General features: G+C 71.4%; 97 protein-coding genes and 1 pseudogene (1 of these 98 only partly in view). 51 read left to right on the top strand and 47 right to left on the bottom strand.

Going from position 1 to position 113778, the window contains the following annotated elements:
* Positions 1-1451: the 3' portion of a CocE/NonD family hydrolase gene (locus ACGFIS_RS29430; protein WP_392973249.1), read on the top strand. Its footprint begins 568 nt before the window's first position; only the last 1451 of its 2019 coding nucleotides appear in the window; its start codon lies beyond the left edge, outside the window; the stop codon is at positions 1449-1451.
* A gap of 31 nt (positions 1452-1482) precedes the next feature.
* Here ACGFIS_RS29430 and ACGFIS_RS29425 read toward each other — a convergent pair whose 3' ends face one another.
* The 8 genes from ACGFIS_RS29425 to ACGFIS_RS29390 form a co-directional block, all read right to left on the bottom strand.
* A complete protein-coding gene (locus ACGFIS_RS29425) occupies positions 1483-1866 on the bottom strand; it encodes a VOC family protein (protein WP_392906426.1) in 384 nt (127 codons plus the stop codon).
* Positions 1850-2635 carry an ArsR family transcriptional regulator gene (locus ACGFIS_RS29420; protein ID WP_392906425.1) on the bottom strand — a complete coding sequence of 262 codons (786 nt, stop codon included), beginning with the start codon at positions 2633-2635 and terminating at the stop codon, positions 1850-1852. The genes ACGFIS_RS29425 and ACGFIS_RS29420 overlap by 17 nt, the downstream gene beginning before the upstream one ends.
* A 54-nt stretch (positions 2636-2689) precedes the next feature.
* On the bottom strand, positions 2690-3676 hold the full coding sequence (locus ACGFIS_RS29415; protein ID WP_392906423.1) for a hypothetical protein: 987 nt from the start codon (positions 3674-3676) through the stop codon (positions 2690-2692).
* A gap of 59 nt (positions 3677-3735) precedes the next feature.
* Positions 3736-7914: an FxSxx-COOH system tetratricopeptide repeat protein gene (fxsT, locus tag ACGFIS_RS29410; RefSeq protein ID WP_392973247.1), complete on the bottom strand. Its 4179-nt coding sequence runs from the start codon at positions 7912-7914 to the stop codon at positions 3736-3738.
* The gene (locus tag ACGFIS_RS29405; protein WP_392906419.1) at positions 7911-9023 is read right to left on the bottom strand and encodes an AAA family ATPase; all 1113 of its coding nucleotides are present in this window, start codon (positions 9021-9023) and stop codon (positions 7911-7913) included. The genes fxsT (ACGFIS_RS29410) and ACGFIS_RS29405 overlap by 4 nt, the downstream gene beginning before the upstream one ends.
* Positions 9024-9045: 22 nt before the next feature.
* Positions 9046-10548: a hypothetical protein gene (locus ACGFIS_RS29400; protein ID WP_392973245.1), complete on the bottom strand. Its 1503-nt coding sequence runs from the start codon at positions 10546-10548 to the stop codon at positions 9046-9048.
* A gap of 102 nt (positions 10549-10650) precedes the next feature.
* Positions 10651-12132: an MFS transporter gene (locus tag ACGFIS_RS29395; protein ID WP_392906416.1), complete on the bottom strand. Its 1482-nt coding sequence runs from the start codon at positions 12130-12132 to the stop codon at positions 10651-10653.
* Positions 12133-12338: 206 nt separating this feature from the next.
* Complete coding sequence (locus tag ACGFIS_RS29390) at positions 12339-14582, bottom strand: hypothetical protein (protein ID WP_392973244.1); 2244 nt, start codon at positions 14580-14582, stop codon at positions 12339-12341.
* 829 nt (positions 14583-15411) lie between these two features.
* Between ACGFIS_RS29390 and fxsT (ACGFIS_RS29385) the strand changes: the two genes are divergently transcribed.
* A complete protein-coding gene (gene fxsT, locus ACGFIS_RS29385; protein ID WP_392973242.1) occupies positions 15412-17928 on the top strand; it encodes an FxSxx-COOH system tetratricopeptide repeat protein in 2517 nt (838 codons plus the stop codon).
* Between the two features lie 142 nt (positions 17929-18070).
* Here the strand turns inward: fxsT (ACGFIS_RS29385) and ACGFIS_RS29380 are convergent, their stop codons facing one another.
* Positions 18071-19294: an FxsB family cyclophane-forming radical SAM/SPASM peptide maturase gene (locus ACGFIS_RS29380; RefSeq protein WP_392906410.1), complete on the bottom strand. Its 1224-nt coding sequence runs from the start codon at positions 19292-19294 to the stop codon at positions 18071-18073.
* Positions 19295-19397: 103 nt separating this feature from the next.
* The gene (locus ACGFIS_RS29375; RefSeq protein WP_392906408.1) at positions 19398-19952 is read right to left on the bottom strand and encodes a GNAT family N-acetyltransferase; all 555 of its coding nucleotides are present in this window, start codon (positions 19950-19952) and stop codon (positions 19398-19400) included.
* 209 nt (positions 19953-20161) lie between these two features.
* On the opposite strand from ACGFIS_RS29375, the gene ACGFIS_RS29370 reads away from it, so the two are divergent.
* Genes ACGFIS_RS29370 through ACGFIS_RS29345 form a run of 6 tightly spaced genes read left to right on the top strand, consistent with a single transcriptional unit; the run spans position 20162 to position 26520 of the window.
* Complete coding sequence (locus ACGFIS_RS29370) at positions 20162-20680, top strand: cupin domain-containing protein (protein WP_392906407.1); 519 nt, start codon at positions 20162-20164, stop codon at positions 20678-20680.
* A 55-nt stretch (positions 20681-20735) separates the two neighbouring features.
* Positions 20736-22349 (top strand): pyranose oxidase, encoded by a 1614-nt coding sequence (locus ACGFIS_RS29365; protein WP_392906406.1) that lies wholly within the window; start codon positions 20736-20738, stop codon positions 22347-22349.
* A 10-nt stretch (positions 22350-22359) separates the two neighbouring features.
* Entirely contained in the window at positions 22360-23259 is a 900-nt protein-coding gene (gene iolE, locus ACGFIS_RS29360) for a myo-inosose-2 dehydratase (protein WP_392906404.1), read from the top strand.
* Positions 23260-23281: 22 nt separating this feature from the next.
* The gene (locus tag ACGFIS_RS29355; RefSeq protein WP_392906402.1) at positions 23282-24205 is read left to right on the top strand and encodes a sugar phosphate isomerase/epimerase family protein; all 924 of its coding nucleotides are present in this window, start codon (positions 23282-23284) and stop codon (positions 24203-24205) included.
* Between the two features lie 19 nt (positions 24206-24224).
* On the top strand, positions 24225-24641 hold the full coding sequence (locus tag ACGFIS_RS29350) for a PPC domain-containing DNA-binding protein (protein WP_392906401.1): 417 nt from the start codon (positions 24225-24227) through the stop codon (positions 24639-24641).
* Between the two features lie 43 nt (positions 24642-24684).
* A complete protein-coding gene (locus ACGFIS_RS29345) occupies positions 24685-26520 on the top strand; it encodes a glycoside hydrolase family 15 protein (RefSeq protein ID WP_392906400.1) in 1836 nt (611 codons plus the stop codon).
* Here the strand turns inward: ACGFIS_RS29345 and ACGFIS_RS29340 are convergent.
* The gene (locus ACGFIS_RS29340; RefSeq protein WP_392906399.1) at positions 26498-27322 is read right to left on the bottom strand and encodes a hypothetical protein; all 825 of its coding nucleotides are present in this window, start codon (positions 27320-27322) and stop codon (positions 26498-26500) included. The genes ACGFIS_RS29345 and ACGFIS_RS29340 overlap by 23 nt on opposite strands.
* Before the next feature lie 121 nt (positions 27323-27443).
* Here ACGFIS_RS29340 and ACGFIS_RS29335 point away from each other — a divergent pair, with 121 nt between their 5' ends.
* Entirely contained in the window at positions 27444-27803 is a 360-nt protein-coding gene (locus tag ACGFIS_RS29335; RefSeq protein ID WP_392906397.1) for a PadR family transcriptional regulator, read from the top strand.
* Positions 27804-27820: 17 nt separating this feature from the next.
* Here ACGFIS_RS29335 and ACGFIS_RS29330 read toward each other — a convergent pair whose 3' ends face one another.
* Complete coding sequence (locus ACGFIS_RS29330) at positions 27821-28504, bottom strand: TetR/AcrR family transcriptional regulator (protein ID WP_392906395.1); 684 nt, start codon at positions 28502-28504, stop codon at positions 27821-27823.
* Between the two features lie 90 nt (positions 28505-28594).
* On the opposite strand from ACGFIS_RS29330, the gene ACGFIS_RS29325 reads away from it, so the two are divergent.
* The 7 genes from ACGFIS_RS29325 to ACGFIS_RS29295 all read left to right on the top strand — a co-directional run bounded on the left by ACGFIS_RS29325 (position 28595) and on the right by ACGFIS_RS29295 (position 36798).
* Positions 28595-29317: an alpha/beta fold hydrolase gene (locus ACGFIS_RS29325; protein WP_392906393.1), complete on the top strand. Its 723-nt coding sequence runs from the start codon at positions 28595-28597 to the stop codon at positions 29315-29317.
* Positions 29314-30264 carry an alpha/beta hydrolase gene (locus tag ACGFIS_RS29320; protein ID WP_392973240.1) on the top strand — a complete coding sequence of 317 codons (951 nt, stop codon included), beginning with the start codon at positions 29314-29316 and terminating at the stop codon, positions 30262-30264. Before ACGFIS_RS29325 ends, ACGFIS_RS29320 begins: the two co-directional genes overlap by 4 nt.
* Before the next feature lie 88 nt (positions 30265-30352).
* Entirely contained in the window at positions 30353-31678 is a 1326-nt protein-coding gene (locus ACGFIS_RS29315; RefSeq protein WP_392973238.1) for an ABC transporter substrate-binding protein, read from the top strand.
* Positions 31679-31683: 5 nt separating this feature from the next.
* On the top strand, positions 31684-33726 hold the full coding sequence (locus ACGFIS_RS29310) for an ABC transporter permease (protein ID WP_392906388.1): 2043 nt from the start codon (positions 31684-31686) through the stop codon (positions 33724-33726).
* Positions 33723-34472, top strand: a complete 750-nt coding sequence (locus ACGFIS_RS29305) for an ABC transporter ATP-binding protein (RefSeq protein ID WP_392906386.1) — start codon at positions 33723-33725, stop codon at positions 34470-34472. The genes ACGFIS_RS29310 and ACGFIS_RS29305 overlap by 4 nt, the downstream gene beginning before the upstream one ends.
* Complete coding sequence (locus tag ACGFIS_RS29300) at positions 34469-35206, top strand: ABC transporter ATP-binding protein (RefSeq protein WP_392973236.1); 738 nt, start codon at positions 34469-34471, stop codon at positions 35204-35206. The genes ACGFIS_RS29305 and ACGFIS_RS29300 overlap by 4 nt, the downstream gene beginning before the upstream one ends.
* Positions 35207-35274: 68 nt before the next feature.
* Entirely contained in the window at positions 35275-36798 is a 1524-nt protein-coding gene (locus tag ACGFIS_RS29295; protein ID WP_392973234.1) for an AMP-binding protein, read from the top strand.
* 104 nt (positions 36799-36902) lie between these two features.
* On the opposite strand, the gene ACGFIS_RS29290 is transcribed toward ACGFIS_RS29295, so the two are convergent.
* Entirely contained in the window at positions 36903-38282 is a 1380-nt protein-coding gene (locus ACGFIS_RS29290) for a tannase/feruloyl esterase family alpha/beta hydrolase (RefSeq protein WP_392906382.1), read from the bottom strand.
* A gap of 482 nt (positions 38283-38764) precedes the next feature.
* On the opposite strand from ACGFIS_RS29290, the gene ACGFIS_RS29285 reads away from it, so the two are divergent.
* Genes ACGFIS_RS29285 through ACGFIS_RS29265 form a run of 5 tightly spaced genes read left to right on the top strand, consistent with a single transcriptional unit; the run spans position 38765 to position 43367 of the window.
* A complete protein-coding gene (locus ACGFIS_RS29285; RefSeq protein ID WP_392973232.1) occupies positions 38765-39514 on the top strand; it encodes an ABC transporter ATP-binding protein in 750 nt (249 codons plus the stop codon).
* Positions 39501-40202 carry an ABC transporter ATP-binding protein gene (locus ACGFIS_RS29280; protein ID WP_392973230.1) on the top strand — a complete coding sequence of 234 codons (702 nt, stop codon included), beginning with the start codon at positions 39501-39503 and terminating at the stop codon, positions 40200-40202. The genes ACGFIS_RS29285 and ACGFIS_RS29280 overlap by 14 nt, the downstream gene beginning before the upstream one ends.
* 34 nt (positions 40203-40236) lie before the next feature.
* The gene (locus ACGFIS_RS29275; RefSeq protein WP_392906378.1) at positions 40237-41481 is read left to right on the top strand and encodes an ABC transporter substrate-binding protein; all 1245 of its coding nucleotides are present in this window, start codon (positions 40237-40239) and stop codon (positions 41479-41481) included.
* Positions 41482-41490: 9 nt separating this feature from the next.
* The gene (locus ACGFIS_RS29270; protein WP_392906376.1) at positions 41491-42354 is read left to right on the top strand and encodes a branched-chain amino acid ABC transporter permease; all 864 of its coding nucleotides are present in this window, start codon (positions 41491-41493) and stop codon (positions 42352-42354) included.
* The gene (locus ACGFIS_RS29265; protein ID WP_392906374.1) at positions 42351-43367 is read left to right on the top strand and encodes a branched-chain amino acid ABC transporter permease; all 1017 of its coding nucleotides are present in this window, start codon (positions 42351-42353) and stop codon (positions 43365-43367) included. The genes ACGFIS_RS29270 and ACGFIS_RS29265 overlap by 4 nt, the downstream gene beginning before the upstream one ends.
* A gap of 14 nt (positions 43368-43381) precedes the next feature.
* Here ACGFIS_RS29265 and ACGFIS_RS29260 read toward each other — a convergent pair whose 3' ends face one another.
* The 3 genes from ACGFIS_RS29260 to ACGFIS_RS29250 form a co-directional block, all read right to left on the bottom strand.
* A complete protein-coding gene (locus ACGFIS_RS29260) occupies positions 43382-45394 on the bottom strand; it encodes a helix-turn-helix domain-containing protein (RefSeq protein WP_392906373.1) in 2013 nt (670 codons plus the stop codon).
* Positions 45395-45453: 59 nt separating this feature from the next.
* On the bottom strand, positions 45454-46191 hold the full coding sequence (locus ACGFIS_RS29255; protein WP_392906371.1) for an SDR family NAD(P)-dependent oxidoreductase: 738 nt from the start codon (positions 46189-46191) through the stop codon (positions 45454-45456).
* Between the two features lie 268 nt (positions 46192-46459).
* Positions 46460-47155: a TetR/AcrR family transcriptional regulator gene (locus ACGFIS_RS29250; RefSeq protein ID WP_392973228.1), complete on the bottom strand. Its 696-nt coding sequence runs from the start codon at positions 47153-47155 to the stop codon at positions 46460-46462.
* A gap of 234 nt (positions 47156-47389) precedes the next feature.
* On the opposite strand from ACGFIS_RS29250, the gene ACGFIS_RS29245 reads away from it, so the two are divergent.
* The 3 genes from ACGFIS_RS29245 to ACGFIS_RS29235 are packed head-to-tail and all read left to right on the top strand — an operon-like array spanning position 47390 to position 50684.
* The gene (locus ACGFIS_RS29245) at positions 47390-48913 is read left to right on the top strand and encodes an NAD(P)/FAD-dependent oxidoreductase (protein ID WP_392973226.1); all 1524 of its coding nucleotides are present in this window, start codon (positions 47390-47392) and stop codon (positions 48911-48913) included.
* 15 nt (positions 48914-48928) lie between these two features.
* Positions 48929-50062, top strand: a complete 1134-nt coding sequence (locus ACGFIS_RS29240) for a hypothetical protein (RefSeq protein WP_392973224.1) — start codon at positions 48929-48931, stop codon at positions 50060-50062.
* Between the two features lie 4 nt (positions 50063-50066).
* Positions 50067-50684, top strand: coding sequence for a TetR/AcrR family transcriptional regulator (locus ACGFIS_RS29235; protein WP_392906363.1), 618 nt, complete (start codon positions 50067-50069; stop codon positions 50682-50684).
* An 18-nt stretch (positions 50685-50702) separates the two neighbouring features.
* Here ACGFIS_RS29235 and ACGFIS_RS29230 read toward each other — a convergent pair whose 3' ends face one another.
* The 8 genes from ACGFIS_RS29230 to ACGFIS_RS29195 all read right to left on the bottom strand — a co-directional run bounded on the left by ACGFIS_RS29230 (position 50703) and on the right by ACGFIS_RS29195 (position 59128).
* Positions 50703-51284: a TIGR03086 family metal-binding protein gene (locus ACGFIS_RS29230; RefSeq protein ID WP_392906361.1), complete on the bottom strand. Its 582-nt coding sequence runs from the start codon at positions 51282-51284 to the stop codon at positions 50703-50705.
* Complete coding sequence (locus ACGFIS_RS29225) at positions 51271-51753, bottom strand: SRPBCC family protein (protein WP_392906359.1); 483 nt, start codon at positions 51751-51753, stop codon at positions 51271-51273. Before ACGFIS_RS29225 ends, ACGFIS_RS29230 begins: the two co-directional genes overlap by 14 nt.
* Entirely contained in the window at positions 51686-52081 is a 396-nt protein-coding gene (locus ACGFIS_RS29220) for an ArsR/SmtB family transcription factor (protein ID WP_392906358.1), read from the bottom strand. The genes ACGFIS_RS29225 and ACGFIS_RS29220 overlap by 68 nt, the downstream gene beginning before the upstream one ends.
* 129 nt (positions 52082-52210) lie before the next feature.
* Positions 52211-52801 (bottom strand): TetR/AcrR family transcriptional regulator, encoded by a 591-nt coding sequence (locus tag ACGFIS_RS29215; RefSeq protein ID WP_392906357.1) that lies wholly within the window; start codon positions 52799-52801, stop codon positions 52211-52213.
* A gap of 61 nt (positions 52802-52862) precedes the next feature.
* Positions 52863-53594 (bottom strand): ABC transporter ATP-binding protein, encoded by a 732-nt coding sequence (locus ACGFIS_RS29210; protein ID WP_392973222.1) that lies wholly within the window; start codon positions 53592-53594, stop codon positions 52863-52865.
* Positions 53591-54721 carry an FtsX-like permease family protein gene (locus ACGFIS_RS29205; protein ID WP_392906355.1) on the bottom strand — a complete coding sequence of 377 codons (1131 nt, stop codon included), beginning with the start codon at positions 54719-54721 and terminating at the stop codon, positions 53591-53593. The genes ACGFIS_RS29210 and ACGFIS_RS29205 overlap by 4 nt, the downstream gene beginning before the upstream one ends.
* A 107-nt stretch (positions 54722-54828) precedes the next feature.
* Positions 54829-56481, bottom strand: coding sequence for a flavin-containing monooxygenase (locus tag ACGFIS_RS29200; protein WP_392906354.1), 1653 nt, complete (start codon positions 56479-56481; stop codon positions 54829-54831).
* Positions 56482-56587: 106 nt separating this feature from the next.
* Complete coding sequence (locus ACGFIS_RS29195; RefSeq protein ID WP_392973221.1) at positions 56588-59128, bottom strand: AMP-binding protein; 2541 nt, start codon at positions 59126-59128, stop codon at positions 56588-56590.
* A gap of 69 nt (positions 59129-59197) precedes the next feature.
* Here ACGFIS_RS29195 and ACGFIS_RS29190 point away from each other — a divergent pair, with 69 nt between their 5' ends.
* From ACGFIS_RS29190 to ACGFIS_RS29180, 3 genes are read left to right on the top strand one after another with little or no spacing between them, the layout of a single operon-like run.
* The gene (locus ACGFIS_RS29190) at positions 59198-60214 is read left to right on the top strand and encodes an iron ABC transporter substrate-binding protein (protein ID WP_392906351.1); all 1017 of its coding nucleotides are present in this window, start codon (positions 59198-59200) and stop codon (positions 60212-60214) included.
* Positions 60215-60218: 4 nt separating this feature from the next.
* Positions 60219-61781, top strand: a complete 1563-nt coding sequence (locus ACGFIS_RS29185; RefSeq protein ID WP_392973219.1) for an ABC transporter permease — start codon at positions 60219-60221, stop codon at positions 61779-61781.
* Positions 61778-62836, top strand: a complete 1059-nt coding sequence (locus ACGFIS_RS29180; protein ID WP_392973217.1) for an ABC transporter ATP-binding protein — start codon at positions 61778-61780, stop codon at positions 62834-62836. The genes ACGFIS_RS29185 and ACGFIS_RS29180 overlap by 4 nt, the downstream gene beginning before the upstream one ends.
* A gap of 51 nt (positions 62837-62887) precedes the next feature.
* Here ACGFIS_RS29180 and ACGFIS_RS29175 read toward each other — a convergent pair whose 3' ends face one another.
* A complete protein-coding gene (locus ACGFIS_RS29175; RefSeq protein ID WP_392906346.1) occupies positions 62888-63688 on the bottom strand; it encodes an SAM-dependent methyltransferase in 801 nt (266 codons plus the stop codon).
* Between the two features lie 132 nt (positions 63689-63820).
* Between ACGFIS_RS29175 and ACGFIS_RS29170 the strand changes: the two genes are divergently transcribed.
* The 4 genes from ACGFIS_RS29170 (at position 63821) to ACGFIS_RS29155 (ending at position 70172) form a co-directional block, all read left to right on the top strand.
* Complete coding sequence (locus ACGFIS_RS29170) at positions 63821-66376, top strand: molybdopterin-dependent oxidoreductase (protein WP_392973215.1); 2556 nt, start codon at positions 63821-63823, stop codon at positions 66374-66376.
* Complete coding sequence (locus tag ACGFIS_RS29165; protein ID WP_392973213.1) at positions 66373-67308, top strand: FAD binding domain-containing protein; 936 nt, start codon at positions 66373-66375, stop codon at positions 67306-67308. Before ACGFIS_RS29170 ends, ACGFIS_RS29165 begins: the two co-directional genes overlap by 4 nt.
* A gap of 48 nt (positions 67309-67356) precedes the next feature.
* Complete coding sequence (gene ilvD, locus ACGFIS_RS29160; RefSeq protein WP_392973212.1) at positions 67357-69087, top strand: dihydroxy-acid dehydratase; 1731 nt, start codon at positions 67357-67359, stop codon at positions 69085-69087.
* 68 nt (positions 69088-69155) lie between these two features.
* Positions 69156-70172 carry a TIGR03617 family F420-dependent LLM class oxidoreductase gene (locus ACGFIS_RS29155; protein WP_392973210.1) on the top strand — a complete coding sequence of 339 codons (1017 nt, stop codon included), beginning with the start codon at positions 69156-69158 and terminating at the stop codon, positions 70170-70172.
* 36 nt (positions 70173-70208) lie between these two features.
* On the opposite strand, the gene ACGFIS_RS29150 is transcribed toward ACGFIS_RS29155, so the two are convergent.
* The 3 genes from ACGFIS_RS29150 to ACGFIS_RS29140 form a co-directional block, all read right to left on the bottom strand.
* Positions 70209-71486, bottom strand: a complete 1278-nt coding sequence (locus ACGFIS_RS29150; RefSeq protein ID WP_392906339.1) for an alpha/beta hydrolase family esterase — start codon at positions 71484-71486, stop codon at positions 70209-70211.
* A gap of 273 nt (positions 71487-71759) precedes the next feature.
* A complete protein-coding gene (locus tag ACGFIS_RS29145) occupies positions 71760-72959 on the bottom strand; it encodes a glycoside hydrolase family 6 protein (RefSeq protein ID WP_392973208.1) in 1200 nt (399 codons plus the stop codon).
* Positions 72960-73103: 144 nt separating this feature from the next.
* Positions 73104-74015: a LysR family transcriptional regulator gene (locus ACGFIS_RS29140; protein ID WP_392906336.1), complete on the bottom strand. Its 912-nt coding sequence runs from the start codon at positions 74013-74015 to the stop codon at positions 73104-73106.
* Between the two features lie 72 nt (positions 74016-74087).
* Here ACGFIS_RS29140 and ACGFIS_RS29135 point away from each other — a divergent pair, with 72 nt between their 5' ends.
* The 8 genes from ACGFIS_RS29135 to ACGFIS_RS29100 all read left to right on the top strand — a co-directional run bounded on the left by ACGFIS_RS29135 (position 74088) and on the right by ACGFIS_RS29100 (position 82964).
* The gene (locus ACGFIS_RS29135; RefSeq protein WP_392906334.1) at positions 74088-74687 is read left to right on the top strand and encodes a short chain dehydrogenase; all 600 of its coding nucleotides are present in this window, start codon (positions 74088-74090) and stop codon (positions 74685-74687) included.
* A 193-nt stretch (positions 74688-74880) separates the two neighbouring features.
* Positions 74881-76146: a hypothetical protein gene (locus tag ACGFIS_RS29130; protein ID WP_392973207.1), complete on the top strand. Its 1266-nt coding sequence runs from the start codon at positions 74881-74883 to the stop codon at positions 76144-76146.
* A 129-nt stretch (positions 76147-76275) separates the two neighbouring features.
* A complete protein-coding gene (locus ACGFIS_RS29125; RefSeq protein WP_392973205.1) occupies positions 76276-77673 on the top strand; it encodes a serine/threonine-protein kinase in 1398 nt (465 codons plus the stop codon).
* 382 nt (positions 77674-78055) lie between these two features.
* Entirely contained in the window at positions 78056-78838 is a 783-nt protein-coding gene (locus tag ACGFIS_RS29120; protein WP_392906327.1) for an ABC transporter ATP-binding protein, read from the top strand.
* The gene (locus tag ACGFIS_RS29115) at positions 78835-79677 is read left to right on the top strand and encodes an ABC transporter ATP-binding protein (protein ID WP_392906326.1); all 843 of its coding nucleotides are present in this window, start codon (positions 78835-78837) and stop codon (positions 79675-79677) included. The genes ACGFIS_RS29120 and ACGFIS_RS29115 overlap by 4 nt, the downstream gene beginning before the upstream one ends.
* Positions 79674-80564 (top strand): branched-chain amino acid ABC transporter permease, encoded by an 891-nt coding sequence (locus ACGFIS_RS29110; RefSeq protein WP_392973203.1) that lies wholly within the window; start codon positions 79674-79676, stop codon positions 80562-80564. Before ACGFIS_RS29115 ends, ACGFIS_RS29110 begins: the two co-directional genes overlap by 4 nt.
* Entirely contained in the window at positions 80557-81633 is a 1077-nt protein-coding gene (locus tag ACGFIS_RS29105) for a branched-chain amino acid ABC transporter permease (RefSeq protein ID WP_392973201.1), read from the top strand. The genes ACGFIS_RS29110 and ACGFIS_RS29105 overlap by 8 nt, the downstream gene beginning before the upstream one ends.
* A gap of 86 nt (positions 81634-81719) precedes the next feature.
* On the top strand, positions 81720-82964 hold the full coding sequence (locus ACGFIS_RS29100; RefSeq protein ID WP_392906322.1) for an ABC transporter substrate-binding protein: 1245 nt from the start codon (positions 81720-81722) through the stop codon (positions 82962-82964).
* Positions 82965-83028: 64 nt separating this feature from the next.
* Here ACGFIS_RS29100 and ACGFIS_RS29095 read toward each other — a convergent pair whose 3' ends face one another.
* From ACGFIS_RS29095 to ACGFIS_RS29060, 8 genes are read right to left on the bottom strand one after another with little or no spacing between them, the layout of a single operon-like run.
* Positions 83029-83415 (bottom strand): hypothetical protein, encoded by a 387-nt coding sequence (locus ACGFIS_RS29095; RefSeq protein ID WP_392973199.1) that lies wholly within the window; start codon positions 83413-83415, stop codon positions 83029-83031.
* A complete protein-coding gene (locus ACGFIS_RS29090) occupies positions 83412-83909 on the bottom strand; it encodes a MaoC family dehydratase N-terminal domain-containing protein (protein ID WP_392906320.1) in 498 nt (165 codons plus the stop codon). The genes ACGFIS_RS29095 and ACGFIS_RS29090 overlap by 4 nt, the downstream gene beginning before the upstream one ends.
* On the bottom strand, positions 83906-84313 hold the full coding sequence (locus tag ACGFIS_RS29085; protein ID WP_392906319.1) for a Zn-ribbon domain-containing OB-fold protein: 408 nt from the start codon (positions 84311-84313) through the stop codon (positions 83906-83908). Before ACGFIS_RS29085 ends, ACGFIS_RS29090 begins: the two co-directional genes overlap by 4 nt.
* Positions 84314-84339: 26 nt before the next feature.
* Positions 84340-85500 carry a hypothetical protein gene (locus ACGFIS_RS29080; RefSeq protein WP_392906318.1) on the bottom strand — a complete coding sequence of 387 codons (1161 nt, stop codon included), beginning with the start codon at positions 85498-85500 and terminating at the stop codon, positions 84340-84342.
* Complete coding sequence (locus tag ACGFIS_RS29075; protein WP_392906316.1) at positions 85497-86639, bottom strand: acyl-CoA dehydrogenase family protein; 1143 nt, start codon at positions 86637-86639, stop codon at positions 85497-85499. Before ACGFIS_RS29075 ends, ACGFIS_RS29080 begins: the two co-directional genes overlap by 4 nt.
* 23 nt (positions 86640-86662) lie before the next feature.
* On the bottom strand, positions 86663-88774 hold the full coding sequence (locus ACGFIS_RS29070) for an acetate--CoA ligase family protein (RefSeq protein ID WP_392906314.1): 2112 nt from the start codon (positions 88772-88774) through the stop codon (positions 86663-86665).
* Positions 88775-88781: 7 nt separating this feature from the next.
* Positions 88782-89930 (bottom strand): acyl-CoA dehydrogenase family protein, encoded by a 1149-nt coding sequence (locus ACGFIS_RS29065; RefSeq protein WP_392906312.1) that lies wholly within the window; start codon positions 89928-89930, stop codon positions 88782-88784.
* Positions 89931-89935: 5 nt separating this feature from the next.
* Positions 89936-90991, bottom strand: coding sequence for an alcohol dehydrogenase catalytic domain-containing protein (locus ACGFIS_RS29060; RefSeq protein ID WP_392973197.1), 1056 nt, complete (start codon positions 90989-90991; stop codon positions 89936-89938).
* A 232-nt stretch (positions 90992-91223) separates the two neighbouring features.
* On the opposite strand from ACGFIS_RS29060, the gene ACGFIS_RS29055 reads away from it, so the two are divergent.
* Together ACGFIS_RS29055 and ACGFIS_RS29050 are read left to right on the top strand one after the other, a co-directional pair.
* Positions 91224-92753 (top strand): long-chain fatty acid--CoA ligase, encoded by a 1530-nt coding sequence (locus ACGFIS_RS29055; RefSeq protein ID WP_392973195.1) that lies wholly within the window; start codon positions 91224-91226, stop codon positions 92751-92753.
* 26 nt (positions 92754-92779) lie between these two features.
* Positions 92780-94741 (top strand): pyruvate dehydrogenase complex E1 component subunit beta, encoded by a 1962-nt coding sequence (locus ACGFIS_RS29050; RefSeq protein ID WP_392973193.1) that lies wholly within the window; start codon positions 92780-92782, stop codon positions 94739-94741.
* A gap of 34 nt (positions 94742-94775) precedes the next feature.
* Here ACGFIS_RS29050 and ACGFIS_RS29045 read toward each other — a convergent pair whose 3' ends face one another.
* The 6 genes and pseudogenes from ACGFIS_RS29045 to ACGFIS_RS29020 form a co-directional block, all read right to left on the bottom strand.
* Complete coding sequence (locus ACGFIS_RS29045) at positions 94776-95474, bottom strand: TetR family transcriptional regulator (RefSeq protein WP_392906307.1); 699 nt, start codon at positions 95472-95474, stop codon at positions 94776-94778.
* 160 nt (positions 95475-95634) lie between these two features.
* Positions 95635-96489 (bottom strand): YwqG family protein, encoded by an 855-nt coding sequence (locus tag ACGFIS_RS29040; protein WP_392906305.1) that lies wholly within the window; start codon positions 96487-96489, stop codon positions 95635-95637.
* 44 nt (positions 96490-96533) lie between these two features.
* Positions 96534-96860: a hypothetical protein gene (locus tag ACGFIS_RS29035; RefSeq protein WP_392906523.1), complete on the bottom strand. Its 327-nt coding sequence runs from the start codon at positions 96858-96860 to the stop codon at positions 96534-96536.
* A gap of 61 nt (positions 96861-96921) precedes the next feature.
* A pseudogene (locus tag ACGFIS_RS29030) lies at positions 96922-97164 on the bottom strand (winged helix-turn-helix transcriptional regulator); the annotation flags it as partial.
* A gap of 157 nt (positions 97165-97321) precedes the next feature.
* Positions 97322-98164: an ABC transporter permease subunit gene (locus ACGFIS_RS29025; RefSeq protein WP_392906303.1), complete on the bottom strand. Its 843-nt coding sequence runs from the start codon at positions 98162-98164 to the stop codon at positions 97322-97324.
* Between the two features lie 39 nt (positions 98165-98203).
* Complete coding sequence (locus tag ACGFIS_RS29020) at positions 98204-99124, bottom strand: ABC transporter ATP-binding protein (protein ID WP_392906302.1); 921 nt, start codon at positions 99122-99124, stop codon at positions 98204-98206.
* 86 nt (positions 99125-99210) lie between these two features.
* On the opposite strand from ACGFIS_RS29020, the gene ACGFIS_RS29015 reads away from it, so the two are divergent.
* Positions 99211-99675: a GbsR/MarR family transcriptional regulator gene (locus tag ACGFIS_RS29015; RefSeq protein ID WP_392906300.1), complete on the top strand. Its 465-nt coding sequence runs from the start codon at positions 99211-99213 to the stop codon at positions 99673-99675.
* A 227-nt stretch (positions 99676-99902) separates the two neighbouring features.
* The gene (locus ACGFIS_RS29010) at positions 99903-101261 is read left to right on the top strand and encodes a TrkH family potassium uptake protein (RefSeq protein ID WP_392906298.1); all 1359 of its coding nucleotides are present in this window, start codon (positions 99903-99905) and stop codon (positions 101259-101261) included.
* Positions 101262-101358: 97 nt separating this feature from the next.
* On the opposite strand, the gene ACGFIS_RS29005 is transcribed toward ACGFIS_RS29010, so the two are convergent.
* Positions 101359-101700 carry a hypothetical protein gene (locus tag ACGFIS_RS29005; RefSeq protein ID WP_392906296.1) on the bottom strand — a complete coding sequence of 114 codons (342 nt, stop codon included), beginning with the start codon at positions 101698-101700 and terminating at the stop codon, positions 101359-101361.
* Positions 101655-102926 (bottom strand): hypothetical protein, encoded by a 1272-nt coding sequence (locus ACGFIS_RS29000; protein ID WP_392906295.1) that lies wholly within the window; start codon positions 102924-102926, stop codon positions 101655-101657. The genes ACGFIS_RS29005 and ACGFIS_RS29000 overlap by 46 nt, the downstream gene beginning before the upstream one ends.
* A gap of 518 nt (positions 102927-103444) precedes the next feature.
* On the opposite strand from ACGFIS_RS29000, the gene ACGFIS_RS28995 reads away from it, so the two are divergent.
* A complete protein-coding gene (locus tag ACGFIS_RS28995; RefSeq protein WP_392906293.1) occupies positions 103445-103906 on the top strand; it encodes a hypothetical protein in 462 nt (153 codons plus the stop codon).
* A 225-nt stretch (positions 103907-104131) separates the two neighbouring features.
* Here ACGFIS_RS28995 and ACGFIS_RS28990 read toward each other — a convergent pair whose 3' ends face one another.
* From ACGFIS_RS28990 to ACGFIS_RS28980, 3 genes are all read right to left on the bottom strand, one after another.
* The gene (locus tag ACGFIS_RS28990; RefSeq protein WP_392906292.1) at positions 104132-105385 is read right to left on the bottom strand and encodes a hypothetical protein; all 1254 of its coding nucleotides are present in this window, start codon (positions 105383-105385) and stop codon (positions 104132-104134) included.
* Positions 105382-106470 carry a TOMM precursor leader peptide-binding protein gene (locus tag ACGFIS_RS28985; RefSeq protein ID WP_392906291.1) on the bottom strand — a complete coding sequence of 363 codons (1089 nt, stop codon included), beginning with the start codon at positions 106468-106470 and terminating at the stop codon, positions 105382-105384. The genes ACGFIS_RS28990 and ACGFIS_RS28985 overlap by 4 nt, the downstream gene beginning before the upstream one ends.
* Before the next feature lie 529 nt (positions 106471-106999).
* Positions 107000-107605 (bottom strand): TetR/AcrR family transcriptional regulator, encoded by a 606-nt coding sequence (locus ACGFIS_RS28980; RefSeq protein ID WP_392973191.1) that lies wholly within the window; start codon positions 107603-107605, stop codon positions 107000-107002.
* Between the two features lie 75 nt (positions 107606-107680).
* On the opposite strand from ACGFIS_RS28980, the gene ACGFIS_RS28975 reads away from it, so the two are divergent.
* The 7 genes from ACGFIS_RS28975 (at position 107681) to ACGFIS_RS28945 (ending at position 113622) form a co-directional block, all read left to right on the top strand.
* Positions 107681-107971 carry a DUF6069 family protein gene (locus tag ACGFIS_RS28975; RefSeq protein WP_392906288.1) on the top strand — a complete coding sequence of 97 codons (291 nt, stop codon included), beginning with the start codon at positions 107681-107683 and terminating at the stop codon, positions 107969-107971.
* Between the two features lie 41 nt (positions 107972-108012).
* The gene (locus tag ACGFIS_RS28970; RefSeq protein WP_392906286.1) at positions 108013-109182 is read left to right on the top strand and encodes an alpha/beta hydrolase; all 1170 of its coding nucleotides are present in this window, start codon (positions 108013-108015) and stop codon (positions 109180-109182) included.
* 181 nt (positions 109183-109363) lie between these two features.
* Positions 109364-109567 (top strand): hypothetical protein, encoded by a 204-nt coding sequence (locus tag ACGFIS_RS28965; protein ID WP_392906284.1) that lies wholly within the window; start codon positions 109364-109366, stop codon positions 109565-109567.
* Between the two features lie 214 nt (positions 109568-109781).
* Positions 109782-112136: an NACHT domain-containing protein gene (locus tag ACGFIS_RS28960; RefSeq protein ID WP_392973189.1), complete on the top strand. Its 2355-nt coding sequence runs from the start codon at positions 109782-109784 to the stop codon at positions 112134-112136.
* 381 nt (positions 112137-112517) lie between these two features.
* Complete coding sequence (locus ACGFIS_RS28955) at positions 112518-112817, top strand: DUF6247 family protein (RefSeq protein WP_392906279.1); 300 nt, start codon at positions 112518-112520, stop codon at positions 112815-112817.
* Positions 112814-113071, top strand: coding sequence for a hypothetical protein (locus ACGFIS_RS28950; RefSeq protein ID WP_392906277.1), 258 nt, complete (start codon positions 112814-112816; stop codon positions 113069-113071). The genes ACGFIS_RS28955 and ACGFIS_RS28950 overlap by 4 nt, the downstream gene beginning before the upstream one ends.
* Positions 113072-113340: 269 nt before the next feature.
* Positions 113341-113622, top strand: a complete 282-nt coding sequence (locus ACGFIS_RS28945; protein ID WP_392906276.1) for a hypothetical protein — start codon at positions 113341-113343, stop codon at positions 113620-113622.
* The last annotated feature ends 156 nt before the right edge of the window (positions 113623-113778 follow it).

Genomic DNA, 113778 nt, shown 5'->3' with positions numbered 1-113778 from the left:
TCGGCGAACGATGGCGCGACATGTGGCGGGAACGCCTGGAGCACAGCGGGCTGTGGCTGGAGGAGTGGCTCCGCCACCAGCACCGCGACGACTACTGGCGGCACGGCTCGGTCTGCGAGGACTACTCCGGCATCCGGTGCCCGGTCCTCGCGGTGAGCGGCTGGGCCGACGGATACTCCAACGCCGTGTTCCGCGTCCTGGCCAACCTGGACGTCCCCACGCAGGGGCTCATCGGCCCCTGGTCGCACAAGTACCCCCATCTCGGCGTGCCCGGCCCGGCGATCGGTTTCCTGCAGGAGCTGGTGCGGTGGTGGGACCACTGGCTCAAGGACACCGACAACGGCGTGATGGACGAGCCGAAACTGCGCATCTGGATGCAGGAGAGCGTGCCGCCCTCCACCGCGTACGAGGAACGTCCGGGCCGCTGGGTCGGCGAGACCTCCTGGCCGTCGCCCCGCATCGACGTCCGCAGCCGTCCGCTGGAAAGCCACCGCATCGCCAAGGAGGGCGAGAAGGTCGAACCCGGGGAACTGACCGTGGAGTCCCCGCTCTCCGTCGGGCAGTTCGCCGGCAAATGGTGCTCCTACAACGCGCCCCCGGACCTGCCCTACGACCAGCGCGAGGAGGACGGCGGGTCGCTCGTCTTCGAGAGCGAACGCCTCGACGAGCGGTGTGAGGTCCTCGGCGCGCCCGTCGTCCGGCTGGAGCTGGCGGCGAACCGGCCGCAGGCGATGGTGGCCGTCCGGCTGTCGGACGTGGCGCCGGACGGCCGGGCCACCCGCGTCACCTATGGCCTGCTCAACCTCACGCACCGCGACGGGCACGCCGCCCCGCGCGCCCTGGAACCGGGGAAGCGGTACCGGATCGGCGTGACCATGAACGCGATGGCGCACGCCTTCCCGGCCGGGCATCGCATCCGCGTGTCGATCTCCACGTCGTACTGGCCGCTGGCCTGGCCGCCGCCGCGCTCCGTCCGGCTGTCGATCTTCGCCGGCGCCGTGGACCTGCCGGTCCGGCCCGTCGGCGCGCCGGGCGAACCGGACGTCGGCGCCTTCGGGGAGCCGGAGGGGGCGCCCCCCATCTCCGCCACGCAGCTCAGGGCCGGTGAGGAGGGGTGGACGGTGTCCCGCGACCTCGTCGGCTACGCGTCCACGCTCAAGGTGGTCAAGGATCTCGGCGTCGTCCGCATCGACGACATCGGCCTGGACATGGCCCGCCTGGCCAAGGAGACCTACGGCTGGACGGGCGACGACTTCACCTCGGTGTTCGGCGACGTCGAATGGCGCATGGGATTCGTCCGGGGCGACTGGGACGTCAGCACCGTGACCCGCACCAAACTGACGTCCACCGAGACGGACTTCCATCTCCACGCGGAACTGGACGCCTACGAGGCCGACCGCCGGGTCGCCTCCCGCAACTGGACGATCACCATCCCCCGCGACCAGCTCTGACCGGCCGGGTCGGTGGGCAGGACCCGGCGGTTCAGTGGGCGGCCGGCTCGAACAGTTCGATGAGGTTGCCGGCCGGGTCCGTGAGCAGGATCTGGCGGCCGCCGGGGCCGGAGACGACCTCGCCGGGGAAGGACAGCCCGGAGGCGCGCAGCCGGTCGATCTCGGCGTCGAGGTCGCCGACGACGAGGTGGACGCGGTTGCGGCCCGGCGCGGCGTGGTCATCGGGTGTGGCGCGGGCGCCGGAGCTCGGCGGGCCCGACAGCAGCAGCCGCAGCGGGCCGCGGACCACGTCGGCGAAGGCGGGTGCGGGGTTGGAGCGCACGGTGAAGCCGAGGTGCGTCGTGTAGAAGTCGACGGCGGCGGCGACGTCGTCGACGATGTAGCGGACGCCGGCGAACTCATCCGGTGTCGTCATGGTTGACCTCCGGGTCGGTGGCGAGAACGGGTAGCAGGTACCCGATACGGGTGTCGATCTGCGCCGCCGTGTGCCTGAAGGCGGCGTGGCCCGGCTGACCGGAGCCGGCGGCGGCAGGGTCGGGAATGCTCCAGTGGATCCGTCGCGGCCGGCCGCCGAACTCGGGGCAGACCTCGCGGACCTTGTCGCACAGGCTGATCACGTAGTCGAACGGGCGGCGGGCGACGGTGTCCAGATGCCGCGGCCGCTGGTCGCCGACGTCGATGCCGTAGTCCTCGCCGAGGATCCGCACGGCGTCGGGATGGAGACGCGGTCTGGGGTGGCTGCCGGCGCTGGTCACCTCAGCGTCGTCGCCGGTGCGGTGGCGGAGCAGGGCCTCGGCGATGGGTGAGCGGGCGCTGTTGCCCGTGCACGTGAACAGCACGCGAGGCCGAGCCGCCGGGCGTCCGGCGGATCGAGGTGGGGTGGGGCCGAGGCGCAGCGCGGGGTGCAGACCGGAACCGACGGCGGCCAGGGCGTGTGCGCAGCGGTCCAGATCCAGCTGGTAGTAGCTGTCGCGGGAGTCGAAGCTGCTGCGGTGGGCGGTGACCAGCCCGCCCTCGCGCAGCAGCCGCAGATGGTAGGAGACCAGGTTCTGCGGCTGGCCGACCAGTTCGACGAGTTCACGGACCCGGTGGTCGCCGCCGGCCAGCTCGGTCAGCAGCCGCCACCGCAGCGGATGGGCGGCCAGCCGCACGAACGGCGGTACTTCCGGACCCTTCGACTCCATGCCTCCCAGGATACATCAAACGAGTTTGATGGGTCGGATGGCCGGTGGGGGGGCTCAGGAGCCCAGGAGGAAGCGGTTGAGGGTCTGCTCCACGCGGGTCATGGCCATCGACGGGCCGGTGAACGCCCTGACCGCCTGGTACAGCCGGTTCAGGCCGCCGGGATAGTCCAGGCAGGTGCGGACGATGGCGTAGGTGTCGGAGCGGGCGTCGGGCCTGCGCGGGATGACCACGCCGATCTCGAACGGCAGGGCGTCGACGAGCTGGTCGCGTCCCCGCTCGTGGGCCAGCAGCGGAATGTCGAGCAGGTGGTCGACGAGCTCGAACAGCGGCGGCGGATCCCCGGCGGGGCGGACCGTCCCGGCCGGCGCGGAGGGCGCCGGCGGTGACTGCGCGGGCGGTGCCGGCGGTGCCTGCGCGGGCGGTGACTGCGCGGGGGCGGACGACGGCAGACCCGGAACGTTCATCCAGGACCTCGTCGTCAGCTCTTTGACCTGCACCTCGACCGGCCGGTAGTCGCCCGGGTCGAGCAGGTCCCAGCCGTGCCGGACGACGTCGTCGTAGACGCGATCGGACACGATCACGCCCACGGCCGTTCCGGAGACGCGCAGCGCGTCCTTCAACGCGGGCGCGTCGAGGATGCGGAACGCGTCGTTCACGGCGGTCCCCACCAGGCCGCGGCCGTCCGAACGCGCCATCCCCATGTGCACGGCCACCCGCAGCTGCATCTTCGCGGAATCGCCCGAGACGGCGTTGTGGTGGCGGATCTCGGCGCGGAGCCGGTCGGTCACGGTGGTGAGAAGCGCGGTGAGGTCGTACTCCGGAGGCACGGCGATCATCACGCCGTCGCCCCGGTCCTCCCAGTAGCAGGCGTCGAACGCGATGCCGTTCTCCCGGAATGCCGTCCCGAGGCTCTCGTAGAGCACGTCCCGCACGTGGACGCGCACGCGGTCGGTGCGGGACGGGTCGCCGAACGAGGCGATGTCGCAGAGGTACAGGGAGCACAGGCCCGCCGGTCGCCAGTCGCCGCGTGCCGTGTCCACGGGTCGATTATGAGTGCCGGTCAGCGAGTGCGCCATGGGATCCGCCCCTGCCATGGGGGTCACTCCAGCAGGAGGGGTTCGATGTGGAGCTCCAGGAGTTCCCCCGCCGCCGCTGCGGCGACGTCGGGGTGCCGGTCGCCAAGCACCGTCCGCAGGGCGTCGGCCGACTGCGTGTCCGAGCTCTGAGTGATCACCTGGTGGTCGTGGACGGCGGCCAGCGTGTGCGGGTGGGCCGGACCCAGCCGGTTCTGGAGGCCCGCAGCGATATCGGCGGAAAGCTCCGCGGCGGACTCCATCTCGCCGAGCAGGTAGAGGTCGGCGGCCACGCCCGCCGCGCAGCAGAGGGCATGGTGCTGATCCGGATTCTCGTCGAGGCCGGCGCGGGCCGCCTCGTCGATCTCCAGAGCGGTCTGGGCGTCGCCGGCGGCCCTCAGCGCCGCCCCGTACCCGGCCGCGCAGACGTGGGTGAACGGGTGGCCCGCGCCCATCACCCGCTGGTACGCGGCGTGGGCCTCGCGGAGCCTGTCGCGTGCCCGGCCCAGGACGCCCACGGAGATCTCCGTGAGGGCGAGGCACACCTCGGCGGCGAGGGTGTGCGGGTGGTCGGCGCCGAACTGCCGCCGGACGCCGTCCAGCGTCTCCCGCGCGACGCCGTGCGCCTCGGCCGGTTCGCCGGACGCGCGGAGCGTCCCGGCGTGGGTGACGAGGAGCGGCAGCACGTGGGGCGGGGGCGGCGCGGAACGGGCGGCGTCCCCGAGGGATTCCCGCTGCACCGCGAGGGCCTCGCCGTACCGTCCGAGCTTGTGCAGGTCGCGGCTGAGGCAGTCGGCGACGCGGACCACGTCGCGGTGCCGCGGGCCGAGGCGGCGGCGCAGCCTCGCGTGGGCGTCGGAGTCCAGCGCGTGCGCGTGGTGGACGTCGCCGAGCAGCCGCAGATCCGTCCCGACGTCGGCCGCGGCGAGCAGCGAACGTGCGTCGTCGGCGCCGAAGCGCCGGAGCGTCCGCCGCCAGGTGTCGTCGTCGAGTTCGTACGCCTCCCGGAACCTGCCCTCGAACCGCAGGTCGACGCCGGCGCCGCGCGCGGTGGACAGGGTGCCGGGATGGTCGGGGCCGAACCGGCTCCGCATCCGCGGGAGCAGGCCCGCGCCGACGCCGGCGGCGGCGCGGTGGTCGCCGAGCAGCCGCAGCGCCTCCGCCAGCCGCCGGCCGATCTCCAGGAGAAGCTCGTCGTCGGGGCCGTGCAGGTCCGGCCACGCACCGGCCGCGGCCTCGGCGAGCCGCCTGCCGCCGTCGACGTCGCCGCGTGCGAGCAGGAACCGCACCTGGTCGAGGACCACGTGCCGCGCGGTGCCGAGCACGGCCTCGGCGGGCGCCAGATGCGGGGTGATCTCGGCGCGCGCCTCCCAGCTGTCGCTGTTCTCGGGTTCCTCGGCCGGGGTCGCGGCACTGAGGATCGCGTCGACGCATCCGCGGACGGGGGAGTGGTCCGCCGGCGGGGCCGCTGTCAGCCGCAGCACGGCCCGCACCTGGGGATGGACGCGGAGGACTCCCGTGTCCGGATCGAAACGCCCGAGCGCGTAGCGGTCGATGTCGCGCATCGCGTCCCGCAGCGTGGCCTCGTGCGCGAGCGCCGGCGCGAGGTCCGCCAACGGCCCGGACGACAGCATGCGGGCGGAGACCGGGTGGGAGCCGAGATGGGTCCACAGCTCCAGGAGCCGCCCGGCGGCGGGCCGTTCCGCGCCGAGCCGCGTGATGGCGAGTCCGGCCGCGGCGGCGACCCTGGGCGGTATCCGCGGTCGCTCGTCGCCGAGCGTCCGCGTCCGCCGGTCGAGGAGACGCAGGTAGTCCCGGACGTCTTCGCCGGACGACCGCCGTGCCGCCTCCAGCCATGCCGCCGCGAGCGTCAATGCCGCCGGATGGTCGTCCAGGTCTCGGGCGAGCAGGCCGGCCTCCTCGGAGGTGAGCCCCGGCGCGCGTGTGCGCAGCATTGCGACGCTGTCCGCGCGGTCGAGGCGGCCCACCCGGATGACGGTGTGCCCGGCGGCGGCCCAGGCGCCGGCCTCGCCGCCGGTGACCAGCACATGACCGGTGGACGCACCCGTCGCGGCGGGCGGCATCAGCGTTTCGAGGCCGGGCGGATCCGCCGCGTCGTCATAGATGAGGAGCCAGCGCCCCGCCGCCGTGCCGGCCCCGAGCGCCCGGAGCGCCTGCGCGGCGGTGCCGTAACCCGCGCCGCCCCCGGCGAGCCGCCCCGCCAGCGCCGCCAGGGAGGTCCACGCGTCCGTGGCCTGGGCGGCGGGAACCCACCAGACCAGGTCGTACTCGCCCGCGTACCGGTGCGCGTACTCGGCGGCGAGCCCGGACGTGCCCTCGCCGCCGAGCCGGTGACCGGACTCGGGGACGAGCGCCACCGGGCCGCCGTCCAGCGCCTCCCGGGTAGCGGCCAGCAGGGCGTCCCGTCCGGTGAAGCCGGGGTCGCGCGGCGGCACCCCGCCCCAGACCGGCGGGGCCCCCGCGGCGCGTCCGGCGCCCGGCCCCGGCCCCGCCGCCGGACGGGTTCCGCCGTCCTCGCCGGTTTCGGTGGACGTGCCGCCGAGCCGTTCGGCGACCTCCTTGTAGCGGCCGCCGAGCCGGGCCAGCACCCGGACGGCCACCTGGGCGAACGGCTGGTCGCGCGGGAGGATCTCCTCGCCGCGCCGGACCGCGCCGAGCAGGGCGGGGAAGTCGTGGGCGGAGCCGAGCTGATGCCTGACCACATGCCAGACCTCCGTGAGCACGCGCAGCGCGTCGCCGCGCAGCACCCCGCTCAGCAGGACGTCGCGCACCCCCTCCCGGAAGTCGTAGGAGACCGTGCCGCCAGAACCATCGGATTCGCCGGCACCGGCGGCGACGTCCCCGCGGAGGTGATCGGTGGCGGTCCCGCCCTGCGACCCGGCCGTCCGCATCAGGTCGCCCAGGTAGACCTCGGCGAGGTGCGCCGGAGTGGACCGGGGCAGCATCGCCCGCTGCACCAGCCGCATGACGTCCAGGTTCAGCGGCGCCGCCGCCAGATGCCGCGCCAGCTGGAACGCCTCGGGGGAGGACGCCGCGCGGAAGCGCATGACCCGCTCCACCGGGGACGGGTCGGCGCCGCCGGCGTCCCCGGCGAGCAGCGCCACCGCGCGCCCGGTGAACAGCGCGACGCCCGGCATGTCCCGCCCGCCGGCGGCGACGAACCCCGCCCAGGTGCGCACCCAGCGCGGCTCCAGCTCCATGACCGGCACGGCGACGCCCGGATCGGCGGCCGCCCCGGACGGGCCGCCGTTCTCGTCGAGGAGGGGCGCCGTGGTCGGCACCGCCGTGAGCCGGTCGTTGGGGGCGGCGCGGACCGCGGTGCTGAACCGCACCGGCTCCAGCGCCGCCGCGCACCGCGACCAGAGCCGCTGCGGCAGCGGCTGGACGATCGCGACCGGTCCCGCGCGGCCCCACCTCTCCAGCAGGGCGGCGGCGCGGCCGTCCCGCCAGGCCCCGCCGAGGCAGTCGCTCACGACCAGGACGACCCTGCGGCGCGTCGGGTCGATCAGCTCGCCGGGACTGCGGCCCTGGCCCGCGCTCCCGCCCCCGGGGGTGGTGTCGGTGCGCAGCCGCAACCGCTCGGCGTCGGTGTCCAGCCGCCACACCCGGACGTCGCGGAAGGCCCCGAGCTGCTGGAGCAGCAACCGCAGCTCCTCGATCGTGCGCTGCCAGATGACCATGGAGCGGCCGGCGTCCACCACGAGCGACATCTCCAGCCAGCGTTCCGGTGACGGCCGCATGACCGGAACCCAGACACCGGTCTCGGCCACACTCTGCGCCGTGTGCGCCTCGTCCAGATACGTCCGGGAGGGGGACGGCGCGGTGACCCGCAGCGGACGCATCGCGCGGACCAGCGGAAGGCTGTGCGAGATCGCGGCCACCCCCGGGCTGCGGACCGGGAACGCCCGGCCCGGCTCACGGCCCGTGACGTACAGGCCCGCCTGCGGGGCCGGATCCCTGCCCGCGGCCGCCGTGCGGTGGCCCTGCGAAGGCCCGGCGCCGCCCGCCGGCCGCGGTCCAGGGGTGTCGGCGGGCACGCGCGGCCGGGGCGCCTCAGGGGCCTGCGGGGCCGCGTCCCCTTCGGCCTCCCGCATCCGTGCGGCGAGCCACAGCGCGTCCGCCAGCTCCTGCGCGGTGGGCGGCGGATCGAGTGCCCACAGCGCCTCGACCAACCGGCTGATCATTTCGAGCCCGGGATGCCCAGCGGACGCAGGATCGTGTCGACCAGGTCGGCGAGCCCGCTCTCGGGCGGCCGGGCTCCCGAGGTCGCCAGGAAGATCGCGTTGAGCAGCTGGTCGGTGGCGAGGTCGCCGTGGGCGCGGCGTGCCAGGAAGTCGCGGATGAGCTCCTCGGCCTCCCGCCTGGCCGGCTCGCCCAGATGCGCCTCGACGATCTCGGCGAGGTGCTCGCCGCCCGGCGGCTCGATCGCCACCCGGACGCACCGGCGCAGGAACGCGGGCGGGAACTCGCGCTCCCCGTTGCTGGTGATGACGACGATGGGGAAGTCCGCGCAGGCGACCCTGCCGCGCTTGATCGACGCGGGGTCGCCGCCCGCCGTCATCACCTCCACGACCGGCTGGTCGTCGGGGAGGCGCTCCAGCTCCGGGATCAGGAACCAGCCCTCCTCGAAGATGTTGAGCAGGTCGTTCGGCAGATCGATGTCGCTCTTGTCCAGCTCGTCGATGAGCAGGACGCGCGGCAGGTCCCCCGGCAGCAGCGCGGTACCGAGCGGACCCAGCCGGATGTACCGGCCGATGCCCGGTGCGTCGGGCCGGGCGTCGGGGTCGGCGCCGCCATCGGTCTCCGCCGCTGCCGGGCCGGTCCACGCCGGTCCGGAACCGCGCAGGCTCGCCTCGTGGACCCGGCCGATCGCGTCGTAGTGGTAGAGGCCCTGCTGCAACGTGGACCGGCTCGTGATGGGCCAGTTCAGGACCTGACCGAGGCCCAGCTCGTACGCGATGCTGTAGGCCAGCGTCGACTTCCCGGAACCGGGCTTGCCGGTGACCAGCAGCGGCCGGCGCAGCTGCAGCGCCGCATTGACCTTGTCGACCACGCTCTCGTCCGTCCGGTACGACCTGGCGCGCCGGACGTCGCCGGGCCGCCGGTCCCCCGTGGAACCGGCCGCGCTGAAGTCCCGCCAAGGCGGAGGCGGCGGCAGGCTCCTGATGCGGTCGTGCGGCCGGTTGCCGCCCGTGAAGATGTGCCAGTCGCTCTGCGGGGCGGGCGCCGTGTCCGGCCCGGGGCCTGCGTCCGCCCCTGGCACTGCGTCCGGCCCGGGCACTGCATCAGACATGGGGTACCTCTTTCGTGGCCGGTCAGGTGGGCGGTCTGAGCCGCTGGTACGGCTCGGGGATGCGGTCTGCGTCGTCGAAGAGCAGGGCCAGGTCCAGTCCCGGGTGCTCACCGGGGCCGTTCAGCGCTGCCTGGCGCCGCAGGTCGAGAAGCCGGTGCGGCAGCGTCATCGGGTCGGTGGCCAGCAGCGCCGTCACCTGCTTGACGAGGTGGTCGGACGGTTCCTCCCGGCGGCACCAGGCGATGACGGGCGTTCCCGCCTGCAGGCCCACCCACAGCTCGTCCACCGGCTCGGGCGTGTCCCCCCACGGCGGGAAGGCCATTGCCAGGACCGACGCGGACGGCTGCAGCAGCCTGGCGTAGAGCCACTGGTTGTCGAACTCCCCGGGCGTGCCGACCCAGCAGACCTCGCCGTCCTGCGACGCGTCCCGCAGCCGGGTCCACTTGCGGCGCCAGTGGTGGTGCAGGGCACCGCGCCGGAGCCGGTCGAGGCTGCGCAGGACCACCGGGTAGTCGACGCCGAGCCGCCGCTCCAGGCCGTCAACCGTGATGGCGAGCTGGTCGAAGGCGAACCCGAACAGCCCCCGGGGCAGCACGAACTCGATGACCAGGTCGGGGTCGTCGCGGTTCACCACCTCGGGGTCGTCGGCCAGTAGTTCCCCGAGCAGGACGGGGAGCAGCGCGCGCGGCAGCGGCTCGTCGTCGCTGCGCAGCGTGATCCCGGGGTCGGTGCCCTTCTGGAGCCAGGCCGTGACCATCAGGCTGTCGGTCCCCGCGCCGTCGTGGCGGCACTCGACGGTGAGGTACGTACCGGCCTGTGCGCTTTCGTCCGGTGCGAGGCCCCAAGGCAGTGCGGGCCGCTCCGGACCGGCCAGCCGTGCGGGGTCGACGCCCGAGCGCTCCGCGAAACGGCGGGCCCAGTCCCGGACGGCGGCGGCCGTGTCCCCCTCGGCGTGCTCGGCGAGCCCGTGGACGAGCACCAGCAGCGGCGGCACCCCGTCCGCGCCCTGGAGGACCTGCTCCAGATGGGCGACGGCCTCCCGGATGCTCCGGACGTCGTGGTCGGGGACCGGGCCCACCGGGCCGACGGCCCGCCGGTACAGCGAGGGCAGCACCGACGCGTACGGGGAGGCGGCGCCGCCGCCCCGCTCCAGCGCGCTGACGAGGCGGTGCAGGTCACGGCTTTCGGCCGGGGTGAGCAGCGGCTCGGGGACCAGCTCGGCGACTACCGCGTTCAGGCCGGTCATCGGGGTGCTGCCGCGGTGGATCCGCTCCAGCACCCCGGCCAGCGCATGGATCGCGCCGGTGGTGGTGAGGCAGGCCCGGACCAGCGACCAGACGTCGTGCAGTTCCTCCTCGTGCCGGTCGAACGGGAGATGCCGTCCGAGCTCGTCCTCCAGGAGGGTGACGTAGAGGTCGCGGGTACGCCGCCGGCGCATGCCGTCTATCTGCATGAAGGCCGTGACGAGCCGCTCCTGATCAGCCAGATCGAGCGACCCGTTCACAGTGCGGTGCCTCCGCGTCATCGCGCGCGTACGTACGGTCGGACAAATATACGATCATCGGGCTGGGGGCATTTGGGGCGCCTGCCACATTTTCCGCGTTTTCCTTCGAGTGACCGATGCCGGTCAGCCTGCCGCGGCCTTGGGGTCCTCCGCCAGCGCGGTGGCGGCCGGGGTGCTCCGGGGCGGACGGATCCGCAGGAGATGCTCGGAGGCCAGCAGGAGCGGGATGGCGAGCGCGACGACCGTGAACCCTCCGGCGGCCAGGATCGCCGCCCCGTCGACGTCCAGCGCCGCGACGATGTACCCGGCGCACAGCGCGCCCACGGAGATCGCGCCGGTCGTCAGGAACCGGTTGAACCCCGCCACGACGCCCTGCATGTGCGGCGGGACCTCGGTCAGCTCGTAGATGCTCAGGGTCACGTTGATCTGCGCGCCCATGAAGCCGCACGCGCCCCAGGCCATCAGGCCGAAGATGGCGGACTGGCTGACGGCGACGACCAGGATGAGCACGAGCCAGAGCGCCCCGCAGATGATGACGACCCTCCTCGGGCTCGCGCGGCGCGACCCCCGCCCGGCGAGCATGGACCCGAGGACCCCGCCGAGGCCGCTCGTCGCCAGCAGCAGCCCGATCTTCGAGCCCGGCAGGCCCTCCTGCTGCGCACGCACGACGAGCAGGAGCATGACCGTCTGGAAGAGGAAGTTCGCCAGGGCGCAGGCACCGAGAGTGCCGCGCAGAAATCGGTTTTTAGCCAGGAACTTGAGCCCTGCGAGTATTCCAGGCGATTGTTGTTGAATGTCCTGAGAGGTCCGTGGATGCTTCGGTGTCACCTTGTCATGCTTCTCATGCGTGTCATCCGCGATGGCACTAGATGCCCGTTTGTTAATGGCCCGGAAGTCGCGGGCGCGCATCCAGTGCAGAGACAGGCACGAGACCAAGGCGGTCAGTACACCGAAGACGAAAGGGAACATGTGGCCGAGGGCGTAGAGGGTGCCGCCGAGCGGCCTGCCGAGCAGCACCGCCATGTGCTGCCTCGCCTCGTTCTTCCCGACCGCCGGGTGCAGCGTGTCCCTCGGCACCACGTGCCGGACGGCGACGGTCTCGGCGATGTTGTAGAACGCCACGGCGCAGCCGTCGGCGGCGATCGCCGTGATGAGCAGGACCTCCTTCCCGTCGTCGAAGAACGTCAGCCCGGCCGCGAGCACGGCCGCCGCCACGATGCGGACCACCTGGCAGTAGGACATGATCTTGCGGCGGTCGACGCGGTCGGCGACCAGCCCGGCCGGGACGTGCAGCAACAGGCCCGGGATCGTGCCGACGGCCAGCACCCAGCCCGCGAAGACGGGGGACGGGGTGAGGGCCAGCGCCAGCAGCGGGGCCGCGGTGGCCATGTTCAGCGCACCGACCTGGGAGACCGCCGAGCCCGCCCACAGCAGGGTGAAGTCGTGTGGCCGCCGCGGGCGCAGCCTCCGCCGCCACGGCTCGCGGCCGTGCTTGCGCCGCCGCCCGAGCCGCCCCGGCCCGGGGCCTCCGGTGCCGTCCTCAACGGGTGTCGAGCGCGTCCTCCGGTCCGCCTGCGCCTTCGGCTTCGTTGCCGGCGCGGTCATGGTCACTGGTCCGAACTCTCCCCTTGAGCAGTAACACATGCCCGCAGGTCTCGAGGCGAACCAGGAATGTCAGGTGCGTCCTGATTAGTAGTGCGGCATGACGTCAGACTGTCGATCGTGGAATACCCGCGAAACAGCGGCATGCTACCGGTTTGCCGACCGGCCGGGCGGGCTTTTATCGTTGCTTGGGAGGAATATGAAGTGCCTCACGCGCGCTGTTGGCGCGGTTCGGCCACATGTGCTGCAAGAGGCGGATGATCCCGCCCATCCATGAGACGCTCCGCCTGGTCCCGGAGTTGGGGCGGCAGCGGTGGATGTTCCGCCGCCATCGCCCGCGCGGCCAGTGCGGCGGCGGCGTGCTCGTCGCCGTCCAGCCGCTCGACGCGGGCCAGCCGCAGCAGCACCGGGCCGTTGTCGGCGTCCGCCGGATCCGGCGGACGCGCCGGCGGCCCGGCCGCCCCGGCCGCCTCGCCGTGCGGATGTGCGGCGTCGGCCGGGTTCGGAGACTGCGCCCCGGTGGCCTCGCCGTCCGGATGTGCTTCGGGCCCGTCCCAGTGCCCGCCGGACGCGTCCACGCACATCGCCTGGGCCAGCGCCCACGCGGCCCGCGTGGACAAGCGGGCGTTGTGGTCGATGCGGCGCAGATCGCGCAGCGACGGCTCGGCATGGCCCAGGTCGGCGAGGATCTCGCCGCGGGTGCGCAGCGCCTCGGTGGTGTCGCCGTGCCGGCTCAGCACCGCGTCCAGGACGGCGAGCGAGGCGCGGATCTGCCCGTCCGCCCACAGGGCCAGGCCGAGGCCGGTCTGGACGGCGGCGTCGTTGGGCAGCCTGCCGGCGGCGGCGCGCAGGTCCCGCACGGCCTCGGTGGCGTCGGCTTCGAGCTTCAGCCGGCCCAGCGTGACCAGCAGCCGGCCGACGGCGGGCGTGTCCCCGAGGGCCTCGTAGAGGCGGGCCGACTCGCGGTAGTGCTCCGGCCCCTCGGGCGCGCCCCGCACGCAGGCGATGTCGCCGCGCAGGCACTCGGCCTCCGCCAGGAGCCTCAGGTCCTCGTTCCCGCATCCCCGCACGGCGGCGGACACGTGATAGGAGGCCAGGTCGAAATCACCCTCGGCGAGGGCGAGTTCGGCGAACCGCAGCCGGGCCGGCGGTGCGGGGCGCTGGGGCGGAGCCGGCCTGTCCCCGACCCGGTGGACGGCCTGGATCAGCCGGGGATGCAGGTGGTAGCGGCGCTCACCCGAGTCGAGCCGGGCTCGCAGCACATGTCGGTCTTCCAGTGCCCACAGGACGGCGGCGGGCACCGACTGCGCGGCCCCCGAGTCCTCGGGGACGCCGGCGCCGCCCTGCTCGGGCGTGAACGCGGCACGGAACCAGACGAGGAGCTCCCGGACCGGCCGCCGGTGATCGGCCGCCACGGTGGCCAGCGCCTGGGAGCAGAACTCGGCCAGCCCCCGGTCGACGTCGTCGCTGAGCCGTTCGGCGTCGGCGGTCTCGCCCGCGGAGGCGCCCTGCGGGGTGCCGGTGCCCTGCCGGGTGCCGGGGCCGGCGCCGGCGGTGGGGGCGGCGTCGGCGGGCGGCTCGCTCCACAGGCGGGCGCAGGCCGCCTGGAGCAGCGCCGGCTCGACGGCCGAGGTCGTCCGGGGCCGCTGTGCCCAGGGTTCCCGGACGGTCCGGAGCTCGTCCACCAGCCGGGCCGCCGACCCGGCCGGGACGGCGTGCCCGGATCGTTTCAGCGGCTCGTCCACCGCCTCGATGGCGGCCGCCCGGTCGAAGGGGGCCAGCGCGTAGCCGTCCGGGTCGGCGGTGCCGTCGCGCAGGCGCGCGGCGAGCCGGTCGACTAATGGCCGGATCTCCTGGAGCCGGTCGTCCCGCACCACGATCAGGAGGTGGGCGGGAAAGCGTTCCAGCATGGTCCCCAGCTCGTCGAACAGCAGCTCGCGGTGCCGGAGCCACGGCCCGGCCGCGCGCAGCAGCAGCTCGGCCTGGTCGATCGCGAACAGCTGCCGGGGCAGCAGGCCGAAGCGGTCGGTACGTGCGCGCCCGCGCAGGTAGTCGAGCAGCGAGAGCCCCCAGACGCGGCTCGGCGACTCGTCCGGATACCAGGAGGACAGCAGGGCGAAGACGTACGGGTTCTGGTCGGGCAGTGCGCCGATGGGGCACGCGGGGCGGTGGACGGGATGGCCGACGGGCGCCGTGTGCAGCCCGCTCGCCCGCAGTTGCGGGACCACCCCGGCGTGCAGCAGGGACGTCTTGCCCACGCCGGCGGGCCCGTGCAGGAGCGTGACCCTGTGCCGCTGCCATCGGTCGGCCACGTCGCGGATTTCGGTCGCGCGTCCGTGGAAGTACCCCTGTTCGCCGACCCGGAAGGGTCGCGCTCCCACATACGGGGGGATGTCGGCGGCGGACGGGCCGGCGGCGGACGGGCCGGCGGCGGACGGATCGTGGGCGGTCATCGTGACCTCCCCAGGCCGTGAGCTCGTGCGCAGCCTGGGACGGTCACCGCGATCGTGGACCTTTTGCTTTGACACTGCGGCCATCCAGTTCGACACGCTGGATTCGCGGTTCCGCCAAGCCGCGACCCGCCTGCTGGTCATGACCTGCCAGCCGACGGGCCTCCAGCGAAGAGGTCGGTCTGACAACCGTAGTACAGCGTCGGCCCGCCTTGGCCGTAACGGTTCCGCTCGAACCGGGAAATGGCCAAGTGTGGCTAACGGGTCAGGTCATGGACGGGCGGGCGATGATTCCGGTGACGACGGGTAGAGCTGGCCGAATCCGGCCGGACGGTGGCCTCCGGGCCGTGCCGGATCGAGCATTTCGGCCAGTGCGGTCCGCAGTGCGGAGCTGGGCAGGCGGTGCAGTTGCGATGCCGAGACCCGGCTGAGATCGATGGGGCTGATCTTGCTGTCAGTGTTTCTCATCTCGCACTCTCTTCTCCGCTCGGGGCGGGCGGGCGGCGTGACGCACGACAATTCCAAGTCTGACAGAAAATCACCGGCCGGGCCAGATGGCGTGAACCGGAACCGTTACCTAGAATGTCTTCTCGATTTCAGCCGGACTTCGCGCTGATTGGGTCGTTCATATATTGCTGTGGACGCTGACCGAATCTCGGGCATCCGGGGATGTTGTGTCACCTGTCGCAGAGCCGGAACGGGGAACGATGTTCACTCGGGAGAGTTACGGCCCGAGTCCGGCCCGTGCCCGGCCCGGACGGCCGGCACACCCCGCGGTGCGGCGGGCGCCGCGGAGACCGAGTGGGAGGCGGAAGGCGTGACGAGTCCACGCATGGGAGCCGATGCCGCACCGGGGCGGGTTCCCGACGTCTGGGGAAAGATCCCTCCTCGGAACAAGAACTTCACCGGCCGCGACGAGCTGCTCAACCGGCTGCGCGCCGGCATCACCGGCAACGTCACCGCCGTCGTGCCGCACGCGCTGCACGGTCTCGGCGGCGTCGGCAAGACGCAGATGGCCGTCGAGTACGCCTACCGCTACCGGCCCGAGTACGACCTGGTGTGGTGGATCCCGGCCGACCAGCCGGTCCTGGTGCGCTCCTCGCTCGCCGGCCTGGCCGCGCACCTCGGGCTTCCGTCCGCGGCGGCGAGCGGCATCGAGGACGCCGCGAACGCCGTCCTGGACGCGCTGCGCCGCGGCGACCCGTACAGCAACTGGCTGCTGATCTTCGACAACGCCGACCAGCCCGAAGAGCTGATCGACAGCCTGCCGCACGGCCCGGGACACGTGCTGATCACCTCGCGGAACCACCGCTGGGACGGTGTCGTCGACACGGTCGCCGTGGACGTGTTCACGCGCGCCGAGAGCGCGGAGTTCCTCCGCAAGCGGGTTCCGCGCGGGGTGGACAAGGCCGAGGCGGAGCGGCTCGCCGACGCGCTCGGCGACCTGCCGCTCGCCCTTGAGCAGGCGGGGGCACTGCAGGCCGAGACCGGCATGTCGGTGGAGGAGTACCTGCGGCTGCTCAGGGAGCGGACCAGCCAGCTGCTCGCCGAGGGCAAGCCGACCGAGTACCCCGCGTCGATGACGGCGGCCTGGGGCCTGTCGGTGTCGGCCCTCGACCGGACGCTGCCCGAGGCGATCGACCTGCTGCGCTGCTGCGCCTTCTTCGGCCCCGAGCCGATCCCCCGGGACCTGTTCAGCCAGCCGAAGGCCAGCCTCGGCCCCCGGCTCACCAGCCTGGTCGCCGACCCGATCCAGCTGAGCCGCGTCATCGCCGAACTCGGGCGCTACGCGCTCGCCCGGCTCGACAACCAGAGCCGCACCCTCCAGGTGCACCGGCTGATCCAGGCGCTGCTGCGCGACGAGCTCCCCGAGGACGTGAAGGCACGGATCCGCCACGAGGTGCACTTGCTCATGGCCGGGTACGCGCCGGCCAACTCCGAGAACCGGCTCGGCTGGCCCCGGTACTTCAACCTGCTCGGGCACATCGGGCCGACGGAGCTGGCCGGCTGCCAGGCGCCCGAGGTGCGGACGCTCGCCCTCAACATGGTGCGCTACCTGGTCGTGTCCGGTGACTACGTCTCGGCCCGCGCGCTCGCCGAGGACTTCGTCGAACGCTGGGCCAAGGACTCGGGCGAGGACCACTACGACGTCCTCAACGTCCACCTGGAGCTCGCCATCGTCCTGCGCGAACTGGGCGAGTTCGGCGCGTCCGCGGAGCTGAGCCGCAGGACCAAGACGATCGCCCGGCGCACGCTGGGGCCCGACGACGAGCTGACGCTCCGGTTCCTGCGCGGCGACGGCGCCGACATGCGGGCCGGCGGCGACTTCCAGGCCGCCAAGGCCAGCGACGAGGAGGCCCTGCGCCTGCACCGCGGCAAGTTCGGCGACTCCGACTCCCGGACGCTGCTGGCCCTCAACAACCTCGCGCTGGACTACGCGCTCAGCGGTGACTACGTGGGCTCCCGGCGGCTCCACGAAGAGGCGTACCAGGCGCAGCTCGTCCTGGACCCGGAGTCGAGCAACCCCAACCGGCTGCTGATCGCCTGGAGCGGACTGGCCCGCGCGGTGCGGCTCTGCGGCGACTACCTGGAGGCGTGCGACTTCGGTGAGGACGCCTACGCCTTCGGCGTCGAGCAGCTCGGCGCCGAGCACATCTGGACCCTCCGCACCCAGCGCGACCTGTCGATCGCGTCGCGGCGGTCCGCGGAGTACGACCGCGCGCTGGAACTGGCGTCGGACGTCCACGCCCGGTGCCTGCGGATCTTCGGGCTCGACAACCCCGACACGCTGGCCTCCGCGATGGCGCTGTCGAACATCCACCGCAGCATGGGGAACCTCGAGGAGGCGCACGAACTCGCCGCGGACACGGTGCGGAGGTACCCGTCCGTCTACGGCAAGGACCACCCGTACCATCACGGCTGCGTCGGCAACCTGGCGGTCCTGCGCCGGCTCATGGGCGATCCGGTGAGCGCGCGGCAGCTCAACGAGACGGCCATCAACGGCCTGGAGTCCAAGCTCGGCCGCGACCACCACTACACCCTGACGGTGGCCCTCAACCTGGTCAGCGACCTGGCCGCCCTCGGCAAGGCGGAGGACGCCGCCCGCCTCGGCGAGGAGACGCTCCGGCGGCTGCGCACGTCGCTGGGCGACGAGCATCCGCTGGCCTCGGCCTGCGCCGCCAACCTCTCCCTCGACTACGAGACGCTCGGACGGTCCGAGGACGCCGCCGCGCTCCAGGAGCGGACCGAGGAGGTCTACCGCACCACGCTGGGACCGGATCACCCCGACGCCAGGATCTTCCTCGAACGCAGGCGCATCGACACCGACTTCGACCCGGCGCCCGTGTGAGAGCGGGGCCCGTCCAGAGAGTCGCGAGGGCGGGGCCGTTCAGAGGGTCGCGAGGGCGGGGCCGTTCAGAGGGTCGCGAGGGCGGGGCCGTTCAGAGGGTCGCGAGGGCGGGGCGTTCAGAGGGTCGCGAGGGCGGGGCCGTTCAGAGAGTCGCGAGGTCGTTCAGTACGGCCGAGCGGATGTGGGTGATCAGCCTGAGCAGGTCCATGCAGTAGACCGACGGGTTGAGGAACCCCGTTCCCGAGCGGTACCGGTGCGGGTACAGCCCGCCGCCGCAGACCTGCCGCATATGGCAGGCCTGGCACTGGGGCGCGAGGGCGCGGTGGCGGATCTGCCGGGCGGCGATCTCCGGGAGCATCAGCGCGACGTTGAACGGGTCGCGTGACACGTGCAGGGCCGTGCCGGGCGCGCCGTCGTAGGACGACTTGAGCGTGTCCACCTGCTCGATCCGCCCGTTGGTCTCGACCACGACCACGGCGACGGGGGAGAGCCCGATGGCCTCGCTGTGCGAGCGCTGGCCGCACAGCAGCCGGATGATCTCGTGGAACAGCCGGACGCGGGTCCGCTGCTCCGGGGCGCGGAACCAGAGCTCGAAGACCTCGATCAGCCAGTCCCCGTACGGCGTCGACTCGTCGGGGGACCGTCCGGGCGGCGGCGTGTCCCAGTTCCCGACCGGCAGCAGGAAGTCGATGCCCGGCGGATCGAACTCCAGGAGGGCCCCGTAGGTGGTCGCCGGATCGTTGCGGAGGTCGATGGTGCTGAGCAGGCCGCCGAACAGATGCCGGTACTCGGGTGCGGTGATGGCGTCGAGGCCGGCGAGCACCTCATGGTGGCTGCCGCGTCCGTCGCCGTGCCGGCGGTGCCGGTCGTGGGCCTGCTCGTCGCCGTCCAGGCTGACCCCGACGACCACGCCGAACTCGTCGAACAGATCCAGGAAGCGCGAGTCGAGCAGCACGGCGTTGGTCTGCATGTGGAACCGGACCGAGACGTCGGGTTCGGCCGCCGTCCGGATCGCGTCCAGCGTGTAGCGGAGGTGGTCGAGCCCGGCGAGGAGCGGTTCGCCGCCGTGGAGGATGACATCGACGTCCGGGAGCATGTTCTGGCGGGCGTGCTCGGCGATCCGGCGGGCCACCTGGTCCACGACCGGCCGGGCCATCCGCCGGGGCTGCGACCGCCAGCCCTGGTCCGCCATCTCGTACATGTAGCAGTAGTCGCAGGACAGGTTGCAGCGGCTGTGCACCTTGATCACGAACTCGTGGAACGGGGTCGGACGCCAGCCCTGTTCGAGCAGTGCGCGGACGTCCAGGGTCTCCGGCCACTCCGGGGCGGTGCCGGCGGCCCCCGCTGCCTCGGCCTCGACGGCCACGCTTGACCTACCCTCTGACGGTGGGATTCGGGCACTGACGCGGGGATCTGGGCGCGGCTCCGCACACCTCCCCTTCGTCACATATGTCGGATTTGCAAGATCATTAAACCTCTGCCGCGGCGTGCGTCTCCGCCGTGATGGCCCACCGCTCGTGGTCCCGCCAGACGTCCTCGATGCGGATCAGGCCGAGCGCCAGTCCCTCCTTGCGGAACCCCAGCCGCCTGACCAGGTTGATCGACGGCTCGTTCGCCGGCTGGATCTCGGCCTCCAGCCGGTGCAGGCCGAGCCGGCCGAACGCGTCGGCCATCACGAGACCCAGTCCTTCGGACATGTGGCCCCGGCCCTGATGCGGGACGAACGCGCCGTACCCGAGCACGCCGCGCTGATACCCGGCGCGCAGGATGTGGTTGATGGTGACGTGCCCGACCATCGCCCCGCCGCCCTCCCCGCCGTCGCGGCGGCACACCGCGTACGCGACGGCCGACACCTCGTCGAAGCGCGCCAGGTAGAGCCCGAACTGCTCGGCGGTGACGGGCAGCCACAAGTAGGGACGGTGCAGCGCGGCACTGGCGGCCGCCCGCTCGACGAACTCCGCCCGGTCCGCATGTGTGAGCGGCCGCACCATCACCTGCGAGCCGGCCGCGAGTACGCCACCCATCGACAAGGAATCTACCGAAATCCCCCTCCCCCCGGCGCGCGGAGTCCTGCCTGGTGACGTCTACAGCGCATCCACCGATTTCGACCAGGCGCGCGGAGTCCTGCCTGGTGACGTCTACCACTTACCTCCGGGCAGGTGAGCGTGTGTCCTGGTTCCGGGTGGACCGCCGGACGCCGGAACCGGCGGCCGGAGCGTATCGGAGATGACCGATGAGCAAGCTGGAGCAGAAACCGCTGCGCACGCTGCGGGTGCCCGCCGGAGAGGGCACGAGCGTGTGGGTGTACGACGACCTGGACACGGTCAAGGCGACGGGCGCCGACACCGCGGACCGGCTGTCGCTGACCGAGACCATCGTTCCGCCCCGCGGCGGCCCTCCACCGCACGTCCACGAGCGGGAGAGCGAGTCCCTCTACATCCTCGACGGGGACCTGGAGATCCTCGGCGACGACGGCCGGATGACCGGCATCGGCCCCGGGGGTTTCGTCCACTTCCCGCAGGGGGTCCTGCACCGCTTCCACAACCCCACCGACCGGCCGAGCCGGATCCTGATCATCTTCACGCCCGCGGGCTTCGAGGAGTTCTTCCTCGAGATCGGGGAGCCCTACGCCGAGGGACGCCCGGGTCCGCAGGTCACGGCCGACTACATCGCCCACGCCGACGAGGTCGGCAGAAGGTACGGGCAGATCATTCAGCAGACGTCCGCCCGCGGTGACGGGAGGTCCTCGTGAGCAGGTACGGGCCGATCATTCAGCAGACATCCGCCCGCGGTGACGGGAGGTCCTCATGAACCAGGACACCATCCGCGTGGACGCACTCGTCGTCGGCTCCGGTCCCGTGGGCAGCGCGTTCGCCCGCGAACTGGTCGAGGCCGGCCGCCGCGTCCTGATGGTGGACGCCGGGGCCGCGCTGTCCCGGCGCCCGGGTGAGCACCTGAAGAACGCCTACCTCTACCAGCGCAACCTCGACCTGTTCTCCTCGGTCATCCGGGGCCACCTGAACCTGCTCTCCGTACCGTCGAACGACCGGCCGGTGGTGACCCTCGACCCGGTGTCGTTCCAGGTCGACCTCGAGCGCCACCGCGGGTTCGTCCTGAACAACCAGAACCCCGACCAGGACCCCAACGTCAACCTCGGCGCGGAGGCGGCGGCCTACGGGGTCGGGGGCATGGCCACGCACTGGACCTGCGCCACGCCCCGGCACCACCCCGCCGTCGAGCGGAGCGGCCTGCTCCCGGACGAGGAGTGGGAGGCCCTCTACGGCGACGCCGAACGGCTGCTCAACACGCACACCGACGCCTTCGAGCACGCGATCCGGCACATCATCGTCCGCGAGGCGCTGCAGGGGGAGTACACCGACCTGCCGGAGCCGTACGGGGTGCGCAACCTTCCGCTGGCCGTGGAGCGGCGCACCGACAACCCCGACTACGTGCACTGGAGCGGCGCCGACAGCGTCCTCGGCCCGCTGGCCGACGGCGCCCACGAGGACCTCTTCGACCTGCGGCCCGAGCACCTGTGCCGGCGTCTGGTCCGCAGCGCCGACGGCAGCCGGGTGGAGTACGCCGAGATCCAGAACCTCGCCGACTGGCATCCCCTGCGGGTGGAGGCGGAGCACTTCGTCGTCGCGTGCGGCGCCGTCCTCACGCCCCAGTTGCTGTACGCCTCGCACATCCGCCCCGAGCCGCTCGGCCGGTACCTGTCGGAGCAGCCGGTGTCGTTCTGCCAGATCGTGCTGCGCCAGGACATCGTCGACGGTGTGCGGGACGATCCCCGCTTCACCGACCGGGTCGGCGAGCACCACAAGAGGAGCCCGGACGACCCGATCCCCATTCCGGAGAACGACCCGGAGCCCAACGTGTGGATCCCCGTCTCCGACGACCGGCCCTGGCACTGCCAGATCCACCGGGACGCCTTCCACTACGGGGACGTCGCGCCCAACGTCGACACGCGGCTGATCGTCGACCTGCGCTGGTTCGGCATCGTGGAGCCCCGCGAGGACAACCGCGTGACGTTCTCCGATGGGCACCGCGACGCGTACGACATGCCGCAGCCGACGTTCACGTTCCGCATGTCGAAGCAGGACCGCCGCAACCAGCACGCCATGATGCGCGACATGCTCCGCGCGGCGAACACGCTCGGCGGATTCCTGCCCGGGTCGGAGCCGCAGTTCGTGGAGCCGGGACTCCCGCTGCACGTGACCGGCACCACCCGGATGGGCGACAACGCGGAGAGCAGCGTCGTCGACTCCACGTCGCGGGTGTGGGGGGTCGACAACCTCTACCTCGGCGGCAACAACGTCATCCCGCGTGGCACGGCGAGCAACCCCACGCTCACCAGCGTCGCACTCGCGGTCAAGGCCGCGCGGCACATGCTCGGGCGTCAGCAGCCCGGGCCGACCTGAGGGGGGCCGGATGTTCGACGGTGACCGGGTGTCGTTCGGGATCACGCCGACCGGCTGGACGAACGACGACTTCCCCGAGATCGGGGACGACATCGGCTTCGAGCAGTGCGTGAGCGAGATAGCGCTGGCCGGCTTCGAGGGAAGCAGCGTCGGCCACAAGTTCCCCACCGATCCGGAGATCCTGAGCCGGGCGCTGCGGCTGCGCGGCCTGCGCGTCTCCGAACCGTGGGCGAGCACCTACTTCACGGCCATGGGCATGCGGGACCGCACCCTGCGGACGTTCCGGGAACAGCTCGGCTTCATGCGGGCGGTCGGCGGCAACGAGATCGTCGTCGCCGAACTGGCCCGGGCGGTGCACCAGCAGCCCGTCGCGCTGCGGGCGAACAAGCCGGTGTTCGACGACACCGAATGGGCGCTGCTGCTGTCCGGCCTGGGCGAGCTCGGCGAGATGGCGGCGGCGGAGGGCATGCGGCTCTGCTACCACCACCACATGGGCACCGGGGTGCAGACCCGGGAGGAGGTCGAGCGCCTCCTCGCCGGGACCGACCCCGCGCTGGTCCACCTGCTGCTCGACACCGGCCATCTGGCGTGGTCCGGCGACGATCCGCTCGCGCTGGTCCGGGACCACGTCCACCGCATCGGGCACGTCCACCTCAAGGACCTCCGCCCGGACGTCCTGGAACGGGCCCGCCGCGAGGATCCCAGCTTCCACGACGCCATCCTGCAGGGGATCTTCACCGTCCCCGGGGACGACGGGGTGCTCGACTTCGCCTCGATCCTCCAGGCGCTCGACGACGGCGGCTACACCGGCTGGCTGGTGGTCGAGGCCGAGCAGGACCCTGCCAGGGCGGAACCGCTCGCCTACGCCAAGAAGGCCCGCGAGTACCTGCACGCCGTGACGGGACGCTAGACCGCTCGACGGAAGGATGATCATGGACTCTCGGTCACTCGGCATCCATGCCCTGGTCTGGACGGGCGACTGGAACGAGGAGCGGGCGCGGTACGCCGCCGGGCGTACCCGGGCCTGCGGCTACGACCGGCTGGAGATCCCGCTGCTGGACTCCTGGAACATCGACGCCGCCTCCACCCGGCGCATCATGGCGGAGAACGGCCTGGCCGTGACGGGCAACCTGTTCCACACCCCGGACACCGACATCACCAGCGACGACCCGGCGGCCGTCGCCGCCGGTGAGCGGCGCCTCCGGCGCGGGGTGGAGCTCGTCCGCGACATGGGCGGCGACCACCTGTGCGGAACCATCTACAGCATGCTGGGCAAGTACACCCATCCGCCCACGCGGCGGGGCCGCGCCCAGTCCGTCGAGGTGCTGCGGCGGACCGCCGACCTGGCGGCCGACTCGGGCATCCGGCTGGGCCTGGAGACGTGCAACCGGTACGAGACCAACCTCGTGAACACGGCGGCGCAGTCCCTGGCCCTCGCAGAGGACATCGACCGGCCCAACGTGGACGTCCACCTGGACACCTACCACCTGAACATCGAGGAGCCCGACACGGCGCACCCGGTGCTCGTGGCCGGCGGCCGCCTCGGCTACGTGCACGTCGGCGAGAGCAACCGCGGCTACCTCGGCTCCGGCGACATCGACTTCGCCGGGTTCTTCCGCGCCCTGCACCGGACGGGCTACACCGGCCCGATCGTCTTCGAGTCGTTCTCCTCGGCGGTGATCGCCCCCGAGCTGTCCAACGCCCTGTGCATCTGGCGCGACCCCTGGGACGACTCGGAGGACCTCGCCCGGCACGCGCACCGCTTCATCACCGAGCAGCTGTACGCCGCCGACCTGGAGCCGCCGCTGACCGAACGGGCGCCGGCCTCCCCGCAGCTGACCCGATCCGGCACGTGACTCCTGGAAGGAGGCCGACATGCGCACCAGCCTGCTGACCCGCGCTCCGGCGGTTCCGGACGAGACCCGGATCTTCTCCATCCGGCTCGAACCCGGCGACGAGATCATGGAGCGGCTCGGCGCGTTCGCCGCCGACGAGTCCGTCGAACGGGGGGTCTTCGAGGCCCTCGGCGGGTTCGAGGAGTTCACCCTCGCCCGCTACGACGTGCCGACCGGGCGGTTCGTCGAGATCCCGATCCCGGACGACCAGGTCGAGGTGCTCAACCTGACCGGCCAGGTGACGCTCGCGAACGATCCTCCGGTGCACGTCCACGCCGTGCTCGGGGGCCGCGACGGCAACGCCTTCGGCGGGCATCTGCTGCGCGCGGTCGTCCAGCCCGTGCTTCTGGTGACGCTGACCGAACCGGTGCACGACATCGAACCGCACCACGCGTGAGCGCGGCATGTGTGCGCGCGTCACGTCCGAGGAGGGCCGCGGCATGAGCTACAAGCACATCGAGGACTACGGACTGATCGGCGACCTGCACACCGTGGCCATGGTCGCCCGCGACGGATCGATCGACTACCTGTGCCTGCCCGACTTCGACTGCCCCACCGTCTTCGCGGCCCTGCTCGACGAGGAGAACGGAGGGAGCTTCCAGATCCGTCCCACGGCGGACGGGGCCAGGCTCAAGCAGATCTACCTGCCCGACACCAACGTGCTCCTGACCAGGTTTCTGTCCGCAGAAGGCGTCGCGGAGATCACCGACTTCATGCCGGTCGGCGAGATGCGCCACGCGCACGCCATCGTGCGGCGGGTCGCGGGCGTGCGCGGCCGGGTCCGGTTCCGCCTGCGCTGCGCGCCGCGATTCGACTACGCCCGGGCCGCGCACAAGGCCATCGGGGGCGACGGCGAGGTGTGCTTCGTCCCCGAAGGGGAGGGCGAGAAGGTGCTGCGCCTGCAGACCCCCATCGCGCTGGACGTCGAGAACGGCGACGCGACGGCGGAGTTCGAGCTCGGCCCGGGCGACCGTCTCGACTTCGTCCTCGAACTGATCGGCCGGGACGTGTCCTCTCCCGCCGCCCAGCCGCGCTGGGTCAACCGCGCCTACCAGCACACGGTCGGGTTCTGGCGGGACTGGGCGGACCGCTGCGCGTACCAGGGGCGCTGGCAGGAGATGGTCACCCGCTCGGCGCTGGCGCTGAAGCTGCTGACGTCCGAACGCCACGGCTCGATCGCCGCGGCCGCCACCCTGGGGCTTCCCGAGCTCGTCGGCGGGCAGCGCAACTGGGACTACCGCTACTGCTGGATCCGCGACGCGTCCCTCACCGCCCTGACGCTCCTGCAGCTGGGCTTCACCGAGGAACCCCGGTGCTTCATCGAATGGGTCGCGCAGCGCTACCGCGAGTCCTCCGGGGACGGCCGGCTCCAGATCATGTACGGCATCGACGGCCGGCACGACCTCACCGAGGAGGCGCTGCCGAACCTGACCGGCTACCGCGGCTCGGTCCCCGTGCGGGCGGGCAACGCCGCCTACGACCAGCTGCAGCTCGACATCTACGGCGAGCTGCTCTACCTGGTCGACAGGTACGACCGGCAGGTCCAGCCCGTCAGCCACGAGCTGTGGGGGTACCTGCGGGAGTCGGCCAACTGGGTCGCCGACAACTGGGCGGTCCCCGACGAGGGGATCTGGGAGGTCCGGGGAGGCCGCCAGCAGTTCCTGTACGGCCGGTTGATGTGCTGGGTCGCCATCGACCGGGCGATCGCGGTGGCCGAGCGCAGATCCCGCCCGGCCCCGATCGACCGCTGGCGCGAGGTGCGCGACCGCATCTACGACAACCTGCACGAGGAGTTCTGGGACGAGCGGCGCGGCGCCTTCATCCAGCACCGGGGCAGCAGCACGGTGGACGCCTCCGTGCTGCTGATGCCGATCGTGGGATTCATCTCCCACCAGGATCCCCGCTGGATGTCGACGCTGCGGGCCGTCGACGAGGACCTCGTCGACGGTGTGCTGGTGTACCGCTACCGGACCGGCGACGCCGCGTCCGACGGACTCACCGGCACCGAGGGAAGTTTCTGCATGTGCTCGTTCTGGTTCATCGGGGCCCTCACCCGGTCCGGCGATCTGGAACGGGCCCGGCTCGCCTTCGAGACGGTGCACTCCTACGCCAACCACCTCGGTCTGTTCGCCGAGGAGATGGACGGCGCCGGCTGGTATCTCGGCAACTTCCCGCAGGCGTTCAGCCATCTGGGGCTGGTCAACGCGGCGATGACCCTGGACGAGGCACTGTCGTCGTCGCCCAGGAGGCCGCTCATCGTTCCAGTTCCCGAATGACGTGGCGGTGGGGGTCCGGCTGCACGGACAGATCGCCCCTGAACGGGTTGCTGAGCTGGACCATGAGGAACAGGTTGACGGCGACCACGATCGCCACCCCCGCCACCATGAGGTAGTGCAGGCGCGCGTTCTCCAGCCCGAAGAGCAGGCAGAACGCGAGGGTGGCCGCACTGGAGATGAGGATCGCCGCCCACAGCATCGAGTCGAGGTAGCCCTCGCGGGCCTCCAGATGGAGCGACTGGTGGGCGGTGCCGACCTCCATGAGCTCGCGGGTGGACTCCCAGACGAACGCCTCCTGCGCCTGGCCGACCGGCCGGAGCGCCGCGATCTCGGCGACCAGCCGTTCCAGCGCGCGTGCGGGCACGTCGGTGCTCCCTTCACCGGGAGGCCATGACGCGACCACCGCCCGCTCGTAGGCCAGCGCCCGCTCGGTGATCCGCCGCTGGGCCTGCTCACCCATGACCTGGCCGGCCTGGGCGACGGCCATGACGCTGACGGCCTCGGAGCGTGCCGTGTCCTTCGCCTCACTGCGGTTCTCGTGCTGGTCGATCAGGATGAACCCGGCCGACACCGCGTAGATGACACCGATCACCGCCAGCAGGAACCCGGCGACGTCGTTGTGCTGCCGCTTGCGCAGCACCGGGAAGTGCCGCCTGACCATCGCCTGGAACCCGGCGACCAGCAGGGGCAGCCCGGCGATGACCAGCAGTGCGGACAGCCAGACCGGCAGCGTCGCGAGGGCCGATGCGAAGCGGGTCACGACCGTGAACACCGTCCCCCCGGGGTGCCTGGCATCGGTCATGGACACGGGTTCCGGGTTCCGGGTTAGGCGGCCCGGCTGCCGGGAACGCTGGCCATGATTTTCAGTGACTGTAGTGTCACCGTATGTAACATTCGGGGTGAGGGCAAGGATGAAGTCAGCCGTGAGTCTGCTGCAGCCGGTCCTGTTGCTGCTGCTCAGCGAGCGTCCGGGACACGGCTACGCGCTGATCGAGCACCTCCGCTCCTTCGGTCTGCTGCTCCAGGACGACCCCGGCGCCATCTACCGGGCGCTGCGCGGGCTGGAACGCCGGGGTCTCGTCCAGGCCCGCTGGGAGCCGAATCCGGCGGGCCCCGCCCGCAAGGTGTACAGCGTCACCGATCCCGGCGCCACCGCCCTCAAGGTCTGGACCCGCGACCTGGAGACCTTGCAGAACCTCCTCGATTCCTACATGAGCCGCTACCAGAACCTCACCGACGCACCCCGCGACGGGGGAGAGCGTCGAGACCGGGTATCCCCGTAACGAATCCGTTCCGCGGATCAGTTGTCCCGGTCGGTGTGCTGATCCGAGTGGGCGGCGCGTGCCCTCATGCTGGTGATGAGTTCCTTGAGGCCGAACTGGAAGCGCGTGTCCATGAGCTCGGGTTCGGTGCCGGGAGCGAAGCGCACCAGGTTGGGGTACCGTTCGGCGGCGTCGTCGGGCCGTTCGGCGTAGCGCCGTGTGGTCGAGGCCGACGTCTCGGCCATGACGAAGCCCAGGACGAAGACGAGCGCGGTCCAGTACGCATGGGACACCTCGTCTTCCGGCAGGCCGCTCTCGGCGATGAGTTCGAGGAACAGATCCGCGACCCGCAGTGTCTCGCCGCCGAGATCCCAGCCCGCCTTCCACAGGACGGGGATGAGTTCGGGCCGCGCACGCAGCGCCAGGCGTGCCGCCACGAGCAGATGCGTGAGCCGCTCGTCCCACGGGCCCTCGGCCGGCACGTCGATATCGCGGAGGGTGTCGTCGAGGATGAGGCGCAGTAGCTCGTCCTTGTCGCGCACCTGCCAGTAGAGGCTTCCGTGCCCGACGCCGAGCCGCCGCGCCACGGCGCGCATCGAGAGGCCGCCGACTCCTTCCTCGTCCAGCAGCCGGCTGCCGGCCGCGACGACGTCCGCGAGTGTCAGCGGCGCACGCTTGCGCTTGGCGTGCCCGGCGGCTTCCCGTCCCTCATCTCTTGACACTGGAACAGTGTACCAGTACGTTCGGCCCCACTCGTCTTGAACACCGTTCCAGAGAAGGTCGAGTCCGGGCCCGAGGTCGAAGGAGAACAGATGGCGGAGCGTCCCTGCGTGCTGGTTCACGGCAGCTGGCATGGCGGATGGCACTGGGAGGAAGTGGCGGCCCGGCTGCGCGCGGCGGGTTCCCGCGTCTTCGTTCCGACGCTGACCGGGCTCGCCGAGCGCGGCCACGAAGCCGCGGCCGACACCGACCTCTCGGCCCACGTCCGCGACGTCGTCTCGGTCATCGACGACAACGACCTGGAGGACGTGCTGCTCGTCGGGCACTCCTACGGCGGCATGGTCATCACCGGCGCGGCGCATGCCCGGCCGTCCCGGATCGCAAGGCTCGTCTACCTGGACGCCTTCGTTCCCCGGCACGGCGAATCGGCCGCGACGATCCTCGGCGAGGACTTCGTGCGCATGGCGGAGGCCGCCGCCGCGCAGGCCGGCACACCGCATCTGATCCCGCCGCTGTTCACGGTCGAGGACTCGCTCGGCTGGACGGGGGAGCTCGGGGAGGCCTTCGCCGCGCGGATGTGCCCGCACCCGGCGGCGACGCTCCATGAACCGGTCCGCGCCGACGGTGAGGTCGCGGCCGAGAAGATCTTCATCCGGTGCAACGAACACCCGCTCGGGCTTTTCGACGGCTACGCGGCGATGGCCCGCGATTCCGGTGACTGGCGCTATTTCGAGCTGGCCTCCCGGCATGACGCCGTGCATCTGATGCCCGCCGCCGTCGCCGGAATCCTCGAATCCCTGGGAGAGCAGGAATGAGCACCCTCGACGACCAGACCCGGCTTCTTCTCGACAAACTGGCCGAGACCCCGTTTCCGGACCTCACGGCGATGGAGCCGGAGGAGATGCGCTCGGCGCACGCGGCGTTCTACGCGTCCGTCGGCCTCCCCTCCGATCCGTCCCTCGCGGAATCCCGCGATCTCGACGTGCCCGGGCCGGACGGTCCCGTCCCCGTCCGCATCTACAGGCCCCGAGGGACGAGCTGGGATCCCCTCCCGCTGCTCGTCTACTTCCACGGTGGCGGCATGGTCGCGGGGAGCATCGACTCCTATGACGCGATCTGCCGGATGCTCTCCCATCGGGCGGGTGCGGTGGTGGTGTCGGTGGGCTACCGGCTCGCGCCCGAGCACCGCTTCCCGGCGGCCGTGGACGATTCTTACGCGGCGCTGAAATGGGCGGTGGAGAACGCCGCGGTCATCGGCGCCGATCCCGCACGCACCGCGGTCGGCGGAGATTCCTCCGGTGGCAATCTCGCGGCGGTCGTCGCTCAGACGGCACGTGCGAACGAAGGACCGCACCTGGTCTTCCAACTCCTCGTGTACCCGGCGGTGGGCACACTGGGACACAGCCGCTCGATGGCCCGGTTCGCGACCGGCTACATGTTCGGACGCGACGAGTACGACTGGCTGTACGAGCAGTACCTGCCCGATCCGGCTGACGCGCGGGATCCGCGGGTCTCACCGATCGTGGCCGATCTGGCGGGATTGCCGCCCGCGCTCGTCATCACGGCGGGCTTCGACATCATGCGCGACGACGGCGAAGCCTACGCGCAGCGCCTCCGGGAGGCCGGAGTTCCCGTCGTCCTGCGCCGCTACGAATCCACGATCCACGCATTCCTGAGCATGGCCGCCGTGCTGGACGCGGGCCGAGAGGCGATCGAAGAATGCGCCGCCGCGCTGAGGAACGCCTTCACCGGTGGTCGGTGAATGTGACGCGGTGCGCGCCGATCCCGGCCGCCATCGCGTCGAGTTCGGGACCGCAACGGCTCCGACCGAAAAGGAATGGAGAAGGGCAATGGCATTCCGATCTATGACGATCGCCTCGGCGGCGGCGTTGGTGCTGCTCGCCGGATGCGGCGGAGGCACGGGCGACTCGGACGAGAACGCGGCCGGCGGTTCCGCCGTGGTGCCGAAGGTCAGTAACGACTGGGCGCTGCAGTACACCGGCGGAACGGCAGGCCCGGCGGACACCGGGAAGTCCCCGATCAAAGTCGGCTACATCAACCAGGAGGGCGGCGCACCCGCCTTCCCGGAGGCGTCGACCGGCATCGACGCCGCGGTCGCGTACATCAACCGGGAACTGGGCGGGGCCGGGGGGCATCCCGTCGTCCTGGAGAAGTGCGTCGTCCAGAGCGAGGAGGACGGGCAGAAATGCGGGACGCAGATGGCGAACGACCCCGAGGTCAAGTTCGTCATCGAGGGCGTCCTCACCGTGGGGAACAAGGCGATCTATTCGGTGCTCGGAGGCCGCAAGCCCATCATGGAGGCGAGCCCCTCGACGAGCGACGATCTCACCGCCGAGGGCGCCTACTCCTACACGCCGGGCGGACCGGGGACGATCGCGGGAATGGCGCAGTTCGTCGCCCGGCAGCTACCGGACGTCCGCCGCGTCGCCGTCCTCTACGCCGACAACCCGGCCGGCAAGGCGGCCGCCGAACAGTTCCTCGAACCGCAACTCAAGAAGCTCGGCGTCACGGACGTCAAGCTCGTAGGGGTCGCCGACACCGCCACCGGCCCCGATGTCGCGGCGGCGATCCAGGCGGCGGGCGGGCGCCAGGCCGACACTCTTCTGTCCTTCCTCACCGTGCCCGGCTGCATGGCCACCTACGACGCCCTGCAGTCCCTGGGCGTCACACCGCGGGTCGTGGCGACGGGCCTGTGCTTCGGCACCCCGATGACCAAGCACATGCGCGACGTCGGGTCAGAGGACCAGGTGCCCGACGGCTGGTACTTCACCAATTTCGGGTACAGCTACTTCGCCCCTGACGAGGCGTCGGGAATGGCCACCTACGTCGCCAAGGTCAAGCAGTACGGCCCGAAGAACGCCGAGTACACGGGTTTCGCGGGCTACACGTTCGCGAACCTCATGACCGCGATGAAGTTCGTCCACGAGATCGGGCCGGACCGTCTGACCTCCGAGGCGATGGCGAAGGCGATCGAGTCCTTCGAGGGCCCGATGATGATGGTCGCCGGTCCCATCGAGTGCGGCTACAGCCCCGTCTTCGCGGCGCTGTGCGGGAGCCAGATCGGCGTCGAGCAGTACAAGGACGGCCGCTGGATCCAGGTCGCGACGCCACTGCGCGGCAACGCCATCTCGATCGCCCAGGCGCTCGGCGGCTAGGTACCATGCGCATTCGGACAGCGGCCATCGGCCTCGCCGCACTGGCAGGTGGCGCCGTGGTCCTCGCCCGGGTCCTCCCGGACGAGGCCACGGCCCTGCTCCTCGGCACCGGCACCGGCTGCCTGATCTCGGCGATCGCGTTGACCATCGTGCTGACGTTCCGCGGATCGGGAACCGTCAACTTCGCCGCCGGCGCGATGGCGATGGAGGCCGCCTACGTCTATGACGGCCTGCGGCGCGGCGGCACCCTCTTCCCCACCGATCTGTCGCTCGGCGGTCCGCTGGGAGTCGTGCCCGCGATGGTCATCGCCCTGATCGCCTCGGCACTTCTCGGGGCGCTGTGCCATGTGCTCGTCTTCCGTCCGCTGCGCTCGGCGCCGCCGCTGAGCAAGGTCGTCGCGTCGGTCGGCGTCCTGATCGTGCTGCAGGCGATCGCCCTGCTGCGCTTCGGGAGCACTCCGCGTTCGATCCAGCCGATCCTGCCCAAAACACCGGTTCGGCTCTCGGACGACATCGTCGTGCCGGGCGATCAACTGCTGCTCGCCGGGATCGTCGTCGCGCTCACCATCGCGCTGTGGGCGGCGTTCCGGTTCACCCGGTTCGGTCTCGCCACGCGGGCCGCGGCGGAGAACGAGCGCGCCGCGACGCTGCTGGGCTTCTCCCCGGACTTCCTGGCGGGGGCCAACTGGATCCTGTCGGCCGTCCTCGCGGGTTTCCTGGGCATACTCGTGGCGACGGTCAACGGCTCCCTCGACCCTGTCACCATCACGCTGCTCGTCGTCCCGGCCCTGGGGGCGGCGCTGCTGGGCGGGCTGACCTCGTTCGGTGTGGCGACCGCCGCCGGGCTGGGCATCGCGATGACACAGAGCCTCATCCAGGTGCTCAGCCTGGAGCCGTGGTTTCCGCAGGCCGGGTCCGGGCCGCTGCCCGGAGTACGCGAAACCGTGCCATTCGTCGTCATCGTCATCGCACTGGTCATCCGCGGACAGACGCTTCCCACCCGCGGCACCGCCTCCCCGGCGAAACTGCCCGAGATCCCCCGTCCGCGGCGGCTCGGAGCAGGGGCCGTGCTGGTCGCCGGCGCCTGCGCGGCCGGGCTGCTGACGCTCGGCCCGGTGTGGCGTCTGGCGATCACCAACACGTTGATCGGGGCGCTCATCTGCCTGTCGCTCGTGGTCCTCACCGGCTACTTGGGGCAGATCTCGCTCGCGCAGATGACGCTCGCCGGCGTCTCCGGCTTCGTCCTCGCCAAACTCGCGTCCGCCGCGGGCGTCCCGTTCCCGCTGGCGCCCCTCGCCGGGGCGCTGGTCGCGACCGTGTTCGGGCTGGCCATGGCGGTGCCCGCGCTGCGGGTACGCGGCGTCAACCTGGCGATCCTCACTCTCGCCGGCGGGGTCGCGGTCGAGAAGCTGGTCTTCGGCAACCCCGCGTGGTCGGGAGGTCTGGAGGGCGCCCAGGTGCCGTCCCCCGGCCTGTTCGGCTGGAACTTCGGTCCCCGCGATCCATCGCCGGTGCTCGGCGACGGCACGCTTCCCACTCCGTGGTTCGGGATCTTCTGCCTGGCGGTCGTGATGGCCGCCGCGGCCGGCGTCGCGAATCTGCATCGCTCGGCGACGGGCCGCCGCATGCTGGCCGTCCGCTCCAACGAGCGCGCCGCCGCGGCCGCGGGGGTGAGCGTGGCGGGGACGAAGATGCTCGCCTTCGGTCTGGCGGCGTTCATAGCGGGCCTCGGCGGCGCGCTCTCCGGCTACCGCTTCGGTTCGGTGTCGCCCGAGTTCTTCGGCGGCGTCGCATCGCTGACCTTTCTCGCCTACGCCTACCTCGGCGGGATCACGAGCGTGTCCGGCGCCGGCCTCGGCGGCTTCCTCGTCGCGGGCGGTGTGGGCTTCACGGCGCTCAAGCAGTGGGTTCACGTCGGGGATCGCTGGACGCTGCTCGTCACCGGCATCGGGTTGGTGGCGACCGCGGTCATGAACCCGGAAGGCATGGCGGGCGCGCTGCGCGAGACCCGCCGGCGGCTCACCCGGCGCAAGGCGGTCTCACCATGACGGCCCTCCTCGAAGCCCGCGGACTGGGCGTGCGGTTCGGCGGCGTCCAAGCGCTCACCGATGTCGACCTCACGGTGGACGAGGGAGCCCTCGTCGGCCTGATCGGCCCCAACGGCGCGGGCAAGACGACGCTCATCGACGCGCTCACCGGCCTCGTCCCCGCCGACGGGCGCATCACGTTCGCCGGACGGCGGATCGGCGGCCTGCCGGCACATCGCCGGGCACGGGCCGGCCTGGGACGCACCTGGCAGTCGCTGGAACTCTTCGGCGATCTCACCGTCGCGGAGAACCTCCAGGTCGCCGCCGATCGGCAGGGTCCCGGGGGGATGCTCCTCGATCTCCTCCGCCCACGCCGGACCGCGCCCCCACCCGGTGTCGCGGAGGCGCTCGCACTGCTGGAACTGGACGACCTCGCCGACAGGATGCCCGACGAACTGACGCAGGGGCAGCGCAAACTCGTCGGCGTCGCCCGGGCGCTCGCGGCACGACCGCGGCTCGTGTGCCTGGACGAGCCCGCGGCGGGCCTCGACACCGGCGAGTCGGCCGCGCTCGGCCGGCACCTGCGGCGCGTCGCCGCCGCCGGTACGTCGATGCTGCTGGTCGACCACGACATGGGCCTGGTGTTCAGCATCTGCGATCTCGTCTACGTCCTGGAGTTCGGGCGCGTCATCACCGCCGGCGCACCGGCGGTCGTCCGGGCCGACCGCGCCGTCATCACGGCCTACCTCGGAGGGGAGGGCCCGTGAACGCTCTCGACGTGAAGGATCTGCGGGCGGGCTACCGGGGACTGGCGGTCGTCCGCGGCCTCAGCCTGCGCGTGGCGGCGGGGGAGGTGGTCGCGCTGCTCGGGCCCAACGGGGCGGGGAAGACGACCACGCTCCTCACCGTGGCCGGCCTGCTCCCGGTGATCGGCGGTGAGGTGCGCATGCTCGGCGCGCGGGCCACGGGGGCCAAGCCGCACCGGCTCGCCCGCCGGGGCCTGGCCTACGTGCCGGAGGACCGGTCCCTGTTCGCCTCCCTGACGGCCGCCGAGAACCTGCGGCTCGGCGCCCGGCGCGGCGCGGCGGACATCTCACGCGTTCTCGGCTACTTCCCCGCGCTCGGCCCGCTGCTCGACCGGCGTGCGGGGCTGCTGTCGGGCGGGGAGCAGCAGATGCTCACCCTCGGCCGCGCGATCGCCTCCGAGCCCCGGCTGCTGATGGTCGACGAACTCAGCCTCGGCCTCGCGCCCATCATCGTGGAGCGCCTGCTGCCCGTCCTGCGCCGCGTCGCCGAGGACACCGGCTGCGGCGTGCTGCTGGTCGAGCAGCACGTCCACCTCGCACTCGAGGTCGCCGACCGCGCCTACGTCCTCGCCCGCGGCGCCCTGGTGGCCGAGGGCGACGCCGCCGGGTTCGCCTCCGACCGCCGGCTGCTCGAAGTCGGCTACCTCGGCGAGAACGCCCTGACGGACGGCCCGTCCGAAGAGACCGGCCGATGACGTGCCGACGCCACAAGGAAGCCACAAGGAAGCCACAAGGAAGCCACAAGGAAGCCACAAGGAGAGAGATGTACGCCGCTCAGCACGCGATCAATCAGCCGGACAAGCCGGCGATCATCATGGCCGGCGGCGGTGAGGTCGTCACCTTCGCACAGTTCGAGGCTCTCGCCAACCGCATCGCGCACCTGTTCCGGTCGACCGGCCTGGCCCGGCTCGACCATGTCGCCTTCTTCATGGAGAACACCCCGTGGCTTCTTGAGTGCGAGGCCGGCGCCGAGCGCAGCGGCCTGTACTACACGCTCATCAACTCCCACCTGACGGCCCCGGAGGCCGCCTACATCGTCGACGACTGCGAGGCGCGCGTGGTGATCACCACGGCGGCCATGCTCGACGTCGCCGCGGACCTGGTCGCCGCCTGCCCACGGGTCGCCCGCTGGCTGGTGGCCGGGGCACAGGATCCGCCGGCGCCCTTCGAGCGGCTGGAGGACGCGATCGCCGGGATGGACGACACGGCGATCTCCGACGAGAGACTCGGTGTGGCGCTGCTCTACTCGTCCGGCACCACGGGACGCCCGAAGGGCGTGCTGCGCCCACTGCCCGACGTGCACCCCGCCGAACCCGTACCGGTCATGGAATTCGCCGCGCGCCTGTTCCGCCAGCGGCCGGGCATGGTCTACCTGTCACCCGCCCCTCTCTACCATTCCGCGCCACAGGTCAGCATCGCGGGCACGCTCCGCATCGGGGGCACCTCCATCGTCATGGAACGCTTCGACGCGCGCGAATACCTGCGCCTCATCGCCCACCACGGGGTGACCCACACCCAGGTGGTTCCCACGATGTTCTCGCGGCTCCTGAAACTGCCGGCCGACGTCCGGGAAACGGCGGATCTGTCCTCGCTGGAGTCGGTGACCCACGGCGCCGCCGCCTGCCCCGTCCCGGTCAAGGAGCAGATGATCGGCTGGTGGGGCCCGATCTTCCACGAGTACTACTCGGCGACCGAAGGCCACGGCTTCACGATCTGCGACTCGCACGAATGGCAGGACCGCAAGGGCACCGTCGGCAAGGCCGTCCTCGGCGAACTGCTGATCGTCGATGACGACGGAAACGAGTGCCCGCCCAACCGCCCCGGTCTCATCTACTTCCGCGGCGCGACCAACTTCGAGTACTTCAAGGACCCGGAGAAGACCGCCGAGTCCCGTGACCCGTCCGGGACGGCGAGCACCGTCGGGGACGTCGGCCACGTCGACGGCGAAGGGTACCTCTACCTCACCGACCGCAAGATCAACATGATCGTCTCCGGTGGTGTGAACATCTACCCGCAGGAGACCGAGGACCTGCTCATCACGCATCCGAAGGTGCTCGACGCGGCGGTCATCGGAGTCCCGGACGACGATCTCGGCGAGGTGGTCAAGGCGATCGTCCAGCCGGTCGGCGGCATCGAACCGGACGAGGATCTGGCAATGGAACTCATCGCGTTCTGCCGCGAACACCTCGCGCGCTACAAATGCCCGCGCTCGATCGGCTTCGAGGCGGAGCTCCCCCGCCAGGCCACGGGAAAGCTGCACAAGCGCCTACTGCGTGAACGCCACTGAGGCAACGGCGTCCCACTCGGCTCCCCGCCGGTCCGGCGCCTCCAGCGGCCGGCGCGCGGAGGCGGACCGCACCCCCGCGCCCCCGCGCCCCTCCCTCGGTCCGGTCAGCCGATCGAGCAGGTGTTGGCCACGTCGCCGGTGGTCTGCCGGGGGATGGTGGCGCTGGGCGGGGGTGCCTGGCCGCCGCTCGGGGCCGTCCAGCGTTCGAGGGCCTCGAACGCCGTCCGCATGCAGGGCAGCAGCGGACGCATCCTGTCCGGGAACATGTCGTACTCGATGTCCAGGTGGGAGGCGCCCTCGATCCGGTAGTAGCGGTGCAGGCCGCCCCTCCGCTCGGAACGGATCTTCGCTGCGTACGCGTCGCCGTGGATCTTGATCGGCAGCAGGGAGTCCAGCGTCCCGTGCACGGAGATCATCGGCTTGCCGATGCGGCCGTCCAGCGAATTCCGCTTCACCGCCTTGTGCACACTCTTGGGACGCGTGTAGTAGCGGTAGTCGGTGTCGCAGTCGGGCGTTCCGCTTTCGCAGAACGGGATGCCCGCTTCCAGGTCGCCGTCGTAGGAGGGGTCGACCTCCTCGCGGTATCTGCGCTGCGTGCTGTCCCAGATGAACCGGTAGTTGAAGTCCCACAGGAACTCCGAACCCGGTGCGTAGCCGGCCTCGATCATCGCGGCGTGCGCTCCGGGGTCGCCGGTCGCCGCGTACTCGGGGTAGTTGCGCAGCGCCTCCGGCAGGTGGACCAGTGCGTTCGGCCCGTTGTCACTCGGCCAGTACGTGCCTTCGGCTTCGACGCCGCCGTCGTACAGCCCGGGGCGGTTCTCCAGGGCCCAGCGCACCAGCTGCCCGCCGTTGGAGACGCCCATCGCGTACGTCCTGCGCGGGGACCTGCGGTAGTGGCGGGCCACGGTCAGCTTGGCGGCGACGGTGAGCTGCGCCATCCGGTGGTACCACTCCTGGACGGCGTCGCCGGGCCGCCGGCCGTCCTTGTAGAACTCCGTGCCGTTGTTGCCCTTGTCGGTGGACGCGAACGCGTACCCCTTGGCCAGCACCCAGTCGGAGATGACCACGTCGTTGGAGTACTGGAGGCGGTTTCCGGGTGCCCCGGAGACCACGAGCCCGCCGTTCCAGTTCTCCGGAAGCCGGATCACGAACTGCGAGTCATGGTTCCAGCCGTGGGTGGTGTTGAACGTGGAGGTGTCGCGGAAGTAGCCGTCGATCTGGATTCCCGGCACCCCGCTGGGGTTGCGTGTGGCCACGGACTGCATTCCCGACCACTGCTCGGGGACGGTGTGGCCCGAGGCGATCGTGCCGGCGGTGGTCAGATCGTCCAGGCAGGCGGCGACCTGCCGCTGCGCTCCGGGAACGTGGACCCTGTCCATGCCGGTGCAGCGGGTGTCCGCGTGCGCGGCCGGGACGGCCGTCACCAGAGGGGCCGCCACGAGCGACCCCAGCAGGGCCGGGACGACGGATGATCTGCGAAGCATCTGCATATGCGGCTCCGAAGGGTGGGACGCGGGGCCTTCGGTCCAGCCCGCGGTAGACGCCATGCTGTTCGACCGGCGGCGGACGCGGCGACGTCGGCGGACACCACTCTTGACCGGCGTCCTGTGGCGGCCGCTTCCATGAATCCCGGGGTCCGGGCCCGGATCGGCCGCCTCCGCGTCCCATCAGGGCGTATGTCTCTCGTCTTAGGCGCCGTCCGGTGTGGAAATCGCTCACAGGATGCTCCCCGAATGTGTGCCCCGGTCACCTCGCCCCGTCACGCGGCCGCCACCTAGCGTTCACCGTCACGGCGTCCCGAATGCGGCTCGGGCCGGCCATGACGCGAGGAGGACGCATGGGAGGAGGACCCGGGGAGGGCGGGCACGGGCGAGGCACCGGCTCCGCAGGCGCGGCTCCGGGCGGGACGGGCGGGCACGGGCGAGGAAACGGGTCCGCAGGCGCGGCTCCGGGCGGGACCGTCCCCGTGTTGAAGGCGCGCGGCCTGATCAGGGAGTTCCGCGGTTTCCGGGCCGTGGACGGCGTCGACCTGGACGTGGCCGACGGTGACGTGCACGCGCTGGTGGGCCCCAACGGCGCCGGCAAGACCACCCTGTTCAACCTCCTCACCGGCTTCCTGAAGCCGACCGCGGGCAGCGTGCTGCTGGAGGCCCGCCGGGAGCTGGCCGGACGCAGCCCCGAGGCGATCACGCGGCTGGGCGTCGCGCGCTCCTTCCAGATCACCAGCCTGTTCGCCGAGCTGACCCCGCGCCGGCACGTGGAACTGGCGCTGGCGAGCCGAACCGGCCTGGGCTGGCGTTTCTGGCGCTCGGACCGGGCGCTGGACCGCTTCGCCGGACGCGCCGGGGAACTGCTCGACCAGGTCGGGCTGGCCGGCCACGGCGACGTGCCGGCGGGCCTGCTGGCGTACGGGCGCAAGCGCGCGCTGGAGCTGGCGCTCGCCCTGGCCCTCGACCCGAAGGTCCTCCTGCTCGACGAGCCGACCGCCGGCATGGGCGTGGAGGACGTGGACCGCACCATCGAGCTCATCCGCAGGATCCGCACGGGACGCACCGTGGTCCTGGTCGAGCACAACATGAACGTGGTCGCCAGCCTCGCCGACCGGGTGACCGTCCTGCAGCACGGCTCGGTGCTGGCCGAGGGCCCCTACGCCGAGATCCGCCACGATCCGCGCGTCATCACCGCCTACCTCGGAGACGCCCATGCTGCGCGTTGACCGGCTGTCGGCCTGGTACGGCGAGGCGCAGGCCCTGCGCGAGGTCTCGATGCAGGTCGACGAGGGCGAGATCGTCACGCTCGTCGGCCGCAACGGCGCGGGCAAGACCACACTGCTGCGCTGCCTGATGGGACTGCACGGCTCGTACGGAAGGACGGCGGGCACGGTCTCGCTGTCCGGTGAGGACGTCACCGGCCTCGCCTCCCACCGCAGGGCCCGCCGCGGCCTCGGCTACGTCCCGGACGACCGCGGCGTCTTCGCCACCCTCTCGGTGGAGGAGAACCTCACGCTGCCGCCGGCGATGGGCCCCGGCCCGTGGCCGCTGGAGCGGGTGTACGAGACGTTCCCGAAGCTGCGTGAGCGGCGCCGGTTCCCCGGGACGAAGCTGTCGGGCGGCGAGCAGCAGATGCTCGCGCTGGCCAGGGTGCTGCGTACGGGTGCCCGGCTGCTGCTGTGCGACGAGCCCACCGAGGGCCTGTCGCCGCTGATCGTCGCCCAGATCGGCGAGATCCTCCGCGAGGTCAAGGCCGCGGGGGTGACCGTCCTGCTCATCGAGCAGAACGTCCACTTCGCCGCCACCGTCGCCGACCGCCACCACCTGCTCGCCGAGGGCCGGATCGTCGAGTCCATGGACAACGACCAGGTCCGCGAGCGCGAGCACGAGCTGCTCGAATACCTCGGCATCTGACGACGACCACGATCCCGGAAACAGAGGAGACCTGATGAAGATCATGGGCTGGACCGGCGGCCTGGCCGCCGCGGGGCTGCTGCTGGCCGGGTGCGGCGCCGGAGGGCCGGGCGGCGGCGGAGGTGCGATCAGTGACGACAAGGTGGTGCTGGCCGTCCTGAACGACCAGTCGGGAATCTACTCCGACACCTCCGGCCGCAAGACGGTCGAGGCCGTCAAGATGGCCGTGGCCGACTTCAAGGCCGAGCACGGCGACAAGGCGGTGACCGACAAGATCGAGGTCATCTCCGCCGACCACCAGAACAAGCCGGAGATCGCCAACTCCAAGGCGCAGGAGCTCTACGACCGGCAGAACGCCGACGTGCTCCTGGACGTGCCGACCTCGTCGGCCGCGTTCGCCGTCGCCAACATCGCCAAGACGAAGAAGAAGGTGTTCATCGACGTCGGCGCCGCCAGCACCGAGCTGGAAGGCAAGCAGTGCAACAAGTACACCTTCCACTACGGCTACAACAGCTACATGCTCGCCCACGGCACCGGAACCGAGGTGACCAAGGACGGCGGCGAGAACTGGTACATCATCTACCCGGACTACGCGTTCGGGCAGGACATGCAGAAGACCTTCACCACGGCGATCAAGGCCGCCGGCGGCTCCGTGGTCGAGGCCGACCCGACGGCGTTCCCCAACGACAACTTCTCCACGTTCCTGCTGAAGGCCCCGAACCTCGACCCCAAGCCGAAGGTGCTCGGCACCATGCACGCCGGCGGTGACCTGGTCAACCTGGTGAAGCAGTACAACGAGTACAAGCTGCGCGACAAGGGCGTCGGCCTCGCGGTCGGGCTCCTGGCCCTCAGCGACATCCACTCGCTCGGCCCGGACGCCCTGGCCGGGACGCGCTACACCGACATGTGGTTCTGGAACATGGACGACAAGGCCCGCGCCTGGGCGGACGAGTTCCAGGCCAAGACGGGCCAGCGTCCCACCGCCAACATGGCCGGCAACTACTCGGCCGCCCTGACGTACCTGGAGGCCGTGCAGCGCGGCGGCACCGACGAGTCCGACGAGGTGGTCGAGCAGCTGGAGGGCCACAAGTTCGAGGACATGTTCGCCCGCAACGCGAGCATCCGTGCCGAGGACCACCTTCTGCTGCACGACGCGTACCTGTCGCAGGTGAAGCCGTCCGGCGAGGTCAAGGAGCCCTGGGACTACGTGAAGGTCCTCAAGACCATCCCCGCGCCGGAGGCGTTCCAGCCGCAGCCCGACGCGGCCTGCAAGCCGTAGGCGGCCGGGGTGCTGCAGCAGGCGTTCAACGGGCTGGTGGGCGGGGCGTTCTTCGCCCTGCTCGCCCTCGGCCTGTCCGTCATCTTCGGGATGCTCCACGTCGTCAACCTCGCCCATGGCGCGTTCTACATGCTCGGCGCCTTCGGGGCGTTCATCGCACTCGACTCGTTCGGCCTGAACTTCTGGCTCTCCCTGGTGCTGGTCCCGCTGCTGCTGGGCGCGGCCGGGATCGTCCTGGAACGGCTGTTCATCCGGCGGCTGACGCCGCTGGATCCGCTCTACAACTTCCTGTTCACCTTCGGATTGGCGCTGATCCTGCAGGACCTGGTGAAGCGCGAGTACGGGGTGAACTCCCAGCCGTACCCCAGGCCGTCCGCGCTGCGCGGTTCGCTCGACCTGGGGCTGTTCACCTACCCCGCCTACCAGGTGTTCGTGCTGGGGGCGTCGGCGGTGCTGTGCGTCGCGGTCTGGCTGGTCCTCACCCGCACCCGCGTCGGGATGATCGTCCGGGCGGCGACGGAGCGTCCCGAGCTGACCCGGGCGCTGGGCATCGACGTCGGCCGGTGGGTGACCCCGGTGTTCGGGTTCGGGATCGCGCTGGCCGGCTTCGCCGGGGTCCTGGCCGCGCCGATGCGGGCGGTCAACCCGCTGATGGGCAGCGACTTGATCATCACGGTGTTCGCCGTGGTGGTGATCGGCGGCCTCGGCTCGGTGTTCGGGTCGGTCGCCGCGGGCTTCGCCGTCGGGCTGGTGTCGGCGCTGGGCAACCTGTACGTGCCCGCGCTGTCCCAGACCCTCGTGTTCATCCTCATGGCCGCCGTGCTGCTGTGGCGCCCGGCCGGGCTGTTCGGACGCGAGGAGGCGTTCAGATGATCCTGCACAGACTGGCCCGCTCGGGCCGGGCCGGCCCGCTGCTCCTGGTGGCCGGGCTGGTCGCCGCCCTCGCCCTGCCCTGGATGATCTACCCGCCGGTCGCCATGGACATCGCCTGCTGGGCGCTGTTCGCCGCCGCGGTGGACCTGCTGCTCGGCTTCACCGGGCTGCTGTCGTTCGGGCACGCCGCCTTCTGGGGCGGGTCGGCGTACTGCACCGGCCTGATCGCGCTGCACACCGGAATGCCGTTCCCCGCCGCGATCGTGGGCGGCGCGGCGTTCGCGGCGCTGCTGGCGGTCCCGATCGGCTTCCTGTCGGTACGGCTGACCGGGATCTACTTCGCCATGGTCACCCTGGCCTTCGCGCAGATGGTCTACTTCGTCGCCAACCAGTGGCGGGACGTGACGGGCGGGGAGAACGGACTGCAGGGCATCCCCCGGGACCTGTTCGGCCTCGACCTCTCCGAGCCGTTCTACTTCTACTACGCCGGGCTGCCGTTCGTGCTGGCCGGACTGTTCGCCGCCTGGCGCATCGTCCGCTCGCCGTTCGGCCGGGTGCTGGTGTCCATCCGCGACAACCCGGCCCGCGCGCGGGCCCTCGGCTACCCCGTCGACCGCTACAAGCTCCTGGCCTTCGTCCTGTCCGCCGCCCTCTCCGGGACGGCCGGCGGCGTGTTCGCCATCGGGCACGGCTTCGCCTCACTCGACGGTGTCTACTGGACCACGTCCGGGCAGGTCGTGATGATGGTCATCCTCGGCGGCATCGGCACCCTGTGGGGCGGCACGATCGGCGCCGCCCTGGTCGTCCTGCTCCAGGACTACCTGGCCACCGCCGGGTTCGCGGAGACCGGGATCGTCACGGGCTCGATCTTCATCGTGATCGTGCTGCTGTTCCGCCGGGGCATCTGGGGAACGGCCCGCCACCTGCTGTCCTCCCGCCGTGCGGCCGGCGAGTCCGGCGCGTCCGGCGACGGGGCGTCCGACGCGAAGAAGCCCGTCGACGCCCCGGCCTGATCCTGGGGGAGAGCTCAGCTCCGTGGCCCTTGAAGGTGGTGGAGGCGGATGGCCAGTTGGATGTCCAGGGCCCGGCCGGGCTCCTGCCAGCCGTCGCCGAGCAGGCGGCCGACGCGGTTGAGCCGCTGGGTGACGGTGTTGACGTGGATGTGCAGGCGCTCGGCGGTTCTGGACAGGCTGCATCCGGTGTCGAAGTAGACCTCCAGCGTCCCGGTCAGTGACGTCCCCCGGCGGGTGTCGTAGTCGAGCACCGGGCCGAGCGTCGTGCGCAGGAAACCCCCGACATCGCGGTCGGCGCCGATCAGCAGGCCGACGAAGCCCAGTTCGCGGGCGTCCGCACCGCCGTCCCGGCGGCCGAGGGCCACCAGCGCGTCGGCGCAGCGGCGCGCCTCCCGGTGAGCGCCGGCGACCCCGGAGGGACCGCGCACCGGCCCGGCCGCGCCGACGGTGACCGGCGCCGCCAGCGCGGTGCGCAGCTCCTTGGCGACCTGGTCGGCGATCTGGCCGGGCTCGTCGCCCGGCAGCAGCAGGACGACCTCCTCGCGGCGCGCCGCCGCCAAGCCCCGCGACACCGCGGCGTACGAGGACGCCCAGAACGCGGCGCGCCCGCGATGCCCGGGCGAGGCGCAGCGGGCCGACAGCACGACATGCGGGGCTTCAAGGTCGAGGTTCGCCCGGCGGGCCCGCGCCTCGAACGCCTCACCGCCGTCCACGCGCCCGTCCAGCAGATCGTCCAGCAGTTCGCCGCGTACCCGCGCCTCGGCCTCGGTGACGCTGCGCCGCAGCAGCATCAGCAGCGCCGTGACCAGCGCCGCGCGTTCCAGGATGCGCCGGTCGGCGTCGGAGACCTCCGCCGCCGTGCGCAGCACCAGCGCGCCGAGCACCTCCTCGCCGGTGGACACCGACGCGACCCACAGGTCGCCGCGCCGCACTGTGCGTCCCCGCGTGCCGGGGGAGTGGGCGGTGACCATGACGCGGGAGAGCTCGTCCTCGGCGAGCGGCGCCGGATCACCGGAGGCGGCCAGCGTGCGGCCGTCGGCGTCCAGGACGTGCAGGCTCCCGCCCAGCACCTCGGTGACCACCGCCGCCACGTCCGCGGCACCGCCGCCGCGGACCACCAGCGCGGTCATGCGTTCGTGCGCCTGCGCGGCCCGCTCGACCGCGACGCCGCGCGCCCTGGCCTTCGCGCCCGCCGTGTCCAGATCCTTCAGCGCCGTGCGGGTCTCCTCCAGCAGCCGTGCCTTGTCGATGGCCACGGCGGCGTACGAGGCCAGCGACCCCAGCAGCACCGCCTTCTCCTGGTCGAACGGACGCTCGCTGCGGTTCGCCGCGTACAGCACGCCGATCACACGGCCGCCCAGCCGCATCGGCACGCCGAGGATCGCCACCAGCGCCTCCTCGGCCACCGCCTCGTCGATGAAGGCGCGGTGCCGGAACTGCGGATCCTTCAGGTAGTCGTCGCTGCTGTAGGGCATCGCCGTCTGCGCCACCAGGCCGCCCAGCCCGTCGCCCAGCGGGATCCGCAGCCGCCGGAACGCCGCCGAGACCGATCCGTCGGTCACCCGCATGCAGGTGTCGCCGCGCTCGTCGTCGTTCAGCGTCAGGTAGGCGATGTCGGCGTTCAGCAGCCACCGGGCGCGCCGCACGATCCCGTCCAGGATCGCATCGGGGTCGTGCAGCCCGGCCAGTTCGCCGGCGGTGTCGAACAGTGCGGACAGCTCGGCCTCGCGGCGGGCGTACCGCTGCATGATGGCGCGCACCCGAAGCGCCGCGAGCTTGGCGGCCTCCAGCTGGGCGAGCGCATCGGGGCCCGCACCCGCCGCGCGGGCCGTCACCAGCGGCCCGTCGAAATCGGCGGGCGGGGCCTCGCGCGCCAGCAGATCGAGGAAGACGGCGGAGGGGAGGGGAGTCGTCGCCGGCTGTACGTGCACCGTCCCGTTCGCCGGTGTTCCGTTCGCCGGTGTTCCGTTCGTTCGTGTCCGGTCGGTCGGCGCCCTGTCCATCAGCGCTCGTCCGTCAATGCGCATTCCGTCCTCCGTTGAATGGAACCGGCGCGCCGGCCGTCACCGCACGACGCACCGCGACGTCACAGCGAGATTCCTCCGTCGACGGGGAGCACGACACCGGTGATGTAGGAAGCCTCGTCCGAGGCGAGGAAGGCGACGGCCTCGGCTATCTCCGACGCGTCGGCGAAGCGGCCCATCGGCGTCACCGCGGTGAGCCGGGCCAGTTTCTCGGCGGGGATGGAGGCGATCATGCGGGTCTGCGCGTTGGGCGAGATCGCGTTCACCGTCACGCCGAACCGTGCGAGCTCCTTGGCCGCCGTCTTGGTGAACCCGATGATTCCGGCCTTGGCCATGGCGTAGTTGGACTGCCCGGGGTTGCCCCGGAGCCCGGTGTAGGAGGTGACGTTGATGATCCGGCCCGCGCCCTGCCTGCGGAAGTGGGGCACGGCGGCGCGGGTGAACCGGAAGGTGCCGCCGGCGTGGACGGCCATCACGGCCTCGTAGTCCTCGTCCGAGAGTTTCCACAGCACTCCGTCGCGCAGGATGCCCGCGTTGTTGACCAGCACGTCGATGCGGCCGGTGTTCGCGACGACCCGCTCCACCACGCCGGTCACCTGGGCGGTGTCGGAGACGTCGGCGACCAGGCCCACCGCACCGGTCTCCCTCTCGGCGACCTTGATCTCTTCGGCGTCGGAGTCGACCAGGTACACCGTCGCGCCGGCGTTGTGGAAGTGCTCCCCGACGGCCCGGCCGACGCCGCGGGCCGCGCCGGTGACGACGACGATCCGGCCGGTGAAGTCGAAGGTCAGATTCGCCATCAGGACGGCCGCCCGGCTTCGGCGGTACCGCGGCCGGCGGTCGACGGGGGCGGCGCGGGCGGGCGGTCATCGGTGCCGTCGTGCTCGTTTCGAGTGCGGAGCATGGGGCTTCTCCTCGTCCTCGGAGGAAGGGGACCTCCGGAGCAACTGACTAAGCGCATAGTTACCCACGGGGGGAAGGCGTGTCAAGGATCACCGGACGCTCCGCTCACGGGTCAGGGACGACCTGACCGGCGGTATCCGCGGGGCTTGCCGGACGGCCGTGCGGCTACCGCGCCCCGGGCGCGGTGCGGCGGCCGGGTTCGTCGCGGGTGACCAGCTTCAATGCGAGGTCGGCGTAGAACTCGCCGAGCTGCTCGGGCGAGTCGTCGCCGTCGAGCCGGTACCAGCGGACGAGATCGATGCTCAGCGACAGCATCGCGCGCGTGACCCGCTTGACGTCGACCTGCGCGAACGACCCGTCGGAGACTCCGCGGGCGACGGCGTCGCGGAAGAACTCGTTCGTCCGGTGGCGCAGCTCCAGGACCTCGTCGTAGTGCTCGGCCGTCAGGCCGGCCAGCTCCATCTGGCAGACGCGCGCGACCACATGATGGCGGGCATGCCACGCGGTGTACGCCGCGATGATGGCGCGCAGCCGGTCCGCCGGGTTCGCCGCGGCCGGGACGAGTGGGTCCTGGACGCACGCCAGGGCCTGCTCATGGCCGACTCGGATGATCTCGAACAGGACCAGTTCCTTCGACGGGAAGTGGACGTAGAGCGCCGCCGGGCTGAGGCTGACGCCCTCGGCGATGTCGCGCGTGGTCGTGGCGTGGAAACCGTTCGCGGCGAAGCAGCGCACCGCCGACGTCAACAGTCCGCGCTGCACTTCTCCGAGCTCCACCCGCCAGAGATCAGGGGAGTGGTCCCTCAGCCGGGGGTCGTCCGCCAGATCCTGTGCGGTGAATCGGGCCTGCCGTCTGGCCATCCGCGACTCTCGCCTCCTTCGAGTCCGATGCAGGGTATCGACGCCGCTCGCGGAGCCGTCCGCCCTGGGTTTCCGTCACGATGCGCGGCCGCTGCGACCTCGGCATGCACATCCTAGTGGTGACTATGCGCTTACTCACACCCACGGCGTTGGCCCGTTCACCACTGAGCCGGTTGACCCGTCCCGATCCGAGTCATACATTCATCCATATTCTGTATGAATGAGGTGATCGGGATGCGGCGAGAGACGGCTGTGGTGCTCGGCGGAAGCGTGGCGGGGCTGTGCGCCGCGGGAGCGCTCGCGAAGCACTACGACAAGGTGATCGTCCTGGAGCGCGACCGGCTCCCGCCGGGCGCCGAGCACCGCCGCGGCGTACCGCAGAGCAAGCACCCGCACTTCCTCCTCAACTCCGGCCGCCGCGCGATCGACGCGATCTTCCCCGGGTTCGAGGAGGCGCTGATCGCCGCCGGCGGACTGCACCTCATGCCGTCGATGGACGCGGCCTACTGCGAGAACGACGGCTGGGCCCCGCGCAAGTCCGGATCGATGACGATGGTCTACAGCTCCCGGGTGCTCATCGAGCGGGTGCTGCGCGAGAAGATCCGCGAGCTGCCGGCCATCGAGATCCGCGAGGGCACGACCGTCACCGGGCTCCGCTCCACGGAGGCCGGCACCGCGCGAGGCCGCGTCGAGGGGGTCGAGTACCGCACCGCCGGCGGCGAAGAGCCGTACCTGGCCGCCGACCTGGTCGTCGACGCATTGGGCCGTGGCTCGTCCGTCGCCGACTGGCTCAGCGGAGCCGGCTGGTCCGCGCCACCGGAGAAGACCCTCGACGCCAAGGTCACCTACACCTCGCGGTGGTACGACCTGCCCTCCGCCGACCGGCGCCCGGCGTCGTGGTGGTGGAAGCACCTGGTCGTCACCCCGACCCAGGACACAGGCGACCACCCCGACGAGCACGATTTCCTCAGCAACTTCTTCCCGATCGAGGGCGACCGGGCCATCGTGTGCATGGGGTCGTGGGGCATCGAGATGCCGCGCAAGGCCGACGCGTTCGAGGCCGGGGCTGACCGTGTCCGGGCCGCGGCCTTCGGCCGGGCGACCCGCGCCTGCACCCCGACCTCCGAGGTGCACCTGACCCGCGCGACCGGGAACAAGTGGCGCCGCTTCGACCTGCTCGACGTGCCCCCGATCGGGCTGGTCTGCGTCGGCGACTCGATCTGCGCCTTCAACCCGTTCTACGCCCAGGGGATGAGCTCGGCCGCCCGCTCCGCGCTCATCCTCGGCGAACTGCTGCGCGACCGCGACGCCGACGGCCTCGCCTTCTTCCGCGAGTTCCTCGACCGGCAGAAGAAGTCCCTCGACGTGCCCTGGATGCTGGCGATGGCCCGCGACCAGGCCTACGACTTCGCGACCGGGACCGAGATCGCGCCCGCCTGGCGCCGCAGGATGGCGGCGCGCCTGAGCTGGCCGATCTTCAACGCCATCAACGCCGCGAGCCGCGAGGACGCCTACGTCGAGCGGACGTTCGCGCAGGTGTTCAACCTCGACAGGTCGCTCAGGGAGATGGCCGCCGATCCGCGGTTCTGGTTCGGCATCGCGCGCTACAAGCTGCGTCAGCGGCTCGGCCGCACGGTCGTGCCCGGCGGGTTCGACGACCGGCAGGACCCGCCCGGCACGGACTACACCGGCTACACCGGCCCCGCGAGCGGGTCGTCCACCGGAGCCGGCCGCGGCGGCGACCGCGTCGGCGCCTGACCCGGGAAGCGAGCGATGGACCACACCTGTGACTCGGCGGCCGAGCGCGTCGCCGAAGGACTCGGCTTCTCCTGCCACGACGCGAACCCGATCGTGACCTTCCGCGACCCGTTCGGCCTCGAGAACGGCACCATGCTCGTCCTCGAACTGCTCATCGTCGGCGGTGCGGTGTTCGCCCTCGTCCACGCGTGGCGGCGGTGGAGGCGCGACGGCCATCCCGTCAACATCTCGCTGTGGTTCGCCTCGGTCGTCTACCTCGCCGTGATCGAGCCGCCGCTGTACTTCCCGGGCTGGTTCGGCCTGGAGGAGCACGTCGGTTTCATCTTCTCCCACAACGTGTTCACCGTGCAGTTCATGTACGACCGGCTGCCGCTCTACATCGTGGCCTTCTATCCCGCGCTGTCGCAGCTCGCCTACGAGATCGTCCGGTCCCTGGGCGTCTTCGCGCGGCGGGGGCCGCTGGTCGGCTCGGTGGCGGTCGCGTTCGCCTGCCAGGTCTTCTACGAGATCTTCGACCACCTCGGCCCCCAGCTGAAGTGGTGGGCGTGGAACCCCGGCAACGAGATGATCAATCAGCCGGCGCTCGCCTCGGTGCCGATGAACAGCATGCTCCTGTTCGCCTCGGTCTCCTTCGGCGCGATGACCTACCTCGTGGTCCGCCTGGTCGGACCGGAGGACGGCCGCGCCGCGTTCACCGGCCCGCGGATCGCCTGGCGCACCGCCGTCGCCGGCGCCGTGACGCCGCTGGCGATGATCATCGTGAGCGCGCCCAGCGGCGCCTTCCGCGGCGAGGACCGGCTCGGAATCCAGCGGGCCGTCCTCGGCGCCGAACTCGCCGTGGTCTGGATCGCCGGCCTCTGCCTGCTCGTGGACGCCTGGCGTGCGGTGCGCGCCGACGCGGCGGCCCCGGCGGCGGCGTCGCCGCTGTTCGCGCGGACCTACCCGGCGGCATACCTCGCCGTCCACGTCGTCCTGTGGCTGATCGCGCTGCCGGCGTACTTCGCGTCGGCCGACGGCGTCACCGAGGAGGGCACGCCGGTCGGCAGCCTGTGGTACGCCGCGCTCTGCGCGGCCGCCGCGACCGCGTTCATCCTGGTCACGCTCCGCGCGACGAGGTCACGACCGGCCGCGCGGCCTGTGGGATCCTAGGGCCATGTCGCACCACGGCTGGGGAGGCCGGCCTCCCGCGTCCAATGCCGAGGCCCGGCAGCGCATCATCGACGCGACCGCCCGCTGCCTCGACAGGCACGGCGTCGCGAAGACGACCCTGTCCGACGTCGCCGGCGAGCTCGGCGTCACCCGCCAGACCGTCTACCGCCACTTCGACCGGATCAGCGACATCATCGGCGAGGTGGCGGCCCAGGGCGCGGAGTCGTTCGTCGACCGGCTCGTCGCCCACCTCCAGGGGATCGCCGATCCGGCCGAGGCCGTGGTCGAGGGCATGGTCTTCTGCGTGCGGACGATCCCGACCGAGCCGCAGCTGAGCCTGCTGCTGCAGCTCGGGGACTCCGGCGCCTTCGGCCGCGGGATCACCACCGGCGACGCCATCGCCTACGGCGCCCAGATGCTGAAGCGCTACCCCGTCGACTGGGAGGCCGCCGGCGTCGGCGAGGACGACCTCAACGGCCTCGCCGAGATCATCATGCGGCTGCTGGCGTCGTTGCTGCAGCACCCGGGCGAGCCCCCTCAGGAGGACGCCGACCTCCGCGCCCTCCTCCACCGCTGGCTGGCCCCGGCATTGCGCCGGCCATCGGTCTCCGTCCACGGCTGAGCGCGCCTCCGGCCAGGGTCAGGTCACGTCCGGGCCCTGCCAGAACGGGTCCCGGCCGATGAAGCCCAGCAGTCTGGCCTGGACGTCCGCATCGCCGGGCACCTCCACGCGGGGGCCGTACTGGCCGGAGGAGCGGAGGACCTCCTCCATCTCCTCCATCCCGCCGAGGAGCTGGGCGCAGAAGCCGGGGTCCAGCCGGTCGTCCTGGCCGGTGGCCCTGGACAGATCCCAGGTGTGCATGAACACGTCGGCGGTGTAGAACCGGTCGATCGCCGCGTCCAGGGGCAGGGTGCCGAGGTGCGGGTTCGTGAGTTTCCGGTCCGCGGTCTCCGGATCGTCCAGCACCGCCTGCACCGCGTCGCAGTGAACCTGCCACGCGGCGACCGGATCCTCGTCCACCGACGGTCCGCGGGACAGTTCGATGCCGGCGCCGGAGGCCAGGAACGCGGGGAACCACTCGGTCAGGTGACGCACGACGTCGCGGGCGGTCCAGTCGGCCACCGGGGACGGCGCGTCCCAGGACCGGGCGCCGCGGACCCGGTCCGTGAACAGCCCGGCGATCCGCCGGTGCCGCTCGGCCGGGCGGTCAGACAGAGCCATCGGCGAGCATCCTCTCCAGCTTGGCGTAGCCCTCGTTGACACCGGTCTCCATGCCGCTGCGCAGCCACGCGTCGCGGACGTCGATGCTGTCGACCAGCGACTGCGCCCGCAGCCGCGTACGGCCCTCGCCCAGGTCCTCGAACCACAGCGTCTCCAGCGCGACGTCGTCGGGCATGCCCTCGAACGTGAAGGTCTGCACGATACGGTCCGGCCGGACCTCGTGGAAGCAGCCGTGGAACCCGTACTCCGTGCCGTCGTGCACCGAGACGTACCGCCAGCTGCCGCCGGTACGGGCGTCCCAGTGGTCGATCCGGACGGTCGTGGCGTCGGGCCCCACCCACCGGGCGTACAGCGCCGGGTCGGTGTGGGCCCGGAACAGCTGCTCGGGCGTCGCCGCGAAGTCACGCGCCATCCGGATGACCGGCAGCGCCGGGTCCGCTTCGATGACCGTCTCCGTGATCTTGTGCATGCTCGTCTCCCCTCATCTCCGCCAGGACGGCGTCCAGGCGGCGGTAGCGCTGCTCGACGCGGGTCCGGTGGCGCTCGATCCAGGTGTCCATCAGGTCGAGGGCATGGACCTCCAGGCGCACCGGCCGAGGCTGCGGCCCCGGCGGCCGGCTGACGAGCCCGGCGTCCTCGAGCACCCGCAAGTGCTTGTAGACGGCCTGCAGCGACATCCGGTACGGCTCGGCCAGCCGGCTCACCGTCGCCTCGCCCTCCGAGAGCCGGGCGACCATGTCGCGCCGGGTCGGATCCGCGAGAGCGGCGAAGACTCGGGACAGCGCGTCCGCGGTCATCGCCCCTCCGGTTCTCAACTCAACGGCAGTTTTCAACTCAACGGTTGAAACAAGCGTAGGCCGCGACTCACCGACCCGTCAACCGCACGGTTGAAAGGGCTGCGTTTCGTGGGGTGGTGGACCCGTTCGTCAGGTCGCGTCGCGCAGGTAGGGGGTGAGCAGCTCGTGGCCGAGCCGCTGCGCCGAAGCCTCGGCCAGGCCGTCCTCGATCATCCGGCTGAGCGTGTAGACGATCGACTGGACGAGCTCGCCCGTCCGCACGGGATCGGGCGCGCCGTGCTCCGTCAGGGCCGTGCGGAGCGGGGACGCCAGGTCGTCGTGGAGCAGCCGGCTCGACTTCGCCAGCGTGTCGGTGCGGCTGGTCGCGGCCAGTGCCCGTGCCAGCGCGTGATCGCCGCGGGCCACGAGGTGGAGGTTCGCGTCGACGTAGGCGAGCACCCGTTCGCCGGGCGTGCACGCCTTCTCCATCCGCTCCCGGACGTACGCCGCCCACCGCGGGAACGTGTCGACGATCAGGGCGTCGAGCAGGTCGTCCCGCGACGTGAAGTACGAGTACACGCTGGAGCGCGCGAGCCCGGCCCGGCGCGCGACGTCCGCCAGGCTCGGCGCCCGCTCGGTGTCCTCCGCGTTCTCGGCGAGCAGGTCGCGGGCCGCGTCCAGCAGTGCGGCCCGCTGGGCGGCCCGGTGCTCGGCGACGGTCGCCGCCCGGATCCTCGGCACGCGCCCCCCTTTCGTCGTCTCGACGGCCGCCGCCCCCGCGCACGCGAGCGGCGGGCCCGCGCTAGGCGGCCCCGGTGAGGCGGCCGTCGATCATTTCATGCACCGTGTCGCAGTGTTCCAGGACGTCATGGTCGTGGGTGACCATGACGGTCGCCACGGACCGCCGCCGCGTCTCGGCCGCGAGCAGCCGGACGACGTCGTGGCTGCGCGCCCGGTCGAGGGCCGCCGTGGGCTCGTCGACCAGCAGGACGCTCGGGGCGGTCGCGAGGGCCCGCGCGATGCCGACCCGCTGCCGCTCCCCGCCCGACAGCTGGTGCGGGTACCGGTTCTTCTTGTCCGCCATGCCCACGTCGGCGAGGAGTTCGAGCGGGTCCCGGCCGGCCCGCGCGCGCCGCGGCCGGAACCGGTTCGGAAGCCGGAGCTGGTCCGCGGCCGTCAGCGCCGGGATCAGGTTGCCGGACTGGAACACGAACCCGATGTGCTCGCGGCGCAGCGCGGCCCGTCCGCGCCGGCCGGCCGCCGTCATGTCGTGCCCGGCCACCATGACGGTGCCGCCGTCCGGCCGGGCCAACCCGCCCGCGACCGCGAGCAGGCTCGACTTGCCCGCGCCGGACGGGCCGACGATCGCGACCAGCCGGCCGGGCGCCACGGCGAGGGAGACGTCGTCGAGGGCCTGCACGATCTCGTCGCCGTCGCCGTGCCGCAGATGGACGCCGTCCAGGACGAGCCCCGCGTTGCCGGGCACGTCCGCGCGGGCGCGCGTCTCCTCGTCCGGCGTGCTCCTGCCGATCATCGGTTTCCTCCGAGTGCGGTGGCGGGGTCGATCGAGGCGATCCGGGCGACGGCGGCGCCGGCCCCGGCGAGTCCGAGGACGATGAGCCCGGCGGCGGCCGCCGCCACGTTCGGCGCGCTGAGCGCGAACGGGACGCCGCCGCCGGTCATGAGCGCGCCGAGCGCGACGCCGATCGCCGCGCCGACCGCGACGGCCGCGAGGAGGAGGATGAACGCCTGCGTCAACGCGTCCCGCAGCACCCACCCTCCGGACGCGCCCATGGCGCGCAGCACGGCGACCTCGTGCCTGCGCTGGATCGCCCAGACGGCGAAGAAGGCGCCCGCGACCAGCGCCGAGATCGCATAGAGGAAGCCCTGGATGAGCTGGAGGGTGGTCGTCTCGGCCGTGTAGCCGGGGGACGCGCCGAAGGACTCGTCGATCGTGAGGCTCTCGGTGCCGGCGGCGCGGTCCCCGGCGGCGAGGTCGACCGTCGCGCCGGGCTCCGCCTGCACCGCCACCGCGGTGATGTCGCGGGTGGCGTGCTCGGGCATCGGGTCGTCCGGGCCCACCCCCGCCTTGAGGCGCTGCCAGGTCGCGAGCGGCACATAACCGATGTCGACGTGCCCGAAGGTGTCCTGCCGCCCGGTGGAGCCGACGATCCGCAGCCGCGTCCCGAGCCGGTCGACGGTGATCGTGTCGCCGACCCGGAGCCCGGCGTCGAGGGCCGTCGCGCTCACGACGACGCCGTCGGGCTCGTTCAGCCGGGCTCCCTCGTCCACCTGGGGGGCCAGGAAGGAGTCGGGCCGCACCCCGAACAGCGCGAGGTCGATCTCGGTGCCCCTTTGCCCCTCGGTGTTGACGAGCAGGTTGCCGTAGGGGGCCGCGTCCGCGACGCCCGGACGGTCCCGCCACTTCTCGACCGCGGACACGTCCACGACGCTCCGGGAGAAGGCCGCGTCGTGCTGGACGTCCCGTTCGAACGCGAACGAGGTCACGGGAATGTTCTGCAGGCCGGACACTCCGTCCTTGACCAGCCCCTCCGACAGCCCGGACAGCATGACCATGAGGACCGAGATCAGGGCGATGACGGCCCCCATCAGCCCGAACCGGACCCGGGCGAAGCGCAGTTCGCGTAGTGCCAGGAACATCAGGGCGCCCCCGGACCGCTTATCGACATCATGTCGCCAAGATATCAACACCATGTCGGCAAACCGTCCGGGGGCCGCCTAAACAGGGATCTTCGTCACCCGCATCATCACTGTCGGTCGGTGAGCTCGAATCCCTCGTAGCCGGTGGCGGCGACCTCGTCGCACTTCTGGCGATACAGCCCGACGCCGGCGGGGTAGGGCATGAACACCCGGGGCTTGCCGGGCACGTTCGAGCCCATGTACCAGGAGTCGGCGGCCGGGTAGAGCGTCGCCTGCGCGACGTCGTCGACGTGCCGGGTCCAGGCGTCCTCGGCCTCGGCGGTCGCCTCCATCGCCTGCTTGCCCCGGGCTCGCATCGCGGCGATCGCGTCGCCCACCCACTCCACGTGCTGCTCGATCGAGACGGTCATGTTGGAGAGCACCGACGGGCTGCCGGGGCCGGTGATCGTGAACAGGTTGGGGAACCCGGCCACCGCGATCCCCAGATAGGTGCGCGGCCCCTCCGCCCACTTCTCGGCGAGCCGGACCCCGTCGCGCCCGCGGATGTCGACGGCCATGAGCGCGCCGGTCATCGCGTCGAACCCCGTCGCGAACACGAGCGCGTCGAAGGCGAATTCGTCCTCCGTCGTGCGGATGCCGGCGGGCGTGATCTCCACGAGAGGTGTCCTGCGGACATTGACGAGGCTCACGTTAGGCCGGTTGAACGTCTCGTAGTAGTTCGTGCCCAGACAGGGGCGTTTGGCGCCCAGCGGATGGTCCCTGGGCTGCAACTCCTCGGCGACCTCGGGATCGTCGACGACCTCGGCGATCCGGTCGCGGACGAATTGCGCGATGGTGTCGTTGGACTCCTTGTTGATGATCAGGTCGTTGTAGCCGCTGAGCAGGCTGACGAGACTGTTGTCCTCGTCGTACCAGACTCTGCGGTAGTAGCCGTCGCGCTCTTCGTCCGACACCTCCATCGCACCTTTGGTCGCCTCGGGGAACGCGACACCGAATCCGGACTCGCGGTTCGCCCTGCGCATTTCGGCGTGGCGCGCCTTCGCCGACCGCCGGTCTTCCGGATCGAGCGGATGGTTGTTCGCGGGTATCACGAAATTGGGCGTCCGCTGGAACACCGTCAATTGTGCGGCCTGCTCGGCGATAAGCGGAATGACCTGCACTCCCGAGGACGCCGTACCGATCACCGCGACCCGTTTCCCCGTGAAGTCCACGCCCTCCTCGGGCCAGTGCGCCGTGTGGTACCAGTGGCCGCGGTAGCCCTCCAGCCCGGGTATCTCCGGCAGCTTGGACGTCGACAGGCAGCCGGTCGCCATGATCAGGTATCGGGCCGACACCCGTCCGCCACGGTCGGTGCGCACGTGCCAGCGCTCGGCGCCCTCATCGAACACGGCCTCGGTCACCCGGGTCCGGAGCCGGATGTGCGGACGCAGGTCGAAGCGGTCGGCGACGTGCTCGATGTATCTGAGCAGTTCCTCCTGAGCAGGGTACTTCTCGGTCCACTCCCATTCCTGCGCCAGTTCCGGATCGAACGAGTAGGCGTAATCCATGCTCTTCACGTCGACGCGCGCCCCGGGATAGCGGTTCGAGAACCACGTGCCGCCGACGCCCTCACCCCTGTCGTAGACCTGCACAGACAGGCCGAGCCCACGCAGCTTGTGCAGCATGTACAGGCCGGACAGTCCGGCACCGACCACGACCGCGTCGACTTCACGCGGGTTCTGCTCGGCGACCTGCTGCGGATGCGGTGACGCCTGGGTCATCCTTGGATTTCCTCTCGAGAGTCCGACGGGTGACACATTCAGCAACCAGAAGCATGAATGCTATCTCCGGGACAGGGCGAGAAGGGTCACTTCCAGTGGCCTGAAGTCACACGGTCACGCCATGTGATAAACGCACCGCAGTCTTTTGAGGCAGCGAATGATTTCCTTCACGCCCTCCCGGACGGTCGGAACGTCGCACATGCCGCAGGATCCGTGCGGCGGCGGCCGCGTAGGCCACTCCGCCCGCCAGGGAGGCGAGGAGGGCCAGGAACCGGGAATGGCCCTCCAGCAGCGGATAGATCTGCCAGTGGACGAGGTAGATGTACAGCGATGCACCGGCGAGCATCCCGGCGAGCCGGTTGAACAGGGCGGTGCTCGGCAGTGCGGGAACCCAGATCAGCAGTGCCACACCGCCCATCACGATGATCTCCCGCAGCGTTTCGCCCGACCCGAAGTAGCCGGGGACGGTGGCGAGCGCGGTCACGGTCACCAGCGACCGCCGCGCGGTGGTGGCCGCCTTCGCCGCGGCCCACCCCAGGGGGAACATCCACAGTGCGGTGATCGCGTCCGGGAGGTCCGAAAGGCCGAAGAAGTCGTAGCGGACGACCAGGGCGGCCGACAGCAGCGCGAGGGGGAAGCCGAAGGGGGCGCGGCGTTCGGACCGGTCGAGGGCCGGGACGCTCAGCCACGCGGCCATCGCGAGCAGGATGTAGACGATGACCTCGATGAACCAGTAGTTGCTGTCGTACCCGAACGCGCTCTTCAGTAGCAGGACGTCCACGAGGTGATAGTCGGCGGTGAGGAGTGCCGCGGCCACGAGCCAGATGACGCTCGGCACGGCGATCCGGTTGAGGGCGCCGAGGACGTGCCGGCGGCGTTCGCCGCGTCCGTGCGACGTGAGGTGGAACCGGGCGAAGTTGAAGCCCGCCACCGCGAGCAGGATGTGCGCCCCGCCCCGGACGGTGAAGATCGAGATGTGCGATCCGGCGATGAGGACGATCGCGACGGCGCGCAGCAGGATGCCGGTCTCCAGGGTCCGCAGCCGGGAGCGCCCGGCCGGGCGCCGCAGGTCGCGGATGGGGCGGGTGGGCCAGTCGGCGGGCAGCGTCCCGAGCGCATCCTCCAGCTTGAGCGACATCTCGACGTAGGAGAGCGAGTCGCCGCCGAGGTCCACGAAGCTGTCGTCCTCGGTCACGCCGGTCCGGTCGAGGATCCGCGCGTACAGGCCGACCAGGTCCGCGGCCGGTGCCGGCCCGGGACGCGCCGGCACCGGCCCGGGACGCGCCATCCGCAGCACGGCCGGGCGGTCGGGCTTGCCCGTCGGATGCCGGGGCAGCTCGGACACCGGGTGCACGCTGATCATCCGGGCGGGCAGGCCGCATTCGGCCGCGACGAGCCGCCTGACGTGCGGGACGTCGGCGCCACCGGTCACGGCGACGGCCAGGCCCTCGTCGTCGCCCGTGCAGAGCGCGGCCAGGCCGTGCCGGGCGAGCGTCGCCTCGATGCGCTGCGGGTCGATGCGCAGGCCGTAGATCTTCAGGAACCGGCCGTGCCGCCCCACCACCTCGTACAGGCCGCCCGGGAGGATCCGGGCGACGTCGCCGGTGTGCAGTTCGCCGACGGTCCGGCCGAGGGCGAGGTCGGCGGGGCCGTGGGCGTAGCCGAGCATGACGTTGGGACCCGAGTACACCAGTTCGCCCGTGTCGGCGTCCGGCCGGCCGGGCAGCGGTTCGAGCCGGAAGGAGCCGCCCGGGATGGGCACGCCGACGGCCTGGGGGTGGGACGCCGCGAGGTCGGGCGGAAGAAACGCCATTCGGGCGGTCGCCTCTGTCTGCCCGTACATGACGACCAGGTCCCAGCCGCGCCGCCGCCCGAGGTCCGCGTAGCGCGCGACGCGGTCGGGTGCCAGCCGCCCGCCGGCCTGGGTGACGTACCGCAGATGAGGGAGCCTCATGTCGGCGAAGCCCACCCGGTCGAGCAGGTCGAAGGTGTAGGGCACGCCCGCCAGCGTCGTCCCGCGCGCGTCGCGGAACAGCGTCCAGAACCGGTCGTCGGTCACCGAACGGTCGGTGAGGATCAGTCCGGCGCCGCGCAGCAGATGGCTGTTGATGACGGACAGGCCGTAGCAGTAGTACATCGGCAGGGTGGTGGCGGCGCGGTCGCCCTCCCGGATGTCCAGGTACTCGGCGATGGACGCCGCGTTCGCCTGCAGGTTCTGCTGAGAGAGCCGGACGAGCTTCGGCGCGCCCGTCGAACCGGAGGTGCTGAGCAGCAGCGCCAGTTCGGGGTGCAGCGTGTGCGCGGAGGCGGGGCGGCGTTCGTCGAGCGTCCCGTCCGGGAAGGCCACGACGTCCGGGTCGTACAGGTCGACCAGGGACGAGAGGGAGCGGTCGTGCGGGACCAGCAGGACGGGATGCCCTCCTGCCAGCGCCGCCAGATAGACGACCAGGGCGTCCACCGTGTTGGCCCCGGCGAGCAGCACCAGCCGGCGTTCGGTGCCGAGCCGGTCGGCGGTGGCCGCGGTCCGCGCCGCCAGTTCCCGGTAGGACAGCGTCCCCTCTGCGGTGACGACGGCCGGCCGGTCCGCATGATCGGCCAGGTCACGGGCGAAGGGGACCGGATGGGACTTCAGGTGGGGGTGCCTCACAGGCGCATCTTAAGTAAGGCTAACCTATGTTTCGACACCGCCCCCGAAACGGCATCACGAGGTTGGCCCATGCGATACCCCCTGCGACGTTTCACCGCCGTGCTCGCCTTCGCGGCCGTCTTCCTGCCGATGGGAGCGGCCTGCGGCCTGGGATCCGACGCCGGCCTGATCATCTACTCCGGCCGCAACGAAGGCCTCGTCAAGCCGCTGCTGGAAAAGCTGGAGGACGCGGTCGGCACCGACGTCGAGGTCCGGTACGGCGCCAGCGCCGAACTGTCCGCGCAGATCCTTGAGGAGGGCGACGGCACCAAGGCCGACCTGTTCTTCTCCCAGGACGCCGGAGCGCTCGGCGCCCTCGCGAAGGAGGGGCGCCTGGCCAAGCTGCCCCAGCCGTCCCTCGACAAGGTCGCGGCGCAGTTCCGCTCCGGCGCGGGCGACTGGGTGGGGCTCTCCGGCCGGGTCCGCGTGATCGCCTACAACCCGAATCTCGTCGCCAAGGCGCCCGACAGCGTCCGCGACCTCGTCAGGCCGGAATGGAAGGGCAAGATCGCCTACGCGCCGACCAACGCGTCCTTCCAGGCGTTCGTCACCGGCATGCGGGTCCTGGACGGCGACGACGCCACCCGCAAGTGGCTGGAGGGCCTCAAGGCCAACGGCGTGAAGGCGTACGACAACAACATCGCCGTGCTGGACGCGGTGAACGCCGGCCAGATCGGCCTGGGACTGATCAACCACTACTACTGGTACGAGAGGGTCGCGGAGAAGGGTGAGAGCAGTGTCACCGCCAAGCTCCACTACCTTCCCGGCGCCGACCCCGGTGCGCTGATCAACGTGGCGGGTGCGGGCGTGCTGAAGGGCGCCGCGCACCCCGCGGCCGCGCAGAAGGCCATCGACTTCCTGCTCTCCAAGGAGGCGCAGACCTACTTCAGCGACGAGACGAAGGAGTACCCGCTGGCGTCCGGGGTCACCAGCAGCACCCCCGGCCTGCCGCCGCTGGACTCGCTGAAGGCGCCCGAGATCGACCTCGGCGAACTGGAGTCACTTCAGGAGACTCTGAAGATGCTCCGGGAAGCCGGCATGGTCTGACCGGATGACCACGGCCCGCGCACCCCGCGCACCCCGCGCACCCCGCGCACCCCGCGCACCCCGCGCACCCCGCGCACCTTGGGTGCTCCTCGCCCCGGCCTCCCTGACCGGGGCACTGGCCTTGCTGCCGCTCGGCTATCTCGCCGTGCGGGCGCTGGAGCGCGGCTTCGGATTCGCCTGGAGCGTCGTCACCACCGAGGGCACCGCGCTGCTGCTCGCCAGGAGCCTGGCGCTGGCCGCCGCGGTGGTCCTGGCGTGCCTGCTCCTGGGGGTCTCGCTGGCGTGGCTGACCGTCCGGACGGAGTTGCCCGGCGCCCGCGCCTGGTCGATCGTCGTGACGCTGCCGCTGGCCGTGCCCAGCTATGTGGCGGCGTTCGCGTGGCTGTCGGCCCTTCCGGGACTCGCCGGGTTCGCCGGGTCGGCGGTGTCGCTCACGCTGGTCAGCTACCCGTACGTGTACCTGCCGGTCGCCGCCGCGCTGCGCGGCATCGACCCGGCGCAGGAGGAGGCGTCCCGGTCGCTCGGGCTCGGGCCGGGCCGGACGTTCTTCCGCGTCACCCTCCCGCAGCTCCGCCCCGCCGCGGCAGGCGGCGGGCTGCTGGTCGCGTTGTACGTGCTGTCGGACTTCGGCGCGGTGTCGCTGATGCGGTACGACACGTTCACCCGCGGCATCTACACGTCCTACCAGGCCAGTTTCGACCGCACCCCGGCGGCGGCGCTGAGCGTCGTGCTTGTGGTGATGACGGTGGCGCTGGTCGCGCTGGAGACCCGCACCCGCGGACGCCGCGGGCACGCCAGGACCGGGACCGGCACGGCCCGCCCGGCGGTGCCGCTGCGCCTCGGCCGCTGGACGGCCCCGTCGCTGGGCTGGTGCGCGGCCGTCGCCGCGGCGGCCGTCGTGTTCCCGCTGGCCACGCTCGCGTACTGGCTGGCGACGGGAAACCGCTCCACCTGGGACCCGGCCGCACTGGTGAACACCGCCGGGGTCACCCTCGGCGTGGCCGCCGCCGGAGCCGCGCTCACCACCGTCCTCGCCCTGCCCGTCGGCGTCGTCGCCGCCCGCCACCGGGGGCGGCTCCCGGCCCTGCTGGAGCAGGCCGCCTACGCCGGGCACGCTCTGCCCGGCATCACCGTCGCCCTGGCGATGGTGTTCTTCGCCGTCCGGTACGCGAACCCGCTGTACCAGGAACTGCCGCTTCTGGTCTGCGCCTACGCGGTGCTGTTCCTGCCGCTCGCCGTCGCCGCGACCCGCGCCGCCGTCCTCCAGTCCCCGCCGGTGCTGGAGGACGTCGCCCGCTCTCTCGGCCGCGGCCCGCTGCGGGTCCTGCGGTCGGTCACCGTTCCGCTGGCCGCACCCGGCATCGCCGCAGGCGCGGCGCTCACGTTCGTGGTCTGCATGAAGGAACTGCCGGCGACCCTTCTGCTGCGTCCCACCGGGATGGACACCCTCGCCACCCGGCTGTGGACGGAGACCGGTGTCGCCTCGTACGCCGACGCCGCGCCGTACGCGGCCGCGCTGATCCTGCTCGCGGCCGTCCCCTCGTACCTTCTCGGAAGGCGCACATGAACGATCTGGAGATCGAGGGCCTGACCAAGGCGTACGGCCCGGACAGCACCGTCCTGGACGGGCTCGGCCTCACCGTCCCCGGCGGCTCGCTGGCCGCCGTCCTCGGCCCCTCGGGCTGCGGGAAGACCACCCTGCTGCGCATCATCGCGGGCTTCCTCCGCGCGGACGCCGGGACCGTCACCGTGGGCGGGCGCCTCCTCACCGGCCCCGGGACGCACGTCCCGCCGGAGCGGCGCCGCATCGGCATCGTGCCGCAGGAGGGCGCACTGTTCCCGCATCTGAGCGTGGCCCGCAACGTCGCCTTCGGAGTGGCCGACCGGGCCGCACGCCGCCGGCGGACCGAGGAGATGCTCGAACTCGTGGGGCTGGCCGGGTACGGCGACCGGATGCCGCACGAGCTGTCCGGCGGGCAGCAGCAGCGGATCGCGCTGGCCCGCGCGCTGGCGCCCGAACCTGCGCTCGTGCTGCTCGACGAACCGTTCAACGCGCTGGACAGCGCGCTGCGCGCCGGGGTGCGGGCCGACGTCCGAGCCGCCCTGCGCGCCACGGGCGCGACCGCCCTGCTCGTGACCCACGACCAGCAGGAGGCGCTGTCGATCGCCGACCTGGTGGCCGTCGTCCACAACGGGCGGGTCGCGCAGTGCGGTCCGTCACATGACGTCTACAGCAACCCCGCCGATCCGTGGGTGGCGGGATTCGTCGGTGACGCCGTTCTCCTTCCGGGGGACGCCGCGAACGGGACCGCGAAGACCCCCTTGGGCCCGGTCGAGCTGCGCGCCTGCGACGAGGCCGTCCAGGGGACCGTGATCCTGCGGCCCGAGCAGCTGCGGCTCACCGACCCCGGCGGCGCCGTGCCCGGCGGGAGGGTGACCGACGTCCGCTTCTACGGCCACGACGCCATGATCACCATCGATGTCGAGGGCCTCGACACGCCGGTCGACGTCCGCGTCGACGGGCATGTGCGCCTGCGTCCCGGCGACCGCACCGGCGTCCGCGTCACCGGCCGGGCCGCCTTCCACCCGGCGCCGCCCGGCGGCGGCGAGGTCCGGGTGTAGTCCCGGTCTCGGGTGTCGCTGACCGCCCGCGGAGCCGGGCAGGTCGTGCGGTCATTTCACGGCGACGCCGCCGTAGACCCAGGCGCCGCCGCTCGCCGCGGCCTCCTCCTCGTCGGAGTGCCACCGGTTGACCTTGACCAGGCCCGGTTCGATGAGGGTGAGGCCGTTGAACAGGCGCAGGATCTGGTCGTGCTCGCGGAAGACCATGGGCGCCGAGGCGTTCTCGTAGGCGGTCTCGATGATCTCGACGAGATCGGCGGGACGGTCGTCGAGGGTGCTGTGGGAGATGACGAGGTGGCTGCCGGGGGCCATCCGGTCGGTGAAGGCGCCGACGATGCCCGCGGGATCCTCGGCCTCGGTGACGAAGTGCAGCATGGCGTTGAAGATGACGCCGACCGGGCGGTCGAAGTCGATGAGGCGGGCCACGGCGTCGGAGGCGAAGACGGTCTCGGGGGCGCGCATGTCGGCCTGGAGCGCGGCGGTGCGGTCGTCGGCGGCCAGCAGGGCGCGGGCGTGCACGATGACGATCGGGTCGATGTCCACGTAGACGACGTGGGCGTCCGGGTGGACGCGCTGGGCGATCTCGTGGACGTTGCCTTGGTTGGGCAGTCCCGCACCGAGGTCGATGAACTGGTCGATGCCCCGCTCGGCGATATGGGCGATGGCGCGGCCGAGGAAGCGGCGGTTCGCGCGCAGGGCCTCGACGCCGTCCGGGATGGAGGCGATGAGGTGGCCCGCGAGCTCGCGGTCGGCGGCGAAGTTGTCCTTCCCGCCGAGCACGTAGTCGTACATGCGAGCCACGTTCGGGGTGTTCGGGTCGATCCCCTGCGGCACGTCTGGCTGTTGCGACACCCGTGGTTCCCGTCTGCCGTTGGCACAAGCCGTCAAAAATGATCTTAGATGGTGACATCGGGCAAAAGTAGTGATCTGCGGTGTTCGCTGTGCCACGATGGCGCTGATCACCGCCCGGCGCATGGAGCGCGAATGGAATTCAGCCTCAACGGCAAGCCCGTCGACGTCGGCATCGAGCCCGAGGAGACCGTGGCGCGGGTGCTGCGGGAGCGGATGGGGCTGACCGGGACCAAGGTCGCCTGCGGAACGGGCGTGTGCGGCACCTGCACCGTTCTGGTGGACGGGCGCACGGCGGCGAGCTGCCTGATGCCGGCCGGGGCGGTGGCGGACCGCGAGATCACGACCGTGGAGGGTCTCGGCGGCGACCATCCGGTGCAGCGGGCCTTCGCCGAGCACGACGCGCTGCAGTGCGGCTACTGCACGCCGGGCTTCGTCGTGGAGGCGGCGGCGTTCATGGACCGGTGGCGGGCCGAGCACGGCACGGCCGAGCCGTCCCGCGGGCAGATCGCCGAGGCCCTGGCGGGTCACCTGTGCCGCTGCGGAGCGTACGCCGGCATCTACGAGGCGGTCGCGGCGGCGTGCGCGGGCAAGCACGACGGTGACGAACACGGCGAACACGGCGAACACGGCGAGGGCACGGTGACGCCGGTACGCGTGGAGGCACTCAGCAAGATCACGGGCGCGGCGCGGTACACGGCGGACGTCGTCCTGGAGGGGCAGTTCGAGGGCGTGATCGTGCGGTCGCCGCACCCGCACGCGAAGGTCGGCGAGATCCGGCACGACGGTCCGCTGGTCGAGATGCTGCCGCCGGACCGCATCGTCCGGTACGCGGGCCAGCCGGTGGCCGCGGTCGCCGCGCCCACCAGGGCGGAGGCGCTCGCGGCCGCGGCGCGGGTCGAGGTCGGCTACACGGTCCTGCCCGCGGTGCTGTCGCCGGAGGACGAGACCGTCGTCTATCCGACCGGGGAGTCCCGCAAGGGAGCTCCGCGCGCCAACGAAGGCCCGCTCGCGTCCGCCAAGTGGAACGGCAACGTACGCGGGCCCGCCGCCATGAGCTGGCGCGGCCGCACGGCCGTGAAGCGCATCGAAAAGGCCCGCGACGGCGACGGCCAGACCCTGGTGGAGACCACCTTCACCACCGCCGTACAGGCCCACACCTGCATGGAGCCGCACGGCTGCGTGGCCCGATGGGAGGGCGGTGATCTGCATCTGCACCTGTCTACCCAGGCCGTGACCCGCGTCGCCGCACAGGCCGCCAAGCGCTGGAAGCTCCGCCCGGAGCAGGTCCACGTCGTGGCCGAGCATGTGGGCGGCGGTTTCGGGTCCAAGGTCAACGTCACCTCCGACGTGGTCGCGGCCGTGGAACTGTCCCGCCTGCACGGCGTGCCGGTCCGGGTCGTCCTCAGCAGGCCGGAGGAGCTCGTCGACGGCGGCACCCGCCCCGGGGTGCGCATCGAGCTGGCCCTCCTCGCCGACGCCGACGGCGGGCTGTCGGCCTTCACGATGGACGCCCACGGCGACTCCGGCGTCTCCATCGGGTCCAACGCGGCCTGGCACTCGCGGTTCTTCTACGGCAACGCGCCCCGCCGGATCCGCGACTACGACCACATCACCAACCGCGCCCCCGGCATACCTTTCCGCGGCCCCGGCCTGCCGCCGATGCTGTGGGCGCTGGAACAAGGCGTGGACGAGGTGGCGCTGCGCCGCGGCGAGGACCCCATCGCCCTGCGCCGCCGCTGGGACGGCAACGCCAAGCGCCACGCACTGTACGACCGGGCCGCGGCCCTGCCCATGTGGCGCGACCGCGCGGATCCCGGTGACGGCCGTCTCCGCCGCGGCGTGGGCGTCGCCGCCGCCAACTACATGTACTTCCTCGACCCGGGCACCAAGGTCTCGCTGACGGTCGAGCAGGGCGCCGTGGTCGCCCGCATCGCCACCCAGGACATCGGGACCGGCAGCCGCTCGGTGATCGCCGAGGTGGTGCGGTCCGCGCTCGACCTGCGGCCCGGCCAGGTGCGCGTCGAACTCGGCAACAGTGACCACGCCTATGGGCCGACGTCCGCCAGCAGCTGCTCCACCCCCTCCATCGCCCCGGCGGCCCAGGACGCGGCGCGCCGCCTCCGCAAGGCCCTCGGCGCCCGCTCCCTCGGAGAGGCGGAGGGGCTCCAGGTCGTCGGCCGGCGTCCCCGGGACCGCCGCGGATACGTCACGCCCTTCGCTCTGGACCACTTCGCCATCGGCCGGGGCTTCTCGGGAGCCGTCGTCGTCACCGAGGTCGAGGTGGACACCCTGCTCGGCCGCGTCAGGCCCACCCGCGTCTGGAGCGGGGTGGCCGCCGGCCACATCTACGCCCCCCGGCTGGCCCGCAACCAGTGCGAGGGCGGAATCATCCAGGGCATCGGCTACGCCCTGTTCGAGCAGCGCCACGACGACCCGGCCACCGGCACCGTCCTCACCGCGAACCTGGAGGATTACCGCATCCCCGGTATCGCCGACACTCCGGAGATCGACCTGTACTTCCACACCGAGGGCTGGGACCACGTGCCCGGCCGCGGCATCGGCCTGGGCGAGATCTGCACCATGGCGGTCGCCGCCTCGATCGGCAACGCCGTCAGACACGCCACCGGCCGGCGCCCGCACGACCTGCCCATCCGGCCCGACCTGCTGCTGGAGGGGATCGGCACGTGACCGCCATCGAGGCCGCCGCCAGAGCCGTCCGCGACACCGGCGGCGAGTTGCGCGCCGGGGGCACCGACGTCATGACACGGGCGACCCGCCCCCCGGTCGACCTGCTCGGCATCCCCGGCCTGCGCGGCATCGCCTGGCGGCCGGACGGCTCGGCCCGCATCGGCGCCCTCACCACCATCGCCGACCTGCTCGCCGACGACCGCCTGACCGCCGCCTATCCCGCGCTCGCCGCCACGGCCGCCGCCATCGCCACCCCGCAGATCCGCAACGTCGCCACCGTCGGCGGCAACCTCCTCCAGCGCAACCGCTGCTGGTACCTGCGCACTCCCGGCCTCACGTGCCACCAGACGGGAGGCGACACCTGCCCGGCGCGCGAGGGCGCCCATCTGTACTCGGCCGTCATCGACCAGGGCCCCTGCATCGCCCCCCACCCCTCCACACTCGCCGCGGCCCTCCTCACCTACGCCGCGACCGCCGACGTCCACGGCCGATCCCCGCTGGACATCGCCGAGCTGTACGGGGACGGCGGCGACCCGACACGCGACCATCGCCTGGAGCCCGCCGAGATCCTCCAGGCCGTCCTCATGCCCGCGCCCACGCCGGCCGAACGAGCCGCCTACCGCCGCGCCACCGCCCGCGAGATGGCGGACTGGCCCTTGGCCGAAGCGGTCGCCCGCCTCACCCTCGACGGCGACACCATCACCTCCGCCGCCGTAGCCGTGGGCGGGGTGGCCCGCACACCCCTCCTCCTTCCCGAAGTGGTCGAAGCCCTGCTCGGCGAGCCCGCCACCGAGGAGACCGCGGCCGCCGCCGCGGACCTGGCGACCGCCCGCTGCGACCCCCTGCCCCAGAACGCCTACAAGGTGGCCCTCCTCCGCGCCACCCTGATCGACACCCTCACCGCCTGCGCGGCTCCGCCTCCTTCACCCTGACCGGCGCGCGGCCGGAGGGCGCGAGAGCCCGGTATGTAGGGTCGTGGTATGTCAGTCATGCCGCCGGCGGAGTCGGGCATCGTCGCAGGTGCCGACCTCAAACCACGTTCACGTCAGGTCACGGACGGGCTGGAGGCGACGGCGTCGCGCGGCATGCTCCGCGCGGTCGGGATGGGCGACGAGGACTTCGCCAAGCCGCAGATCGGCATCGCGAGCTCGTGGAACGAGATCACGCCGTGCAACCTGTCGCTCGACCGGCTCGCGCAGGGCGCGAAAGAGGGCGTGCACGCGGGCGGCGGATACCCGCTGCAGTTCGGCACGATCTCCGTGTCCGACGGCATCTCGATGGGTCACGAGGGCATGCACTTCTCGCTCGTGAGCCGCGACGTCATCGCGGACTCCGTCGAGACCGTCGTGCAGGCCGAGCGCCTCGACGGGACGGTCCTGCTCGCGGGATGCGACAAATCACTGCCCGGGATGCTCATGGCCGCCGCCCGTCTCGACCTCGCGAGCGTGTTCCTCTACGCGGGCTCGATCATGCCGGGATGGGTCAGGCTCTCCGACGGGACGGAGAAGGACGTCACGCTCATCGACGCGTTCGAAGCCGTCGGGGCGTGCGCGCGCGGGCGCATGAGCCGCGAGGACGTCGACCGCATCGAGCGCGCCGTCTGTCCGGGCGAGGGCGCCTGCGGGGGCATGTACACGGCGAACACCATGGCGTCCGTGGCCGAGGCGATGGGGATGTCGCTGCCCGGGTCGGCCGCGCCGCCCTCGGCGGACCGGCGCCGCGACGCGTTCGCGCACCGCTCGGGAGACGCCGTCGTGAACCTGCTGCGGCGGGGGATCACCGCGCGCGACGTCATGACCAAGGAGGCGTTCGAGAACGCGATCGCCGTCGTCATGGCGTTCGGCGGCTCGACGAACGCGGTCCTGCACCTGCTCGCGATCGCGCACGAGGCCGAGGTCGGCCTCACTCTCGCCGACTTCGAGCGCGGCGCGAGCCGCGTGCCGCACCTGGGGGACCTCAAGCCCTTCGGCCGGTACGTCATGAACGACGTCGACCGCATCGGGGGAGTGCCCGTCGTCATGAAGGCCCTGCTCGACGCAGGGCTGCTGCACGGCGACGCGCTCACCGTCACCGGCCGGACCGTCGCCGAGAACCTCGCCGGCATCGCCCCGCCCGACCCGGACGGGAAGATCCTGCGGGCGCTCGACGACCCGATCCACCCCACCGGCGGGATCACGATCCTGCACGGGTCGCTCGCACCCGAAGGCGCCGTCGTGAAGTCGGCCGGGTTCGACGAGGACGTGTTCGAGGGGACGGCCCGCGTCTTCGAGCGCGAGCGCGCGGCGCTCGACGCCCTGGAGGACGGCACCATCACGGAAGGCGACGTCGTCGTCATCCGGTACGAGGGCCCGAAGGGCGGGCCGGGCATGCGCGAGATGCTCGCCATCACGGGCGCGATCAAGGGCGCCGGCCTCGGCAAGACCGTCCTGCTGATCACCGACGGCAGGTTCTCCGGCGGGACGACGGGGCTGTGCGTGGGCCACATCGCCCCCGAGGCCGTCGACGGCGGACCGATCGCCTTCGTGCGCGACGGCGACCGCGTCCGGCTCGACGTGCAGAGTAAGCGGCTCGACCTCCTCGTGGGCGACGCCGAGCTCGCCGCCCGGCGGACGCCGGACTGGGCGCCCGTGCCGCACCCGTACAAGCGGGGCGTGCTCGCCAAGTACGCGAAACTCGTCCAGTCGGCGTCGAAGGGTGCCGTCCTCGAATAGGGGAGCATGAACCCCTCAAAGCCCCTCGGCGACGGACGCGTGGTGCCGCGCGGAACGGAGATCGGTCAGTGAGACTCGATGTGCAACTGGACGGCCGGCCGGATGAGGCGGCGCAGCGGGCCCGCGCACTGATCGCCGCCGGGGTGGACGGCCTGTTCACCTTCGAGGGCCCGCACGACGTGTTCCTGCCGCTGATCGTCGCGGCCGGCTCGCCGGAGGTGCCGCCGACCGACCTGATGACCAACGTCGCGATCGCGATCCCCCGCAGCCCGATGAACCTGGCCAACATGGCCTACGACCTGCAGTTGCTGAGCAAGGGCCGCTTCCGGCTCGGGCTGGGGTCGCAGATCAGGCCGCACATCGAGAACAGGTACGGCGCGACCTGGAGCAGGCCGGCCGCCCGGATGCGCGAGACGGTGCTCGCGGTGAAGGCGATCCTGAACTCCTGGCAGGACGGCACCCCGCTGGACTTCCGCGGCGAGTTCACCAAGCACACCCTGATGCCCGCGACGTTCGTCCCCGGACCGAACCCCTACGGCGTACCGCCGGTCCTGCTCGGCGCGCTGGGCCCGGTGATGACCCGGACCGCGGCCGAGGTCGCCGACGGGCTGCTGGTGATGCCGTTCCACAGCCATCGGCATTTCCGCGAGCGCACACTCCCGGCCGTGGCCGAGGGCCTGGAGAGGGCGGGTCGCGAGCGGATCGAGGTGTACCCGCAGGCGATCGTCGCGATGGGTGACACTCCCGACGAGATCGCGGCAGCGGCCTTCGGGGTGAAGGCACTGCTGGCCTTCTACGGTTCGACCCCCGCGTACAGGCCGGTCCTGGACATCGAGGGCTGGGCAGATCTGCAACCCGAGCTGAGGGCGCTGTCCAAGACCGGCGACATCATGACGATGGTCGGTCTGATCGACGACACGGTGATGCGGACCCTGGCGGTCGTCGGGACGCCCGCCGAATGCGCCGCCGAGATCAAGGCCCGGTTCGGTGACGTGGCCGAACGGGTCTGCGCCTACTTCCCCGGGACGACGCACCCGGAAAAGACGATCGCCGCCTTCGCGACCGAACTGAGAACAACGCCGTGAACGTTCCCACCTGAAGGCGCTCGTCAGGTCCCGTCCTCAGGGGAGGCGGTATTGGGAAACGAAGTCCCAGATCACGGCGTTGGCGTCGATGTCGTAGGTGGTCCCGCCCAGGAACGGCCCGAGGAACGGGATGCCGCCGGGCCAATTGTGACCCCCGCCTTTGATCTGGTAGACGGCGACGGGCCCGTCGGACGGGCAGTCCGGGTGGTCGTGGCGGACGACGGTGGTGTTGTCGTCGGGCGCGATGTCGGGCAGGTTCGTGGCGACGGTCCTGCCGCCGCAGCCGTTGTTGCGCGTCCAGAAGCCGAGCGCCGGCTGCACCGTGGAATAGGGCACGATGAAATCACCGTCGCCGTGGATCATGACGATCGGGACATGCCGTCCGGGGCGGCAGGAGCCGGGATCCGACAGTTGGCCGGCGACGGCGACGTAGGCGGCGAACCGGTCGTTGTCGCAGGCCATCCTGCTGGTGAAGAAGCCGCCGTTGCTCATGCCGGAGGCGTACAGGCGCCGGGGATCGGCGTTGAACCGCTGAACGAGAATGTCCTGGAGCCGCTGCACGAAGCCGGGATCGTCCACGTCGGGGGAGGGTGTCCCGGCCGGGACGCCCTGCCAGCCGATGCCGTAATGCTCCGGGGTGACCATGATGAAGCCGCGGGTCTGAGCGTAGTCGGCCATTCGGCCGAAGTACTCGGCGATACCCGGCGTCTCCACGAGCCCGGGGAAGTGGAACAACACCGGCCGCGGGGTGCCGTCGTAGTCGTCGGGCAGGCGGAGAACGGCGTTCCTGGACTGCCCGGCGTGCGTGATGCGGATGGCGTGGTCGCCCGGGTCGGGACGGCGATCCTCGATCGTGAACGTGACCGCCTGCAAAGAAGAGGAGTCGCCGCGCCGGACGGTGCCGATCCCCGCCCACTTCACCGTCGCCGCACCGGGGACCGTGACTCCGCCGTTCACGCGGGCGGAGATCTCCACGCCCGCGCCGGGGTCCTTGAGGGTGAAGTCGCCTTTCAACCCGAAGGCGGAACGGGCGATCTGGAAGGAGACGTCCGCCGTCCCGCCGTCGGCGCCGGGGAGCGTGCCCGCACCCTGAATCTCGTTGGTCTCGTACGTCGCGACATTGTCGAGGACGGCGATGGACCCCGAGGACAGTTCTCCGGTCAGGTCGTAGGCCGGGGAACCGGCCGCGGTGACCGTGACACGGTCTCCGGCCGGCGGAGCGGCGTGAGCGGCCCCGGCCGGTGCGACGCTCAGCGCCGCTCCCGCGAGGAACACGGCGGCGAGACCGCGCCAAGACCGAGGCGGGTGGTCCACGTCAGGTACCTCCTGCGAACCCGTGCCGTCGGCACATCGGGTGAAGTCGCGCCACAGTAAGCCTTTTGCAAGCGGCCGCCAATGCACATTCGAGAGCATCCGACGTGCAGAATTCATCGCTTTCGGATAAAGGAATGTCATGCTCCAGCGCGGGCGCCGCGCGGCGAGCCAGGCCCTGAACGGGCTCTGATCCGGTCGCGGATCAGAGCCCGGGGCCACTGTTGTGGTCGGTGACGGGCCGCGGGGGCGTCGTCGGCGTTCGGTCCTACCAGGTCAGCGGAGGGGTGGTACGGCCTGCTGGGAGAGGCCCAAGGCGTACTCGGGCCACCAGACCCCCGCCGCCGGATCGACCACGCCGTACTCGGGATCCTCCGGCCCGGCGGTGCCGCGGGTGCACTGGCCGTCGGATTCGCCGGGACGCTTGATCCAGAGGAAGGCGTCGACCAGGGGATCATCGGTGCGGGTCGAGGGCCGGGCGCCCAGGCCGCGGCCCGGCGGGTTGCACCAGACCTGGGGGTCGGTGTACTTGTCCGCCGGCGGCGTCCACGGTCCCTGGCCGTTGCGGCTGGTGTCCAGGACGAAGTGCGTCAGCGTACGCGGGGCGTCCCGGACGGTGGCCAGGTCGGCGTCTGAGCAACTGGCCGAGCCCGTCTTCTGGCGGAAGCGCAGGCACTTGGACAGCCTGGTGCCGTACGAGACCAACTCGTCGGTGCCGCGGTAGTTGGAGACGTTCAGCGCGAAGCCGTCGGCTTTGGCGATGCCGCCCTTGAGCAGGCGGCTGGCCATGCCGAGCTGGGCGCGCGGTTCGCCGTAGCCGGCGTCGTAGTCGTTGAGCGACTGCCAGTCAGAGTGCCCGGAGTCCACGTAGACGCCGGTGCGCGGCAGCCGCTGCAGGGTGCCGATCGCGTGGTTGATCTCGCGGAAGCGCTCCTCGACCAGGGCGGGGTCCTCCGGCGTTCCGGTGGTGCCTCCGCCGCCCTCGTTGCACCACGGCTCGCTGGACAGCAGTGCCAGCCCGTCGGGTTCGACGATCACCACGGCCCGGCCGCCGCCGATCCCCTTGGCGAAGGCGTCGATCCAGGCGCGGTAGGCGGCCTCGCTCGGAGCGCCACCCGCTGAGTACTGCGAGCAGTCCCGGCCCGGCACGTAGTACGCCACCAGCACCGGAACGGCGTGCTGCCCGGCGGCCTTGACCATCGTCCGCCGGACCGCCTTCCGCACCTCGGCGGGGGTGCCGCCGGTGAACCAGATCGCCTGCGACACCTTGGACAGGGCCCGCATGTGCGCCGCGTCGTCCTCGCGTCCCGCGGCCGCCCAGATGTCGGCCTGCCGTCCGGCGTTGGTCGTGGGCTCGACGTAGAACCTGGCCTTCCCGGCCAGCGGATCGTCGTGCTTCAACGCCTGCGCCGGCGCGGCGAGAAGCGCGACGATGCTCACCGTGGCGGCGGTGAGGATCCCGATCCGTCGTCTCATCCGGTACTCCAGACTCTCGGGGGGTGGAGGAGGCGCACCCCACGAGAACCCCTGGGGCTCACCCGGCCATGCGCCGGACGAGCGCGCCGGAGACACCGTGTGGGAGCGCTCCCATGCGGAGTCTGGGCATCCCCCGAAGATCCGTCAAGACCCAACTTCCCGACGATCGTTCGATGCGCCACCGGTCAGCACGTCGAGGGCCGCGATGATCGCGGGATGCTGCTCCGAGCCCGACCTGGTCACGGCCTCGACCGTACGGCCCTTCCCCGGCAGCGGCAGGATCGCGACGCCGTCCGGCGGGTCCTCGCACAGCAGCCACGGGAGGATCGTCACGGCCAGACCCGTCGCCACCAGCGCCAGCGCCGACCGCAGATCGGAGTAGTCGTGCTCTATCAGGGGCGTGAAGCCGGCGCTGTGGCAGGCGTGCAGCATGACGTCGCGGCAGGCGCTGGGCGGGGGCGTGGCGGCCCAGTGCTCACGCCGGAGTGCCGCGACTCCCTGCCCCCGGGCGGCCGCTCGCAGCCTCTCGGGGACGGCGAGCGCCAGCGGGTCCTCGAAGAGCGTGCGTGCGGTGAGCCCGCCGGGAAGGCCCGCCCCGAGATGCCGGTAGCGGTAGTGAAGCACCAGATCGAGGTCGCGCCGCCTCAGCATCGGCAGCGCCTCCTCAGGCTCCGCCTGGATGATCCTCGGGCGCAGCCCCGGGTGGCGCTCGACCAGCGCGCCCGCGAGAGGGGCGGCCACCGGGGCGAGGGCGCTGGTGAAGCAGCCGATGACGAGCTCTCCCACGACCTGCCCGTCCGTGGCCCGCACGATGCCGTGCGCCCGTTCCAGTTCGGCGAGCACCCGCTCGCTCTGCCTGACCAGCGCGGCGCCGGTCGCGGTCAGGCGCACGGTGCGTCCCTCCCTGTGCAGCAGGACCGCACCGGTCTCGGTCTCCAGCGCCCGCAACTGCTGCGAGACGGCCGACGGGGTGACCTGGTGCACGTCCGCGACCGCGGTCACGGTGCCGTACTCCGCCAGGTCGCGGAGCAGGATGAGGCGCTTCACATCAAGCATGAGCACATCTTAAAAGGATGTGCAGCATAGGTAGCTGGACTACACCGACCTTCCTGCACGACCATCCGTCCTATGAAGATTCTGCTGATCGGAGCCACCGGAACACTCGGCCGCGCCGTCCACACGGTGCTGCGCGAGCGCGGCCATGAGATCGTCACGGCCTCACGGACCGGCTCCGACATCTCCGTGGACATCACCGACCCCGACTCCATCCAGGCGATGTACGAGCGGGTGGGCCGGGTCGATGCCGTGGCGAACGCCGCCGGCTCCGTCCCGTGGAAGCCCTTCACCGAGTTGAGCGCCGAGGACGTGCGGGACGGCTTCACCGGCAAGGCGTTCAGCCAGATCGAACTCGTCCGGCAAGGCAGCGCACGCGTGGCCGGGGACGGGTCCTTCACCCTCATCAGCGGGATCCTCGTCCGCGACCCGCTCGTGAAGGGCTCGATGGCGTCCGTGGCCAACGGCGCCGTCGAGGCGTTCGTCCGAGCCGCCGCGATCGAACTGCCGCACCGCCAGCGGATCAACGCCGTCAGTCCCACCGTCTTCACCGAGTCGCTGGACGTCTACGGCGATCTGTTCGCCGGCTTCGAACCCGTCCCGGTCGCCGCCGCGGCCAACGCCTACGTCCGCTCCATCGAAGGGGGCCAGACCGGCCAGACGTACGAGATGTGACGCGGCCGCGGCGCCTCCCGGACCTCCACCTCGTTCTCCTCTCACCACGGCCGGATTCCCCGCGAGCCCGACTCCGGTCGTGACTCACCCCTGAGGTTGATCTTGAGGATCGGCAGCGTGGGCGATGCGTGCCCGGTGGGCCCCGCAGCAATCTGGACGACGTTCGCGCTCATCGATCCAGAGGAATTCCGCCATGAATCGCTTCCTTGGCCCTGTCGCGGTGGGCGTCGCCGCTTCGGTCATCGCCGCGGGCCTGACCGTCTCGGCCGCGCCGGTGCTCGCCACCTCGACGCACGACGGGAAATCTCCCACTCATGCCCATCCGGCCTCCTGGAGGGGGCAGTTCGTCTCGTCCGTCCATCTGCGCGGCTTCTCTGCCGGCCAATTGCGGGAATGGCTGGCCGGTGACGGTTTCAACACCGGTACGGTCCGCTATGGAGTGGACGCCTACCGGGTCGTCTACCGCACGGTGGACGTGCGCAACCGGCCGACCACCGCCAGCGGCCTGGTCGTCCTGCCCCGCAACGGTGAGCGGCGCCTCGCCACCGTCTCCTACGGCCACGGCACGAACATCAACAAGGCCGAGGCCCCGTCCATGTTGGGGAACGTGTGGACCGGGGCGCCCGCGGCCACGTTCGCCGCGGGAGGCTTCGCCGCCGTCGCCCCCGACTACCTGGGCATGGGCGTGGGGCCCGGCGCGCCCCCGTGGAAGCACGTCCCGTCGGAGACCACCGCCTCGCTCGACCTGCTGCGCGCGGCGCGCCGGTTCGTCCCGCGCCACGGGAGGACCCTGGAACGCGACGTCATGGTCACGGGCTTCTCCCAGGGGGCATCGGCGGCGCTGGGGCTGGCCAGGGTGCTCCAGGACGATCGCTGGTTCCGGCTGCGCGCGATCGCCCCGATCTCGGGTGCCTACGACTTCCGGGGGGCCGAACTGCCGGCACTGGTGAGCGAGGAAGAGCCGCCGCAGATCAACCCCAAGGCGGCCGTCGTCTACTCCTCGTACCTGCTGACGTCCTGGAACCGGATCCACGGGTTGTACGACGACCCCTCAGAGATCTTCGAGGCTCCTTACGACACGCGCGTCGAAGGGTTCTTCGACGGCACCACGCCCGCCCAGGATGTCGTCGGAGGACTGCCCGGCACCCTGGACGAACTGCTCACCGAGGACGGACTGGCGATGCTGCGCCACCCGCGGGGCCGGTTCGCGGAGGCCCTCCGGCAGGACGAGGTCTGCACCGGATGGGTCCCGCACGTCCCGATCCGTCTCTACAAGATCAGCAGGGATGAGGAGGCCGTGACCGCCAACACCGACCACTGCCACGCCGCGTTCGCCGCGTCCGGCAGGGACGTGCCCGTGGTGGACGTGGGCGAGGTGACCTACGAGGGTTCGCGCCACCTGGGCTCCAACCTGGCCGGGACCGCTCTCGTCGCGCGCTGGTTCGCCGGGCTGCGCTAGCCCGGCCGCCGCCCGGCTCGCGGAATGTCGGATGATCTCCGGCGGTCGTGCCGCCCAACAGGCGACCGGCTTCTGAGAAGATCTCAGCTGTTCGGTCAGACACGAGTGTTCCTGTGAGGGGTGCCGCCGTTGGAACCGCTGAGGCAGGACGGCCCGCGACCGGTGGCGGACGGGGACGGGCAGGTGCTGGCGGGCCGGTACCGGCTGGTCTCGCTGCTCGGCCGGGGCGGCATGGGAGCGGTCTGGCGGGCCCACGACGAGCAACTGGACCGTGAGGTGGCGGTCAAGGAACTGCGCGTGCCCGAGCATCTGGACGACGCCGTACGGCGGACCTGGATCGCCCGGCTGGACCGGGAGGCACGCGCCGCGGCCGGGCTCAGGCATCCCGGGATCGTCACCGTGCACGACCGCGTGACCGGTGATGACGGCCGCCCCTGGATCGTCATGGAGTTGGTGAGGGGGCGTTCCCTGGACGACCTGCTGAAGGCCGAGGGGCGGCTGCCGCCCGCCGCGGTCGCGCAGATCGGGTTGCGACTGCTGGACGCTCTGCGCACGGCTCATCAGGCGGGCATCACCCACCGCGACATCAAGCCCGCCAACGTCCTGCTGGAGAACGACCGTGTCGTCCTGACCGACTTCGGCATCGCGGCCGTCGAAGGCGATGCGACCCTGACCGGAACGGGCGCCGTTCTGGGCACTCCCGCGTACATGTCTCCCGAGCAGGTCCGCGGCCAAGAGGTCACGGCCGCCGCCGACCTGTGGTCACTCGGCGCCACGCTCTACACCGCCGTGGAGGGGCGCCCCCCGTTCGAGGGCGCCGGTACGGGGGCCATCTTCATCGCCATCGCCACCCAGGACCCCGCACCACCCGCACACGCTGGCCCCCTCGAACCCGTCCTCAGGGCGCTGCTGCACCGAGACCCCTCCCAGCGCCCGGTCCCCGACAGCCTGCACGCCCAGCTCACCCGGGTCGCCCAGGGCGGCGCCCCTGCGCAACCGACCCTCCTGCTGCCGCCGGCACAACCGCCTGTTCCGCCGCTGCCCCGACGCTCCGCCCGCAGTCGCAAGAAGAAGGTCGTTCTCCTCGCTCTCGTGGCGGCCACCACCGCTCTGATGCTCGCCATCACGGTGACGTGGGCGGTGACGGCAATCCGGGAGAGGCAGGGGAACCAGCGCTACGAGGCGAACGTGAGCGCACTCGCGGAGCTGGGGACGATCCCGGGTCATTCAACCGAGCTCAGAAGGACTTACGACAACACGACCGTGGAGGTCGAATCGACCCTGTGTGAGTACGAGTCCGTCGACGACGGGTGCAATCTGCAGAGCCAGGCCACCGCCGTCGTCAATTGGTTCCGGACGCAGAACGGCGTGCGGTCCGTGCTCCTCAAGCCCCCCACAGAGGAACCCAACACCTACCCCAGCCGTTCGCTCGTGGTTCTCACTCAGAGCTCACCCAGGATCACCGAGGTCATCGTCTACGACGATGAGCACGACCACAAGATCATGCTCAGTTTCACCGTCGGCTGACGGCCGGCGGTCACTTCATCGGCGGGTGGCTCAGGCCGGCTCGGCGGTGCCGATTCGCCGCGCCCACTGATCGCGGGCCCGGTCGGCCTTGGAGGAGTGCGGGGTACCGGCCTGCCCCCGCGGCGGTCCGCTCATGGACCACATCGGCGCGGATCTGCCCCGCGCGTGCGAACCGCCGTCGCTCCGATCTTGAAGACGAGGCTCGCAGCCCCTTGTCGTGGTGGCGGGGGTGGCCTTAAAGTGCACTCCAAGGTTTTATAGACCGAGTGGTATGTAAAACGTTTCCGCAGTAAACAGGAGGTCAGACGGTGCCGATGCAGCCACCTCGCCTTCTGCTCGATCGGCCCATGGAAGCTCGGCCCGAGCGGAATCGGAGGTCCTGATGCTCGATATCGACCGGCTTCTCGTCACCTACGGGGCGCGTGAACCCGTGATCAAGGAGGTGTCTCTGCAGGTCGGAGACGCGGGAGTGGTCGCACTTCTCGGCAGCAACGGAGCGGGCAAGACCACGCTGATGCGTGCGATCTCCGGGACGCTGCCACTGTACGGCGGCGCCGTGAGGGGTGGGTCCATTCGTTTTCTCGACCGTCCTGTCGAGAAGTCGAGTCCGGCCGAGATCGTGCGGAGCAGGCTCGTCCAGGTGCCGGAGGGACGGCACGTCTTCGCGGCGCTGACCGTGGCCGAGAACCTGGCCGCCGGGGCGCTCCCCGTCAAGTCGCGGACGGAGCGCGAGAAGTCGAGGAAACACGTGCTCGACCTGTTCCCGCGCCTCGCGGAGCGGATGAAGCAGCCGGCGGGCACCCTCTCGGGAGGCGAGCAGCAGATGCTCGCCATCGCCCGCGCGCTGATGTCGCGGCCGAAACTGCTGCTCCTGGACGAGCCGTCCCTCGGGCTCGCGCCCAGGCTCGTGCAGCTCATCTCCGAGACGATCAAGAACATCAGCGAGGAGGGCGTTCCGGTTCTGCTGGTCGAGCAGAACGCGGCCATGGCGCTTTCCCTCGCGCGGTCGGCCTACGTGCTCGAACTCGGCCGGGTCGTGCTGCAGGGGCCGGCGGACGAACTGGCCGGCAGCGACGAGGTCCGCCGCCTCTACCTGGGCGAGTCCGCGGACGAAACCGTCCGGGAGGCCGCGCCGGTGGCCGCCCTGAGCAGGTGGAACGGATGACGGCGCCGAGTCTGCGCATCGAGGGCGTGACCGTCCTGTTCAGCGGGCTGCACGCCCTGGACGACGTGTCCTTCACGGTCGAGCCGGGAACCGTGCACGCGGTGATCGGGCCGAACGGCGCCGGCAAGTCCACCCTCCTCAACGCCCTGTGCGCCATCTATCCCGTCACGTCCGGGGCCATCCACGTCGGCGACCAGGAGGTCACCGGGCTGCGTCCCCACCGTGTCGCCGCCCTGGGGATCGCCAGGACCTTCCAGAACATCGTCGTGTCACCGGGCGAGTCCGTGTTCGACAACCTCATGGTGGGACGGCACCGGCTGACCCGCACCGGGGTGATCGGCGCGGCCTTCGGGCTGGGACGCCGGGAGGAGCGGGCGCACCGCGAACGCGTCCGCGAGATCGCCGCGTTCGCCGACCTGTCGGACAAGCTGGACGCGCCCGCGTCGCGGCTGTCCTACGGGGACCTCAAGCGGCTGGAGTTCGCGCGGGCGCTGTGCCTGGAGCCGCGCCTGCTGATCCTGGACGAGCCCGTCGCCGGGATGAACGCGGCGGAGAGCGCCCGGCTCGGCGACCTCGTCTCCGCCGTCCGCGACGCACTGGATCTGACCATCGTGTTCGTCGAGCACGACATGGGCGTCGTCATGTCGATCGCCGACCGCGTCACCGTGCTGAACTTCGGCCGGGTCATCGCCGACGGCACGCCCGCGCAGATCCGCCGCGACCCCGAGGTGATCGGCGCCTACCTCGGCGGTGACCCCGCGCGGCCCGCGGGGCCGGAGGCCGGGGCATCCGTGTCGGAACCCGCGGCCGACAGGCTCACGGAGAGGCCTTCCTCATGACCCATCTGCTGGAGCTGCTGGCGAACGGCGTGTCGCTCGGGCTCCTCTACTCGATGATCACGCTCGGTTTCGTCGTGGTGTACAAGGCGACGCGGGTGGTGAACTTCGCCTACCCCGCGTTCATGATGACCGGCGTCTTCCTGGTGGCCGTGACCTCACCGGAGATCGGGTTCGCCGCCGCCTTCGCGCTCGGGCTGGCCGTCACGGCGCTGCTCACGCTCCTGTCGGAGCGGTTCCTGGTGTCGCGCGTCAAAGGCGGCGATCACCATGGCATGGCGATCCTGACGATCGGCCTCAACATCGTGATCCTGGCGGAGGTCAGCCGCCGGCTCCACGAGCGCATCCTGCCGCTCGGCGCGCCCTGGGACGGGCACGTGGTCCGGCTGGGGTCGCTGACCCTTCCGCTCACCGTCATCATCACGGTGACCTTCATCCCGCTGCTCATCGCCGGACTGGCGCTGGTCCTGCGGATGACCGGTCTCGGACTGGCGATCCGGGCGTCCGTGGAGGACGCCGAGGGCGCCACCCTGGTCGGGGTCCGCCTGCGCCGCGTATCGGCGGGCGCGTGGGCGGTGTCGGGGCTCCTGGCGACGGTGGCGGGGGTCGGGCTGGCCTCGTTCCCCAGTCCGGGCGTGAGCCTGAGCATGGAACTCGTCGCTCTCACCGCCTTCCCCGCCGCGATCATCGGCGGCATGGACTCGCTCGGCGGCGCCATCGCGGGCGGGCTGATCGTCGGCATGGTCCAGGTTCTGGTGGCGGGCTACCAGGACGAACTGTCGTTCCTCGGCCTGGGCCTCGGGGACGTCGCCGCCTACGTGGTCATGCTCGCGATCCTGCTCTGGCGGCCGTCCGGGCTGTTCGGGGCCAAGGAGGTCAGTCGTGTTTGAAATCCTCACCCGGCGGCGGGCGGTGATCGGCACCGTCGCCATCGCGGCCGTCCTGCTCGTCCTGCCCCTGTACGTCGGCGGTTTCTGGCTGCGGATCGGCCTGTTCGCGATGGCGGCGGCGATGGGCGCGATCGGCCTCACCCTGCTGTTCGGCGCGGCGGGACAGCTGTCGCTCGGGCACGCCTTCTTCATCGCGATCGGGACGTACGGCTACGCGTTCCTGTCCGGCGAGGACCACGGCAAGGTCCAGGGACTCGGCCTTCCGCCGCTGATCGCGGCGGTGCTGGCGGTGCTGCTGGCGGGCGTCGCCGGGCTGCTGTTCAGCCCGGTGGCGAGCCGGATCCGAGGTCTGTACCTGGGGATCGCCTCACTCGGCCTGGTCTTCCTCGGACACCATCTGATGTTGAACCTGCCGTCGCTGACCGGCGGCTACGACGGCCGCTCGGTGACGGCGTTCTCGCTGGCCGGGCACGAGTTCTCCGACGCCTCCGGCCTGGTGGTGGCCGGTGTCCCGTTCGGGGACGTCGAGCACCTCTGGTACCTGTTCCTCGCCCTCATGGCGGGCGGGATGCTGATGGCGCACAACGTGCTGAGCGGACGTCCCGGGCGGGCGTTCCGCCTCATGCGCGACAGCGAGGTCGGGGCGTCCTGCATGGGCGTGGAGATCCGGCGCGCCAAGGCGTCCGCGTTCGTGCTGTCCTCGATGTACGCGGGACTGGGCGGGGTCATGACCGCGCTGGCCTTCCAGCGGGCGATCCCCGACTACTTCGACCTGATGCTGTCCATCGACGTCCTGGTCATGGTCGTCCTGGGCGGCCTGGGCTCGGTCGGCGGAGCCGTCGCCGGGGCGACGTTCGTCGTCGGGCTTCCGCTGGTGCTGAGCAAGTACGCGGACGTGCTGCCGCTCGTCGTCGCGAGCGGGCAGAGCGGCGGCGTGGACGCCTCGCTCGCGGCGAAGTTCGCCTATGGGGCGCTCGTCGTGATCGTCGTGCTGAGACAGGGCCGGTCGATGCGGTCGTTCCGCACGGTGCGCCGCCGTCCCGCCGCCCCCGAACCCGCGGCCGCGTGAGGCGTTCCACGCCGACCGATCGCCGACCGCACCGACCTTTCATGATCAGCCTGTGTTCCGAGCCTGTGTTCCGAGGAGGAGCAACCATGTCCAGAATCCCCCGGCCCAAGGTGACGGCGGGCGTCGCCGCCATCGCCCTGGCCCTGTCCCTGACGAGCTGCTCGACCCGCGGCGGCGACGACGGCGCGACCACGGGCGTCGACAAGGACACCATCAAGCTGGGCGTCCTGGTGGACCTGTCGGGCCCGCTCGCGGGCAGCGGCAAGACCATCCACCAGTCCCACCAGATGGCGGTCGAGGAGATCAACAAGGCCGGCGGCGTGTGCGGCCGGAAGATCGAGATGGTCGTCCGCGACAACGGCTACGACCCGCAGAAGGGCGTCACCGCCTACGACGAGATCGAGCCGCAGGTGTTCGGGTTCCTCAACATCTACGGCTCCGCGGTGATCACCGCGCTCCGCGACAAGATCGGCCAGAACGGGGTGCTGTCCGGGCTGACCAGCTTCTCCTCCGAGCTGCTGGGCGACGAGCACCTCATCGTGATGGGCTCGACCTACGACATCCAGATGATCAACGGGGTGGACTGGCTGCTCCGCAACGACAAGATCAAGAAGGGGGACAAGGTCGGGCACATCTACCTGCAGGGCGACTTCGGCGGCAACAGCTACAAGGGCAGCCAGTACGCGGCGAAGCAGCTGGGGCTGACGCTGGTCGCGCAGCAGATCAAGCCCAGCGACAGCGACCTGACGAGCCAGGTCAACGCGCTGAAGGCGGCGGGGGTGAAGGCCGTCCTCATCGACGCGACGTCCAAGCAGACGGCGTCGGCGGCCTCGGTGATGAAGGCGAGCGGCCTGGACGTGCCGATCATGGGCAACGTGTCGTCCTGGGGGACGAGCATCCTGTCGACGTCGGCGAAGGCGGCGATGGAAGGGCGCTTCCAGCGGGTGAGCCCGATGGGGTCGCTCGGCGGCACCGCCGAGGGCAACAAGAAGCTGGCCGCGAACTGGAAGGCGAAGTACGGCACCACGAGGCCGGAATCCGACTACGCCGTCGTCCACGCCTACACGCTCACCCACCTCTACTCGAAGATCCTCTCCGAGGCCTGCGGCGACCTGACCAGGCCCGGCCTGCTCAAGGCGCGGGGCAAGGTCACCGACTTCGAGATGCCGGGGCTGCTGCCGCCGCAGAACCTCTCCGACCCGGCGCAGCCGACGACCCGGCAGAGCCAGGTGCAGCAGATCGACCCTGAGGCCCTGGCCGGCCTCGGAGTCAAGGAGGACTTCCGGGCCTCCGACACCGCCAAGACCTACAAGGTCGACGGCTCGGGCTGACCTCCCGGCGCGACGAACCGGCCCCTCCCACGTGATCCGTGGGAGGGGCCGGTTCGTGTGCGCGTCAGTTCCGCGGGCGGAGGTGCGCCGTGGCCACGCAGTGCCGCTCGCCGTCCGGCGAGGCGACCCACAGTTCGAGGGACGCGTCGGGCGGCCCCTGGACGAGCCGGCCGCCGATGACGAGTTCGGCGCCGCAGAAGGCGGGACGCACGTTGCGGTACTCGATCGACTCGACCCGCAGCCCCAGCGCCCGCGCCCGGGAGTCGGCGAGTTCCAGCAGCCAGGAACCCTGGAGGGGGCCGGGCACGACGACGCCCGGATAGTCCTCGACGTCCCGGCAGTAGTCGGCGTCGTAGTGGACGCGGTGCGGGTTCCACGTGGCGGCGGAGAAGGCGAACAGCTGGACGGGCCCCGGCGTGACCGTGAACCCGTCGATCGGCGTCCCGGTCATCGCAGCACCCGCGCGTACGTCTCGGACACGACGGCCTCCCCGTTGTCCTGGTCGGTGTAGTCGAGCGAGTAGGACACCAGGATGAGCGGGCCGGACCGGCCCTGCTTCTCCTGGATGCCGCTGATCGCGGTGGTGAGCCCGATGACGTCGCCGGCGTGGATCCGCCGGTGGAACCGGGCCCTGGTGTCCCCGGCCATGATCTTGGACGCGCGGCTCGGCGGCGTCAGCCCCGGCGACACCCCGTCGCCGTTCAGCTCGTCCAGCGGGACGAGGTTCTGCGACTGGAGCCGGACGGCGACGTAGAAGCCGAGCGGGGCCACCACGTCGGGATGGCCCTGCGCCCTCGCGGTCTCCGGGTCGAAGTGGACCGGGTCGCGTGCCCCGATGGCCACCGCGAACTTGGCGATGTCGGCACGCGTCACCGGGTACGGGGGAGCCGTCACGGTCCGTCCGACCCAGGACATGGTCGTCTCGTCGAGCAGGCTGGTGGTCATCGGCCCTCCCGCCCGGCCGGGACCGGTGTCCAGACGGGCCGGCGCCCGCCCGCGGGGGAGTCGGCGAAAGTCCAGCGCACCGGCATGCCGGCCGTGAGCTCCGCGGCGGGTGCGTCGATCCTCCCGATCACCCTGATACCGGCGGCGGGCAGGCCGATCATGCCGACCGGGTACGGGACGGCGTCCCGGAAGCCGCCGAGCCGGGTGTGCGCAACGACCGTCCAGGTGAACAGCTCGCCGGTGTCCGGCAGCCGGACCCAGGACGTGTCGGGGCAGCGGCAGTGCGGGCAGGCCGGGCGCGGCGGCCAGAAACTCCTCGCGCAGCCCGTACAGCGCTGGGCGCGCAGTTCCTCCTCCGCGACGCCCGCGCGGTATCCGGCGAGGTCCGGATGTCCATCGGTCACCGTCCGGCTCCCTTCTCGTGATGTGCTCAACCGGCCGACAGGAGGGCGAGGGCGCCGTCGCCGAGGTCGCCCCAGCCGGTGACGGCCGCCACCCGGGCGCCGTCCACCTGCCGTGCCCCGCAGGTGCCGCGGAGCTGGCGCACCGCCTCGACGACGTGGCTCATCCCGGCGGTGTGGGCGTGCGACAGCAGCCCGCCGTGCGGATTCACCGGCAGCGAGCCGGTGAGGGCGATGTTCCCGTCCTGGACGAACCGGCCGCCTTCGCCGCGCGGGCAGAAACCCGCCTCCTCCAGTTGCTGGATCACCTCGAACGTGAAGCAGTCGTAGATGAGCGCGACGTCGACGTCCTGCGGGGTCAGCCCGGCGGCGCGGAACGCGCGGGGCGCGGCCCTGGTGAGCCCGGTGTCGAAGAGGTCGGTCCGGCCGCACAGATCGTCGGGCGAGTCCGGGTGGCCCTCGGCCGCCGCCGAGATCGCGACGGCCCGGCCCGCGTCCACCGCGCCGGCGGCGGAGACGATCACCGCGGCGGCGCCGTCGGTCTCCAGGCAGCAGTCGAACAGCAGGTACGGGTCGGCGATGACGCGCGAGCCGAGGTAGTCCTCGCGGGTCATCGGCCGGCCGTGCATCTGCGCGGCCTCGTTGAGCTGCGCGTTCGCCCGCATCGTCAGCGCGACCTCGGCCAGCGCGTCCCTGCTGGTGCCGAACTCGTGCATGTGCCGGCGGCAGATCATCGCGTACCACTGGGCGGGGGTGCTGAGCCCGTGGACCTCCTCCAGCTCCTCCCGGAAGTGGCGGCCGGCGAGGTGGACGACCCGCTGGTCGACGCGCGTCCCGGACCGTCCGTTGCGGGCGACGAACACGGCCACGTGCTCGGCCTGCCCCGACTCCACGGCGAGCGCCGCGAGCCGCAGCCCGGCGATCGCGCTCGCCCCGCCCAGGTGCGGGACGGCGGTGAACGTCACGTCCGGGAGCCCGAACACCGAGATCACGTCCTCGGCCGTCGGCCCCATCGGGTACGGGACGACGCCGTCGATGCGGGCCGGGTCGATGCCCGCGTCGGCGGCGGCGGCCGAGACGGCCTCGAAGGCCAGCCGGGTGGTGCTCCTCCCGCTGGCCTTCGAGAACTCCGTCTCCCCGACGCCGCTGACCACCGCCCTCCGGGGAGGGCGGGCGGCCGCGCCGGTCACAGGTCCAGGCTCTTCGCGAGCAGGTTCCGCTGGATCTCCGACGATCCGCCGCCGATCTCGCCGAGCTTGGCGTCCCGGAAGTGCCGCTGCATCGGCGTCTCCATCGTGTAGCCGAGGCCGCCGAGGATCTGCAGGCCGTCGTGCGCGGCCTTCATGTACGCCTCCGACGCGACGAGTTTGGCCAGCGACGCCTCCCGCCGGCACGGCAGCCCCTCGTTCAGCATCTCCCCGACCCGGTAGGTGGCGAGCCGGGCGTGGTCGATCGCGATGTGCATGTCGACGAGCTTGTGCCGGATCACCTGGAACGACGAGATCGCCCGTCCGAACTGCTCGCGCTCCTTGGCGTAGGCGGCGGCGTAGTCGAAGGCGTCCTGTGCGGCGCCCACGTACGCGGCGGCCAGGGTGAAGCGTTCCACGTCCAGGGAGTGCGTGATGACCTCCCAGCCCTGACCGGCCTCGCCCAGCAGGCAGCTCGCCGGGATGCGCGCGTGGTCGAGGGAGATGTTGAACGTCGGGTTCGTCCAGATGCCGAGCTTCTGCATCTCGGAGAAGGTGATCCCCTCCGTCTTCGGGTCGACCAGGAAGACGGAGATGCCCTTGTGCTTGTGCTCGCCGGTCCGCGCCACGAGGATGACGTGGTCCGCGATGGCGGAACACGTGCTGAAATGCTTGGTCCCGGTGAGGACGAAGTGGTCGCCGTCCCGTTCCGCGCGCGTCGACACGGCCGCGGCGTCGCTGCCCGCACCCGGTTCCGACAGGGCGATGGCCAGCAGCAGCTCGCCGGACGCGAGGCCCGGGACGATCGTCTCGCGCTGCCGCTCGCTCCCGTACCTCAGGATCGTCTCTCCGTAGCCGGTCACCTTGAAGTAGTTGCTGGCCAGCGAGTACGACACCTTGCCGAGTTCCTCGGTGACGAGCCCGAGCAGCGTCCCCCAGCGCGGATCGCGCTCGCCGGTCTCCGCGTCGGGGAACGCGATGCCCATCCAGCCCGTGGCGCCGAGCCGCTTCATCAGGTCGGCCGGGTAGGTGTGGGCCTGGTCCAGTTCGTCCCAGTGCCCGGGCGGGCATTCGCGGCGGACGAAGTCGCGGACGGCCGAGCGCAGTGCCAGCTCCTCGTCCGTCAGATACGGCATCACCATGCCGGAGACCACCTTTCTCACAATCAGGAATGGGCGAGCTTGACCAGGCTGTCGGCGATCGTCGCCGTGCCGTCGCCCGCCACGATGACCGGGTTGCACTCGATCTCGCGGATGCGGGGGAGCCGGGCGGCGAGCCCGCTCAGCCGCGCGATCAGCGTGCACAGCGGCCCGAGATCCGTGCTGCGCCCCCGGTACCCGGACAGGACGTGCCCGACCTTCGTCCGAGCGAGCAGCTCGCGGGCGGCGGGCGCGCCGATCGGGCCGGCCATCGCCCACAGGTCGCCGATCAGCTCCGCCTGCACCCCGCCGGAGCCGGCGACCACGACCGGCCCGTAGGCGGGGTCGTGCCGGGCGGAGAGCAGGACCTCGACGCCGCGCGGCGCCATCTGCTCGACCGTCCACCCTTCGATGACGATGCCGGGGACGCGTTCGCGGGCGGTCGCGGCCGTGGCGCGGACGGCGGCGAGCAGCTCGTCCTCGTCGCGGACGTCCAGGACGACGCCGCCGATCTCGGTCTTGTGCCGGACACCGGTGGCCTGGAGTTTCACGGCGACGGGGAACGCGACGCCGGGGATGGGGCCGAAGCCCTGCTCGCCGGCCGGGCCGATGAACGCGGCGGACGCGATGGGCAGCCCCGCCGCCCGCAGCAGCTCACGGGACTCCGCTTCGGTGAGGAAGCCGGTGCCGTCGGGGGTGAGGCCGGTGAGGTCGGGCAGCGGGCCGTCGTCCGCGGCGTCCACCACCTGGACCGGTCCAGAGCGGCGCAGCACCGCCGCGACGCCGACCGCGTTCGCGAGCGTCGGGCTCACCGGCACCGGGCCCGCCGCGAGGACGGGCTTCACGTTCTCCGGGCACGCCTGCCAGACCAGCTGGTTCGGCTTCGTCAGCTTCGGCGCGGCCTCGATGAGCGCCTCGGCCAGCCCGGCGGCATGCTCACCGCCCGCCCCCATGAGCGTGATGAGCTGCCCCAGCCCGGGATCGGCGTCCAGGGCCTCCAGTGCGCCGACCATGATCGACGCGTCGTAGACGGCCCCCGCGGTGGTGTCGGTCGGGTTCCCCGGGACGACGAAGCCGGGCAGGGCGGCGCGCAGCCGCTCCATCGTCTCCGGCGCCGGCTCGGGAATCTCCAGCCCGGCCTCCGACAGCCGGTCGGCCGTGATCACACCGGCTCCGCCCGAGACGCTGACGATCCCCACCCCCGGCGCCCGCGGTTCCCCGTGGCCGAGCAGCACGGTGACCGCGCCGAGCAGCTCCTCCGGCGTGTCGGCGACGAAGGCGCCCGCGTTCGCCGCGAGCATCCTGGTCAGCACGTTCGAGGACGCCATGGCCGCCGTGTGCGAGGCCGCGGCGCGCGAGCCGCCGGCGCTCTCCCCGGCCGGCAGCAGCACGACCCGCTTGCCCAGCGAGTCGGCGAGCGCGATCGCGTCCAGCAGCGCCCGGCCGTCTTCGGTCCCCTCGACGTAGAGGGCGAGGACGTCGATCCCCGGGTCCCGGGCCAGGTGCGCGACGAGGTCGCCGGCCGGCAGGACCAGCTCGTTGCCCGTGCTGAACATGTACCGGAAGGGCGTCCTCGGCTTGGCCATGCCGCACAGGTAGGAGCCGATGGCGCCGCTCTGGACGATGAGGGCCGCGCGCCCGACCTCGTCCACGGCGGGGGCGTGGCCGCCGATGACCGTCCCGAACGTCAGGTGGACGCCGGTCGCGAAGTTGAAGACGCCCAGGGAGTTCGGGCCGAGGACGGTCAGGCCGCGTTCCAGCGCCAGCGCCTTCAGTTCCGCCTCCCGGGCGCGTCCCTCCTCGCCGGCCTCGGCGAATCCCGAACTGAGGACGAGGAAGCTCCGTGTCCCGTGGTCGGCGGCCTCCCGCACGACGTCCGCCACCGCCTTGGCCGGGACGGCGACGACGACGACGTCCGGGACCTCGGGCAGGCTCGCGACGCTCGGGTGGAACCCGTCATGGTCCGCGTACCGGTTGTTGACGGCGTACGTCGCGGGCGGGTCGGCGGCGGCGCGCAGGTTCGCCAGCACGGTCGTCGCGGGCCCCTTCCGCGTGGGGGACGCGCCCACCACCGCGACGCTCCGGGGCGCGAGGACCCGGCCCAGGCCGGTGTCCGGGCCGGTGCGGTCGTCGTTCATCTGTCTCCTATTGGGTGAGGGCGCGGGCGATGACATTCCGCTGCACCTCATTGGTTCCTTCGCCGATCTCCAGGATCTTGGCGTCGGCGTAGAAGCGGGAGATGTCGGACTCCCGGATGTAGCCGTACCCGCCGTGCACCTGCAGGCTCTGCGAGGCCGCGCGGTTCGCCACCTCCGACGCGTACAGTTTGGCCATCGCCGCCTCGGTGGCGTGCGGGCGGCCCTGGTCGGCGAGCCAGGCCGCCTTGTAGATCAGGCCGCGCGCCGCCTCGTACTCGGTGGCGATGTCGGCGAGCTTGTGCGCGACGGCCTGGAAGTCGACCAGCGGGCGGCCGAACTGGTGGCGGGTCCTGGCGTGCTGGACGCCGAGCTTCAGCGCCGCCGCGGTGAGCGACAGGCCGAGCGCGGCGACGCTGATGCGGCCCTTGTCCAGGACGGCCAGGAACTGCCGGAGCCCGTTGCCCTCCTCGCCGATGAGGTGGTCGTCCGGGACGAAGCAGTCGGTGAAGACCAGCTCGCGGGTGTCCAGGGCGTGCCAGCCGAGCTTCTTCAACCGGTTGCCCTTGGTGTAGCCGCCGGTGCCCTCCGGGACGAAGAACGTCGCGTAGCGCCGGCGGCCGTTCTCACCCGTCCCCGTCACGGCGAGCACCGTCACGCCGAGGCTGATGTCGGTGCCGGCGTTGCTGATGAACATCTTCGTGCCGTTGAGGACCCAGCCGCCGGCGGACCTTTCGGCGCGGGTGGCGATGCCCGCCGCGTCGGAACCGGCGGACGGCTCGGTCAGCCCGAACGCGCCGAGCCGCTCGCCGGACGCCAGCGGGCGCAGCCAGCGCTCCTTCTGCTCAGGCGTGCCGAAAACGGCGAGCGGCAGGCTCGCGATGGTGGAGTGGGCGTTCCACGCGGCGGCGACCGACTGGTCGGCGGCGCCGAGCTCCTCCATGACGGCGACGTAGGCCACCATTCCGGCGCCGGTGCCGCCGTACTCCTCGGGGACGAGCATCCCCATCAGCCCGAGGTCGGCGAGCCGGCGGAACACCGGGGACGGGAAGTGCTCGTCCTCGGACCAGCGCTGCGCGTGCGGCGCGATCTCCTTGGCGGCGAAGTCGCGGACCGTGCGCTGCAGGTCGACGATCTCGGGGGGCAGGTCGAAGTTCATGGGGGTCACGGTGCCTTCGGGGACAGGAGCGCCTTGAGGTGGCCACCGCGGCCGGCGGCCAGATCGGCGAACAGCCCGGGGCCCTCGGACAGCGGGAAACGGCCGGTGATCATGAGTGCGGGGTCGAGGACGCCGCCGGACATCAGGTCGACGACCCGGCCGACGTCGAAGTTGTAGCCGAGGCTTCCGGCCAGGGTGCGCTCGTAGAACGTCAGAGCGGTCAGGTCGAGCTGTGCCGGGCGGTCGCCGATGCCCGCCAGGACGATCCGGCCGCCGCGGCGGGCCGACGACACCGCCGCCGCGGCGAGGCCGGGGAGGCCGGTGGCCTCCACGACCACGTCGGGGCCGACCTTGCCGGTCCGCAGGTAGACCTCGCGGCGCACGTCGGAGGCGTCCGGGTCGTACGCCTCGGTCACGAGGCCGGCGATCCGCTCCCGGCGCGCGGGCTCCGGCTCGCTGACGTAGACGCCGGCCGCGCCGGCGGTCTTCGCCGCCAGCACCACGGCGACGCCGATCGGGCCGGCGCCGAGCACCAGCACGTGGTCGCCGGGGCCGACGCCGCCGCGCCGCACCGCGTGCAGGCCCACCGCCAGCGGCTCGGCCAGCGCGGCGAGGTCGTCAGGGACGCCGTCCGGCAGCCGGACGAGCCCGGCGGCGGGGACGGTGACCCGCTCGGCGAAACCGCCGGGGGAGGCCAGGCCGACCGACCCGCCCTTGGGGCAGATGTGGTACTCGCCGCGGCGGCACCAGCGGCACTCGCCGCACCGCCAGCAGGGGTCCACGGCCACCCGGTCGCCGACCTCGACGCCGGGGGCGGGACCGCCGAGGGCCAGCACCGTCCCGCTCATCTCGTGGCCGAGCGCGAGCGGCGGGCGGTGCCCGGTCAGCGGATGCGGGCCGGGACGGATCATGTGCGGACCGGAGGCGTACTCGTGCACGTCGGTGCCGCAGACACCGCAGTAGGCCACCTCGATCAGCGCCTCACCGGGCCCTGGCGGCTCAGGCTCCGGAACGTCCTCCAGGCGCAGGTCGCGTGGTCCATGCCAGCGCAGGGCTCTCATGGCACCTCACAGATAGTTTCATGTACCGATCGGTCAATGAAATCCCCGCGGTCGATCAACTGTCAAGGCCAGGGCGGAGATCGAGACTCCCTCCGCGACACTCCGCGGAGTCCGTCCGAGGGCTTGTCAAGGTCGTCCGTGCCGTTTAGGGTGCCGTTCACGCGGTTTTATATACCGGTCGGACTGATTAACGGGCCGGCCGATCGGACGATTCCGGAGGAGAGGCCCGGCGATGTACAGCCTCGCGAGTGTTCTCGACCAGCACGCCCAGCGGCGGCCCGGCAAGACCGTCGTCGTGCACGGCGACCGGCGGCTCACCAACCGGGACCTCCAGGCGCGCGTCGACGCGCTCGCGCACGGTCTGCTCGACCTCGGCATCGGCCGCGGCGACGTGATCGGGCTGCTGCTCTACAACCACGCCGAGTTCCTGGAGGCGGTCTTCGCGGCCAACCGGATCGGCGCGGTGTTCCTGCCGCTCAACTACCGGCTCGCCCCCGCGGAATGGGAGTACATCCTCGGCCACGCGGGCGCCCGCGCGCTCATCACCGAGAGCGAGTTCGGCGCGGCCGCCGAGAACCTCGCGCTTCCCGAACTGCGCCACCGCATCACCCTCGACGGGGCCGCCGGCCCGTCCTGGACCCGCCTGCCCGACCTCGTCGAGGCGAACCTCGGCCGCGGCGTCCCGCCGGTCGACACGGGCGAGGGAGAACTGCAGCGGCTCATGTACACCTCGGGGACGACCTCACGGCCCAAGGGCGTCAAGATCACCAATGGCAACGTGATCTACAAGAACCTCGGGCAGATCATCCACCTCGGCCTCACGCACGCCGACATCACGCTCGTCTGCGGCCCGCTGTACCACGTCGGCGCGCTCGACCTTCCCGCGCTCGCGACCTGGCACGCCGGCGGAAGCCTCGTCGTCCAGCGGAAGTTCGACGCGGACGAGGTGCTGCGCGCGATCGAGCGCGAGCGGATCACGAACGTCTGGCTCGCCCCCGCCATGATGAACGCGGTGCTCGGGTCGGCGGAACTCGGCCGCCGGGACACCTCGTCCGTGCGGTTCATCGTGGGCGGCGGGGAGAAGATGCCCGAACCGCTGGTCCGCCGCATCCTGGAGGGATTCCCGAACGCCTGGTTCGCCGACGCCTACGGCCTCACCGAGACCGTGTCCGGCGACACGTTCCTGGACCGGGAGCACACCCTCGCCAAGCTCGGCTCCGTCGGCCGTCCGATCCCGCATGTCCGGGTGCGCGTGGTCGGCGAGGACGACCGGGACGTGCCCGCCGGAACCCTCGGCGAGATCGTCCTGCGCGGCCCCAAAGTGTGCGCCGGGTACTGGCGGGACGAGGCCGCCACCGAGCGGGCCTTCCGCGGCGGCTGGTTCCACACCGGCGACGTCGGGCGGCTCGACGAGGACGGCTTCCTCTACGTCGAGGACCGCAAGAAGGACATGATCGTCTCGGGTGGGGAGAACATCGCCACCCCCGAGGTCGAGCGTGTCCTCTACGAGCACCCGGCCGTACTGGAGGCCGCCGTGGTCGGCCTGCCCCACGAGCGCTGGGGCGAGGTGCCGCGGGCGTTCGTCGTTCCCCGGCCGGGCGAGACGGTGACGGCGGAGGAGATCCAGGACTTCTGCCGTGCCCGGCTGGCCCGGTTCAAAGTCCCCGCCCGGGTCGAGCTCATCGGCGAACTGCCCCGCACGCCGTCCGGCAAGGTGCTCAAGCGGCTGCTCCGCGACCGCCCCGCCACGGCCGCCCCGTGACCGTCACCGACCCGCGGAAGGACGCCATGACCGGCTCCCGCCCCGACCTTCTCGAACTGCACCGCAGGATGCGGCGGATCAGGCGCTTCGAGGAGCGCGCCGCCGAGCTGTACCGGCGGTCGGAGGTGCCCGGGTTCGTCCACCTGTCGATCGGGCAGGAGGCGAGCGCCGTGGGCGCGTGCGCCCCCCTCGACGAGCGCGACGTCATCACCTCCACGCACCGGGGCCACGGCCACTGCCTGGCGCGGGGCCTGGACACGGAGTCGATGTTCGCCGAGCTCATGGGCCGGGAGACCGGCGCCTGCCACGGCCGCGGCGGCTCGATGCACATCGCCGACCCCCGGCACGGCATCTTCGGCGCCAACGGCATCGTCGGCGCCGGGCTGCCGATCGCGGTCGGCGCCGCCACGGCCGCGTCCATGCGCCGCACCGGAGGCGTCGTCGTCGCCTTCTTCGGGGACGGCGCCGTCGCGCAGGGCATGTTCCACGAGGCGGTGAACCTCGCCGCCGTCCAGGACCTGCCGGTGGTGTTCATGTGCGAGAACAACCACTACGCCGAGTTCTCCAGCGCCGCCGACCAGCACCGGGCGCCGCTGTCGGCCCGCGCCGCCGGCTACGGCATCGGCTACGAGCACGTGGACGGCAACGACGTCGCGGCCGTGACCGACGTCGTGGCGTCGGTGGTGGAGCGGCTGCGCAGCGGGTCGGGGCCCGTCCTGGTGGAGGCGGAGACCTACCGCTGGCACGGCCACTACGAAGGCGACCCCGAGCGGTACCGGTCACCGTCGGAGCTGGAGGACTGGAAGAAGCGCGACCCGCTGCTGGTGTCCCGCCGGCGGCTCACCGCGGCCGGTGCGGAGGGCGCCGCGATCGACGCCGTCGAGGCCGAGGTGGAGGCCGAGATCGAGGCGGCGGTCGAAGCCGCCCGTGCCGCCCCCGCTCCCGCCCCGTCCAGCCTCTTCGACCATGTCTCGGCGCCCCGCCCGAGCCTGCCCGAGCCACCCGAGCCGGCCGGTGCGGACTTCCGCATGATGGACGCGGTCAAGTCCGCCCTCGAACACGAACTGGCGGCCGACCCCGACGTGTTCGTCGCGGGCATCGACGTGGGCGCGGGCGGCAACGTCTTCGGGCTGACACGCGGGCTGGCCGAGCGCTTCCCCGGCCGCGTCCGGGACATGCCGATCTCGGAGACCGCGATCGTCGGGACCGCGGTCGGGGCCGCGATGGCCGGCATGCGGCCGATCGTGGAGATCATGTACATGGACTTCATCGGCGTCTGCTTCGACCAGTTGCTCAACCAGGCCGCCAAACTGCGGTTCATGACCGGCGGCCGGGCGAGCCTGCCGCTCGTCGTCCGCACCCAGTTCGGCGCCGGACGCTCCTCCGGCAGCCAGCACTCGCAGAGCCTGGAGGCCCTCCTCGCGCACGTGCCGGGTCTCACGGTCGTCATGCCGTCGACGCCGGCCGACACCTACGGACTGCTCCGCGCCGCCGTCCGCGACCCGAACCCCGTCGTCTTCGTGGAGAACCGGCTGCAGTACGGGAGCAAGGGGCCGCGCCCGCCCGCCGAACACCTCGTCCCCATCGGGAAGGCGAAAGTGGTCCGGGAGGGCAAGAACCTCACCCTCGTCTCGTACTCGCGGATGGTGCACGACTGCCTCGCCGCGGCCGACGCCGTCGCCGCCGAGGGCATCGACGTCGAGGTCATCGACCTGCGCACGATCACGCCCCTCGACCGGGAGACGGTGCTGGCCTCGCTCGCCAAGACGAACCGCCTCGTGATCGCCCACGAGGCCGTCCGGGACTTCGGTGTCGGCGCGGAACTCGTGGCGATGGCGGCCAACGAGGGCTTCTGGCACCTGGACGCACCGGTCGTCCGGGTCGCGCCGCCGCCGATGCCCGCCCCCTACGCCCCGTCGCTCGAACGGCTCTGGCTGCCGGACGCCGACACCATCGCGACGACCCTGCGCCGGGTCGCGGCGGTCTGACCCGCCATGCCCCGCCCCGTCGCGGGCCTGCCCGTCACGGGCCGGCCTCCTCCGCCTCCAGTGGGTCCAGAACGAGTTCCGGGTGCTGTTCGCGGAATTTCAGCACCCGCTCCTCCAGGTCGTCCGCCGGGCCGTGCACCGCCCGGAAACCGGTGAACAGCGTCGCGCAGTACTCGCGCGACAGATATCCCGCGTCCCACCTGCCCTCGGGCCTGACCCACTGGTAGGTGTGGTTGTGCATATTGAGAAACTGCAGCATCGCCAGCCGGGGATTCATCTCCCGGAATTCTCCGGAATCCATGGCCTCGGCCAGCAGATTGCTGATTATCCCCTCGAACTCGCCGCGCTGCCGCAGCAGCCGGGTCCGGTTATCGCCGCCTAGCATCCGGTAGTCGTGCTCGTAAACCCAGATATGGTCGAGCCGGCGCAGGATGATGGACAGCAGCGCCTCCGACAGCAGCCTGAGCCGCAGCACGGCGTCCACCTCCAGGCGGGCGACCCGGCGTGCCGTCCGCAGCAGCGGCCGCATCACCCTGGACTGGATCTCGACCAGCAGGTTCTCCTTCGACCCGATGTAGTAGTAAAGCGCGCCCTTGGTCAGGCCGGCCGCGCCGCCGATCTCATTGATCCCCGTCGCCGCGTACCCCTTCCGGGCGAACAGTTCGGCCGCCCGGTCAATGATCTCCTGGCGTTTGATCTCATATCCCGGGCCATGGCCTGGAGGGCGGGGCATCGCGTTCCCAGTTTCTCGCTAGGCGGTGACGAGATGATTCGCAGTCTCGTTTCTCAAGAGAACACGATAATACCCGTTGCCGCTCATTGCCGGAATGACGGCCGGCCGCCCGGACCGACCGCGTCCGCGATGACCGGACCGCGTGATCACCCTGGGTGTCCTAGTGGCTCTGCCAGACCAGCCGGACCCGGTCGAAGCGCCGCGCCTCAAGGTCCTCGCACATGATCATCCAGTAGAGCCGCCCGCCGTCGCCCCACTCCATGCCCGCGCCCTCGTCACCCGCGATCTGCGCCAGCAGCATCCACCGGCGCGCCTCGTCCCACAACCGCTCGTCGTCGTCCAGGTTCCCGACGACGCTCCCGGCGATCTCCAGGGCGACCGGATGCTGGATGTGCTGAGGTCTTCCGCCCACCTGATGACCGGCCTCGCCCTGGTCCTCGTCGAAGAGCACGTACTCGAAGTGCTTGACGCCGTCGAGGTCGTCCGGCGTCAGCCCCAGCGGCTTCCACACCTCCGAGTCCATGAGGCGGACCGGGTCCATCCCCGTCACTTGACGCAACGGCACGTGCCGGTACGGGGACAGCGGCTCCGGTGTGCGGCGCGGTTCACCCTCTGTACCGTCCGGAACGTACAGGACCCGCGCGCCTGCACAGGTCTCCGGATCGTCCGTGTTCACGTATGAGCTGAAGTTATGGGCCTGCGGGTCGAAATAGAAGAAGAGCAGCTTCCCGTCCTTGGGGAGCCCGACACCGGGCAGCCCGGCACAGTCCAGCGAGGCGACGAACGAGAGCGGGCCGTGCCCTTCCCAGTGCGGCCATTCGACGGAACCCGGCAACAGCGGCTCGCCACCGAGCGCGCCGACGGTCTCGTCCCCCGCGCCCGCCGCGAACAGGCGATACCCGTCGGGCTCGGCAAGATGGATCCAACGCTCGGCGAGATCCTCGGGGAGCCCGGCACGGACGAGTTCGGCGAATCGCGACATCGCGAGCATGACGGGCATGCTGCCAGAGGCCACGGACGAAAACGACACAGCGTCCAGAACCCGGCCACGGCCCTCGGCTACGCGTCCGTGGGGACGATGGCGTGGTCGACGAGGTTGAAGACCGTGAGAGGGTCGCGTCCGCCGAACAGCAATGAGATCACGATCGCGGCCATCGCTTCGAGGTGGAGACTTTGCCGCAGGTCACCGATCGGCAGTGGTTCACCACCGATGTCGGCGATCAGTTGGCGCGTCGCATCCAGAGCCGCCGGGTGGTCACCGCAGTAGGGAACGACCAGACGGCGATCGTCGAACAGCGGCGGCTCCATCTGCCAGACGCGCGCGTGGCAGAGGTTGAACGCCTTGACCACGTGTCCGCCGGTCGCCCGCTCGATGTCCTGCGCCATCGACCGGCCGGGTTCTGCGACCAGAGTGAATCCCTCGATCTCGACGGGGTTGAGTCAGCCGATACTCCACACCCGCGGGTGCGGTGGCCAGGACCCGCCGCTCCACGATGTTGTTGCGCTCCAGCTTGCGCAGTGTCTGGGTCAGCATCTTCTTGCTGATCCCGCCGATTCGTTCCCGCAGTTCGCCATGGCGGTGCGGACCACCTCCCAGCCCGAACACCACGACGACCGACCAGGTGTCGGCCACCAGGTCCAGCGTGGTGCGGGCGGGGCAGTCGGCGAGGAACACATCGTGGTCACTCATACAGCGCCGATCCCCGCGTCCTCCGACGTCGCGGAGCGAATGGCTCACGCCGAGGATCTGCTCTCACCAAGTGCCGCATGCCTCAATCATGCGCCTTCCGTGGCAGTTCTCCATCGTCAATCCCCTGAAGCGTGGAGACGCGCACGTCCGGTGCTGCTCAGCGGCCCAGGTCGCGGCGGGCGAGCCGCCAGGCGCCTGCGGCGATCAGGATGATCGCGGCTGCGGCCAGGACGGTTGCGTCGCCGAGGTGGAGGCCGTTCTTGAGGGGCTCGCCGCCGATGTAGTAGTGGTACGGGGTCAGGTGGCGGAGCCGGTCGGCGCCTATCTGGGGGGCGAAGCCGTTCAGGGCGTAGGCGGCGACGCCGAGACCGGCGGTGATGCCGAAGACGGTGGGACGGCTCTTGCCGGTCGCGGCGCCAAGGCCGGTGGCCAGCGCGCCGAACAGGATCGTCAGCAGGGCCAGGTTGACCGCCTGTGCGGTGAAGCCGGCGAGGCTGATGGTGTCGAGTTCGGCGGTCGAGCGGATGGCGAGCATGGCGGCCAGGACGGTCACCGCGATCGCCAGGGCGCCGGCGGCCAGGGCGGCGAAGCGGTGCAGCAGCAGGCGGGTGCGGCCGATGGGGTGGGCCAGGAGCAGGTCGAGGTAGCCGGATTCCTCGTCGGCGGAGATCATGCGGGCGCCGGTGGCGGCGCCGTAGAAGGTGGCCAGCAGCGGGACCAGTAGTCCGAACACCGCGCCTTGGAGGTAGCCGGCCGCGTCAGTGGCGTCGTCGAAGCCGAAGCCCCGCATCGCTTCGGGCACGCCGGCCAGGGAGTCGGCGGTGATCTGGGGGTAGAAGCTGCCGTACATCATCGCCAGGAGGCCGGTGGCGACGGCCCAGACGGTGAAGATGCGCCGGTTGTCGTACAGGGTCCTGGTGAACATCGAGCCGCTGAAGGCGCGGGCGGGTCCGGACGCTCCGGGGATCGTGGTGGTGGCCGCGGGGCCGGTGGTGGTCATGGTGCCGCCGTTCGTGATCGTGTCGGGTGGGGGGAGGGGTCAGGCGGCGGCGCCCCTGCCGGGCTCGTCGGTCTGGCCGGTGTAGTAGCTGTGGAAGAGCTCTTCCAGGTCCTGGGTGTCGGCGTGCAGGCCGGTGACGGTGTGCCGGGCGGCGGCCTTGATCAGGGGATCGGGGCTGCCCTCGACCCGGCAGGTCAGGGTGGCGCCGTCGGCGGCCAGGTCGGTGACGCCGGGCAGGCCGGCGAACTCCTCCACCGGCACGGGGGCGGCGAAAGTGATCCGCACCTGGAGGAAGGAGCGGGCGCGCAGGTCGGCGACGGTGTCCATGGCGACCAGGCGGCCTTCGCGGATGATGGCGACGCGGTCGGCGACCGCTTCGACCTCGCTCATGATGTGGCTGGACATGAACACCGTTTGGCCGTTGGTCCGGGCCTCGGCGACCATGTCCAGGAACATCTGCCGGATCAGGGGGTCCAGGCCGGAGGTGGGCTCGTCCAGAATCAGCAGTTCGGGCTGGTGCATGAACGCCTGCACCAGGCCGACCTTCTGCCGGTTCCCCTTGGACAGGGTCTTGATCCGCGCGTCCAGGTCCAGTTCCAGCCGGTCGGCCAGTGCGGCGATCCGGTGCGCCGGGACGCCCCCGCGCAGGCCCGCCAGGAACGTCAGGCACTCACCGGCCTTCTGCCGGCCGTCGACGACGAAGTCGCCGGCCAGGTAGCCGATGCGGCGGTGCAGCCGCACCGCGTCGCCGCGGGGGTCCAGTCCGAGGACGCGGGCGGTTCCGGAGGTGGGGCGGATCAGGTCGAGCATCATCCGGATGGTGGTGGACTTGCCCGCCCCGTTGGGGCCCAGGTAGCCGAACACCTCGCCTGCCCGCACCTGCAGGGACAGGTCGGCCAGGCCGCGGCGGGTGCCGTAGGTCTTGGTGAGGTGGTCGATGTCGATCGCTGCGACGCTCATGCCGGGAGACGCTATCAGAGTCTTCAAAGATTTTTGAAGACTCTGAGCTGTTAAGATCTCGTCAGGCGATTTTCAGGAGGGGGACCTTGGCGGACACTACCGAGGCTGCCGAGCATCTGGCGCTGGTGCTGGCCCAGGGCGGGCTGCAGAAGGCGACCGCGCGGGTGCTGGCGGCGTTCATGTTCGCCGACGAGGACAGTGTCACCGCCCCGGATCTGGCCGAGCGGCTGGGGATCAGCTCTGGCAGCGTGTCGGGGGCGATCAAGATGCTGTCCACCGTCGGGCTGATCGAGCGGGCCCCCGCGCCGGGCAGCCGCCGCGAGCACTACCGGGTGCGCGAGGGCGCCTGGGCCACGTTGATGTCGGCCCAGAACGGCCTGGTGCAGGCGATGTTCGAGTCCGCCGACCGGGGCATCGAGGCCGCCGGGCCCGACAGCCCCGCCGCCCGGCGGCTGGACGAGATGCGCGACTTCTACGGCTTCATGTTCCGCGAAATGCCCGCCCTGATCGAGCGCTGGCGGACCGGACGCGACCGCCGCTCCGGTACCTGACCACGGGCGCCTGAACACGGGGTCGCCCGACCACTGGGGCACCTGAACACGTGCCGCCTAAGCACGGGGACGCCGCGGTCGCGGGTAGGCGTCCACCGGAGCCGGGGACGCCGGTCATGGGTCGAGTGGGACCGAACCCGCCCCGTTCCGCTGCGCCCCGGGCGCGATGTGCTCTAATGCGGATCGACCTCGGGAGGGCGACCCTGTTTCGGCGCAGGACTCAGCCAATGCGCGTGCGGCCGTGGGGGACGGTGCTGCTGGAACGCTTCCAGCACCCGGCCCAGATCGTGGTCACCGGGTTCGCGGCCACGATCGCGATCGGGACGCTGCTGCTGTGGCTCCCCGCGGCCACGCACGAGCCCGGTTCGGCCCGGCCACTGGACGCGCTGTTCACCGCCACATCGGCGGTGTGCGTGACCGGACTGGTCACCGTCGACACCGCGGGCCACTGGACGACGTTCGGCGAGGTCGTCATCCTGTGCCTGATCCAGATCGGCGGGCTCGGGCTGATGACGCTGGCCACCCTGTTCGCGATCGTCCTGTCGCGCCGGCTCGGGCTGCGTGCGCGGCTCGCCGCGCAGGCCGAGACCAAAACCCTGCGGATGACCGACCTCCGCCGGGTGATCAGGCAGGTGGTGCTGTTCACTCTGGCCTGCGAGACGATCGCGGCCGCGGTGCTGTGCGGGCGGTTCGCTCTGGGGTACGGCGTGCCGTTCGGCCGCGCCGCCTACCTGGGCGTCTTCCATTCGGTGTCGGCGTTCAACAATGCCGGGTTCGCGCTCTGGCCGGACAGCCTGGTCCGGTTCGCCGACGACCCGTGGATCAGCCTGACCATCTGCGCCGCGGTCATCATCGGCGGGCTCGGGTTCCCCGTGGTGTTCGAGCTGGCCCGCGGCTGGCGTTACCCGCGCACCTGGTCGATCCTCACCCGAATCACCGTCGGCACCTCGGCGGTGCTGCTGGTCGGCGGCACCCTGGTACTGACCGCGGCCGAATGGACCAACCCCGCCACTCTCGGCGCCCTGCCCGGGCAGTCGCGGGTGCTGGCCGGGTTCACCGCCGCGGTGATGCCGCGCACCGCAGGGTTCAACAACCTCGACATCGCCGCGATGCGTCCCGAAAGCTGGCTGGCCACCGACGTCCTGATGTTCATCGGCGGTGGCAGCGCCGGCACCGCCGGCGGCATCAAGGTCACCACCTTCGGCCTGCTGGCCTTCGTGCTGTGGTCCGAAATGCGTGGCGAACCCCGCGTCAACATCGGCCACCGCCGGCTGCCCGACTCCACCCAGCGCCAGACCATCGCGATCGTGCTGCTCAGCCTCGGCGTGGTCACCACCGCCACCCTCACCCTGCTGGCCATGACCGACCATCCGCTGGACCGGGTGCTGTTCGAGGCGGTCTCGGCGTTCGCCACCGTGGGCCTGTCCACCGGCATCACCGCCGACCTGCCCGCCGCCGGCCACCTGGTGCTGATCGCGCTGATGTTCATCGGCCGTATCGGCCCCCTCACCCTCGGCACCGCCCTGGCCCTGCGCGAGCGCACCCTCAGCTACGAACTCCCCGAGGAACGCCCCATCGTGGGTTGACCTTCCGGTTGGGGTCGAGTTCGTTCCACGGGCGTGGTCTAAGCCTCGCTTCTCCTCCACGATCTGCAGTTCCCCGGCCGGGACGGGCGAGACTGGACTATCCGCCGGTGCGGACCCGGCCGATGAGCGCGGCGAGCTTCTCGCGGAGTTCGGTGCAGGGCTCGGCCGCGCGGACGCTCTCCAGCACGTCGACGGCCTCCGGTGGGAACTGCTTTGGGGACCAGCGCTGGAGGGTGAGTACGGCCAGGCTGCGGTAGCCGTGCGCATGGCTCCGCAAGGCGGTGTGGATAATCTCCCAACCGTGGCCGGGATAGGTGCGCAGCCGGCTGAGGACAAGGTCGAGGATCTCTTCGTAGGGATCCGCGTCCCCGGCGGGCTCCGGCGGCCCGGTCATCAACCGCCGCAGCGGCAGCAGCCGTCCGGCGGCGGCGAGCGCCACGTCGATGCCTTCGGCGGTGTTCGTGGCGCCGACCCGCGCGCCGGGGCCGCCGTCCAGGAGCCAGCACAGACATGACGGTTCAGGGGATCGGACTCCAGCCGGCGCAGCAGGTGATCCCGTACGGGTAGACCGGCGTGCCCGGCGACCCAGGCCGCCCTGACGAATTCTCCCGGATCGGCCGCTGCCAGGCTCGTGGTCACGATCGCCTGGGCCGCCGGTGACGACAGAAGGTCCCGGTAGAGGTCACGTACGCGAGACAGTCCTTCGGTGCTCCAGTGGGCGTCCCTGGCGAAAGGGCTGCACAAGAACGCGTACACCGGCACCAGCTGCCCCAGCCGGTTCAGTGTCGGTGGCCGTGCGGCGACATGCCGGGCAAAGTGCTGCACGGCGGCCTCGGCGTCGGGGTATCCGAGGATGCCGAGCGAAGGCCATTCGAGTTCACACAGCGCGTACAGCACCAGTTCGGCGCCGCGCAGGAGATCGTCGTCGACGGTGTCGGCGGCGAGCGTTCCGGCCAGGTCCCCGGTCTCGGCGACGACCTCGGCGAAGTAGACGTCCAGAAAGCCGCCGTCGCAGGCGTCGCGGATCAGCCAGTCCTTGTCGCGCTGCTCCACCTGTGCTCCACGCAGGCCATTGATCGCGTCCACCCGTCCCCAGTCGCTGGTCTGGTGGGCCATTTCCAGCAGCGCTTCGTGCGGGCGCGACTGTGAGGTGGCCAGGGCGTCGGCCGCGCCTCTGGGGTGGCTCAGCGAGGCGAGGGTGAGGATGAGGTCGCGGTCGTCGTCGTGCCCGGCCAGGCCCAGCAGGATCAGACCGAGGTCGACCGCGCTGACATGGGTACCGGTCCCGGCCAGCCATCGCCCCAGCAGGCGAAGGCGGTCCGCGGGCACATGATCGAGTTCCCGGATCCCGGCGGCCAGCTTGTCGCGGCTGCCACTGACGTCCAGGGGCCGGATCCGGTCGTCGAGCACCGACAGCAGTTCACGGTCCGGCGGCCAGTGAGTGACCGCCCGGTCCAGCGTCCGGACGAGTTCCGCGATGTCGGCACGGGTCAGATCGCGCCGATGGGGCGCTTCATCCCCGTCCGCCGGCGCGTCCGGCATCGGACGGCCGCCTTGGGGCAGTGGACCGGAGCCGTGCATCCGCCGCAGCCGCTGAGCGTGTTCGTAGTAGGGGAGCCCGTCCCCGACGGGGCCGCCGAACTCCCACTGTCCCGGGCCGCTCATGCGAGCGCGGCCTGGACGTCCCTTCGATAGATCATGGACGAAACGTACACCCTGGGCGCCGAATGGATCAGCGTGACATCACAGACCGGAATGACGGGGAGGCTCGCTACGGTCCGCCACATGGCCATTCGCTGCACTTGAACACTGGCGCCGATCCGTCGCCGAAGAAGCCCGACAGATTGCCTCGGGCGAGCTTGACGCCGGCTGCGCGTCCTCGGCAGAGCTCTTCCCAGAAGCCATGCTGATCCGCACGGACGAGGTCCTTCAGCCCTTCGAGCGCGAGATCGCAACGGTCCCGATTGAGCCGTCCCGCCGCCGGATCAGCCGGTGGGCGAACGGCGGGCCCCATCGGCCGGCCGGCCGGCGAGGCCGAGGACGAGGGCGCGGAGTTCGTCCGTGCGCTCGATGGCGAAGGCAGGTGTGTGCCACCATTCGCGGGCCATGTCCAGGCCAGACCCAAGCGCGATCCGGCCGTTGGCGCCACCAAGCGCGAGTTAAAATCTAGGTAAAATGATCTCGTGGTCCTCATTATTGTTGTTTTGAGCATCCCCGTGCTGGTGCTGGTCCCTCTCGGGTTGTTGGGCCTGGTTGGAGGGCTGCGCGAGCGCGAGCCCAAGGTGGCAATCGGTGGTTTGATCTTCTTGGTTGCCGCTGCGGGATTCGGGTGGGGGATCTCCTTGGTCGTCTCGGTGAATCATGAGATAACTGGCAGCCGGGTGGCCCGCGCCCACGCGGTCAACTGCACCGCCGAGATCCTCGGCGTGCGCGGTGAGCGCGCCCAGATCAACGACACCCGCTTTTACCGCGTCCGTGTGCGGGTGCAGGTTCCCGGAAAGGCCCCTTTCGAGACCGACAGTATCGCCGCAGTGTCGCCGCTACTCGCCGGTGACATCGGTGCGAACCGGTCCGGTTACGCCTGCCTGGCCGATCGCGACGACCTCAAGAAGGTGGAGATCCTCTGGGACCAGCCGATCCGCTGACTGTCCGGACGGGGGCGGTTCTCCTTGTCTCCCCGGGCGCCGGTCACGGATAAAGACGGCTGAACAGCGTCGCGGCAACCGCCGCGAGGACGGCCCCCGCAACGGCGAAGACCCGCGATACCAATGCCGGGGACGTCGATGCCGGCTAGGGCAGGATGTTTGGGTCGGCGGGGGGAGGCCCGTCGCCATGCTGGCGATGATCGCCCACCGTTCGCCCTCGGGACGTCACCGAGCTTGACGGGCCGGGTCGGCGACGCGCCCGCCGCGACGGCGGAACCAGTGGCGGTGGGTGCGGAAGAAGACGATCAGGAAGAGGGCCTGGATGCCGCCCTCGATGAGGATCAGCAGTGCCGAGTCGACGGCGCGGAGCGCGGAGCCACCGGTGAGGCCGTCGGCGACGCCCGTGGCCGCGCGGACGAAGGCCGCGATCACGATGGGTCCGCCGAACAGTGCGAACGAGGTGAGGGTGACGGTGGCTCCGAACACAAGGAAGACCGAGTAGACGCGGGTGGCCAGGCGTTCACGGGGTGACAGGCCGGTCGTCGGGTCATGGGCGGCGCTCTGGCGTCGCAGCACCGCGGCGGTCGACCTGGAGAGCAGGTACTTGGCGTAGGCGAGCCCGTCCTCGAAGAGGTTGCGGGTGCGCAGCAGTTCACGCAGCACGAAGTACAGGTCGGTGCGCATGTAGACCTGGAGTTGGAACGGGATCGTCATCAGGACGGTGACGACCAGCGCCTGCAGGATCGCCTTCGCCGACGACGGCACGCCGGTGTGGGCGACCAGCAGCACCAGCGTCGCCATCAGGAACACGTCCCAGGCGAGCCCGGCGAGGTAGACCCGGTACCGTTTCCGGCGCGGCACCCCCCACACCCCAGTGACGTCGGTCTGCGCCACCAGGTTGTGGAGGCGGGTGCCGAAACCGATGCGTCCCGGCGCGCCCAGCGAGCGTGCCGCCATCAGGTGCGTCATCTCGTGCACGCTGATCGACACCGACATCATCACCGTGTTGACCAGGACGGCGAGCCCGACGTAGTCCGTCCAGAAGAAGTCGGAGTAGGTCGGCAGCAGAGCGGGCCGCAGGGCGAGCGTGACCAGCGCCGCGCCGACCGCCGCCGCCCAGACGACCTTCGCCGGCAGGCCGAACAGCCACGCCACGTTGCGCTCGGTGAGCCGGGTGAAGTGGCTGGGCGGGGCGTCCTCGGCCGGGTCGGGGAGCGGGTCCCCGTCGATGGACCGCACGAACCCGAGGTCGGTGAGGGCCTCGACGAGTTCGGCGAGGTCGACCTCGACCTGGTGTTCGGCGGCGATGCGCGCCTCGGCCGCGTCGACCGTCAGGCCCTCGCGCATCAGGATGATCGCGTCCCCGTACACGGCGGGGAGCTCCGCGAACTCCCCGATCCGCAGGCGTCCGACGACGACCGCGTCGGGGTCGTCGTCGTCCGGACGGACCACAAGCGGGTGGAACTCGACCGTGGTCACGGCGTTCCGCAGGTGGGGCAGTCGTGATCGTGCGGGATGTCGATGAAGTACGAGTGATCCCACATCGCGTAGTTCCAGTGGAAGACCCGGCCGCGTGCCTGGGTGGGCAGCCCCGCGAGGTGGTACAGCACCTCCAGCGCGCACAGGTGCCCGCTGACGTTGGCGCTCGCCGCGATCACCGCGTTCGGGCGTTCCTCGGTGAGGGAACGTCCGTGGGCCTTGAACTCGCGCTGGTCCTCCTGGCGGCGCAGGCACGCCCAGCATCCGGTCTCGCGCGGTACCAGCCCGCCCACCACGGCCATCGGCCCGGTGTAGAAGCTGACGAACCAGGGGGTGCCGGTCCGCAGCGCCGCCTCGTTCGTCCAGAACATGATGTCGGGGTGCGGCTCGTCGGCGCACAGGACGAACAGGTCGCAATCCTCCATCAGCGCGGCGATCCCGTCGGGACCGTCCGCCTTGACGGTGTCACCGGTCACCTTCACCAGGCCGTTCATGGCGCGGAGCCGCTCCACCGCGCGGTCGACCTTGGGCAGGCCGATGTCCTGCTCGGTGTAAAGGAGTTGCCGGGTGAGGTTGGACTCCTCCACCACGTCGAAGTCGGCGACGTGCAGAGCGCCGATCCCGCTGGCCACCAGCCCGGCCGACACCGCCGAACCCGTGCCGCCGAGGCCGAGCAGACAGACCTTCGCGTCCTTGATCTTCGACTGGATCGCGTACGGCGAACTGCGCTGTGCCGTGTCGATCCACGCGAAGAAGTTGCGGGCGGGCTCGTAGCGGACGGCCTCGCGTTCGTCCAGGTTGCCGGGCAGCGGCGCGCCCGCGTCCTCGACGAAACCGCCCTCGATCAGCTCCTGGATCACCTCGCGGGCACTGTCCTCGTCGACGCCCGGGTGGGTCTCGGCGAAGGCGGCGCACACCTGGTCGACCGTGCGGCTGCCGTCCATGAGGGTGATGAGCCGGGCGATCCCGCCGTCCTCACCGTCCTGGATCTCGGCCGCGACGCCCTGCTGCATCAGGCCGATCAGGATGCGGTCGCCGGGCAGGGCCAGGGGTTGGTGGACGCGCTTGATTCGAGGAAGCCGCATGCGAGCCTTCTGGTTGCCGACAGGGGAAGGCCGGCCAGGCCGAGACCTGACCGGCCGGACACTAAGCGGAGGATCAGCCGCCTTCGCGGAGACCGGTCGTCTCGATCTTCTCCAGACGCTTGATCTCCAGCTTGATCTTCTTGACCTTCGGAACCTGCTTCGCCTGCTCCACCTTCTGCATGGGACCTCCTGGCGGATCGAGGTGCAACGCGCCTTGCCGCGCGATGATCTTGATCATAAGCTGAAGATCACCTCTTGAGAAGGTATGCGTCGAGAAAGATTTTCGTCGGGTACGGCGCCGCCGACCCGGCCGGAGCCGATGCGCCCCCGTGCCGCGCGGGGAGTTGACCTCCCGGCGGTGGCTGCTGCCAGAGGTGATCGTGGAGAGGTTGAACGCCTGGCCGTTGAAATGAGAAAAGTGCCTCTGGCTTGGGAGGATCGGGATTGCGAAGTCACGATTCAGCCCATGCCGGAAGGCATTTTCAAATTCAGCACCTGAGAACGCATTAGCCCTGGCCTTGTGGGGAGTTCAGGCCACGAAGACCCGCTGGTAGAGCGCCGACAGGTGGTCGGCGAGTTGCTGGCGGGTCCACTGCCGCTCGTTGAGGAGCAGGTCGATCACGTCGAACGAGCTGAGCGCGAGGAGCATGTCCGCCCCCGTCCCGATCGTCCACTGCGGGGCCAGCCGGCCCTCGTCCGCCAGCAACTCGATGGCTCGCCGGCACCCGCCGTAGCGGGACGCGGTGGCCACCTCCCAGTGCTGGACGGCGTCCGGGTCGTGGCGGGTCGCCTGCTGGATGGCGCGGGCGGTCGGCATGATGCGCGGAAGGAAGTCGGCCGCCATCTGGGCGCGCGCGTCCAGCGCCGCGATCCCGTCTGCCGCCTCCCAAAGGGGCCGGAAGGCGGCGTCATGGTCCTCGACCTCGTTGAGGTAGTCGACCAGCGCTGCCAGGAGGTCGCTGCGTGAGGAGAAATGCAGGTAGATGGCCCGTCGGGAGACTCCGGCGCGTTCGGCCACCGCCGCCATCGTGGCCGCCGCCGGGCCCTGCTGCTCGATCAGCTCCCGGGCGGCCTTGAGCAGTGCTTGGGAGGTTCGGCGGCTGCGTGCGTTCCGTGGGGTCTCGATGGCGGCCATGTCGACAGTCTAGCCAAAACTTCACATGGTGAGTATTTTATGGAGTGCGCAACATGTGAAGTTAGGAGCATCGTGATGTCGGATCTCGCCTCCCGTCGGCTGATCACGGCGGGCGGCGCGGTCGTCGCGGTCTGGGCGGCCGCCAAGGGCGTGGGCCCCGGCCTGAAGCAGCCCGCCAGCGGCTCCGCACGGCCCGGCCGGATCTGGACGGCCGTCGCGACCGCCTGCCTGCTGCTCTCGCTGAGCGGCCCGTTCACCGGACACGGGGTGAGCACAGCCAACTGGCTCGGCCTGGTCCTGCTGCACCTGGCGGTAGGGGCCGTGGTCATCCCTGCCCTGGCCATGACGACCCGTCGCGCCAGCTGAACCACTTGCCGCCCTCTGGGCCGCGAACTTGGAGGTTTTTCATGCCCGTCGGCTATCTGATCCCTGTGGCGCTTGTCGCGCTCGGCACGCTTTTCGCGCTGCGGCCGGTGCCGTTCGAGCGGCCGCTCGGCCGCCCGAGCTACTACTTCGGCCTGGCCGCGAACGAACTGCCGTTCGCGGCCTTCTTCTGGATGCTGCTGCTCCCGACGGCGCTGGCGTTCGCCCAAGGCGACATCGACTCGGCGGGCGGCTGGGCGATCGTCGCCCTGGCCGCCGTGACTACGCCCGGGCTCGTGGTCATCGCCCATCGCGCGCTCGGCGACCGCGCGCGGATCGCCCGCGCCTTGGACCAAGGACTGGGCGCCGGATGGCGTGCCGCCCTCGACGCCGACCTCGCCGAAGGGCTGCGGCGCCGACCGCCGCTGGCCCGCATCCTGTTCCTGCCCATCCTCAAGCGCCGGCCGGATGTGCGGCGCGTGGCCGACCTCGCCTACGGCGACGCCGGCCGCCGCAACCTGCTCGACCTCTACCACCACCGCTCACGCCCGCAAGGCGCGCCCGTCATGATCCACCTGCACGGCGGCCACTACGACAGCGGCCACAAGAACAGCCAGTCGCTTCCCCTGCTCTACCACCTCGCGAGCCAGGGCTGGGTGTGCGTCAGCGCCAACTACCGGCTACGGCCCCAAGTCCAGCACCCCGACCACCTGATCGATCTCAAAAAGATCATCGCCTGGGTGCGCGAGCACGGCCGCGAGTACGGCGCCGACCCCTCCACGCTGTTCGTCGCGGGCAGTTCGGCGGGCGGGCACATGGCGGCGCTGGCCGCGCTCACCCCCAACGACCCCGCCCTCCAGCCGGGCTTCGAAGACGCCGACACCTCCGTGACCGGAGCCGTCTACCTGAACGGCTGGTACGGCCCCTATTTCAACGGGGAGCCCGGGTCCTCGCCCCTCGACCACATCGGACCGGACGCCCCGCCGTTCTTCGTAGCACACGGCGACCTCGACCCGATGGTGCCCGTGACCGACGCGCGGAACTTCACCGACCAGCTACGCCAGGTCTCGAACGCCCCCGTCGTCTACGCCGAACTGCGCGGCGGCAACCACGCCTTCGACCTGTACCACTCCTTCCGCTTCGAGGCGCTCATCGACGCCATCGAGGCATTCACCGTCCAGGTCAGATCGCAGAACAAGGCCCCCCAGCCTTAGAGGCTGTCCGTGCCCTCGTCGGCGGGGGACGGCGCAGTGGCGGGCGCCTCGCCTCGTCGCGATGCCGGTGCACGGGCTTCTGTCTGATCATGGTGTTCCTTTGATGTCGGGCCTTCTCGACGTTGTGGGGCTGATAGTCGAAGCTGGCGGAACGCGGGACGCCTTCAAGTAGCGTCGACAGATGGCTATCCGCACCGTTGAACTGCCGCCGGAGTTGGACGCGGAACTCGTCAAGCTGGCGCTGAGCGCTGGCGTCACGGTTGAGCAACTCATCGTCCAGCTCCTGGAGAGCGGGGTGGCGGCTCGAGCAGCGGCTGTCGGCGAAACCGTCGCCAGGGTCGTCGGGGAAGACCAAGACCTGCTCCGGCGGCTGGCCGACAGCTAACCGGGCATCCGCCGGAGCGGACGGCGGCCCGCGGTCAGGTGTTGACCCAGCCGAAGAAGTGCCAGCCGCCGAAGTCCGCCGCCCGAGCGCTGCTACCCGGTGGCCGCGCCCCTCGTTTCGGCTGCGCGTCGGGTGAGGGTTCGGGTGAGCCGGGATGGGGTGTGTGTGAACCTTTACCAGCGCGGTGCGGGGCGTCGGCGTCAAGATGGCCATCATGGGTCGGGGCAAGGGCTGGTGGACGTGGTTGGCGGTGCTGGCGGCGGTGGCGGGGGTGCTGGTGCTGACCGGGGTGACCTTCGAACCGGTGTTCGACAAGGGCAAGGGCGGAGTGCCGGAGGCGGCGGACCTTGCGCAGTTGACCGGGGGGCTTCTGCTCGCCGCTGCGGTGGCCCTGGTCGGCACGGTGCGGTGGGCTCGGCACCGCACCCGCCGACTCGGCGCCGCCGCACGGGCCGCGGACGTCCTGGCGCAGGCCAAGGAGTTACTGGCCGAGCTGGTGGACCAGCAGTGGAAGAACGAGGCGCGGCTGCGGTCGCTGGACGCCCCCGACCCGATCCCGGTACGGTGGCGGACCCCGGACGCGGCCGAATTGATGGACCATGCCGTCAACATCGACCCGTCCGCCGGAGCGGCCGGTGGGCCGGCGCGGTTGTGGTGGGCAGCATCCAGTGCCGATATCGGCACGCTGGCCGACCGGTTCCGCCGCACCCGGCGGCGCCGGCTGGTGATCCTGGGCGGACCGGGGGCCGGAAAAACCACTCTGGCGGTGCAGCTGCTGTTGCACCTGCTGGCCACCCGCACCGGCGATGAGCCGGTCCCGGTGCTGCTGCCGGTGGCCGGCTGGGACACGCGGCGCCACCCTCGCCTGCAGGAGTGGATCGCCGACCGGCTCACCGGCGACTATCCGGCGCTGCGCTCACCGGAGCTGGGCGCCGAGGTGGCACGGGCCCTGGCCGGTCGCGGGCACATCCTGCCGGTCCTGGACGGGCTGGACGAGCTGCCCCCACCCGCCCAGAAGGCGGTGATCACCGCGCTGAACCGATCCTTGGGCGGGGACGACCAGCTCATCCTCACCAGCCGCACCACTGAGTTCACCGCCGCGGTCACCACCGCCGGGGACGTGATCACCTCCGCCGCCGTCCTTGAATCCCTCCCGCTCACGCCTGCGGCCGCCGCCGACTACCTCACCCGCTGCCTGCCGCCCTCCCCCGGACCGGCCTGGCAGCAGACCCTTACCGCGCTGCGCGCCACACCCCCCGCCGACCAGACCCCACCCGGCCAGGAGGCGGCGCACCGGCCGGCGGCGGCGCTGGCCGACCTCACCGCCACCCCGCTGGGACTGTGGCTGGTCCGCACCGTCTACACCGCACCCGCCGCCGACCCCACCCCACTGACCGACCCCGCCCGCTTCCCCACCCCCACCGCGCTCCAAGCCCACCTGCTCGACCAGCTCATCCCCGCCCTGATCACCACCCGCCCCCCCAGCGACAATCCCGCCGACCCCTTCCGCCCCCGACGCTCCCACGACCCCGCCCAGGTCCGCCACTGGCTGGGATACCTGGCCCACCACCTCACCACCCAACCCGCCACCGGCGGTCACGGCAGCCAGGGCACCCGCGACCTCGCCTGGTGGCGACTGGCCGCCACCACCCACACCTTCGCCCCCACCACACGACTTCGGCTCACCCTCACCACCACCCTCACCACCGGACTCGCGGTCGGGCTCACGTTCGGGCTCATGACCACGGGGGGGCTCTCGAACAGGCTCACGGTCGGGCTCACAGCCGGGCTCACGGCCGTACTCAGTTACGGGCTCGCGTTCGGGCTCACGTTCGGGCTCACGGCACGGTCATGGGCGCAAGATGCACCCGGATACGCCGACCTGCACATCCGCCGACGCTCGGCCGCCCTCGCGCGCGCCCTCGCGGCCAGGCTCCCGCTCGGACTCGCGGTCGGGCTCGCGTTCGGGCTCGCGGTCGGGCTCGCGAGTGGGCTCGTGGAGGGGCTCGCGTACGGGAACTCGAGCGGGCTCGCGGACGGGCTCAGGGAGGTGGTCGTGTATGCAGGGCTCGTGTTCGGACTCCCGCTCACGCTTGCGCTGGGGCTCGTGGCTTGGGCAGCGACACCAGCGCAGACCCACCACGCCACAACACCGATGAGCAGCTGGCGCACCGACCGGAGTCTTAACCTGCTCCGCGTCAGCACCATCACTCTTGCGTTCGGTCTGGCGTTCACACTCGTGGTCGGGCTCTCGGACGGGCCCGTTTTGGGGCTCGTGTTTGGGCTCCCCTTCGGGCTCGCGGCGGGGCTTTCGGGCGGACTCACGGTCGGGCTCGCGTTCGGGAAACACCGAGCCTGGTGGGCCTTCCTGCTCGCCACCTGGAAGGTGGCACGGGCCGGTCACCTGCCACGTCGGCTGATGCCCTTCCTGGACGACTGCCACCGCCTCGGCCTGCTACGCACCGCCGGCCCCTACTACCAGTTCCGCCACGCCGAACTCCACGACCACCTCGCCGCGACCCACCCACCCCCACACAACACCGGCCGACGCCACAACCGCCCCACCTGACCGGCAACACCAACACCGCCCACGCCAAAGACCGCAGGACGACCCCACCGGAAGGCCCGGACGCCCCGCCACCCCCGCCGCACCGGTAGCGCAGTCGGCCGTCCAGCAAGGTGCTCTGCTACCTGGCGGCCAAGGTCACGTTCGGGGGCCCTCAGTTCGTCAGTGGGTTGCGCGCCCGGCAGGATTCGAACCCGCGACCGTCGGATTAGAAGTCCGAAGCTCCACTGCGGCTCCGCACCCTCGTTCACCTGCGCATACTCTCCGGCGGGACGGCGCTCCACACAAGATCATTCCGTACATACTCCGGATCATGCTCGGAGGCCGCTGCTTGCTCCGCGGGAGGCCCGGCGCGGCGTGCGGCCCACAGGTAGATTGGACACCATGACCGCCCAGCCCGAGGAACCGACTGCGCCGCGCGATCCCGGCGAGGATCCGGCTGCGATCTTCGATGCGCTCCCGCAGGCGCATCGTGACCAGTTCCGGGCCGAGTATGACGAGGCGCTCGACGCCGCTCACGACCTGGCGCGCTTCAAGCAGGTCCAAACTCTCCTTCGGCAGTGGCGCCTGCGGGCCATCGCCTACGACCGTCCCGGATACGACGAGGCGGTGCAGGACGCCCTGCAGGGCAGGGAAGACACCTTCGTGCGCTACACGCCGCCGGGCTGGGAAGGCCGGGTGTGACGTACCGCTGGGACGGCTTCCACGGACGCGCGCTGTACGAGCTGAATGGGCTCCCTGACGAAGTCCGCGACGGCCCACTACTTGAGCGACTCCTCGACCTATTGGAAACACCGTGGGACGCGGTACCTGAACGGCCAGGTCAGACAGCCATCCGCCACGCCTTCTTCGGCGCCAACAGTGAGGGCATGCTCACGCTGCTGATCGACGACGAGGCTGAGACGCTGCGCATCATCGACATCCTGTGGATGGGGTAGCGGCGTAGCCGCTGTTCTTCCCCCACCTTCCTCCCCCCGGCCCGACGAGACCTGTACCTAGCGGCGGACGGGTTCTGTCAAGGGTGGCGAAGCCATCACAGCGTGACGCCCGTAGGGCGCCCTTGACGGGTTCCGTCCGCCGACATCATCAACACATCGGGTCGGGGGGAGCCCCGCACTCTTCCAGCCCAAGCGGCAACATTCCGCCACCACGAGTATCCCGCCCGAGGGCGGTCCCCACGGGCCTCGGTCTTCGCCATACTCACACCATGGACACGTATGAAGGTACGGCCCGGCTGGAGTGGTGGGCGAACCGGAACACGTGCCTATGCTCCGTGAACGTGCGCGTCGTCATTGTCAGCGACGATTCTGGATGGCGCGTCTCGGCGACCTTCGTTCCTCCGCTGACCGGCGAAGAGCGGGAAGGCTGGATGTTCTTTGTGGCGCTGTCGCCCTACTGCACCCTGCGGTTCGACGAAGACGAGGATGCGACGATCGACGTGCGCGTCGAGGAACCGAGCGAGGGAGAGCTGACTCTGTCCGCTGTGTGAAGTGGTGGCAGGGCGGCGGCGCGACCCCGCGGTGAGCGGTCGGGCCTGGGCCAGCGGATGCGTCGCGATGCGCGGCCCGGCGCGGCCGTCCGGTGACCGGCGCCCACGCCGCACGCTCCGGGCGGCCTGGCGCGGGGCCGCGCAGCGGCCTGAGCG

This window comes from Spirillospora sp. NPDC048824 (genome assembly GCF_043198455.1).
Classification (GTDB): Bacteria; Actinomycetota; Actinomycetes; order Streptosporangiales; family Streptosporangiaceae; genus Spirillospora.
This window is presented reverse-complemented; position numbering and strand designations above follow the sequence as displayed.

What these genes read in the sequence shown, in the direction of transcription:
- ACGFIS_RS29325 (WP_392906393.1), top strand. Translation starts at nt 28,595, where the DNA reads ATGGCGGAGCGTCCCTGCGTGCTGGTTCACGGCAGCTGGCATGGCGGA.
- ACGFIS_RS29255 (WP_392906371.1), bottom strand. Translation starts at nt 46,191, where the DNA reads ATGGCGAATCTGACCTTCGACTTCACCGGCCGGATCGTCGTCGTCACC.
- ACGFIS_RS28945 (WP_392906276.1), top strand. Translation starts at nt 113,341, where the DNA reads ATGGACACGTATGAAGGTACGGCCCGGCTGGAGTGGTGGGCGAACCGG.
- ACGFIS_RS29055 (WP_392973195.1), top strand. Translation starts at nt 91,224, where the DNA reads ATGTACAGCCTCGCGAGTGTTCTCGACCAGCACGCCCAGCGGCGGCCC.
- ACGFIS_RS29395 (WP_392906416.1), bottom strand. Translation starts at nt 12,132, where the DNA reads ATGACCGCGCCGGCAACGAAGCCGAAGGCGCAGGCGGACCGGAGGACG.
- fxsT (WP_392973242.1), top strand. Translation starts at nt 15,412, where the DNA reads ATGGGAGCCGATGCCGCACCGGGGCGGGTTCCCGACGTCTGGGGAAAG.
- ACGFIS_RS28975 (WP_392906288.1), top strand. Translation starts at nt 107,681, where the DNA reads ATGTCGGATCTCGCCTCCCGTCGGCTGATCACGGCGGGCGGCGCGGTC.
- ACGFIS_RS28955 (WP_392906279.1), top strand. Translation starts at nt 112,518, where the DNA reads ATGACCGCCCAGCCCGAGGAACCGACTGCGCCGCGCGATCCCGGCGAG.
- ACGFIS_RS29275 (WP_392906378.1), top strand. Translation starts at nt 40,237, where the DNA reads ATGAAGATCATGGGCTGGACCGGCGGCCTGGCCGCCGCGGGGCTGCTG.
- ACGFIS_RS28960 (WP_392973189.1), top strand. Translation starts at nt 109,782, where the DNA reads ATGGGTCGGGGCAAGGGCTGGTGGACGTGGTTGGCGGTGCTGGCGGCG.
- fxsT (WP_392973247.1), bottom strand. Translation starts at nt 7,914, where the DNA reads ATGATCAGCCGGTTGGTCGAGGCGCTGTGGGCACTCGATCCGCCGCCC.
- ACGFIS_RS29060 (WP_392973197.1), bottom strand. Translation starts at nt 90,991, where the DNA reads ATGAGAGCCCTGCGCTGGCATGGACCACGCGACCTGCGCCTGGAGGAC.
- ACGFIS_RS29210 (WP_392973222.1), bottom strand. Translation starts at nt 53,594, where the DNA reads ATGATCGGCAGGAGCACGCCGGACGAGGAGACGCGCGCCCGCGCGGAC.
- ACGFIS_RS29095 (WP_392973199.1), bottom strand. Translation starts at nt 83,415, where the DNA reads ATGACCGGGACGCCGATCGACGGGTTCACGGTCACGCCGGGGCCCGTC.
- ACGFIS_RS29315 (WP_392973238.1), top strand. Translation starts at nt 30,353, where the DNA reads ATGGCATTCCGATCTATGACGATCGCCTCGGCGGCGGCGTTGGTGCTG.
- ACGFIS_RS29230 (WP_392906361.1), bottom strand. Translation starts at nt 51,284, where the DNA reads ATGGCTCTGTCTGACCGCCCGGCCGAGCGGCACCGGCGGATCGCCGGG.
- ACGFIS_RS29050 (WP_392973193.1), top strand. Translation starts at nt 92,780, where the DNA reads ATGACCGGCTCCCGCCCCGACCTTCTCGAACTGCACCGCAGGATGCGG.
- ACGFIS_RS29405 (WP_392906419.1), bottom strand. Translation starts at nt 9,023, where the DNA reads ATGTCTGATGCAGTGCCCGGGCCGGACGCAGTGCCAGGGGCGGACGCA.
- ACGFIS_RS29135 (WP_392906334.1), top strand. Translation starts at nt 74,088, where the DNA reads ATGAAGATTCTGCTGATCGGAGCCACCGGAACACTCGGCCGCGCCGTC.
- ACGFIS_RS29235 (WP_392906363.1), top strand. Translation starts at nt 50,067, where the DNA reads ATGTCGCACCACGGCTGGGGAGGCCGGCCTCCCGCGTCCAATGCCGAG.
- ACGFIS_RS29250 (WP_392973228.1), bottom strand. Translation starts at nt 47,155, where the DNA reads ATGGCCAGACGGCAGGCCCGATTCACCGCACAGGATCTGGCGGACGAC.
- ACGFIS_RS29010 (WP_392906298.1), top strand. Translation starts at nt 99,903, where the DNA reads ATGCGCGTGCGGCCGTGGGGGACGGTGCTGCTGGAACGCTTCCAGCAC.
- ACGFIS_RS29130 (WP_392973207.1), top strand. Translation starts at nt 74,881, where the DNA reads ATGAATCGCTTCCTTGGCCCTGTCGCGGTGGGCGTCGCCGCTTCGGTC.
- ACGFIS_RS29220 (WP_392906358.1), bottom strand. Translation starts at nt 52,081, where the DNA reads ATGACCGCGGACGCGCTGTCCCGAGTCTTCGCCGCTCTCGCGGATCCG.
- ACGFIS_RS29115 (WP_392906326.1), top strand. Translation starts at nt 78,835, where the DNA reads ATGACGGCGCCGAGTCTGCGCATCGAGGGCGTGACCGTCCTGTTCAGC.
- ACGFIS_RS29425 (WP_392906426.1), bottom strand. Translation starts at nt 1,866, where the DNA reads ATGACGACACCGGATGAGTTCGCCGGCGTCCGCTACATCGTCGACGAC.
- ACGFIS_RS29225 (WP_392906359.1), bottom strand. Translation starts at nt 51,753, where the DNA reads ATGCACAAGATCACGGAGACGGTCATCGAAGCGGACCCGGCGCTGCCG.
- ACGFIS_RS29110 (WP_392973203.1), top strand. Translation starts at nt 79,674, where the DNA reads ATGACCCATCTGCTGGAGCTGCTGGCGAACGGCGTGTCGCTCGGGCTC.
- ACGFIS_RS29345 (WP_392906400.1), top strand. Translation starts at nt 24,685, where the DNA reads ATGAGCTACAAGCACATCGAGGACTACGGACTGATCGGCGACCTGCAC.
- ilvD (WP_392973212.1), top strand. Translation starts at nt 67,357, where the DNA reads ATGTCAGTCATGCCGCCGGCGGAGTCGGGCATCGTCGCAGGTGCCGAC.
- ACGFIS_RS29340 (WP_392906399.1), bottom strand. Translation starts at nt 27,322, where the DNA reads ATGACCGATGCCAGGCACCCCGGGGGGACGGTGTTCACGGTCGTGACC.
- ACGFIS_RS29100 (WP_392906322.1), top strand. Translation starts at nt 81,720, where the DNA reads ATGTCCAGAATCCCCCGGCCCAAGGTGACGGCGGGCGTCGCCGCCATC.
- ACGFIS_RS29200 (WP_392906354.1), bottom strand. Translation starts at nt 56,481, where the DNA reads ATGACCCAGGCGTCACCGCATCCGCAGCAGGTCGCCGAGCAGAACCCG.
- ACGFIS_RS29320 (WP_392973240.1), top strand. Translation starts at nt 29,314, where the DNA reads ATGAGCACCCTCGACGACCAGACCCGGCTTCTTCTCGACAAACTGGCC.
- ACGFIS_RS29170 (WP_392973215.1), top strand. Translation starts at nt 63,821, where the DNA reads ATGGAATTCAGCCTCAACGGCAAGCCCGTCGACGTCGGCATCGAGCCC.
- ACGFIS_RS29120 (WP_392906327.1), top strand. Translation starts at nt 78,056, where the DNA reads ATGCTCGATATCGACCGGCTTCTCGTCACCTACGGGGCGCGTGAACCC.
- ACGFIS_RS29205 (WP_392906355.1), bottom strand. Translation starts at nt 54,721, where the DNA reads ATGTTCCTGGCACTACGCGAACTGCGCTTCGCCCGGGTCCGGTTCGGG.
- ACGFIS_RS29020 (WP_392906302.1), bottom strand. Translation starts at nt 99,124, where the DNA reads ATGAGCGTCGCAGCGATCGACATCGACCACCTCACCAAGACCTACGGC.
- ACGFIS_RS29280 (WP_392973230.1), top strand. Translation starts at nt 39,501, where the DNA reads ATGCTGCGCGTTGACCGGCTGTCGGCCTGGTACGGCGAGGCGCAGGCC.
- ACGFIS_RS29145 (WP_392973208.1), bottom strand. Translation starts at nt 72,959, where the DNA reads ATGAGACGACGGATCGGGATCCTCACCGCCGCCACGGTGAGCATCGTC.
- ACGFIS_RS29075 (WP_392906316.1), bottom strand. Translation starts at nt 86,639, where the DNA reads ATGGTGATGCCGTATCTGACGGACGAGGAGCTGGCACTGCGCTCGGCC.
- ACGFIS_RS29180 (WP_392973217.1), top strand. Translation starts at nt 61,778, where the DNA reads ATGAACGATCTGGAGATCGAGGGCCTGACCAAGGCGTACGGCCCGGAC.
- ACGFIS_RS28970 (WP_392906286.1), top strand. Translation starts at nt 108,013, where the DNA reads ATGCCCGTCGGCTATCTGATCCCTGTGGCGCTTGTCGCGCTCGGCACG.
- ACGFIS_RS29000 (WP_392906295.1), bottom strand. Translation starts at nt 102,926, where the DNA reads ATGAGCGGCCCGGGACAGTGGGAGTTCGGCGGCCCCGTCGGGGACGGG.
- ACGFIS_RS29365 (WP_392906406.1), top strand. Translation starts at nt 20,736, where the DNA reads ATGAACCAGGACACCATCCGCGTGGACGCACTCGTCGTCGGCTCCGGT.
- ACGFIS_RS29025 (WP_392906303.1), bottom strand. Translation starts at nt 98,164, where the DNA reads ATGACCACCACCGGCCCCGCGGCCACCACCACGATCCCCGGAGCGTCC.
- ACGFIS_RS29420 (WP_392906425.1), bottom strand. Translation starts at nt 2,635, where the DNA reads ATGGAGTCGAAGGGTCCGGAAGTACCGCCGTTCGTGCGGCTGGCCGCC.
- ACGFIS_RS29375 (WP_392906408.1), bottom strand. Translation starts at nt 19,952, where the DNA reads ATGGGTGGCGTACTCGCGGCCGGCTCGCAGGTGATGGTGCGGCCGCTC.
- ACGFIS_RS29190 (WP_392906351.1), top strand. Translation starts at nt 59,198, where the DNA reads ATGCGATACCCCCTGCGACGTTTCACCGCCGTGCTCGCCTTCGCGGCC.
- ACGFIS_RS29265 (WP_392906374.1), top strand. Translation starts at nt 42,351, where the DNA reads ATGATCCTGCACAGACTGGCCCGCTCGGGCCGGGCCGGCCCGCTGCTC.
- ACGFIS_RS28985 (WP_392906291.1), bottom strand. Translation starts at nt 106,470, where the DNA reads ATGCGGCTTCCTCGAATCAAGCGCGTCCACCAACCCCTGGCCCTGCCC.
- ACGFIS_RS29035 (WP_392906523.1), bottom strand. Translation starts at nt 96,860, where the DNA reads ATGGCGCAGGACATCGAGCGGGCGACCGGCGGACACGTGGTCAAGGCG.
- ACGFIS_RS29070 (WP_392906314.1), bottom strand. Translation starts at nt 88,774, where the DNA reads ATGAACGACGACCGCACCGGCCCGGACACCGGCCTGGGCCGGGTCCTC.
- ACGFIS_RS29140 (WP_392906336.1), bottom strand. Translation starts at nt 74,015, where the DNA reads ATGCTTGATGTGAAGCGCCTCATCCTGCTCCGCGACCTGGCGGAGTAC.
- ACGFIS_RS29290 (WP_392906382.1), bottom strand. Translation starts at nt 38,282, where the DNA reads ATGCTTCGCAGATCATCCGTCGTCCCGGCCCTGCTGGGGTCGCTCGTG.
- ACGFIS_RS29390 (WP_392973244.1), bottom strand. Translation starts at nt 14,582, where the DNA reads ATGACCGCCCACGATCCGTCCGCCGCCGGCCCGTCCGCCGCCGGCCCG.
- ACGFIS_RS29355 (WP_392906402.1), top strand. Translation starts at nt 23,282, where the DNA reads ATGGACTCTCGGTCACTCGGCATCCATGCCCTGGTCTGGACGGGCGAC.
- ACGFIS_RS29260 (WP_392906373.1), bottom strand. Translation starts at nt 45,394, where the DNA reads ATGCGCATTGACGGACGAGCGCTGATGGACAGGGCGCCGACCGACCGG.
- iolE (WP_392906404.1), top strand. Translation starts at nt 22,360, where the DNA reads ATGTTCGACGGTGACCGGGTGTCGTTCGGGATCACGCCGACCGGCTGG.
- ACGFIS_RS29185 (WP_392973219.1), top strand. Translation starts at nt 60,219, where the DNA reads ATGACCACGGCCCGCGCACCCCGCGCACCCCGCGCACCCCGCGCACCC.
- ACGFIS_RS29370 (WP_392906407.1), top strand. Translation starts at nt 20,162, where the DNA reads ATGAGCAAGCTGGAGCAGAAACCGCTGCGCACGCTGCGGGTGCCCGCC.
- ACGFIS_RS29090 (WP_392906320.1), bottom strand. Translation starts at nt 83,909, where the DNA reads ATGACCACCAGCCTGCTCGACGAGACGACCATGTCCTGGGTCGGACGG.
- ACGFIS_RS29240 (WP_392973224.1), top strand. Translation starts at nt 48,929, where the DNA reads ATGGACCACACCTGTGACTCGGCGGCCGAGCGCGTCGCCGAAGGACTC.
- ACGFIS_RS29400 (WP_392973245.1), bottom strand. Translation starts at nt 10,548, where the DNA reads ATGACGCGGAGGCACCGCACTGTGAACGGGTCGCTCGATCTGGCTGAT.
- ACGFIS_RS29310 (WP_392906388.1), top strand. Translation starts at nt 31,684, where the DNA reads ATGCGCATTCGGACAGCGGCCATCGGCCTCGCCGCACTGGCAGGTGGC.
- ACGFIS_RS29245 (WP_392973226.1), top strand. Translation starts at nt 47,390, where the DNA reads ATGCGGCGAGAGACGGCTGTGGTGCTCGGCGGAAGCGTGGCGGGGCTG.
- ACGFIS_RS29045 (WP_392906307.1), bottom strand. Translation starts at nt 95,474, where the DNA reads ATGCCCCGCCCTCCAGGCCATGGCCCGGGATATGAGATCAAACGCCAG.
- ACGFIS_RS29305 (WP_392906386.1), top strand. Translation starts at nt 33,723, where the DNA reads ATGACGGCCCTCCTCGAAGCCCGCGGACTGGGCGTGCGGTTCGGCGGC.
- ACGFIS_RS28965 (WP_392906284.1), top strand. Translation starts at nt 109,364, where the DNA reads ATGGCTATCCGCACCGTTGAACTGCCGCCGGAGTTGGACGCGGAACTC.
- ACGFIS_RS29350 (WP_392906401.1), top strand. Translation starts at nt 24,225, where the DNA reads ATGCGCACCAGCCTGCTGACCCGCGCTCCGGCGGTTCCGGACGAGACC.
- ACGFIS_RS28980 (WP_392973191.1), bottom strand. Translation starts at nt 107,605, where the DNA reads ATGGCCGCCATCGAGACCCCACGGAACGCACGCAGCCGCCGAACCTCC.
- ACGFIS_RS29065 (WP_392906312.1), bottom strand. Translation starts at nt 89,930, where the DNA reads ATGAACTTCGACCTGCCCCCCGAGATCGTCGACCTGCAGCGCACGGTC.
- ACGFIS_RS29295 (WP_392973234.1), top strand. Translation starts at nt 35,275, where the DNA reads ATGTACGCCGCTCAGCACGCGATCAATCAGCCGGACAAGCCGGCGATC.